The sequence below is a fragment of the Pseudosulfitobacter sp. DSM 107133 genome, from assembly GCF_022788695.1.
In the GTDB taxonomy this organism is placed as follows: Bacteria; Pseudomonadota; Alphaproteobacteria; order Rhodobacterales; family Rhodobacteraceae; genus Pseudosulfitobacter.
This window is the reverse complement of record NZ_CP085154.1, coordinates 2267712-2383054: the sequence shown is the minus strand read 5'-3', so window position 1 is coordinate 2383054 and position 115343 is coordinate 2267712. Positions and strand designations below refer to the sequence as shown.

Here is a 115343-nt window from a genome sequence, read left to right as displayed (position 1 = left end):
GCCAGCACCTCGAATTGCAACTGCCCGACCACACCCACGACAAAGCCCGATCCGATGGCCGGTTTGAACACTTTGGCGGCCCCTTCTTCGGCGAATTGCATCAGCGCCTTTTCCAGATGTTTCGCCTTCATCGGGTCGCCCGCGCGCACGCCTTGCAGCAGTTCGGGGGCAAAGGACGGAATGCCGGTCACGCGGATCGCCTCGCCTTCGGTCAGCGTGTCGCCGATGCGCAGCTGGCCGTGGTTGGGGATGCCGATGATGTCGCCGGCCCATGCCTCTTCGGCCAGCTCGCGGTCGGACGCCAGGAACAGCACGGGGTTGGAAATCGCCATCGGTTTTTTCGTGCGCACATGGGTCAGCTTCATGCCGCGGTGAAAGTGCCCCGAGGCGAGGCGGACAAAAGCCACGCGGTCGCGGTGTTTGGGGTCCATATTGGCCTGAACCTTGAAAACAAAGCCGGACACGGTTTTCTCTTCGGGCAGGATCTGGCGCGGTTCGGCCGACTGGATCTGCGGCTCGGGGCCATAGGTGGCGATGCCGTCCATCAGTTCCTTGACCCCGAACGAGTTGATCGCAGAGCCGAACCAGATCGGGGTCAGCGACCCTTCCAGCATGGCGGCGTGGTCCATGGGGGGCAGCAGTTCGCGGGCCATCTCGACCTCTTCGCGCAGCTTTTCCAGCAGGTGCGCGGGCACATGTTCGGCCAGCTTGGGATCGTCCAGCCCGTCGATCTGGATGCTTTCGGCGACGCGGTTCCGGTCGGCGCGGTCCATCAGCTCAAGCCGGTCGCGCAGCATGTCATAGCAGCCGACAAAATCGCGGCCCACACCGATGGGCCAGCTGGCAGGTGTCACGTCAATGGCCAGGTTTTCCTGAATTTCGTCAATAATATCAAATGTATCGCGGCTTTCCCGGTCCATCTTGTTACAGAAGGTCAGGATCGGCAGGTCGCGCATCCGGCAAACCTCAAACAGTTTCTGCGTCTGGCTTTCCACACCTTTGGCACCATCAATCACCATCACGGCGGCATCCACCGCCGTCAGCGTGCGATAGGTGTCCTCGGAGAAGTCCGAGTGGCCGGGCGTGTCCACCAGATTGAACCGGAAGTTCTTGAAATCGAACGACATGGCCGAGGCGGACACGGAAATCCCGCGGTCCTTTTCCATCGCCATAAAGTCCGAGCGCGTGCGCCGCGCCTCGCCCTTGGCGCGGACCTGTCCGGCCATCTGGATCGCCCCGCCAAACAGCAGGAATTTTTCCGTCAATGTCGTTTTACCGGCATCCGGGTGCGAGATGATCGCAAAGGTGCGACGACGCGCAATCTCGGGCGGCAGATCGGGGCGGTTGGGGGCAATATCCAGCATGTTGCGGCGTATATTCTGCGGGTGCGTGCTGCGCAAGGATGCTTAGGGTCCTGACCCTAACGTGTGCTGGCCTTGCGCAGCAGTTCGGCGGCATCGGGACGGTTCAGCAGGTTTTCCTGAACATCCAGCCCCGACAGGCCGGTGCCGGCGTGATCGCCCACACCGTTGGCCAGCAATTGCGCGGTGACCTCATCAGGCACAGTGGCGCGGGTGCGGGTGTCGACCAGCGTCGATTCTGCGGCAATCCCTTCGGCATAGATAATCTGGTGGGCGTCGAACAGCAGCTGGAAATAGTCGACAAAGCCGCCGTCCTGGCGGATCACCGTGTCGCCGTTCACCAGATGGCGCGCCTTGACCAGCAGCTCGGAGCGGCCCGCGCCCAACTGGTCCGAGCGTTGATAGATGAACAGGCGGTGGTCGGGGCTGACCACCAGATCGTGAAAGTTGTTCAGCGCACCGGCACGGATGCAGATGGGGGCAAAATCCCCCACGGCGCGCACGGTCGACTGGCCGATCCAGCGCACCTGTTGCGGGCCGTCATCACGGGTCAGCACGCGGTCCCCTACGGCCAGGTCCTCAATCGGCACCTGCGCGCCCGACGCCAGCGTGATGTGGGTGCCACGGGTAAAGCGGGCACAGGCGACCTCGCCAAATTTCTCGACGGCATTGGTGGTGTCGATGCCCACCAGCGCATAATCGGTGCGTGGCGCAAGGCTGGCCAGCGGCAGCAGGTAGATTTGCGCAACATTGCCCTTGGTGTCGGTCTCGACCACCACGATGGCGTCCGTGGTTTGCCCGTCCGGCGACATCAGCGTCAGGGCGCAATCCAGATGCAGCGCGGCCCCTGTCGTGCCTGTGGGGCTTTCGGCGGCAATCTCGAACCCCTCGTCCAGCACCTGAATGGCCAGCTGTATCGGTTGCGCACCGGGGGTGAGCGAATAGGTGTCGTCCAGCTCAAGCTCGTCTGCGAAAGACAGCGCGTCGCCCAAATTTGCACCATCCGTTGCCGTGAAATTCCGGGCAACAAAAACGGGCACAAAATGTGCAGGGGTCAGCGGAAGGGTGGTTTTGCGCATGTGGTGTGGTCGCATTCAAATCTGGAATTTTGCGGGGTGATCAAGGCGCTACCGTAGAATTAAGGCAACAGCGGGTCAACGGGCCGGTGTTTTTCTGGCATCCCCTCTGTGCGGGGTGTTAGGCATGGCGAAACCGATGACAGGAGGATCGCATGGATTTGGGAATTTCTGGTAAACGCGCGCTGGTCTGCGCGTCGTCCAAGGGCTTGGGACGCGGCTGTGCCGAGGCGCTGGCCGAAGCGGGCGTGAACCTTGTGTTGAACGCACGCGGGGCCGCGGCGCTGGAGGAAACAGCGACGGCCATCCGTGACGCTTATGGCGTGGATGTGGTCACCGTGGCAGCCGACATCAGCACCGCCGAAGGGCAGGCAAGGGTGCTGGAGGCCGCAGGGCAGATTGACATTCTGGTCAACAACGCGGGCGGGCCGCCTCCGGGTCTGTGGTCTGATTGGGACCGCGCGGATTTCATCAAGGCGCTGGATGCCAACATGCTGGCCCCGATTGCCATGATGAAGGCGCTGATGCCGGGGATGATGGAGCGCGGCTGGGGCCGGGTGGTCAACATCACCTCGCAGTCGGTCAAGGCGCCGATTGCGCAACTGGGGCTGTCGAACTCGGCGCGCACCGGCCTGACCGGATATGTGGCAGGCACCGCGCGACAGGTGGCGTCCAGTGGTGTGACGATCAACAACCTGTTGCCGGGCATTCATGACACCGACCGCGCAGTGGCGCTGGATGGCGGTGTGGTCAAGGCCAGGGGCATTTCGATGGAGGAAGCGCGCGCCGCACGGGCGGCGACGATTCCGGCGGGGCGCTATGGCACGCGGCAGGAATTCGGCCAGGCCTGCGCGTTTTTGTGCTCGGTCCATGCGGGCTTTATCGTCGGGCAGAACCTGCTGCTGGATGGTGGTGCCACCAACGCGACGCTGTAAGGGCATGGCGCAGGGATATTCGCTGAAAGATCAGCTGTTTAATGCAGAGTCACTGGGGCAGCTGGGGGCGGAATATGCCGCCGGTCTGCCAGGGTTCGACGGGGCCGGTTTCGCGCACGAAGCGCTGTCAGGCGTGCCTGAGCGCACATTGATGGCGTGCCTCGACTGGTTTGCGGATTGTCTTGAGCCGCATCTGTCAGCGGATTTTCCGGCGATGGCGGAGCAGTTGAAGGCGATGATGCCACCGCCGTTGGATCCGTCGCGGCGCGATGACGACTTTGGCCGGTTCATCCACGCGGTGCCGGGCATTCTGGCGGTGCGTCACGGGTTGGAACAACACCGCGAACGTGCGCTGGACCTGATCCACGCGGCGACACAACGGTTTTCGATGGAGTTCTCCATTCGCCCCTTTCTGAACCGCTGGCCCGAGGAGACTTTGGCACGCATGGCGGTCTGGGCGGAGGATGACAATTACCATGTGCGCCGGCTGGTCAGCGAGGGCACGCGGCCCAAGCTGCCGTGGGGGCGGGCGATTGCGCTGACCCCTGCGCAAACACTGCCGCTGTTGGACCGGTTGCACGCTGATCCAACGCGGTTCGTGACGCGGTCGGTGGCCAACCATCTGAACGATATATCTAAAACCGACACGGATGCGGTTCTGGACCGGCTGCGGGGCTGGCAAGAGGCGGGCGTACAAGACCCGCAGGAACTGGCGTGGATGGCGCGCCATGCCCTGCGCACACGGATCAAGGCAGGCCATGCGGGGGCGATGGCCTATCTGGGCTACGCGGCCGGGGCCGAGGTGGACGTGCAGGTGCGGCTGGAGGCCGACGCGGTGGCAATCGGCGATTGGTTGCGCTTTGACGTGATGTTGCAGGCGGATACCAGGCTGCCGGTGCTGGTCGATTACCGCATCTGTTTTGCCGGACCGGGGCGGGGCCGCGAAAAGGTGTTCAAGCTGAAGGCGGGCAAGCTGGAGGCAGGGCGGGCGCTGGTGATGTCAAAGGCACATTTGATGAAAGGCGGGGCCAGCACCTTTACCCTGTATCCCGGCGCACATGAGATGGTGGTGCAGGTGAACGGCGTGGATCGCGCGCGGGTAGGGTTCACGCTGGTCTGATGGCCGCTGGCGCGAAGGTTATGTTTTGGGGGGCGCTGCCCCCGGCGCTGTGCGCCTCCCCCGGAGTTTCTCTGGCAAGATGAAGCTTGGGGCGGTACGTTGTGCTGCTTGCGGGCGCGCGCGGGGCCTGATAGCCCAAGTCCGACCGATTTTATCAGACTTGGAGAGAGCCTTTGACCGAGGTGCCCAGACTGGAGATCCGCGACCTGCGGCGCAGCTTTGACGGGCGGACCGTTGTTGACGGCGTGTCGCTGAGCATCATGCCGGGGCAGGTGACCTGCCTGCTGGGGCCGTCGGGCTGCGGCAAATCCACGACCTTGCGGATGATCGCGGGTGTCGAGATGCAGGACAGCGGCGAAATTTATGCCGATGGCAAGCTGATCTGTGACACGGTCACGCGCGTGCCGCCCGAGCGGCGCGAGATCGGGTTGATGTTTCAGGACTTTGCCCTGTTTCCGCATCTGAGCGTCGAGGGCAATGTGGCCTATGGCCTGCGTGGCAGCCGCGCCGAAAAGCGCGCGCGGGTCGAGGAAATGCTGGGCCGCGTGCATATGCAGCGGTTTATCGACATGTATCCGCACCAGCTGTCGGGCGGCGAGCAGCAGCGCGTAGCGCTGGCGCGCGCATTGGCGCCGCAGCCGCGGATCATGTTGATGGACGAACCGTTTTCGGGGCTGGACAACCGGCTGCGCGACGGCATTCGTGACGAGACGCTGAGCATCCTCAAGGAAGAGGATACGGCTGTGCTGCTGGTCACCCACGAGCCGGACGAGGCGATGCGCATGGCCGACGAAATCGCGCTGATGCGCGACGGGCGGATCGTTCAGCAGGGCGCGCCCTATAACGTCTATACGCGCCCGCTGGACCGCGCCTCGGTGGCGTTCTTTTCGGATGCGAATGTGCGCCGTTCTAAAGTGCAGGGCGCGTTGGCGATGACACCGTTCGGGCGGTTTCTGGCGCCGGGCATTGCCGATGGCACCGAGGTGGACATCGTGTTTCGCCCGCAGCATGTGCGGATCGACTTTGACCGTGCGGGCGTGGGACCTGTGCCCACCGCCGTCGAGGGCACGGCGGCGCGGGCTGTGGTCGAGCGCGCGCGATTCATGGGCAACGAAAGCCTTGTGGAATTCCGGCTGGATCATGACGGGACGGTGATGAAATCCACGGTGCCGGGGGTGTTCCTGCCGCAACCGGGCACGGTGATGTGGCTGCGCGTGCGGCGCGACAAATGCTTTGTCTTTCCGGCGGGGATGATCGGATGAGTGGGCCGTTGATCATCGAATTCGGTCTGGGCACCTCGCTGCGCCGTGCCGATTATACCGATGCGGCGGCCAAGGCGGTGCGCCATGCGCTGTGGCGCAATTCGATCAACCTGGCCGAACTGTTCGGCTTTCCCAAAGAGGCGATGCAGATCGCCGTGCGGGTGGCGGTGCAGCAGCCGGATCAGGTGGATGTCGAGGTGCTGCGGGCGATCTTCCCCTATGGCCGAGCGCAGATCGAGGTGGTGCAGGGCGGCTTGGACGTGCCACGCCCCGAAGGTGTGGGCAATCCGACGGTGATGGCGCAGGCGGCGCTGACCGTATCCTTTGACATGGAGCGGGCGGATGGCTGAACAGCGGGTGATCATCGAAATGGGGCAGGGCAACGACCTGCACGGACGCGACTATACCAAAGCGGCGCGGCGTGCCATCGAGGACGCGTTTCGCGGATCGTCGCTGCCGTTGTTCGGCACGCTGGGGCTGGATGCGTCGGATATGCGCGTGCAGGTGACCGTGGCGGTGCAACAGCCCGAGGCGGTGGATGTCGCGGCGCTGGTGGCGGTGCTGCCACGCGGGCGGGCCGAGGTGCGGGCCGTGTTCGGCGGCATGGACGTGCCGTCGGGGGACGAGGTGATCGTGGTGGCCACGGCGGCGGTCGAGGCGTTTTTACCGGCACAGACCGGGTGGCGGTTGAAGGGTTGAATTTGGGGCTTTGCCCCCGACGCTGCGCGTCTCCCCCAGGATATTTTTAGCCAAAAGAACGGGTTAGGCGCTGTCTTCTTAAGCGTCCCGCCTTTAACCTGAGACAGATCACATAGCCAATGGCCCCGAGAGCGCGTACCGCAGCAGGATGAATGGGTCCTGACCCTAAGGCGGGGCGCTATAGGAACAGCTCGGGCAGGGCTTCGGTTGTCTCGATCAGGTCGAGGCGGAAGTCGCGCATGGCGGTGCGCAGTTCACACCATGCGGTCAGGGTCCAGACGGGGCCCAAGCTGGTGAGGCTGAGCGGGCGGATGGTGCGCGTGGTGATACGGTCGCCGCGCGAATGGTAGGTGATGCGCAGTTTCTGGCGGGCGCGGATCGCGGCGCGGATGCGCGGGATATGCGAGGCACCGCGCGCGGCGTCGGCAAAGGGTTGCTTTTCCAGTTTCCAGGCCTCTGCCGGGGCGATAGTGGCCTCGGGCAACAGGGCGTCGATGCGGTCCGCCAGCGTGGTGGCGGCACGCGACAGGTCGGGATCGGCGGATTGCGTCAGGATGGCAAGGCCAAGGCTGAGCGCCTCAAGCTCGGCAGGGGCCAGATCAAGCGGCGGCAGGCGGATCTGGTCGGTCAGCCGGTAACCGGTGCCGCGCGTGCCCTGAACCGGAACGCCGGCCGCCTGCAAGCTTTGGATGTCACGATATAGCGTGCGTTGCGAGACGGACAGCCGCTGTGCCAGATCGGCAGCGCGCAGGGTGGCGCCGCCGCGCAGGGCCTCAAGAAGGGCGTGAAGACGTGATTGACGGGCCATTACTGACAAATAAGTGTCAGTTGTGAAAATGGCCAGTTTTTTCTGGCAGGTTTTGGCGGTGCAGACAGGGAGCACCGGGGCTTTGCGGCTTTTCGCGCGGGGTTCGGTTGCATAGACAAGGATCGACACAGAAACGTGCCGCGGGGCGCGTATTGCGGGAGAATTGAGATGTTGAACAATATTGGCCCGATGGGTCTGCTTTTGATTGCTGTTGTGGTGCTGGTCCTGTTCGGGCGCGGAAAGATTTCCAGCCTGATGGGCGAAGTCGGCAAGGGTATCACCAGCTTCAAGAAAGGCGTCAGCGAAGGCCAGAACGCGCTGGACGATGACGAGATCAAAGAAGCCAAGGACGTCACGCCCGAGACCGAAAAAGACAAGGTCTGATCCATGTTCGATATGGGCTGGACCGAGCTTTTGGTCATTGGCATCGTGGCGTTGATCGTCGTGGGCCCCAAGGATCTGCCGGTGCTGTTCCGTCAGGTGGGGCGGTTCGTCGGCAAGGCCAAGGGCATGGCGCGTGAATTCACCAGCGCCATGAACGATGCGGCTGACGAAAGCGGCGTGCGCGACATTTCCAAGACCTTGAAGACGGCCACCAACCCGTTGGGCAGCGCGATGGACGGCGTCAAGGATGCGGCGCGCGATGTTTCGTCGTCGTTGCGCAACATTGACGGTGACAGCGAGACCGGCAAGCTGGCCGCAGAGCGTGCGGCCAAGGCCAAGAAGATACAGGCCTCGACCGCCCGCGCCGCCGCAGACCGAAAAATGCGCGAGGCCGAAGAGGCCCGAAAGGCGGCCGATGCCGCCGAGGCGGCCCTCGCGGCAGATGACACATCCGACACACCCAAAGGCACCACATGAGCCACGCAGACGAAATCGAAGACAGCAGCGCCCCGCTGATCGAGCATCTGGCCGAGCTGCGCACGCGGCTGATCCGGTCGGTGCTGGCCTTTGTGGTGGCGATGATCTTCTGCTTTTCCTTCGGCAGTGCGATCCTGGATTTCCTGTTGATCCCGATCGAACAGACCATGCGCGATCTGGGCAACCCAAATCCGGTGATGCAGTACACTGCACCGCAGGAGTATTTCTTTACCCTTGTGCGGATTTCGATGGTGGGGGGGCTGGCGCTGTCGTTCCCGATCATCGCCTACCAGTTGTGGCGGTTTGTGGCACCGGGGCTGTACAAGAATGAAAAGTCGGCTTTTCTGCCCTTCCTGATAGCCTCGCCCGCGCTGTTCCTGATGGGGGCGGCCTTTGCGCAATATGTGGTTGTGCCGATGGCGATGAAGTTCTTTCTGGGCTTTGCCGATGCGGCGTCGATCCTGTCGACGATCATGCAAGACGGGTCGATCAAGGAGGCGCACAAGGGCATCGACATCGTGTTTCAGGGCAAGGTGAACGAAAGCCTTGATATCACGCTGAAAATGATCGTGGCCTTTGGCCTGTGTTTCCAGTTGCCTGTGCTGCTGACGCTGATGGGCAAGGCCGGTCTGGTCAGCTCGGAAGGTCTGGCGAATGTGCGCAAATACGCGATTGTCGGCATTCTGGTGGTGGCCGCGCTGGTCACGCCGCCGGATGTTGTGACGCAGTTGATCCTGTTCGTGGTGGTCTTTGGTCTCTATGAAATCTCGATCTGGCTGGTGCGCGGAGTGGAGCGCCGCCGCGACAAGCGTCTGCGCGAAGAAGGCTATTTCGACGACGAAGAAGACGAAGAAGGTCTGGACGACATTCTGACCGGCGACGACGAGGACCTGAAATAGTGATCGACGACCCGATGGACCGCATCGCAGCGGCGCTGGAGCGTATGGCGCCCGCGCCGCTGCAAGCCCCCGATTTCGACGCCGCCAGTGCTTTTGTGTGGCACACTGGCCCGGACCGGCTGGAGCCGGTGCACCAGATCAGCCGCGTGCCGCTGAAGCTGCTGGTGGGCAACGACCGCTCGCGTGATACGCTGCTGGCAAACACCACGCAGTTTGCGCGCGGACTGCCTGCCAACAACGCGCTGCTCTGGGGCGCGCGGGGCATGGGGAAATCCAGCCTTGTCAAGGCGGTACACGGCGCTGTTCAGGCAGAGTATCCGCAGCTCAAGATCGTGGAGTTGCAACGCGAGGACCTGCCCAGCGTGGGCCGTCTGCTGAACCTGCTGCGCGCGGCATCGGGGCGGTTTCTGCTCTATTGCGACGACCTCAGCTTTGGCCACGATGACAGCCACTACAAATCGCTCAAGGCGGTTCTGGATGGCGGGATCGAGGGGCGGCCCGAGAATGTGGTGCTGTACGCCACGTCGAACCGCCGCCATTTGATGCCGCGCGACATGATCGAAAACGAACGGCAAAGCGGCATCAACCCCGCCGAGGCGGTCGAGGAAAAGGTGTCTCTGTCCGACCGGTTCGGGTTGTGGCTGGGGTTCCATCCCTGCGATCAGGACCAGTATCTGGCGATGATCCGCGGCTATTGCGATGCTTACGATGTGGAGATCGACGACGCGACCCTGCGCACGCAGGCCATCGAATGGCAGGCCACGCGCGGTGCGCGGTCTGGCCGGGTGGCGTGGCAGTATTTCGTCGACCTTGCAGGCCGCTCGGGCGTCACGCTTTAGGCCGCGGGGTGTTGACCGTCGGATGACTTTGGCCCTTGCGGCAACATCTGAGCCCGAGTGGAAAACCGGACGTTCGTGCGGGGCGCGGAGAATGGCAGTAACGAGCCCTTATTGACCGATGCTGCAACTTGCACAAATGGCGGCTTTCCATAAGAATGGAAAAGAAACTAATGTGATAGCCCGCCTATCGTAGACCTTGCTTCAGAGGATCGACAGCTTGGATTTCCTAATAAATACAGCAGCACTCTTGGTTATTCCTGCGGTGATGTTTTCCTTTTGGCGCTGCACTGAACGCGACGAATACGCGGACTTGCGAGCCAGTGGGCAAAAACTCAACATGAATATGCACAACCTCCGCTCCGCTTACCGACGCACACCCGAAGATCCCTTAAGCGGCCCACACAAAAAACTGGCAAGGATAGGCTTTTATCACTGGATCGCCATTCCTGTGGGATTCTCCACGGTCTTGGCCATTGCAGTGGTCTTGGAATTGTTCAAAAGAAGCCTGTCCTAATCGGACCAGCACACCTTTGATACCGTAGAAGCAGACGTTCAAAGACCACAATCTAAAGACAGCTTCGTCCGCTCACCGGACTTCGATGCACTATGCGACGAATGTCGGCTTGGAGTCCAAAGTGACTTACCCACACAGGGCAGTGCCTGACCGCGGGTGGGCATCGGAATGCCAGTGGCCGCCACTTTATTTCTCGTCTTTGGCGTGCGGGAGAAGAGGTGAAACACGGTGAAGAAGCGCCCGCCCATGGGGCGGTCGGGCGCTGCCCGGCGGCTCTTCGAGCCTTGATTCCGGGCTTAGGTGGATGGGGTTGGCGTTTGAGCGCGTTGCGACGGGTGGCTCATCGAGCCTTGACTTCAGGCTTTGGTGAATGGCCACAAAGTACCGCACTCCAGACTTTGGCCCATACTGCGCCCAAGGTCCGGTCGGGTCTTGACGCTAAACCGCCGCCAGCAGTTTTGCCTCATAGGCGCGCAAACAGGGTGCGGCCTTGAGGCCATAGGTGACAAGGTTGGGAAACAGGGTTTCGATTTCGGCCCGCGCGACCGGGTTCACCGCCTGCTTGGTCATGTCGCCGGGGTACAAGGTTTCTGACCAGATCCCGTGTGCCTGTACGACGTGGTGTGCATCCAGCAGGATGTGGTGATAGGTCACAAGCCCGCCGGTGCGGCGATAGACTCCGTCCATGTTCAGCAGATCAACCGCGCGCACCAGAACTTCGGACTGGCCATACAGAAGCTCGGCGCGCCAGTCGGTCAGCAGGATTGCATGTTGCGGCGAGATCACCAGATCGGCGTCGTTGCCAAGGGTGCCTGCGGTGATGACAACAGGGGCCAGATCATTTCTGGACAGAACTGTGGTGGCCCCGATCCAGCGGATCGGCTGCGCGCCGTCACTGCCGGTAATGACATGATCGCCCACGCTCAGCGCTTCGACCGCGCGCGGGCCGTCGGGGGTTTCGATCATCGTGCCCGAGGCAAAGCAGACCACGGACCCGCCAAGCCCCAAATGGGGCGTGCTGTCGTCGTTTTCCGTGATGCCGCCGGTGGTCAGGTTGGTGTCGGCGGGGGGCATGCCATCGGGGAACACCAGAAAATATCCGTTTTCGCCCGCGTCCTGCACATCGTTGTCGTTGTTCAGGTCCACATCAATAACGCCCACGCGCCATGTGTTCGTGCCATCGGTGACGGTAAAGGTGTAATCCCAGATCACCTGCCGGTCGATCCCGCCCACCTTGACAGTCTGTTCCCATGCGCCTCCAAAGCGTTCGGCGCTGTCGACATATTCGTTCACATCCCCGTCGCCGTTGAACACCGTCGCGCCGTCGTTTTCCTCGACCACGAAATAGGTGTCTTCGCCCGTGTAGCGCCAGGTGCCGTTTGGCGCATAGGCATAGTCGACAGGGTTGCCGTTGACGGTACTTTGCGTGCCGCGAATGACGTTTGTGTATCCGTAGTAGACAGCCATCGTTCCGCTCAATCCGAAGTGTGTTCGAATTGTTTCTGGATGGGCAACGCGGCACCGCTAGGGCGGTATCATGGCTTTTACGTCACATTGTCGGAATCTGGCGCACAATTGAAGACCCGGCAGCCCTGGGTCCAGATGCGAAAACATCTCCGGCCCGTCGTGCGTGGTTTTGAATGTCAGATGGCCTGGGCCTTTGCGCCATGAACTGACCCAAAGCGGAAGCCGGACCAGCGCGCAGATCGCAGCGCAGGGCAGGAGCGCGCTGTCACCGCATGCTCCTTGCGCGGAGTCATGGCCGCTGGCCGCCGCACCACGGCCCGTCGATGCAAGACTTCGCGTTCCATTTCAAACAACAGCTTCGTCCGCACAGCGGACATCAGGGCAGGTAGGGGGCCGGGTCCACGCTGTCAAAACCCTTGCGGACCTCGAAGTGAAGATAGGCATTGTCACCGCTGCGCAGCTTGGCAATGCCTTGTCCCCGGCTGACATTATCGCCTTTCTTGACGCTGACGTCAGCGACATTGGCATAGACGGTCAGCAGGTTGTCGGGGTGACGCACAACGATGATCGGCACGCCTTCGGCGCTTTGGGTGATCGCGGCGACACTGCCCGATGCAGCGGCTTTCACTGGGGTGCCTGCCCCTGCCTTGATGTCGATGCCTTCGTTGCGCCCCTTGGAATAGGCGCGAATGATCGACCCCGAGACAGGATAGGCCAGCGCGGTGTTGCTGTCGGGTTTGACGGTTTGCTTGCCGATGTCGGCCACAGGGGCGGCCGGTTTTGCCGTCGTGGGCGCAGGTTTGGCGGTGTCATCCTTGGGCAGGGGCGTGGCGGCACTGGGCGGAACCGGTGTGGGCGACCCGACGCCGGGAGCGCTGGTGGTCGCCGTGCGTTTGGGCGGGGCCTGCTGCGCCACGGGGATCAGCAGGAACTGGCCTTCGCGGATCGCGAAATCGCTGCCCAGACCGTTCCACTCGGCCAGCGAACGCACCGGCACCTGATACAGCCGCGCGATGGTATAGGCGGTTTCGCCGCGCTCGACCCTGTGACGGATCGGTTCCTGCCCGGTCTGGGCCGGTGCCGCAGGTGCTGCCGGTGCAGGCGCCGCCGTGGGGGTTGACGGTGTGGTCGCGGGGGCGCTGTCGATGGCGTTGCTTGCCAATGTGGTCACATCGACCGCAGCGGGCTGGATCGGTCCGGTGCCGATGGCACCCGTGGCGGGCGAGGGTTCGGCCACACGACGCGGCAGGGCAATAATCTCGCCGGTGCGCAGGGGCACATCCGTTGCAATCCCGTTATAGCGGCTCAGCTCGCCCGCATTGACACCGACCCGGCCGGCCACGTCGTTCAGGGTGTCGCCGCGGCGGGCCACGACAACCTGATAGTTGGGATAGGAAATAACGCCGCGGTTGTCCGGCCTGGGCCGCTGGGTTGTGGCATTCAGGGCTGCATCAGCGGTCGAGAAGGCTCCGGCACCGCCGCGCAGGTCGAAATCAAGCGGTTGATCGCAACCCGCCAGAACAAGCGCGCCACAAGTGGCCAGCAGCAAGGGCGCGCGGTGGCGCGGAATGTATCGGATCATCTGGCTCGTCCTCTTCACACGCCCCGTTATTCGGGTTCGGGGCCTTGTTATGGGTCTTGTCATCGGTTTTGTCGGTCCATGCAACACAGCGTCAAGCACAGGCTGCCCGGACGGGATTATCGGCATGTTTCCGCCGTATTATGTATCTTTTCCCAGCCCTTCGAGCAAGGGGACGAAGCGCACGGGGCGCAATTCGTCATATTCCAGTCCGGTTTCGGTCTTGCGCACGCGGATCAGGCTTTGCACCGCATCTGACTGGCCCACGGGCACCACCATGATGCCCCCAACCTTGAGTTGTGCCAGCAAGGGGCCGGGAGGGTCTTCGGCGGCGGCGGTGACCAGAATGCGGTCAAACGGTGCCTGATCGGGCAGGCCAAAGCTGCCGTCGCCAGTGATGGCGGTGATATTGGTCAGTTGCATCGTCTCGAAAATGGCCCGCGCTTCGCGCACCAGACGGCGGTGCCGGTCCACCGTATAGACCCGGCGCGCCAGCTTGCTGAGGATCGCCGCCTGATAGCCCGAACCGGTGCCCACTTCGAGCACCTTGTCACGCGGGCTGAGGTGCAGCGCCTGCGTCATCAGCCCCACCACCGAAGGCTGGCTGATAGTTTGCCCGCAGGCGATGGGCAGGGGCATGTCTTCGTAGGCGCGCGCGGCGAACAGGCCCCGTATGAACGGACCCCGGTCGATGGCCTCCATCGCTTCCAGGACAGCTTTTTCGGTGACGCCCTTGGACCGCAGCGCGTACAGGAACTGCATCTTGCGTTGGGCGATCTCGTCTTCGGTCATACGTTCAGCGCCCCGAGACGGTCCATCACGTCATGGGCCGTCAGATCGGCGCGCATCGGCGTGACCGAGATATAGCCGTCCAGATTGTCAGCAGCATCGGTGCCCGCAGCCGTGTGCACCTGCTGGTTGCCGCCCTTGATCCATACGAACTTGCGCCCCGAGGGGGCTTCGTGCGGTTCGGTGGAAAAGCGCACGCCGGGGCGGCGGCCCTGGCGGCTCAGGCGGGTGCCTTTGACCTCTGCCGCCGCGACGGGCGGAAAGTTGACGTTGTAGAACAGGTGGTAATCGCCGGTGTCTGCCGGCGTGGCGTCAAGAATGCGGCGCACCGTGTCGGCACCGTGGACAAGGGCGGCCTCGAACGGGTCTTCCAGCGTGGCATTGGCGGGGCCGAAATATTGCGACAGGGCGATGGCGGGAATACCCTGCAAGGCACCCTCCATCGCGCCGCCCAAGGTGCCGGAATACAACGCATTTTCCGCCGAATTGTTGCCCCTGTTGACCCCCGACAGGATCAGGTCGGGAGGCGCGTCGGCCATCACGTCGTGAATGCCCGCCAGCACGCAATCGGCAGGGCTGCCTTCGGCGGCATAGCGGCGGGTGCCCAGTTTCGAGATCATCATCGGATGGGTGTAGCTGATGCAATGGCCGACGCCCGATTGCTCAAAGGCAGGGGCCACGGTCCAGACCTCGCCGGTGTGGCCAGCCACCTGTTTGGCAATGGCGTGCAGGGTTTTCAGCCCCGGTGCGGCAATGCCGTCGTCGTTGGTGATGAGAATACGCATATGTCGCCCCTTTTGTCCTTAGTATTCAGGCGGCAGCATTGCGGCAAGGGCAGGCGGGGTCTGCAAGGCGGATTTGTAGCAGAAGGCGTTCTGGCGTTGCGCGAAGGACTCATTGACCGGCGCGCGCTGTGGCAAGCCGGCCCTTCGGGGAGGATTTCTTGAACCAGAGAAGAGGAGGGTCCAGACCCTTCTGTATCTCCGATCTGTTATTGTTCCCCCGTCAGCGACCTTGGCCGAGGTCACTGACGGGACGGTGTATGGCGTCAGAGCCTTGTGGCCCAAGTTGAATTGGGACCACGTTTGCTAGCGAGCCAGCACTGTCTCTCTTCATCCATCTCGAACAGTTGCTTGTGGCCAGCTTGGACCACGGATCAGAAGGAAGAGAACATGAACAGGATAACACGAGACGCAATCCTTGGCATAGATGTCAGCCGCGATTGGCTGGACATTCATTGCCTGCCAAGCAATCAGAGACTTCGATTGCCCAATTCCGAGGACGGGCATGCGCGCGTGGGCGCCCTGGCAAAGTCAGCCTGTGCGCTGGTTTGTTTTGAGGCCACAGGGGGGCAGGAATGGCGTCTGTGGTCGGCCCTCGACGTTGCAGGGGTCGCGACCAGGCAACTGCCGCCCGCGCAAATCAAAGCCTTTGCCGCCAGCCGGGGCACGCGGGCGAAAACGGATAGGATCGACGCGGAGCTTATCGCGCGGTTCATGGCCTTTCGGCCTGATGCAGGGCGGACCTTGCCGCATGAAAAGATACGTCTTCTCAGGGCTTTGGTGTCCAAGCGTGGTCAGCTCGTCGAAACACGCAAACGGCTTTTGGCGCAAATCAAGGCGCATGCGAAACTGGGTTCGGATGATCTGTTCGACGTCATGGATGGTGACCTGAAAGACCTACTGGATCGCCAGATTGCAGGACTTGAGGTCCGGATCGAACAGATCATCGCCTCAGAGGAAGGCCTTGCCACGACTGCTGCCATCTTGCGTTCAGTTCCCGGCATTGGCCCGGTCGCCAGCACGATGTTGATCGCTGAAATGCCGGAACTCGGCCAGATCACGGGCGAACAAGCCGCCGCGCTGACAGGCCTTGCGCCCATTGCCCATGACAGCGGCGCGATGCGGGGCAAGCGCGCTATCGGAGGCGGCCGGCGCCCGCTGCGACACGTTATGTTCCAGGCGGCGCTCGTCGCCAGTCACCACAATCCCGTCCTGAAGCCGTTCGCAGACCGCCTTCGCGAAGCCGGAAAACCACACAAAGTGATAATCACCGCCGTCGCAAGAAAGCTTGTGACAATCGTGAACGCCCTTTGCAAAAGTCGGCAGAAATGGACTACTCAACTCGCTTGAGAAATACAGTTGCTAGAGCGCCGCGAGAATACGCGCGGCTTCGGCGTGCGGGTCTGCCAGCGGCGCGCGGTCTTCGCCGGGGAAGAAACGGGCGCGGGTGGCTGTGGGCATCGGTTCGGGCCGGGCGATAACCACGCGGGGACCGGTTTTGACGGTCTCGGTCTGCCAGCTGCGCGCCAGTGCGATCTGGGCGGCCTTGGTCGCGCCGTAGCTGCCGAAAAACTTGGTGCCTGCGCGCGGATCGTCAAAGAAAAGCGCGGTGCCGTCGGTGCCCAGCAGCGGGGCCACATAGGAGATCAGCGTTGCGGTGGCGGTGACATTGGCGGCAACCGATTTGGCCATGTCGCGGCTGTCGATGTGGCTGGTCGGGGTCAGGGGCGCAGCATGGATCGCCGTATGCGCCCAGATGTCCAGATTGCCCCAGCGGTCGTGAATGCCCCGGCACAGGGTGGCCATCGCCTCGGGCACGGTGATGTCCATCGGGGCCAGCGTGGCACTGCCGCCAAGCGCCTTGATCCGGTCGTCAAGCTCTTCCAGCGCGCCGGTGGTCTTGGCCACGGCAACGATGTGATGGGTCGGGGCCAAGGCTTCGGCCAAAGCGGCACCAAGACCGCGCGACGCGCCTGTGATCAGGGCAAGTTTGGGGGCATTTGTCATGGGCTGCGTGATGGTCTGAATGCGCGCCAAGGTCAAGAGGCGCGCGTGCGGCGTTCAGGCGGCGTTGGTCTCGGCACTGGGGCGCGCGTGGGGGCGCAGGGCGCTGACGATTTCGCCCGGTTGCGGCAGACGCAACACCTTGGCGCGGCCATTATGGGCGATGTGCACCGCGTCTTCGTCGATGGCGACAACCTGACCCAGACGGGTCTTGTCGCCGGTCTTGACCGTGTCGATCCGCCCGTTGGGATAGCGGATCATCGCGCGCGGGGCGCTGGTCGCGCCGAAAATGCCAAGCAGCACAGGCTTGCTCAGTTGCACCGCGTTTTTTTGCGTCGCCAGTTGGTTGGTCTGGGGGGAAGCTTGTTCCATGAAAAGGGGGTCCTTGGGGCCAGTCGAAGACGGCGACGTACCACGGCCACAGCCAGCCGCAAGAGCGGCAAAACGGCCATCGGCCATTTGACGCCCGCCGATACGCCAAGCTTTGCCGAGCCCTGCGACATTCTGTGGCGGGGGGCTTGCGCGCAGGCGGGAATCGCCCGCGCCTCAGGGTCTGGGCCCTAGGATTTGCGGTGATATGTGAACGTCATCGCCGCCAGATGGGACAGGGGCTGCTCGGCAAGCGTGCCGTCCAGGGCCAGCGACAGCGCGCGGCGACCGTCATTTGGCAGGTCGGGGTACAGGCTGGCCATGCGCTGTGCCAGATCGGTTTTGCAATCGACATAGGCGGTCAGCGCGTGGGGGGCCGTGGGCGACCAGTTCAGCCGCAGTGTCGATCCGGTGCGCGGCGCAACAGGACGCCAGGCCGGCTGGCCCCATTTCAGGGTTTCCGTGAGTGGGCCGACATTTGCATCCTCTGCCGCTGACAGAATGATGGCGCGCAGGGCATCGAAACGGGCGCGGGCGGGTGCGGGCCATTGGGCGGTGATCTGGGTGAACGGGTCCATGAGAGGCAGGTTAGCACGGTTTGCTGACAGATGCTGGCAGCAGCGGGACGAGGTGCATTTTGGTTGGGGGCGGGCCTTGGGTGTGATGAAGGTCGAGGAATGCCAGGCGGGACTTTGCTGTCGTTCAGATTAACCACCTCGCAAGGTCATATGTTAACGTCTGGCAACCGTGCAATTATTATGTCTGGCGTTTCTCCGCCAGCAAAGTGTACGTGGTCGTAGTCATCTCCCAAAGCTGCCATCTCGTCTGCGCACGCCTTGGCAAAATCTGCAAATTTACGTGCCGCTTCTGCGTCTTCAAGACAAATCGACACTTCATCAAACTCCAACAGTGTCTCGCTACTATCGCCTTTGGCGTATCCATATATTTTCACCCAGTCGCTCCAAGAAACGGTTGTTATTTTTGGACCAGAGAATGAAATATTATGCACGACACAACAAGTCGTCTCCAATCAGCTAAGTCGTATATTTGGGCTCAAACCCGCCATTCGCCGCCACCTGAGCGAACGTCCGGTTTTCCATTCCAAATCGGTCCATGACGTGAAGATCAAGGTTATCTGACGTTCAACGTTCGACAATATCACGGCAGGAGCACCGCCCCCGCACCCTTATCTGGCAAGATGAAGCAGCGGGGGTTATTCCGCTGCTTTCATCTCAAAGCCTTTTTCCAGCATGTCCGACGGTTTCACCGGATATTCGCCAGAGAAACAGGCATCGCAATATTGCGGGCAGCTTTTGTTGCGGCCTTCGGCTTCGCCCACGGCGCGGTAGAGGCCGTCGAGCGAGATGAATTTGAGGGAATCAACCCCCAGATGGGCGCGCATTTCGTCTTCGGACATGGTCGCGGCCAGCAGCTTTTCGCGCTGCGGGGTGTCGACGCCATAGAAACAGGGCCAGGCCGTGGGGGGCGAGGCGATGCGGAAGTGTACCTCGGCGGCACCGGCATCAAGGATCATTTCCTTGATCTTGCGCGAGGTGGTGCCGCGCACCACGGAATCATCCACCAGAATGACCCGTTTGCCTTTGATCAGCGCGCGGTTCACGTTCAGCTTGAGGCGCACACCCATGTTGCGGATCTGCTCGGTCGGTTCGATGAAGGTGCGGCCCATATACTGGTTGCGGATGATGCCCATCGCATAGGGAATGCCCGATTGCAGGCTGAAACCGATGGCTGCCGGGGTGCCGCTGTCGGGCACGGGGCAGACCAGATCGGCATCGACCGGCGATTCCTTGGCCAGTTCGCGGCCGATGTTTTCGCGGGTCTCGTATACGCTGCGCCCGCCCAGGATGCTGTCGGGGCGCGAGAAATAGACGTGTTCAAAGATACAGAAACGCGGTGCGACACGGCGGAAGGGGAAATGGCTTTCGACGCCCTTGTCGGTGATCACCACCATTTCGCCCGGTTCGATCTCGCGGACGAATTCGGCGCCGATGATGTCCAGCGCGCAGGTTTCCGAGCTGAGCGCCCAGCCGTCGCCGACACGGCCCAGCACCAGCGGGCGCACGCCCAAGGGGTCGCGCACACCGATCAGTTTGGTGCGGGTCATCGCGACGATCGAAAACGCGCCTTCGACGCGGCGCAGGGCGTCTTCCATCCGTTCGGGGATGTTGCGCTGCAGCGATCGGGCCATCAGGTGGATGATGCATTCGCTGTCAGAGGAGGACTGGAAGATCGAGCCGCGCTCGATCAGTTCGCGGCGCAGGGCGTTGGCGTTGGTGATGTTGCCGTTGTGGGCAATCGCGGCCCCGCCCATGGCAAATTCGCCAAAGAAGGGCTGCACGTCGCGGATCGCGGTCTGGCCCTTGTTGCCCGAAGTCGAGTAGCGCACATGCCCGATGGCAAGCGGGCCGGGCAGGGTCTCCATGACTTTCTGGCTGGTGAAATTGTCACGCACATAGCCAAAGCGGCGGGCGGATTGAAAACCCTGTTCGGCATCATGGCTGACGATGCCTCCGGCCTCCTGTCCCCGGTGCTGCAAGGCATGCAGGCCGAGAGCGACGAAATTCGCGGCATCCTGGGTGCCGATCACACCAAAAATACCGCATTCTTCTTTCAGTTTGTCGTCGTCGAAAGGATGTGCGGGCGGCATCATGCGTTCAGTCACGGGCGGATGGCTCCGAATCTGGGGTTGGTCGTGGGTGTGATACTGGGACCATGGCGTGGTGTCACGCCTTGAGGCCGAAATAGTTAAGGGATCTTGGTCGTGAGTGTGAATTGTGTCGATACAGTTTGTTTTCGAGGACACAATCCGGTGCAGCTGTAACAAGAATAGGGATGCGAGGGGCCTGGTACAACCCTTGGCGCGCCGCAGTGCAGCGCAAAGGCGACATTATTGTTCGCAGGTGCCCACCAGACCTTCGTATTGCTGGGTGATCCAGCCAAGCGCCTGCTCGGGCTTGCGGTCCTGAATGTCGGTGGTGAACCGGCCGAACACGGCAGCCGAGCGGCTTTCGTCGACGACGGTGAATTCCTGACCGGTGATGACGGTGTCATAGACAAAGAACGCAACAATCACCAACAGGATGCCGCGGGCCACCCCAAAGAGGAAGCCCAGCCCCTGGTCAATGCCGCCCAAAGCCGAGCGTTGCACCAGAGAGGCAAACAATGGCGTGAACAGCGACACAACAATCAGGGCCACGGCAAAGACCAGTGCAAAGGCACCGATCACGCTGAGTTCGCAGCTGTCCGCCAGAAATTCGCCGACAACGGGGATTTCGCGCACCAGCGGTTCGACCTGCGGGGCGAAAAGGAATGCGAGGATGGCGGCGGCAATCCAGCCTGCAATCGCCATGATTTCGCGCACGATGCCGCGCCCGTAAGCCAGCAGGGCCGACAGGATGATGACAACGGCGACCACGCCGTCAATGATTGTAAAACCGTCCATCATCCGTTCCTTGTCTGTGCGGCATTAACCTGCGCCAAATACTTCACCCACGAAACTGGTCAGGTCGTGCATCTGTTGCACTTTGATTCCCGATGTTTCGATGGCTTTGCCACCAGAAGGGGCAAGTGCGGTCGTAAAACCAAGTTTTTGCGCCTCTTTCAACCTGTTTTCGGTCTGGGGTGCGGGACGCAGGGCACCTGACAGGCTGATTTCGCCAAAAACGACGGCGCCTTCGGGCAGGGCGGCGTCTTCCCGCGCACTTAATAACGCAGCCGCCACGGCCAGATCGGCGGCGGGTTCCGAGATTTTCATGCCGCCCGCGACGTTCAGATAGACATCCAGCCCCGCAAAGGGGATGCCGCAGCGTGCCTCGAGCACCGCAAGGATCATCGCGAGCCGTCCGCCGTCCCAGCCGACAACCGTGCGGCGCGGCTGGCTGTGCGGCGAGGGCGCAACGAGGGCCTGCAATTCAACCAGCACGGGGCGGGTGCCTTCGATTCCTGCGAACACCACCGATCCGGCGCTGGGTCTGCCACGCTCGGACAGAAACAGCGCCGAAGGGTTGGTGACCTGTTCCAGCCCGCGCCCGGTCATTTCAAACACGCCGATTTCATCGGCAGGGCCAAAACGGTTCTTGACCGCGCGCAGGATGCGGAACTGGTGGCCGCGTTCGCCTTCGAAATACAGCACCGTGTCGACCATATGTTCGACCACGCGGGGGCCTGCAATCTGGCCGTCCTTGGTGACGTGACCGACAAGGATGACCGAGACGCATTTGCGCTTGGCAAAGGTTGTCAGCTCGTGCGCGGCGGACCGCACCTGACTGACCGAGCCGGGCGCGCTGTCGACCGTGTCGGACCACATGGTCTGGATCGAATCGATGATCGCAAGGCCGGGGCGTTCGGCCTCGAGCGTGGTCAGGATGTTGCGCAGGTTGGTTTCCGATGCCAGTTGCACGGGCGCATCCGACAGGCCCAGACGCTTGGCACGCATCCGCACCTGTGCCGTGGCTTCTTCGCCGCTGACATAGATCGTCTTGACGCCCGCGCGGGCGAATTCGGCTGCCGCTTGCAGCAACAGGGTCGATTTGCCGATGCCCGGATCGCCCCCGACCAGCAGCGCCGAGGCAGGCACAAGCCCGCCGCCCAGCACGCGGTCAAGCTCGTCGATGCCCGAATGGGTGCGAGGGGGCGGTGATTCTTCGGTTTGCAGGTCTGTGAGCGTGATGGCCGCGCCGCGATTTGCGCCAAGGGATTTCTTGCCGCCCGCGGACAGCCCCGCGTCCTCGACAATGGTGTTCCAGTCGCCACAGCCGTCGCAGCGCCCCGACCATTTGCTATGTGTCGCGCCGCAGGCGGTGCAGGTGAAGGAGGGTGATTTGGCCATGGCACTGATGTGCCTGACGCGGGCGGGGGCGTCAAAAGGTAAATGCGGGGTGGGGGTGTTTGGGAGCGGTTAAAGGGGGCGCTGCCCCCCGCGTCTGCGACGCGTCCCCCGGAGTTTATCCGGCAAGATGAAGGAGCGGGCGGATTATTCTGCGGCTTTGGGCACCATTTTGGTGACGGTGTTGTCGGTGGCGATAATGGTTTCAAGGCCCAGCTCGGGCAGCACCTCGCGCATTTCGCCGCGCAGGCGGTCCAGTTGGGCGGCTGCAACCGCCTCTTCGAGTTCGATGTTGGTCAGCCAGTGCTTGAATTCGGAGCTGATGGATTTGGCGTGTTCCAGGCGGGTGTTGAACTGGTCCACCTCGTATTGGCGTTGTTCCAGGAATCCGCGGGCGCGGGCGACATGGGTGTCCGAATAGACCTCGGCCAACTCTTTGGAAATATGCGACATTTGGGCCGCGACGTCGAGCAGTGCAGGCTCTAACGAGCTCAGGTCGGGATGGTCGCGCAGGTATTCCAGACGTTCGCGCATCGAATCGAATTCGGTCGAAAAGCGGAAAACATCGCCGCGATCTGCCGCGTGAACGGCGGCATAGGCGCGACTGATGTCGGTCATGTTGACCGAGAAATCGCGGTGGGCGTTTTCAAGTTGCATGGTGCGCAGCGCACTGGGCAGGAAAAAGCACAGGCAGGTGGCAAAGATGGTCAGGCCAATCTGGGCGTACATGCCAGCCAGCGGCACCGGCGCGCCGTTCCAGTCAACCTGAAGGTCGACCCAGGGCAATTTGCCAGACAATGACATGGCTGTTGCCCCCAGCAGGGCCAGCGCTGTCAGGATGAACAATGCCAGCGCCGCGCGCTGCATCAGGAATCGGATCAAAAATGCGAACGAGCGAATAAAATTTGTCAAATGTCTTTCCCCCAGAAAAACCTCTTATCGGCAAGTATACGCCGATAAGAAGGCAACTCATAAGGAGATTTTTTGTTCCCGATGTCCGCTATCTGATTTCCGGGTTGTTGTGTTGCGGCATCTTCGCGGCAGGTGTTTCCATTTCTGACACAATTTCAGCCGGTTGCCGCCTTTGTTCTGTGCGCCAGCCGATCCAGAGCGAGGCAAGAATACACGCGGTGAAAAGATAAAGCCCCCAGGCCACTTCAATGCGTCCAACGCCGATTCCCTTGGTCAGGGTGATATACAGTGCGATCAGGAAAATGTCGGCCATCGCAAATTTGCCAAGAAGATGCAGCGCAGGCAGGCAGCGCGCGCTGAGCAGGTTCCAGTGCAGCAGGGCCAGGCCGATGGTCTTGAGGTAAGGGGCAAACAGCGCAAAAACCGTGACCATCAGCGCCAGGAAAACGTCCGAGGCCCATAGCGATTGCAGGCCGGTCATCACGCTGATTTCCGACAGGCCGAACAGGGGCAACAGCCCCGCACGCATCAGCGGTGCGAACCACGCAACGGGATAGGCGACCAGCAGGGCAAGGTTGAGATAGCGCAGCATGGGCGCACTTGGGGGCAGGGTGCGGTTCAAGTCAAGCCGGTGCGCGATCAGCGGACCGCAGCGATGGGCCCCGTGGCGCGACCGTGGATGAACTGGTCGACGTAAGGATCTTGGGCCGCGTCCATATCGGCCACCGGCCCCGTCCATTTGATCACACCCTCGTGCAGCATCGCCACGTTGTCCGCAATGGCGCGCACCGAGGACATGTCGTGGGTGATGGTCACCGCAGTCGCGCCCATTTCGGTGACAATTTCGCGGATCAGGTCGTTGATGACGCCCGCCATGATCGGATCAAGGCCGGTGGTCGGTTCGTCGAAGAAGATGATCTCGGGGTCGGCGGCGATGGCGCGGGCCAGCCCCACGCGCTTTTGCATACCGCCCGACAGTTCCGCGGGCAGGCGGTCGGCCACGTCCTCGGTCAGGCCCACACGGCGCAGCTTTTCGATGGCGATGGCGCGGGCCTGATCACGGGGGCGTTTCAGCGATCCGCGCAACAGGCGGAAAGCGACGTTTTGCCAGACCGGCAGGCTGTCGAACAGGGCCGCGCCTTGAAACAACATGCCAAAGCGCGCCAGAAACGCGTCGCGGTCGGTGCGGGTGATGTCGATTCCGTCCACGGTTATGCTGCCCTGTTCGGGCGTGACAAGGCCCAGCACCGCCTTGATCGTAATGGATTTTCCGGTGCCCGAGCCGCCGATGATCACCATCGACGTGCCCTTGGGCACATGCAGGTTCACACCACGCAGAACGTGGTTGCTGCCAAAGGATTTGTGGACGTTTTCAAGTGTAATCATAGCGAGAAGAACAGCCCCGTCAGCACGAAGTTGGCGGCCAGGATCAGGATCGCGGCAGCCTCGACGCTGCCTTTGGTGGCGCGGCCGACACCTTGGGCGCCACGGCCCGAATTCATGCCGAAATAGCAGCCCATGAGCGCGGCGATAAAGCCGAAGACGCCGCCTTTGGCCAGTGACGAAACCACGTCGCGCAGTTCAAGGAAGTTCACCGTGTTTTTCAGATAGGCCGCCGGGTTGAACCCCAGGGTTCCCGTGGACACGGCCCAGCCGCCGGCAATGCCGATCACATCGCCCACCGCCACCAGCAAGGGCACCACAAGGGTTGCGGCCAGCACGCGGGGCACGGTCAGGTATTTCATCGGATGGGTCGAGAGTGTGACCAATGCGTCGATCTGTTCGGTCACCTTCATCGTCGCAATCTCGGCGGCAATCGACGAGGTCACGCGCGCGGCGATCATCAGGCCCACCAGTACGGGGCCAAGTTCGCGCACCATGCCGATGGCGACGATCTGCGGCACAACGGCTTCGGCGTTGAACCGTGCGCCGCCCGCGTAAATCTGCAAGGCCAGCGCGCCGCCGGTGAAAATCGCCGTCAACCCGACCACAGGCAGCGACAGCCAGCCGATGTTCAGCAGCGCGATGGCCAGTTCACGAAAATAGAAGGGGGGGCGCAGCAGGTGGCTGAGGGTTTGCGCCGCATAAAGCGAGACCCGGCCCACCGCCGCCAGCAGCCCAAGCGTTGCGGCACCAATGGCGGCGACAAATCTCATTCGGTGTACCGGCGGGCATAGCGGTGGCCCAGCGAGGTGAGCACCTCATAGCCGATGGTGCCTGCGGCGGTGGCCAGATCGTCAACGCTCTGGTGTGGCCCAAGCAGTTGCAGGCGCGCCGGATCGTGGCCCAGATCGGTGACATCCACGGTGATCAGATCCATCGACACGCGGCCCACGATGGGCAGGGCGGTGTCACCTGCCCAGACCTGCGCCTTGCCTGCGTTGCCCATGGCGCGGATCAGCCCGTCGGCATAGCCTGCGGAAATGGTGGCGATGCGCGAGGGGCGTTGTGCAACCCACATATTGCCGTATCCAACCGACTCGCCCGCAGCCACATCGCGCACCTGAATGACCGGCGCGTCCAATGTCACGACGGCCTCGGATTCGGCATAGGGCAGGCCGCCGTACAGGCCCACACCGGGACGGCACAGGTCAAAGTGGAATTCTTCACCCAACAGCGTGCCACCTGTGGCCGACAGCGAACGCGGGGCGTCGATGCCGTCTGTCATCTCGCGGAATGTGCGCAGTTGCTGGGCGTTCATGGGGTGGTCGGGTTCGTCCGAACAGGCCAGATGCGACATGATCAGCGCGGGGCGTTGGGCTATGGCGATGTCACGCAGGGCGGACCATTCCGACGCTTGCATCCCCAGACGGTTCATCCCGCTGTTCATTTGCAGGCCAAAGGGCGATCCGGGCAGCGCCTCGACATGGCGCAGCATCTGATCCACCGAGTTCAGCAGCGGCGTCAGGCGCCCCTCGCGGATGGCACCGGTGTCGCCGTCCATATGGCCGGAAAACACATAGATGACAGGCCCCTGGCCCAAAGCGGCGCGCAGGGTGGCGCCCTCTTCGGCGGTGGCCACGAAAAAGCTGCGGCAGCCCGCGCGGGCCAGCACCCGTGCCACGACGGGCGCGCCCAGCCCGTAAGCATTGGCTTTGACCACCGCGCCGGTTTCCACCTCGGTGCGCGCGTCAAGTGATTGCCAGTTTCGCGCGATGGCGCCGGTGTCGATTGTCAAAGTCGCTGATGTCATGCGCGGCGTTGTGCCATGTTTGGGTCCGAGGTCAAGGTGTAACGTCCGCTCAAGGTGTCGGAGAAGGCGGAATAGGCGGTGAATGTCTGGTTTGAGGTTGCTGAATGGACCTTGGTGCAGATCGCAAAGAATGTCAGGTTTTAGCCCTGTCAGTTCTTCCCTTTGCGCGGAGTCAAGGCCGAAGGCCGCCGCGCATCGCCGGGCCGTCCGCCGGCACGGCGATTTGGCTGCTGTAGTGTGTAACAGTTAGTTCGGATGTATTTGGCTGCCATAAAGTGCCATGCACGACGGTCGGATCGCCGCACCACGGCCCGTCAATGCGCGGCTTCGCGGTCGTTTGTGAACGGCGGCTTTGCCCCCCATCACCTCCCTAAAACTCCTGCTCGCCTGCGCTCTGCTGCCATGGCTGTACAAGGTTGCCAAAGCGGGTGAACCGTCCCTCAAAGCTCAGCTCGACCGTGCCAATGGGGCCGTGACGCTGCTTGCCGATCACCACCTCGGCGCGGCCGTGCAGGCGTTCCATTTCTTCCTGCCACTTGGCCATCGCTTCCAGATCGTGATCGCCGGGCTTTTCGCGTTCCTTGTAGTATTCCTCGCGGAACACGAACATCACCACGTCGGCGTCCTGTTCGATCGACCCCGATTCCCGCAGGTCCGACAGCTGGGGCCGTTTGTCTTCGCGGCTTTCCACCTGACGCGACAGCTGCGACAGGGCAATGACCGGAATGTCCAGTTCCTTGGCGATGGCTTTCAGGCCCATGGTGATCTCGGAAATCTCGTTCACCCGGTTTTCGGATTTGCCGGTGCCGCGCACCAGTTGCAAATAGTCGACCATCAGCACGTCCAGCCCGTGCGTCCGTTTCAGCCGCCGCGCGCGCGCCGCAAGCTGGCTGATCGGCAGGGCAGGCGTGTCGTCGATATACAGCGGGCAGGCTTCCAGCGACTTGGCTGCATCCACGAAACGGCGGAATTCGGCCTCGGTCATGTCGCCGCGGCGGATCTGTTCGCTGGGCACTTCCGAGGCTTCCGACAGGATACGCGCGGCCAGCTGTTCGGCGCTCATCTCCAGCGAATAGAAGCCCACCACGCCGCCATCAATCGCGCCCTCTGACCCGTCGGGCAGGATGCCGCGTTTGTACGCCTTGGCCACGTTGAACGCGATGTTGGTCGCCAGCGAGGTTTTCCCCATCGACGGACGCCCCGCAAGGATCAACAGATCGGACCGGTGCAACCCGCCCAGCTTCTTGTCCATGTCGATCAGCCCGGTCGAAACGCCAGACAGACCGCCCTCGCGCTGATAGGCAGCGTTGGCGACGTTGACCGCATCGGTCACCGCCTTCAGGAACGACTGGAAACCGCTTTCGGTCTGGCCCTGTTCGGCCAGCTTGTACAGCTGCTGTTCCGCCTCGACGATCTGCTCGCGCGGTTCGGAGGCCACATCGACCTTGGCCGCCTTGGCGCTGATGTCGCGGCCAAGCTGGATCAGATCACGCCGCACCGCCAGATCATAAATCATCTGGGCATAGTCACGCACCGCAAAGGCGCTGATCGCAGCACCGGCAAGACGGGCCAGATAGGCAGGGCCGCCCAGCTCTTTCAGGCCTTCGTCGTCTTCCATGAACGCCTTGAGCGTCACCGGCGAGGCCAGGTTGTTCTTGGCAATACGGGCCGAGGCGATGTCGTAGATGCGCGCGTGCACAGGGTCGTAAAAATGGTGCGGCCCGATGATCGAGGCGACACGGTCGTAAATATCGTTGTTGGTCAGAATCGCACCCAGAAGCTGTTGTTCAGCCTCGATGGAATGCGGCATGGTTTCGGCGGCCTGAACCTCAGGCGCGGCGTTCTGGATACTGCTGATCTCGTTCATTGCTCACCCCGTTTATTGACCCGTCACCCGCGGGTGTCCTGTCTTAGACGGCACCGTGCAGCACAGGCAATCTGGAAATCCTGTGGATAACCTTGATCTGGGGGTGAGTATACATCATCTGGTGTAGATGCGCAGCGCACTAAACCAGATGATGTGGCGGATTTACGCCTTTTTATGCGCTTCCTGCCAGCCGCGCGGGTCGTTCAGGAAGGCTTCGACGCCCTCCAGCGTGGCATCATCAAAAGTGCCCTGTGCCTTGGCTTCGGCCAGCACATCCCACCATGTGCACAGGTGGTGCAGCGCAACCCCATGATCGCCCAAGGTCTTTTCGGTTTCGGGGAAGATGCCATAGTAGAAGATCACCGCCGTGTGCCCGCAGGTGGCGCCGGTTTCGCGAATCGCATCGACGAAAGACAGCTTCGATCCGCCGTCAGTGGTCAGATCCTCGACCAGCAAAACACGCTGGCCTTCGGTCATCACACCTTCGATGCGGGCGTTGCGCCCGTAGCCTTTGGGCTTCTTGCGCACATAGGTCATGGGCAGCGCCATCCGCTCGGCCACCAGTGCGCCAAAGGGGATGCCGGCGGTTTCGCCGCCTGCGACGTTGTCGAAGGCCTCGAAGCCCGCGTTGCGCATGACGGTGACGGTCAGGAAATCCATCAGGGTCGATCGGATGCGCGGATAGGAGATCAGCTTGCGACAGTCGATATAGGTCGGGCTGGGCAGCCCCGAGGCCAGCGTGAACGGGTCTTTGGCATTCAGGTGCACGGCTTCGATTTCAAGCAACATGCGGGCGGTCAGGCGGGCCATTTCGGCGGCGTCGGGATAGCTGGTGGGGATCATGGCGTGCATCCTTGGGCGTTTGGGCGTGTGGAAGCTGTGGGAGCCTCCGGCGGGAGTTTATCGGGCAAGATGAAGGTCAGGTCACGGACCAGTCCAGCGGCATCGCGGGGTCGAACACGGTGACGGGGCCGTCGTCGGTGTCGATGTGTGTGGGGTAGGTCGGTGCGGTTTTGGTCAGGGTCATCATCGTGTCGTTTGCGGGCAGGCCGTAGAAGGCGGGGCCGTTGAGCGAGGTGAAGGCTTCGAGCTTGTCCAGCGCGCTGTCTTGTTCAAAGACCTGCGCCAGGATCGACATGGTGTTGGGCGCGGTAAAGCAGCCGGCACAGCCGCAGGGCAGCAGTTTATTGGCGTCGGTGTGCGGCGCGCTGTCGGTGCCAAGGAAAAAGCGCGCGTTGCCCGAAGTGGCCGCACGGCGCAGGGCCAGACGGTGCGTTTCGCGTTTGGCGACGGGCAGGCAGTAATAATGCGGTTTGATGCCACCGGCCAGGATGTGGTTGCGGTTGATCACCAGGTGGTGCGTGGTGATCGTGGCGCCCAAGGTGTCGTCCTGTGCGCTGGCATAATCGACTGCGTCGGACGTGGTGATATGTTCCATCACCACCCGCAGGCCGGGCGTCGCGCGCCGGATCGGGTCGAGGACGCGGTCGATGAACACCGCCTCGCGGTCGAAAATGTCGATGTCCGCATCGGTGACCTCGCCGTGTACGCACAGCGGCAGGCCGATCTCGGCCATTTTCTCCAGCACCGGGCGCACATTGTCGAAGTTGGCCACGCCCGAGGCGGAATTGGTCGTGGCACCTGCGGGGTACAGCTTGACCGCCTTGACCAGACCCGAGGCATGGGCGGCAGCCACGTCGGCGGCATCCGTGTCCTCGGTCAGGTACAGGGTCATCAGCGGGGTGAAATCCATGCCCGCGGGCAGGGCGGCCATGATCCGGTCGCGATAGGCCTGCGCCTGTGCGCCGGTGACCACGGGCGGCACCAGATTGGGCATGATGATCGCACGGGCGAAATGGGCGGCGGTTTGGGGCAGGACGGCCCGCATCATGGCGCCATCGCGCAGGTGCAGGTGCCAGTCATCGGGGCGGCGGATCGCAAGGGTATCTGTCATGCGCTGCCGTTAGCACGCGGCGCGACAACGCGCCAGCGTCAGTTGCCCAGTTCTTTCAGCTTGCGGGCAAAGCGTGGCGCGTTCATGCGCGCTGTCACGTTCTTGCACAGCGCCTTGACCAGCAGCATGCGCTTGTCGGCTTCCAGCGCGCTGAGCAGGTTGCGCAGATAGGGCGGATGGGCGCGGCGCGCCCGCCACAGGGTGAAAAAGCTGGCATCATCAAGGGTTGCCATCGCCGCCTGTTCCAGCAGCGGTTTCAGCATGTCCATTTCGATCAGGTTGGTCTGGATCGCATCGCCCAGATGGCGGGTGCGCAATTTGTGGACATTGGCACGGGTGAACAGGGCCGCGTGCATGGCGTCCAGGGTTTCACGCGGGTCATAGATGACAAAGGCGCGTTTGGCCGCGTCCAGCATGTCGGGCGCATAGCCGTAGCGTTGGGTGAAATCCGTGCGGCGCATGTCGACAAAGCGGTCGTCCCATTCGGTAACCCGTGCATCCAGCGTGGCCTGTGGCTGGATCGCCAGCACCGTGGCACCGGGCGAAGCGACCGAATAGGCCGCCGCCGCATAGCCGCAAGGGCCGGCACCGTAAAACAGGACTGTTTCGAATTCGTCAAAAAAGCCGTCATCAATCAGTCGGTCGAAATAGGCATAAAGCGCATCGGCGCGAAACCATGTGTCGCCGTCTGATCCGATGCACAGATGCGACCAGCCGTGATCGCGCACCATCTCCCAGCCCAGCGGCACCGCAGATTCAGACAGGGCGCGCATGCCCTGTATGGTTTCGAATGTGACCAGCAGGGTGGTGCCCTGTTCCACAAAGGCGGTGAAATGACGTTTTCCCAAGGGTTCGAAATAGCCGTGTTCTTCGGCAATATCGGCCAGTTTGGTCAGCCATTCGGCTTTGGCGAGGCCCGCAAGCTCGGCGTTGAATGTGGTGGCTGCATCCTGCATCGGGCGTCCTCAATACCAGTACCGTGCGGGCGGACCACACATCTTTGAGTTGAGGATTTACGCGTGAATTAAGGCAAAATTGCGGAAAATTGTTGCGGTTAAGGTGCCTTTGTTGCGGATTTCGAGCTGCTGCGCGCGCGGTTGGCGTATTGTACCATGAACCGTGCGGCCCTTGGCGACACGGGCCGCGTGGGGCCCGCCATCAACAGGCGGCCGAACAGGGCGCGAAACGGTTCTTGTTGCATCAGCGCGTCAAACCGGGCGTGGCGCCAGGCGACGGCCTGTTGGTGCAGCGGGGCAAGGGTTGAATCGGCTTTCAGGGCGGCCAGAACGGGGGCACTGGTGACGGCCATGCGCGCTATGCTGGTGTCGGTATCCGAGCAGAAATTCCGCTCGACCCAGTAATCCAGCCCCAGGGCGTGGTCGGAATGCACTGCGCGGCCCCGATCTGCCTTGAGCACATAGCTTTCCATTGCGCCCAGCGGATAGTGGTTCAGTTGCACCAGCGCAGTGTTCGACCGCCCGAAATTGCTGAACAACCGCTTGGTTTTGAACTGCGCGTCCAGTTCACGCGCTTCACCGTCGAACCAGCGGGACCGGTCCAGCCGCGCGGGATCGGGGTTGCGCGGGCGATGGACCCCCAGTTTGCGATAGGTGCCGTCGTTTTTATACAGGGTTTTGAACATCGACGCCCGCCACGGCCAGTGCAGCACGGCAGGCGCGCATTTGGTAAAGGTGCCGGTGACGGGCGTGTCTGTATAGCGGATCTGGTCGCCATTGCCGAACAGCCGCCATGTCAGCGTGATCGCGGTGGCCTCGGGCAGGGCATCCAGCAGGGCGGGCACGGTGCCGTCGCCCACATGGATGTTGACGAACTCATCCACGTCCAGCGGCAGAATCCAGTCGGCCTGTTGCACGATGTCCAGCTTTTGCGCGTGTTTCAGCGCGGTGAACTGGATGCCACCCTTGTCATAGGGGCCATCGTTGCGGATGTGGGTCAGCCAGCCCTGATCGGCCAGCGCATCCAGCATCACATCGGTGCCGTCTTCGCAATCGTTCGAGAACACCAGGAAATCGGTGAACCCACAGGCGCGGTGATGCGCCAGCCACTCCAGCAGGAACGCCGCCTCGTTGCGGACACACAGGACGGCCAGAACCTTCACGCGGTGGGCCACGCCCTGCGGAACGACACCACCTTGCCCGACGAGCCGCGCGCGTTGTAGTTCAGCCCCGCCTGCATCATCGCGGCAAACACCGCATTCACCCCTTCGGGGCCGATCCATTTGGGGTGCAGTTTTACCACGGCGGCACGCAGGCCTGACAGGTCCAGCTGGGGGACCAGATCCGCTTCCGAGCCTTGAATGTCGACAATGACAACGGTGGGCGACAGCTCCTTGATCAGAGCCTTGGCGTTCAAGACGTCGATCTTTTCGACTTTCGAGGCGGTCGTTTCTTCGCGCTCGACCAGCGATGACATCGACGGGTTCTTGCGCACATAGAAATCAGCGGTGGATTTGCGCGCACCCAGCGTGCCCGCAATGACGCCGGCATTTTCGATGCCGTTCATGGCGAACATCTTGGTCAGATAGGCGGCCAGTTCGGGGTTTGCCTCGACCGCATGAACCATCTTGACGTTTTGCTGTTTGGCCAGCGTGGCCGACACTGCGCCGATACCCGCGCCGATGTCCAGCACCGTGTCTTCGGGCAGGGCAGTGCGGCTGCACGCAGTCACCATGGTGTTTTCGTAGGTGTCCTTGCGCAAGGCCGTGCGGATAGCGGGCGTCATGAACGCCGCCTTGGGATAGCGCAGCCCGCGCGATCTGATGCTGGGCTGCGCATTTACGTCGGTTGTTCCGTCCATCAGTCAGCTCTCCATATCCAGTGCGAGGGCATAGGCCACACGCTCGACTTCTGTCAGCTTCACTTCGAGCGCCTGTTTGTACAGGTCCTCGAATTCGGGCATGGCGTGCAGCTCTTCGGCTTTGGCTTTGTGCCAGTCCAGACCCTTTTGGTGCCAGCCGCGCAGGGTGTCGTCCTGCATCAACCGGTCGTATTCCGCGCGCAGGCGCGGCAGGTTGCGTTTGATGGTGACATCCCGGAAATCAGACCAGTCCATGCGGATCCAATAGTTGATCCCGATAGAGCGATCCACATGCAGCGCGCGCCCGCGCTGGCGTTTTATCAGAAAGCTTTCGGCCGAGCGCAGCGCATAATGATTAAGCTGCAACAGGTCGTAACCAATGGATTTTTTCGACGACCGCCAACCGTTTTCGGCGGCTTCCTTGGTCATGTCCTTGCCCGAACCATTGACCCATTTCACCGATGTCTTGAACGCCGGAGCCAGCTTGTTGGGGCGGTGACAGCTGATTTTCTCATAGGCACCGATGTTCTTGAACATGGTTTTGAAGCCCCAGACCGTGTGCGGCTTGGGGCAGAATTTCGGGGCGCAATGGTCGAACTGGTCAATCACGAATTCATCGGCCAGATCGGTCACCCCGTTGTGCCCGAACAGCCGCCATGTCATCGCCACATTGGTGGCATCGGGCACCGCGTCAAAGAAATCCTGAAGCGTGCCGTTGCCGGTGCGCACGTTCATGAATTCGTCCACGTCGATGTGAATGATCCAGTCGGCGTTTTTGATAACGGGTTCTTTCAACGACTGGTTCAGCGCGTATTGCTGGGGCGAATTGCCCTTCCAGTTGTCATTGTTGCGGTGTTGCAGCACGCCCATTTCTTGCAAATGGTCCAGGATTTCGCTGGTCCCGTCCTCGCAACCGTTTGTATAGATCAGGAAATTATCCACACCCATGGCGCGGTGATAGGCGACCCATTCCACGATATAGGGCGCCTCGTTCTTCATGCAGCCGACGATCACATTGCCGCTGCTGCCCGCAGGCAGATCGCGCGGCGGGATCGGGACAAAGCTGGCGGCAAGCTGTTCTTCGTCCACCGCCCCCAGCTTGTTGTGGGGTGCAAAGGAGGAGTTTTTCAGCTTGTCAAAGTTCTGGATCGCCAGCGGCGGCATCAGCTTGCGCGCAACCTCGCTCAGCCCGTCCGACCGGGGTTCGGCTTTGGCAGGGGCCGCGCCATTCGGCGCCTTGCCGGCCTTGGCCGCATCCAGATCAGCGCCCTTGGTCTTGCGCTCTTCGCGGGTCGCCTTGTCGATGCGCCACATAAAGCCCAACAGGTATTGCGTGGCGCGAAAGCCGAATTTTGGGTCGGCCTCTTCCCACGTGCCCTTGGCGCGCGGTTTCTTGAAGGTGTCCTTGCTCAGTGCCGGTTGCGTTTTCAGTAGGGCGGCATTGTCGGCAGCAAAGGTTTTTGAAATGGCCGAGAGCGAAGCCACATCAACAGGGTCGCCATCGACGTTGATTTCATTGATAAAAGACCGCCACAACTGGCGCGGCAAAATGCGTTTGCGATCCGCCAGAACCTGCAACAACAGCGCATTCATCTGCCGCCCGCGCGTCAGCGCCGCCGCCGATGTGGGCGCAGGAACCTCGACAGGCGTTGCCTTGCCCAGCACCGCGTCAATCCCGAACATGGCGCGGATTTCCTCCGTAACCGTGTCGGCGGCAAACCCTTCGGCATCATAGGGCCGCAAGCTCACACTGCCCGCGCCAAAGCTCTCCTCCCAATGGGTCACCAAACGCTTGTAATCCAGCCAGAACGGGGCCGCCTGATTTTCCATGAACACGCCCGCCTGCGGGTCGATCACGGGCGCGGTGGCCAGACAATCGTCCCACCACGTTTTGCTGCCCGCCAAACCCAACTCTTGCGTCAGCGACACACCGCGCCCCTCAAGGATTTGCTCGGCGTACCAGCGGGTCAGCAGGCTGGCCTGTTCGTCCACATGGGCGATGATGCGAATGTCATCCGACAGCGGCGTGAGCAGCGTGTGCAGCCGCGCAATCTCGGAGGGGCGGGCCAGACTGGCCCCCAGTTGCGAGGCCGACAGGATCAGATCACTGGGGCTGTGCTGGGCCACATCCCGCGCCAGATCGCTGGCCACGGTGTCATAGAGAACCTGTTGTTTATCTTGCGGAATATAGCCACGGTTATAGCGCAGCGGGTCCACATGGGCGGGGTCAGTCACCGCCATATACAGGCGCGTGTGGTTCTTCGGCCCCAAACTGCGCGGAAACAGATAGCCCTTGGCCAGCAACTGTTCGCGTTTGTCGGCCATGACCGATTGCAGACGGTCGGCGCCGACCTGTTCCAGGCCAATATGCAGATGTATGCGCATCACGACGCCTTTTTGTTCGAATTGCGGTTCGCGCGGCCCCACCACGGCAGCGGCACGCCCAGAAAGGCGGCGATGCGGTCGCGGGCATCCGCGTCGGCCACGTCATACTCCAGAAAATCGTCACGGCCCGCGAACAGCGCACGCAAATGCGCGTAATGGGCGCTGATCCATTGTTCACGCTGTTTGGTCGTCTCGCCATAGCCTTCGGGCAGGCCGGGAATACCCGCCTGCGGCAATCGCGCCACGCCCAGATCGGACCACGCCAGCATCGACTGGCTCAGCTGGAACGGATCGCGGTTCGATGCCAGGAATTTCACCCCCGTATGATGGGCGCGGATCGCCTCGATCAGGCCGAAATCCATCTGCGGCCACAGCGACTTGCCCTCGCGCAACAGGCTGATCTCCGATACACATTCAAACGGGTCCAGATGCACGCCGGGGTCGCCGGTTTCAAAATATCCGCGATAAAGAAGCTCGGCAACATATTGGTTGTGCAGGGATTTCACATCTGTCTGCTTGGGGCGCACGCGGTGGTCGGCCACCTTGAAACCGGCCATCTTCAGCGCCCGCGCCAATGTCGTCGTGCCGGTCTTGGGCAGGCCCAGATTGACGACGCGCAGGCTCATGTCACAGGCTCCAGTCCCAGTGCCTCGATCAACGCCTGTTCCTGAGGTGGCAGCTTTGACGCCACGCGCAACTGCGCCTGCATCTGTTGATATTCGGGCTGCGCCAGCAGTGCGTCCCGCTTGGCAATATGGGCCGCGACCGCTTCGGCGTGCAGGGTGGCAATCTCAGCGTCCGCCATCAGCGCGGCCATTTCTTTGCGCAGGGGGGTCAGGTATTTCTGGATCGACGTATCCTCCCACGCCGCGTCATTGCGCTCGCGCCAATAGGTGTCGTCGAACGCGCGGTTCTCGCGGTTCACATCGCCCCGGTCGTTCTTGACCAGATAGCTGTCCAGCGAGCGCAGCGCATAATGGTTCAGCGTCGCAAACTTGCGCGACCCATGCGCCGGAAACCTGCGAATGCGGCGCGGGTTGGCGGCAACCAGAAACCGGTGCTGCACAGGTCGCCCCGACGCATCGGTCCAGACGGGGCGTTTTTTCTTGGGCAGTTTCTCGCGAAAGAACGGACGGTGCGCGCCGTAATATTGCAGGGGGAAATCGGCGCGCACCAGCGTTTTGACCTCTACGGCCGTTTCACCACACCACAGATCGGGATTGTGGCTGCGCGTGAACTGTTCGATCACCGGACGGTCCTCATAGGCGTCCACGTCGTCATTGGCAAAGAACTGGAAATTCACACTGATCGCCTGCGGATTGCCGCAGGCATCAATCAGGGCAGGGATGGTGCCATCGCCCACATGGATGTTCAGAAACTCGTCCACATCCGCGACCCAGACCCAGTCCGCGCCCGCAATGATGTCCTGACCCTTGGCGTCTTTCAACGCCTCCATCTGGTAATTGCGCCCCTCGGCGGGGTTGGGCAGGTGCCGCACGATGCCGCGCGTTTGCAGCGCATCCAGCAGACGGTCGGTTCCGTCAGTACAATCGTTTGAATAGAAAAGAAAATCCGTCACGCCCAGCAGGCGGTTAAAGGCGATCCATTCCAACAGGAAGGGGCCTTCGTTCTTGACACATGTCACCGCTGTTATGCGCATATGCGCGCCCCTGCTGTGTCCCGGCTTCGGTCACGCTTCATCTGCCTAATCCGCCTCTGATCGGGTTCCGTCAGGCACATGTGCCCGCAAAACCTCTGTTATTCCGTAAATATAATGCCATCCGCGTCTTCCTGCGTCAACGATGGCACACCCGTGCCCCTTGACCTGACCGGTCAGCGGTGCACGTTTGTCGCAACAGGCGCAAGGGAGACCACAATGACCAAACCGACCTCGATCGACGCGGTACAGCAGATGTTGGGGGCCGAGGGCTATGTCTGCGACCGCGCGCTGGGCACCGTGGTGTTCCTCGCACTGTCGCTGGGCCGCCCACTGTTTCTGGAAGGCGAGGCCGGCGTGGGCAAGACCGAGATCGCCAAGGCGCTGGCCTCAGCCTTGGGCCGCCGCCTGATCCGCCTGCAATGCTACGAAGGGCTGGACGCCTCGAGCGCTGTCTACGAATGGAACTTTCCCGCCCAGATGATCGCCATCCGCACCGCCGAGGCCGCAGGCACCGCCGACCGCGCCGCCCTGCAAGCCGAGCTGTTCAGCAAGGAGTTCCTGATCGAACGCCCGCTGCTGGACGCCATGCGCCCCGACGAAAACGGCGCGCCGGTGCTGTTGATCGACGAGCTGGACCGCACCGACGAGCCGTTCGAGGCCTACCTGCTCGAGGCGCTCAGCGACTTTCAGGTCACGATCCCCGAACTGGGCACCATCAAGGCCCCCGAGCCGCCCATCGTCATCCTGACCTCGAACCGCACCCGCGAGGTGCACGACGCACTCAAACGCCGCTGTCTCTATCACTGGGTCGACTACCCCGATTTCGACCGCGAAATGGACATCCTGACCGCCCGCGCACCGGAAGCCGCGGAAAACCTCAGCCGCGAGGTCGTGGCCTTTGTCCAGCAATTGCGCACCGAGGATCTGTTCAAGAAACCGGGCGTGGCCGAAACCATCGACTGGGCGAAATGCCTGCTGGCGCTGGACGTGCTGACCCTGTCGCCCGAGGTCATCGCCGACACGCTGGGGGCCGTTCTGAAATACCAGGACGACATCGCCAAACTGCAAGGCTCCGAAGCCAAACGCCTGCTGGATCAGGCCCGCGCCAGCCTGGAGCCGACCTGATGCTTCTTTTGGCCCCAAATATCCCGGGGGTCCGGGGGCTGGCCCCCGGGGTCTGACGCATGGTCGAACACCTCCCCCTGGAATTGCCCGAAAACCCGCGCCTTGCGGGCAACATCACCCATTTCGCCCGCGCCCTGCGTCGCGCGGGCCTGCCCATCGGTCCGGGTCGCGTCATCGACGCCATCCGCGCGGTCGAGGTGGCAGGCTTTACCGAGCGGCGCGATTTCTACTGGACCCTGCACGCCTGTTTCGTGAACCGCCCCGAACACCGCGTGATCTTTCGCCAGATCTTCCGGCTGTACTGGCGCGATCCGCGTTATCTGGAACATATGATGGCCGCGATGCTGCCCGCCATTCGCGGGGTGCAGGAAGAGCGCGCAGGCCAGGCAGGCGAGAAACGCGCCGCCGAGGCGCTGCTGGACGGGGCCGAAGCACCCGACTTTGACCCCGAACAGGACGAGGACGACGGCGAAACCCAGATAGAGGTCGATGCCAGTTTCACCACCTCGGCGCAGGAAAAGCTGAAAACGCTGGACTTTGAGCAGATGAGCACCGCCGAGATGGCCGCCGCCAAGCGGATGCTGGCGCGGATGCGCCTGCCGGTCGAACCGATGCCCACCCGCCGGATGCAGGCGGCGCTGCGGGGCCGCGTCGACCCCGCGAAAACCCTGCGCGCCGCCATGCGCACGGGCGGCGAGGTCCGCACCATCGCCCGCCGCGCGCCGCGCAAACGCTGGCCGAACCTGGTGGTGCTGTGCGACATCTCCGGCTCGATGAGCCAGTATTCGCGGGTGGTTCTGCATTTCCTGCACGCGGTCAGCAACGCCAAAGGGGCAGGCTGGGCAAAGGTCCACGCCTTTACCTTTGGGACGCGGCTGACCAACATCACCCGCCATCTGGACCACCGCGACGTCGACGCAGCCCTTGCCGCCGCCGGCGCCGAAGCGCAGGACTGGGAAGGCGGCACGCGCATCGGGGAGTGTATCGAGGCGTTCAACCGCGACTGGTCACGGCGCGTGCTGGGGCAGGGTGCCGTGGTGCTGCTGATCACCGACGGCCTGGACCGCGGCGCGCCCGAGGTGCTGGCCAAGCAGATGCAGCGGCTGCACCTGTCGGCCAAACGGCTGATCTGGCTGAACCCCTTGCTGCGCTGGGACGAATTCGCCCCAAAGGCGCGCGGCATCGCCGCCATGCTGCCCCACGTGGACAGCTTTCGCGCCGGCCATTCGATCGCCTCGCTTGAAGAACTGGCCGAAGTGATCTCGCGCAAGGACGACGTAGGCGAAAAGGCGCGGCTGATGGGGCTGATCGGGAAGTGAGCGCCACATAGGGCAGCGCCTGACCGCGGGTGGGCGCCGATACCTTGGTTCAAACCACTTAATTTCAATGCCTTGGCGTGGGGCTGCTGAATCGCAAGACGGTGAAGAAGCGCCCGCCCATGGGGCGGTCGGGCGCTGCCTCTCACACATTGCAAAGCAATGTGTTGCCGGCAGGTGTTCGCTTTGCGAACACCGAGAGGCCGGCGGTGCTACGCACCTTGATTCCGGGCTTGGTGGGTGGGGCTGGCGTTTGTTGTCGCGGCGAATGTCTGGATTGAGCCCAACTTCCCTAAGTTCTGCAACGCGGCTAATGTCAGCTTTACACAGGCAAAGAACAGGAATGGGCGGTGCAGGAGCAATCACTTCACAATGAATTTGAAGAATGCGGTCGCATCTGGTTCAGAAACGCCATCTCGGAAGAGGACCTGGCGTGTTTCGACCGCGCTGCTGCTGTCTCCTCGAAAGCTGGACAAAGACTCGATGCGACGGTTTCATTGAATGCGGCCTTGTCTGAGGAAAGCTCGCTAATTCGTGTTATCCGGCGTCTTGCGCCCGAGGCTATGCCCGTCCGTATCGTCGCGTTCAACAAATCGGAAAACGCAAACTGGGGTGTTCCTTGGCATCAAGACCGGGTCATCGCGGTTGCGGAAAAGGTGGATGTCGCCGGATACATGAATTGGACCAATAAATCCGGTACTTGGCATTGCGAACCGCCACAAGCCGTCTTGGAAGACATGCTTTTTGTTCGCGTTCACTTGGATGATACTGATCGGTCCAACGGTGCGATGGAAATCGCTGTAGGTAGCCATGCGGATGGGGTTGTCCACTCTACAAATGCCGAGAAAATGGCAAACACCTATCCGATTGAGACTTGCGCGGCCAAGCGCGGAGACGTGTTGATACTAAAAATGCTGACTTTGCATTCCTCGAAGCCAGCAAAGGTTCAATCTGAACGCAGGGTTTTGCGCTTAGATTTCGCGTCATCTCAACTGTCGCCGCCATTATCGTGGAGTACGCATCCTTCCGAAGCTTGACCTTCGTTGCCTCAAGACGAACGGCAACAAAGTCCCGCTCACCCCCCACACACACAATCCAAGTAGACCTGCGCACCGTCCCCGCCTAAGCTTCGACCACACCGTGGGAGACCATCATGCATCTTCACGAATTCGCCATGGGCCTCGGGATCGCCCTGATCAATATCATCGCGGTCTATGTTATCTACGGCACCACCCGCGCCATCTGGGGCGGGCGACAGACAGCCGAGACCAAGGATCTGGCGGGGTCGATCACCTTTCGCGTGGCCTCGCTTCAGGGCTGGCTATTGCCCACGGCCTTTACCCAATTGCTACTGGGGGAAATAGGACAGTATTAGCAGACGGGGCCGCAGCCCCGCCCGACTTCATGCAACCGCTGCGGCAAAGCTTGTGCGGAACACCTGTGCCAGATCGGCCAGCGGGGCCGACACCGACCCGAACTTGACCTGATCGCCGCCGAATTTGCCCACCGTGGTCAACGGCACGCCAGCCCGACCTGCGGCGGTCATCAGCGCCTCGGCCTTGTCAAAGTTGCAGGCGACCAGATAGCGCGCCTGATCCTCGCCGAACAGCGTCGGCGTGTCGGATGCGTCCAGGGTCACGCCAACGCCGGTCTTCTCGGCCAGCTCGAACGCCGCCAGCGCCAGGCCGCCATCGGAAAGGTCCGTGCAGGCGGTGATCAGATCGCGGTTGTCGCGGATGAACTGGCCGTGCTTGGCCTCGGCCTCCAGATCCACATGCGGCGCGTCGCCCTCGGTGCGGCCAAAGACTTCGGCCAGCAGGGCAGACTGGCCCAGATGGCCCGTGGTGTCCCCGATCAACAGGGCGACATGGCCCTCGCGCACATCACAGCCGATGATCTCGTCGCTGTGGGCGATAATGCCCACTGCGCCGATGGTCGGTGTGGGCAGGATGCCGGTGCCGTCGGTTTCGTTGTAGAGCGACACGTTGCCCGACACGATGGGCATGTCCAGCGCCGCAACCGCTTCACCGATGCCTTTGATCGCGCCCACGAACTGGCCCATGATCTCGGGCTTTTCGGGGTTGCCAAAGTTCAGGTTGTCGGTCGTGGCCAAGGGCTTGGCCCCCACGGCGCAGAGGTTGCGATAGGCTTCGGCCACCGCCTGTTTGCCGCCCTCGATGGGGTTCGCCTTGACATAGCGCGGGGTCACGTCGGAGGTGAAGGCCAGCGATTTGTCGGTGCCGTGGATGCGCACGATGCCCGCCCCCAGACCCGGCGTGCGGGCGCTGTCGGCCATGACCATGGTGTCGTATTGCTCGTAGACCCATTGCTTGCCCGCATAGTTGGGCGAGGCCAGCAACGCGCGCAGCCCGTCGATCGGGTCGATCCCCGGCACATCGGCCAGCGGTGCGGCAGCTGGGGTCTCTACCCACGGACGGTCGTATTCGGGGGCGGAGCTGGCCAGTTTCGACAGCGGCAGGTCGGCCATCGTCTCGCCATTGTAGACGATATGGAAACGGTCCTCGGGGATTGTTTCACCGACGATGGCAAAATCCAGGTCCCATTTGTCGAACACCGCCTTGGCCTCGGCCTCAAGCTCGGGGCGCAGCACCATCAACATGCGTTCCTGCGATTCCGACAGCATCATCTCGTAGGCCGTCATATGCTCTTCGCGGACCGGCACGTTTTCCAGATGCAGGCGAATGCCCAGCTTGCCCTTGTCGCCCATTTCCACGGCCGAACAGGTCAGACCGGCGGCCCCCATGTCCTGAATCGAAATCACCGCACCGGTCGCCATCAGCTCCAGCGTCGCCTCCATCAGGCGCTTTTCGGTGAACGGGTCACCCACCTGCACCGTGGGGCGCTTGTCTTCGATGGTGTCGTCAAACTCGGCCGAGGCCATGGTGGCCCCGCCGACGCCGTCGCGCCCGGTCTTGGCGCCAAGGTACACCACAGGCATGCCGACGCCCGAAGCCGCCGAATAGAAAATCTTGTCCGCATCCGCCAGACCGGCGGCAAAGGCGTTCACAAGGCAGTTACCGTTATAGGCCGGGTCAAAGCGCACTTCGCCGCCCACGCAGGGCACGCCGAAACAGTTGCCATATCCGCCCACACCCGCAACCACGCCGTTGACCAGCTGGCGCGTCTTGTGGTGCGACGGCTCGCCAAAGCTCAGCGAGTTCATCGAGGCAATCGGTCGCGCGCCCATGGTGAACACGTCACGCAGAATGCCGCCCACACCTGTGGCAGCCCCCTGATAGGGTTCGATATACGAGGGGTGGTTGTGGCTTTCCATCTTGAACACCACGGCCTGGCCGTCACCGATGTCGACAACGCCCGCATTCTCACCCGGGCCACAGATCACCTGCGGGCCGTCGGTGGGCAGCGTGCGCAGCCATTTCTTGGATGACTTGTAGGAACAGTGTTCGTTCCACATGGCCGAGAAAATGCCAAGCTCGGTAAATGTCGGTTCCCGCCCGATGATTTCCAGCAAACGCTGGTATTCGTCCGTGCTCAGCCCGTGGCTGGCGATCAGGTCAGGTGTAATTGCTGGTTCGGTCATGCGCCCATGTCCCCCGTGACAGATGGTGGCCTGTCTTTATGGCAGCTTGGCGCGCGGGGAAAGGGGGGAAGGCCCGGATTTCTATGCGGCAAAAAGAAAGGCCGTGCCTGGAGGTAGGCTCTGGACCCATTAATTCTATATACTCAGTTTGACAGATTTTTTCGCAGACAAGAAGCATTTGCGCAAGAATAGTGGTTCTATTTTAAGCAGATGCGCCGCAGGCTGCGGGAAAATCCGTCAAACCCGAAGGGCGGCGATTTCGCTTCATTTCAACGTCTTGGGTCGCTTGCAAATAGAACCACTATTGGCTGCACGCCCCAAACCTTTGAAATTTCGCGAAATCGCCGCTGAGTATATAGAATTAATGGGTCCAGAGCCTAGGGAAAGCACGGCCTTTCGATATCATTCCGCCCCCGCAAGGGGGGCGGCGTGATTATCAGGTATCAGGGCAAGGTCACCGACTTGCGGTCGGCATACGAGCCTTTGTCACCTTGCTCGGCGGCCAACACCAGATCGTCAAGTGTGGTGGCCAGCGCCAGCTTGTCGCCTTGCATGGTAACATTGCCGGGCGTGACGGTAACCACCAGCACGTCGGTGTCGAATTTCTCTGCCTGATCGTCGGTCAGTTCGACCACCAGTTCAGGGTTGCCCTGACCGGACACATTCACATTTTCGATCATCCCGATCACTGTGCCGTCGGTTGTTTCCATGTTCTCGCCGCGTGCATTGCTCAGCGCGCGGAATGCCGACTGGGACATCGCGATCTGGTTGGTGTCATATTCGGCGTAACCATTCGAAATGCGCGGCGACTCAGTGTCGTATTTGAACTGGTTCGACGCGGCTTCGTTCATGTTGCCGCCTTCAGTCACGGCAGGCGAGTTGCCTTGCAGGTCCGAAGCCGGGTCGTTGGTCTGTGCCAGCGCCGGAACGGCAATCAAAGCGGCGATCGTCGAGGCGGTTGTCAAAAACTTGCGTGTCATTTGTATTTCCTTTCGTTTTGCGTTGCTGGTGGGACAACGGGACCAACGGCCCATCGGTTCCTATTGTTTTTTCAGAAAAATTTTTCGTGAAAGGCGGAACAAAACATCTCTGAACGCATTGCGCGCGTTCGGTGCTACTCGGGAAAACATGCAAGGGAGGGCGCGAACCGTTGGAGGGGCAGGCCCGGTTACAAGCGCGGCATGAACCGGTATTGCGCCCGGATCCGGGCCAAAAAAAAGGCCGAGCATAAAGCTCGGCCAAGTCCAACAGGGAGGTATGAAGATGATGCGCCAGAAGCGATCATCGCCTTCGAGACCGATTTAGGTGCAGCGTTGCTGCCAAACAAGGCAGAATGTGAACGCCCGCAGGAATGGCCGCTATGCAATTCATGCATGGCTAAGGTTTTTGTTTGCTTTTCAGCTGTTTGCGGTACAGCAGGATCTCTTCCTGAACAAAATCACGAAACGCTGAAATACGCTTGGAATGCCGCAATTCCTCGGGATAGGCGAGGAAGACGGGAATATCGGTCGACTCAACCTCAGGCAGCACGCGCATGAGATCGGGAAAATCGTTGGCCAGATAATCGGGCAGCACGCCGATTCCCAGATTGTGCAGCACCCCCTGAAGCACGCCGAAATAGTTGTTGACGGTCAACATCGAGCTGACCTCATGGGTCAACAGTTCCTGAACAAGGCTCACGCTGGCGCCCACCTGCGCAGAATCGATATTCTGGCAGATCAGGCGATGATCCTTGAGATCATCCAGTGATGACGGGGTGCCCTCTGAATTGAGATAGGTGGAAGAGGCAAACAGGCACATCTTGACCGTCATCAGTTTCTTGCGAATCAAATCGGCCTGACTGGGTTCTTTCATGCGGATCGCCACGTCGGCCTCGCGCATGGGCAGGTCCAGCACCCGTTCCTCCAGCATCAGGTCAACACGCAGGTCGGGGTGTTTGGCGTAAAGCTTGGGCAGGCGCGGGGCCAGCCACAGGGTGCCAAAGCCGGTTGTCGTCGTGACGCGCAGGTCGCCAAAGACTTCTTCCTCGCTGTCGCGGATGCGCGCGGCGGCTGCGTCCAGACGTTTTGTCATGGCGCTGGTGGCGTCGAACAGCAGTTCGCCCTGTTCCGTCAGAATCAACCCGCGGGCATGGCGGTGGAACAAGGTGGCCGCAAGCGACTCCTCAAGCCCGCGAATCTGGCGGCTGACTGCGGATTGGCTGAGGTTCAGCCGGTCACCCGCATGGGTCAGACTGCCGGCATCTGCCACGGCATGAAATATTCTTAGCTTGTCCCAGTCCATCACACTGCTTTCTGATCGTTGAGATCACCCTATAGTAAAAGACATGGAAACCTACCACTCGTCAAAAGGCGCGTGGCGGAAAGTCGCATTAATGTCTATACAGGTCATAGCTTATGACCTATTGTGAGCTGAAATTCGATAGAATGATCCAAACTGGGGAGGTGCGGATATGAGCACGCAGAAGATTTCGCTGAATGACCGCTATGACCTTGACCGCGACACGGTGCTGCTGAACGGCACGCAGGCGCTGGTGCGGCTGATGATGATGCAAAAGGTCCGCGACCGTGCCGCCGGGTTGAACACTGCGGGTCTGGTCACCGGCTACCGCGGATCGCCGCTGGGTGCCGTTGATTTGCAGATGATGCGCGCCGCCAAACCGCTGGCCGAACATGATGTGACCTTTCAGCCCGGACTGAACGAAGATCTCGCCGCCACCGCCCTGTGGGGCAGCCAACAGGCCGAACTGCGCGGCGAGGGGAAATTCGATGGCGTCTTTGGTCTGTGGTACGGCAAGGGGCCGGGCGTGGACCGCTCGGGCGACGTGTTCAAACACGCCAACATGGCGGGTAGCTCGAAGCACGGCGGCGTGCTGGTGGCCATGGGCGACGATCACACCGGTGAATCCTCGACCGTGCTGCACCAGTCCGAATTTGCGCTGCTGGACGCCTATATGCCCGTGGTCTCGCCTGCCGGTGTGCAGGAGATCATGGACTATGGCCTCTATGGCTGGGCGCTCAGCCGTTTTTCCGGCCTTTGGGTCGGCCTGAAAACCATGAAAGACACCATCGAGGCCACAAGTGTCGTCAACGGCAATCCCAACCGTCTGAATTTCGTGGTGCCCGAATTCAACATGCCCAAGGGCGGGCTGAACATCCGTCTGGTCGACACACCCGTCGATCAGGAAACCCGCGTCATCGACCACAAACGCTTTGCCGCCGAGGCGTTCAGCCGCGCCAACGGCATGGACAAGCGTGTCTGGGGCAAGCCGGGGGCCAAGATCGGCTTTGTCGCCGCAGGCAAGAACTGGCTGGACCTGATGCATGCGCTGGACCTGCTGCACATTGATGCCAACGAGGCCGAGCGTCTGGGCATCACCACCTACAAGGTCGGCCAGACATGGCCGCTGGACATGGACACCTTCCACGAATGGGCCGCCGGGCTGGACCTGATCGTCGTCGTTGAAGAAAAACGCAAACTGATCGAGGTGCAGATCAAGGAAGCCATCTTTGATGACCGCGACGGCCGCCGCGTCTATGGCTGGCACAAGGGCGACACATGGGAACATGGCCGCCGTCTGGAACTGTTCCCGACACGCGGCGCGCTGGACCCGATCCTGATCGCCGAAAAACTGGGCGAGATCCTGATCGAAGAGGGCCGCAACACCGACGGCATCCAGGCGGGGCTGGCCTCGCTGTCCGAGGCACGGCGCAACGACAACGCACAGGACCTCGCGGCGCGGTTGCCCTATTTCTGCTCGGGCTGTCCGCACAACTCCTCCACCAAACTGCCCGACGGCAGCCGCGCCTATGCGGGCATCGGCTGTCACTACATGGCACAGTGGATGGACCGCGACACCGTGGGCTACACCCACATGGGCGGCGAAGGGGCGAACTGGATCGGCGAAGCGCCGTTTTCCACCACGAACCATGTGTTCCAGAACCTTGGCGACGGCACCTACAACCACTCGGGCATTCAGGCCATCCGCGCCGCCTTGGCGTCCAAGGCGAACATCACCTACAAGATCCTCTACAACGACGCCGTCGCCATGACCGGCGGCCAGACCAACGAAGGCGGCCTGAGCGCCTACAAGATCGTGGACGAGCTGCGCGCCATCGGCGTGCCGACCATCGAAGTGGTCTATGACGAGAAAGAAGACGTCGACCTTGCCCGCTTCGGCAAGGGCATCCCCACCCATGAACGCGCCGAACTGGACGCGGTGCAGAAACGCCTGCGCGAGGTCGAGGGCGTCAGCGCCATCGTCTACATCCAGACCTGCGCCGCCGAGAAACGCCGCCGCCGCAAACGCGGCAGCTTCCCCGACCCGGACAAGCGCGTGTTCATCAATACCGATGTCTGCGAAGGCTGTGGCGATTGCGGGGTACAGTCGAACTGTGTGTCGATCGTGCCCAAGGAAACCGAACTGGGCCGCAAACGTGCCATCGACCAGTCGTCCTGCAACAAGGATTTCTCCTGCCTCAAAGGGTTCTGCCCGTCCTTCGTGACCCTCGAAGGCGCGCAGGTCCGCAAGGATCCCACCACCAAGCTGGACCTGCCCGCGATGCCGGACCCCACGCTGCCCGCCATTGACGGCACGTTCAACGTGGTCATCACCGGCGTCGGCGGCACCGGCGTCGTTACCGTGGGTGCGGTGATGGCACAGGCCGCGCATATCGACGGTAAGGGAGCGGGCATGATGGAAATGGCCGGTCTCGCGCAAAAGGGCGGGGCGGTACACATCCATTGCCGTCTGGCGAACAACCCTGCCGACATCAGCGCCATCCGCGTCGCCACAGGCGAGGCCGACGCGCTGATCGGCGGCGATCTGGTGGTCAGTGCGGGGGCCAAGACGCTGGGCCTGACCAGCACCGGCCGCACCGGTGCCGTGGTCAACAGCCACGAAATCATCACCGGCGATTTCACCCGCGACACCGAATTCACCCTGCCGGCCGACCGGCTCAAGCTGGCGCTTGAGGCACGGTTGCAGGACCGGGTGGCGATGTTCGATGCCTCGGACCTGGCCAAGGCGGTGCTGGGCGATTCCATCTATTCCAACATGATGCTGATGGGCGCCGCATGGCAGCGCGGCCTGCTGCCGCTGACCCATGATGCCATCGTCGAGGCGGTCACGCTCAATGGTGCTGCTGTGGAACGCAACCTGCGTGCCTTTGAAATCGGGCGCTGGGCGGTGCTGTACCCCGAACAGGCGCAGAACATCCTGACGCCCAAGGTCGTGGCCCTGCCAAAGACACTGGACGAAAAGATCGCCTACCGCGCCGATCATCTGGTGAAATACCAAAGCAAACGGCTGGCCAAACGCTATCGCAAGTTGGTTGAAGCCATCGAAGACAAGGCCGTGCGCACCGCAGTGACCGAAGGCTATCACAAGGTGCTGGCCTATAAGGACGAATACGAGGTCGCGCGCCTGCTGCAATCCACCCGTGCCAAGGCCGAGGCGGAATTCGACGGCGATTTCACGATGAAATACCACATGGCCCCGCCGGTCCTGACCAAAATGGGCAGCGATGGCCGCCCTGTCAAACGCACCTTTGGCCCGTGGCTGGAAAAACCGCTGGCGCTGATGGCACGCTTCAAGGGCCTGCGAGGCACGCCGCTGGATGTGTTCGGCTATACCACCGAACGCAAGATGGAACGCGCGCTGATCACCCAGTACGAGGCCGACATGAAGCAGGTGCTGCCGCTGCTGACCGACAACACCCGCGACGCCATCGTCGCACTGGCGGAACTGCCCAAGTCGATCCGTGGCTTTGGTCCCGTGAAACAGGCCAACGAAGCCAAGGCCGCCAAACGGCGCGAGGAACTGCTTGCGGTGATCCGCGCAGGCGGCAAGGATATGGCGAAAGCAGCCGAGTAGGGCGCAATCGTCACATTCCTGTAACGGGGGGCGTGTGATACTGGGCTTTGCAGTAATGACACGCCTCTGGTCACGGAGATGACAATGGCCCCGTCCAAGCGCGCAATCGCGCGTGACATCACCTATTCCCATTCGGCCACTTCGCGCAGTGGCCGTGCGATGATCCGCCTGATTGAGAATTCGACAGGCCGGCTGAACCTGATCCGCCGCGCCGACGGCTATCAGGACGAGGTCGCGGCAGGACGTGATTTCTGGTCGGTGATGGTGGAACGCTACGGGCTGTCGCTGGACGTGGTCGGCGGCGCGCTGGACAACATTCCGCGCACCGGCCCGCTGATCCTGATCGCCAACCACCCCTACGGCATTCTCGACGGCATGATGATGGGGCATATCCTGTCGGTCATGCGCGGCGATTTCCGCATTCTGGCAAACGCGGTCTTTAACCGCGCCGAAGAGTTGAACCGCGTGCTGCTGCCCATCAGTTTTGACCAGACCCGCGAGGCGCTGGCGCAAAACATCGAAACACGGCGCACCGCGCTGGGCTATCTGGCGCAAGGGGGGGCCATCGGCATTTTCCCCGGCGGCACCGTCAGCACGGCAGCCCGACCGTTCTCGCGCCCCATGGACCCGCGCTGGCGCAGCTTTACCGCGCGGATGGTGGCCAAATCGGGCGCAACGGTGGTGCCGGTCTACTTTGACGGCCACACCAGCCGCCTGTTCCAACTGGCCAGCCACATGCACAACACCCTGCGGCTGGGCCTGCTGATCAAGGAGTTCCGCAAACGCGTCGACACCCCCGTGCGCGTGGTCGTGGGCGACCCCTTGGGGCGCGATGTGCTGGACCCGCTGGCAGGGGACAGCAAACAGATGATGGATTTCCTGCGCAAAGCGACGTATGACCTCAATCCAGGTCCGGTCAAACATTTTGATCTGGGCTATGAATTCGAGGAACGGCACCGCTGAGCAGATCACCGGTGCCTTGGGAGCACGGGCTAACGCGTTATGGCAATTGGTGTTTTTGACAGTGGTTTGGGCGGCCTGACCGTTCTGGAAGCAGCGCAAAAGCGTCTGCCGGATGTCGAGTTTGTCTATTTCGCAGACTCGGCCCATGCGCCTTATGGCGTGCGCACCGCCGATGATATCTACAACCTGACCACCGCCGCCGTGCAGCGGCTGTTCGATGCCGGTTGCGATCTGGTGATTCTGGCCTGCAACACCGCCTCGGCCGCCGCCCTGCGCCGCATGCAGGAAAGCTGGGTGCCCGAGGGCAAGCGGGTACTCGGCGTCTTCGTGCCACTGATCGAAGCCATGACCGAACGGCAATGGGGCGACAATTCCCCCCCGCGCGAAGTGGCCGTGAAACATGTGGCGCTGTTTGCCACCCCCGCCACCGTCAGCAGCCGCGCCTTCCAGCGCGAACTGGCCTTTCGCGCCATCGGCGTTGATGTCGAGGCACAGGCCTGCGGCGGCGTCGTCGATGCCATCGAAGACGGCGACATGATCCTGGCCGAGGCACTGGTGCGCAGCCATGTGGACGCGCTGAAACGCAAGATGCCGGAACCACAGGCGGCGATTCTGGGCTGCACCCACTATCCGCTGCTGCAAGAGACCTTCCAGCAGGCGCTGGGCGCAGATGTGCAGGTCTATTCGCAGGCCGCGCTGGTTGGCGAAAGCCTTGCGGACTATCTGGACCGCCACCCCGACAAGATGGGCAGCGGTTCGGCGGCCTATCTGACCACGGGCGACCCCAAACGGGTCAGCGACCGCGCGACACAGTTCATGCGACGACAAATCAGCTTTGTCTCTGCCTGAACATCTTTGAAATTCCTAATATACGAGGTCTGACATGACCCATTCTGTCGCAATCCTGGGGGCCAGCGGTTACACTGGCGCCGAACTGATCCGGCTGATCGCCGAACATCCATCCATTGAAATCAAGGCCTTGGGCGCGTTTTCCAAGGCCGGTCAAAAGCTGGCCGAGGTGTTCCCGCACCTGCGCCATCTGGACCTGCCGGATATGGTCGCCTTTGACACGATCGACTGGTCGGGCATCGACCTGTGCTTTTGCGCGCTGCCCCACAAGACCAGCCAGGAGGTCATCCGCGACCTGCCCAAGACGCTGAAAATCGTCGACCTCAGCGCCGATTTCCGGCTGCGCGATCCGGCGGACTATAAAAAATGGTACGGCAACGACCACGCCGCCATCGAAATGCAGTCCGAAGCGGTTTACGGCCTGACCGAATTCTACCGCGACGACATCGCCGCCGCGCGGCTGGTGGCGGGCACGGGCTGCAACGCGGCGACGGGCCAGTTCGCCCTGCGCCCGCTGATTGCCGCCGGTGTGATCGGGCTGGACGACATCATCATGGACCTGAAATGCGCGGTCTCCGGCGCGGGCCGGTCGCTCAAGGAAAACCTGCTGCACGCCGAGCTGAGCGAGGGCTATCACGCCTATGCCGTCGGCGGCACGCACCGGCACTTGGGCGAGTTCGACCAGGAGTTTTCCAAGGTCGCAGGCCGCCCGGTGCAGGTGCAGTTCACCCCGCACCTGATCCCCGCCAACCGGGGTATTCTGGCCACCTGCTACGTCTCGGGCAACGCGGATGCCGTGCACGCCACGCTGGCCGCGGCCTATGAGAACGAACCGTTCATTCAGGTCCTGCCACAAGGCGAGGCGCCCAGCACGCGCCACATCCGCGGCAGCAACTTTTGCCACATCGGCGTGGTGGGCGACCGGATCGACGGACGCTGCATCGTGGTCGCAGCCCTCGACAACCTGACCAAGGGCTCCAGCGGACAGGCGCTGCAAAACGCCAACCTGATGCTGGGCCTGCCGGAAACCGCCGGCCTGATGATGGCACCGCTGTTCCCCTAAGCGCGGAACGTCGCGCATTTCTGACCCGAACCGGCCCTTCCGCGCAGTTCGGGTCAAAGGCGGGTGCGCGGACTTTTCTGCCTTTTGCAAAAAGCATGAAGCCGCGCATCGACGGGCCGAGGTGCGGCGATCCTACAGCTGTGTCTGCCACTTAATGGCAGCCAAACACCTACGACCTATCTGTTCCACACAACAGCAGCCAAATCGCCGTGCCGTGGGGCGGCCCGTCGATGTGCGGCGGCCTTCGGCCTTGTCTCAGACTTTCCGTGGCTCTTCTGCGAAGGTGGAGCCGGTGCCAGCCACCTTTTGGATCGCAGGCACCGGCGACGGGTGGATCGTCTGCGGCCAGGTCTTCGAGGACCGTAATCAAGTGAGATCGCCCGTCGTCTTCGCATGAGGCCTGAACGGATACGCAGCAGCTCACAGGCTCTGCACGACAAGCAAAGGACATGACGAAGATGATCAACGATACCATCGGCATCGACATCTCGAAAGCGCATCTTGACGCGCACCGGCTCAGCACCGCAACCCACGCCCGGTTCGACAATACCGCGACAGGCCTGCGCGCCTTCGAGCGCTGGTTGGGGCAGACAACGCCGGAGCGCGTGGTCTTCGAGCCCACCGGCCCCTACCACCGACGCCTCGAGAGCCATTTCTCAGGCCGCCTGCCGCTCGTCAAGGTGAACCCGCTGCAGGCCCGCCGCTTCGCGCAGGCCCACGGCACACGCGCTAAGACCGACGCGGTCGATGCCCGCATGCTCGCGCTCATGGGGCGCGCGCTGGAGCTGGTTCCGGACCAGCCAACCGACCCCAAACAGCGTGAAATCAAGGAGTTGCATGTCGCCCGCACCGGGCTGGTGCGGGATCGTACCGCGCTGATGAACCGCCTTGGCACGCAACAGCTCGACGTGACCCGCCGCCTGACCCGGGCACGCCTGCGTCAGGTCAACCACCAGATCGACAGGCTTAACGCCGAAATCGAACGGCGAAACCGCGATTGCCCGGAACGCGCCAGGGCAACCGGCATTCTCACCTCGATCCCCGGGATCGGTGCCATCACCGCACGGGCGCTGCTCAGCGAATGCCCCGAGATCGGCACTCTGGGGTCAAAGCAGATCGCGGCGCTCGCAGGTCTCGCGCCGATCACGTGTCAGTCCGGTCAGTGGAGCGGAAAGGCCCACATCCAGGGCGGGCGCAGGCTCCTGCGCGAGAGCCTGTTCATGCCCGCCCTCGTCGCCATGAAGCGAAACCCCGATCTGAGCCAGAAATACGATGCCCTCAGAGCCGCCGGAAAACCCCACAAGGTCGCGCTCGCCGTCCTCATGCGAAAACTCCTGATCCTCGCAAACACTCTCATAAGCGAAAACAGAGAATGGACACCAAAACACCCTTGACCAAGACGGATACTTGATTCCGCACGAGGGGAAAGTTGAACGGGGCTCGAACCGGCCCTTCGCTGCGATCTGCGGATAGGTCCGGTTTTCTAAGGGGCGCTCTAAGGTGCGACACTACGGCCGAACGGCGCGCGTTGATTGGCGCGCGGTTTGTGTCTAGATATCTCTGAACCTTTTCCATGCGGAAAAGCAGACGGAGCCGCGATGAAAAGCCTCAAGAAACAACGGCGCATCCAGATCATTCTGGTCACAGCCGTGGCGCTGGCCCTCAGCACCGCGCTGATCGGCTTTGCCATGCGCGACGGCATCAATTTCTTCCGCGCGCCCAGCCAGGTTGTGGCCGACCCGCCGCGCCCGGGCGAAGTGTTCCGCATCGGCGGGCTGGTGGCCACAGGCACCTTGCAACGCGGGCAGGGCGAGGTGATCCGCTTTGAAGTGACCGACGGCGGCGCATCCGTGCCCGTGGTGTTCAGCGGCGTGCTGCCCGACCTCTTTGCCGAGGATCAGGGCATGGTCGGCACCGGCCGTTACGTCAACGGTGTGTTTGAAGCCTCTGAAATCCTTGCCAAACACGATGAAACCTACATGCCCAAAGAGGTCGTGGACGCGCTGAAGGAACAAGGCGTCTACAAGGATCCCGAGGGCTGAGCGCACGCACAGATCAACCTCTGTTAACCATTTTCAACCCACTCTTTGCACCAGTTGCAGCAGGGACAGGGGTTGGACATGCAAACCGTCAGAGACATCGCAAATGAAATCGTCGCCCGCGAGGGCGGCTATGTGAACGACCCCGACGATCCGGGCGGGGCGACCAAATTCGGCGTCACCATTCACACCATGCGGCGGCTGGGGCTGGATCTGGACGCAGACGGCGATGTGGACGCGACCGACGTGCAGCATCTGACACGGGCGCAGGCGGTGGACATCTTCATCCGCCACTATTTCGACCGCCCCCTGATTGCGGAACTGCCCAGCGGTCTGCAAGCAACGGTTTTCGACATGTATGTGAACGCCGGGGCCAATGCCGTGCGCATCCTGCAACGGCTGCTGTGCGAGATGGGACACACCGTGGCCGTGGACGGTGCCTTGGGGCCGCAGTCGATCAAGGCGACCCATGCGGCCTATGGCACGGCCCCGCAGGCCATGGTCGACGCTTACGGCATCGCGCGGCGCAACTATTACTTTCGCATCGCCGACCGCCGCCCCGCCAGCCGCAAATACGCGCGCACGCGGGCAGGCGGCAAAGGCGGCTGGATCAGGCGGGCCGAGGAATTCATCAGCGCGTCCTTTCACATGACAACAGCAGAATTTAACGCACGGGTGGCGGTATGGGGATGATTGAACGGATGTTTGGCCTGTTGTTCGGCAACGGGGGCAATGTGGTGCGCGACACGGTCGAAGTGTTCCGCGAAAACGCCGAGGTCGGCAGCGCCCGCGCCCATGACGTGCAGGTACAGGCCATGCGCCAGTTCGGCGCGGAATATGCCGTGGCGCGGCAGGGGTGGTTCGACCGCTTTGTCGACGGACTGAACCGCCTGCCGCGCCCGATGCTGGCCTTTGGCACGTTGGGCCTGTTCATCTCGGCCATGGTAGAACCGCTTTGGTTTGCCGAACGGATGCAGGGCATCGCACTGGTGCCCGAACCGCTGTGGTGGCTGCTGGGGGTGATCGTGTCCTTCTATTTCGGCGCGCGCCATCAGGTCAAAGCGCAGGAATTCCAGCGCCAGATCGTCGGCACCATGGCCCATGTGCCGCAGGTCATGGACAACATCCGCGCCCTGCGTGAATTGCGCGCCGACAGCGTCGGCGTCGCCGACACCGGCAACGACGCGCGCCTGACCACGGCGGCGATTCTGCCGGACCGGAATGCGGCGCTGGAGGTCTGGAAACGGGCGGGTTAGGGGGACGACAAACTGCCGCTCATGGCGGTATCCTCCAACGCGGACCCCAACCCCCAAGCCCGGAATCAAGTATCCGTCTTGGTCAAGGGTGTTTTGGTGTCCATTCTCTGTTTTCGCTTATGAGAGTGTTTGCGAGGATCAGGAGTTTTCGCATGAGGACGGCGAGCGCGACCTTGTGGGGTTTTCCGGCGGCTCTGAGGGCATCGTATTTCTGGCTCAGATCGGGGTTTCGCTTCATGGCGACGAGGGCGGGCATGAACAGGCTCTCGCGCAGGAGCCTGCGCCCGCCCTGGATGTGGGCCTTTCCGCTCCACTGACCGGACTGACACGTGATCGGCGCGAGACCTGCGAGCGCCGCGATCTGCTTTGACCCCAGAGTGCCGATCTCGGGGCATTCGCTGAGCAGCGCCCGTGCGGTGATGGCACCGATCCCGGGGATCGAGGTGAGAATGCCGGTTGCCCTGGCGCGTTCCGGGCAATCGCGGTTTCGCCGTTCGATTTCGGCGTTAAGCCTGTCGATCTGGTGGTTGACCTGACGCAGGCGTGCCCGGGTCAGGCGGCGGGTCACGTCGAGCTGTTGCGTGCCAAGGCGGTTCATCAGCGCGGTACGATCCCGCACCAGCCCGGTGCGGGCGACATGCAACTCCTTGATTTCACGCTGTTTGGGGTCGGTTGGCTGGTCCGGAACCAGCTCCAGCGCGCGCCCCATGAGCGCGAGCATGCGGGCATCGACCGCGTCGGTCTTAGCGCGTGTGCCGTGGGCCTGCGCGAAGCGGCGGGCCTGCAGCGGGTTCACCTTGACGAGCGGCAGGCGGCCTGAGAAATGGCTCTCGAGGCGTCGGTGGTAGGGGCCGGTGGGCTCGAAGACCACGCGCTCCGGCGTTGTCTGCCCCAACCAGCGCTCGAAGGCGCGCAGGCCTGTCGCGGTATTGTCGAACCGGGCGTGGGTTGCGGTGCTGAGCCGGTGCGCGTCAAGATGCGCTTTCGAGATGTCGATGCCGATGGTATCGTTGATCATCTTCGTCATGTCCTTTGCTTGTCGTGCAGAGCCTGTGAGCTGCTGCGTATCCGTTCAGGCCTCATGCGAAGACGACGGGCGATCTCACTTGATTACGGTCCTCGAAGACCTGGCCGCAGACGATCCACCCGTCGCCGGTGCCTGCGATCCAAAAGGTGGCTGGCACCGGCTCCACCTTCGCAGAAGAGCCACGGAAAGTCTGAGACAAGGCACGCAGTGCCGCCGGGCAGCGCCCGACCGCCCCATGGGCGGGCGCTTTCTCACCGGCTAGCACCTCTTCACCCACACCCCAAAGATTAGAAATAAAGTGGCATCCACTGACGTTTCGATGCCCACCCGCGGTCAGGCGCTGCCCTCTGTGGGAATGTCACGCCCCCCCACACAAATCTGATGCGACACAATGACGACGCCACCCACTGCGGATTGTGAGGCGACGCCTGCGGGCCTATAAGGTCCGCATGATTACAGAACTTGGTCACTTTTCCCTGATCCTCGCCTTTCTGGTGGCGATCGTACAGGCCGTGGTGCCGATGATCGGCGCGCAGCGGCGCAATGCGGCGTGGATGGCGGTGGCAGAACCCGCCGCCGCGGCGCAATTCTTCCTGACGCTGGCGGCCTTTGGTGCGCTGATGTGGGCCTTTGTCACCTCGGATTTCTCGGTGCGGCTGGTGGTGCTGAACAGCCATTCCGCGAAACCGATGCTGTATAAAATCAGCGGCACTTGGGGCAACCACGAGGGGTCGATGCTGCTCTGGGTGCTGATCGTCTCGCTGTTCGGCGCGATGGCCGCGTGGTTCGGGGGCAACCTGCCACCTTCCTTGCGCGCGCGCGTATTGGCGGTGCAGGCAGCTATCGCGGTGGCGTTCTTCGCCTTTATCCTCTTCACCTCGAACCCGTTCCTGCGCATGGCGGTGCCCCCCTTCGACGGGCAGGACCTGAACCCGCTGTTGCAGGACCCCGGGCTGGCCTTCCATCCGCCGTTTCTCTACCTGGGCTATGTCGGCCTCAGCATGACCTTCAGCTTTGCCATGGCCGCCCTGATCGAGGGGCGGGTCGACGCCGCATGGGGCCGTTGGGTGCGCCCGTGGACGCTGGCCGCGTGGATCTTCCTGACCATCGGCATCGCGCTGGGATCGTGGTGGGCCTACTACGAACTGGGCTGGGGCGGCTTCTGGTTCTGGGATCCGGTCGAGAATGCCTCGTTCATGCCATGGCTGCTGGCCGCCGCCCTGTTCCATTCCGCCATCGTGGTGGAAAAACGCGAAAGCCTGAAGTCCTGGACGATCCTGCTGGCGATCCTGGCCTTTGGCTTTTCGCTGATCGGCACTTTCATCGTACGCTCGGGCCTGCTGACCTCGGTCCATGCCTTTGCCAACGACCCCGAACGCGGCGTGTTCATCCTTGCCATCCTCGCGGTCTTCGTCGGCGGTGCGCTCACGCTTTATGCCCTGCGTGCAGGGGCAATGGAGGCGCGGGGCGTATTCGGCATGGTCAGCCGCGAAAGCGCGCTGCTGGTGAACAACATCCTGCTGGCGGTGGCCTGTTTCGTGGTCTTTGTCGGCACCATGTGGCCGCTGGTGGCCGAGATGTTCCTCGACCGCAAGCTCAGCGTCGGCCCGCCGTTCTTCAACATGGCCTTCACCCCCTTCATGGTACTGCTGGGGCTGGTGCTGCCCGTGGGCGCGGTGATGCCGTGGAAACGCGCCAGACTGGGGCGCGCCGTGCGGCTGATGGCACCGGTGTTCGTGCTGGCGCTGGCGCTGGCCGGACTGGTCTGGATGATGCAGACGGGGCGCAGCATGCTGGGGCCGGTGGGCCTGTTCCTGGGGGCGTGGCTGGTCATGGGGGCGGCGGTCGACCTGTGGACACGCACCGGACGCAGCGGCATGGCCCGCCTGTTCCGCCTGCCACGCGCCGACTGGGGCCGCGCCGTGGCCCACGCAGGCTTTGGCGTGACCGTCTTCGGCATCGCAGGGCTGACCGCATGGCAATCCGAGGACATTCGCGTCGCCCAGCTGGGGCAGCCCTTCGACGTCGGGGCCTATACATTGACGCTGGACGCGGTGCGCGACAGCGAGGGGCCGAACTATTTCGCCACCACCGGCTTTGTCACGCTGGCCCGCGACGGCCGCGAGATTGCCCGGATGCGCCCCGAAAAACGGGTCTATCCCGTGGCGCAAATGCCCACGACCGAGGCCGCGATCGACCAGTCGCTCGCCCGAGACGTCTATGTGGTGATCGGCGACGAACAGGACGCGGGCGGCTGGGCCGTGCGCACCTATATCAAACCGCTGGTCAACTGGATCTGGATCGGTTGTGCGCTGATGGCCCTTGGCGGCGGTCTCAGCCTCAGCGACCGGCGCTTCCGTGTGGCGGCAGGCGCGCGCAAACCGCAAGCGGTGCCTGCGGAATGAAACGGCTGCTGATGATCCTGCTGTTGCTGGCCACCCCCCTCCGGGCGGTCGAACCGGGCGAGGTGCTGGACAACCCCGCGCTCGAAACCCGCGCCCGCGAGATCAGCCAGGGCCTGCGCTGCCTGGTCTGCCGCAACGAAAGCATCGACGAAAGCCACGCGCCGCTGGCCCGCGACCTGCGCCTGCTGGTGCGCGACCGTCTGCTGGCCGGTGACAGCGACGCCGAAGTGGTGGATTTCATCGTGGCGCGCTACGGCGAATATGTGCTGCTGCGCCCGCAAGCCACGGGGGCCAACTGGCTGCTGTGGGCGGCGGGGCCGGTGATGCTGCTGCTGGCGCTGCTGGCCGCTGTGCTTTACCTGCGTGCCAGATCGCGCGCGCCGCGACGGCAGGAACAGGCGCTGAGCGAAGCGGAAACCAGGCGGCTGGCCGAAATTCTGAAAGATTGACGCGCGGTTTCGCTGGGCGTCGCGCGCGGGTTTGCTAAGCTGCGCGCGACACTGATTGCCCCTGATACATGGGAAGGGACCCCGGATGCATTACGAAACGCTGACTTACGATCTGACCGACGGCATTGCCACCGTGACGCTGAACCGTCCCGAAAAGATGAATGCGCTGAACAGCCAGATGCGCGCCGAGATCGAACAGGCCGTGACCCGTGGCGGCAAGGAAGCGCGCGTTGTGGTGCTGACCGGCTCGGGCGACCGGGCGTTCTGCTCGGGTCAGGATCTGGGCGACGGCACCGGCGGTCTGGGGGCTGAAAACACCGAACGTACCCTGCGCGACGAATACGCGCCGATGCTGCGCGCCATTGTGAATTGCCCGGTGCCGACCATCTGCGCCGTGAACGGGGCCGCTGCGGGGGCAGGGGCCAACCTTGCGCTGGCCGCCGACGTGGTGATCGCCGCCGAGCGCGCCTATTTCATGCAGGCCTTTGCCCGCATCGCCCTGATCCCCGACGCCGGTGGCACCTATACGCTGCCGCGCACCATGGGCATGTCCAAGGCGATGGGCGCGGCCCTGTTCGCTGACCGTATCAGCGCCAGACAGGCCGACGACTGGGGCATGATCTGGGAAGCGGTGCCGGACGCCGATTTTGACAGCCACTGGAAGGCGCGCGCCGCCCATCTGGCCAACGGCCCCACCAAAACCTATGGCGCGATCAAACGGGTGCTGCGGTCAAGCTGGGCCAATGATCTGGAAGAACAGCTTGAGCTGGAAGCATCCGAACAAGGCCAATGCGCCGAGAGCCGCGATTTTGTCGAAGGCGTCGTGGCCTTTACCGAAAAGCGCCAGGCGAAATTCGAGGGACGGTAACGGGCTGCTGCGAAATACCAAAGCCCGGAATCAAGTATCCGTCTTGGTCAAGGGTGTTTTGGTGTCCATTCTCTGTTTTCGCTTATGAGAGTGTTTGCGAGGATCAGGAGTTTTCGCATGAGGACGGCGAGCGCGACCTTGTGGGGTTTTCCGGCGGCTCTGAGGGCATCGTATTTCTGGCTCAGATCGGGGTTTCGCTTCATGGCGACGAGGGCGGGCATGAACAGGCTCTCGCGCAGGAGCCTGCGCCCGCCCTGGATGTGGGCCTTTCCGCTCCACTGACCGGACTGACACGTGATCGGCGCGAGACCTGCGAGCGCCGCGATCTGCTTTGACCCCAGAGTGCCGATCTCGGGGCATTCGCTGAGCAGCGCCCGTGCGGTGATGGCACCGATCCCGGGGATCGAGGTGAGAATGCCGATTGCCCTGGCGCGTTCCGGGCAATCGCGGTTTCGCCGTTCGATTTCGGCGTTAAGCCTGTCGATCTGGTGGTTGACCTGACGCAGGCGTGCCCGGGTCAGGCGGCGGGTCACGTCGAGCTGTTGCGTGCCAAGGCGGTTCATCAGCGCGGTACGATCCCGCACCAGCCCGGTGCGGGCGACATGCAACTCCTTGATTTCACGCTGTTTGGGGTCGGTTGGCTGGTCCGGAACCAGCTCCAGCGCGCGCCCCATGAGCGCGAGCATGCGGGCATCGACCGCGTCGGTCTTAGCGCGTGTGCCGTGGGCCTGCGCGAAGCGGCGGGCCTGCAGCGGGTTCACCTTGACGAGCGGCAGGCGGCCTGAGAAATGGCTCTCGAGGCGTCGGTGGTAGGGGCCGGTGGGCTCGAAGACCACGCGCTCCGGCGTTGTCTGCCCCAACCAGCGCTCGAAGGCGCGCAGGCCTGTCGCGGTATTGTCGAACCGGGCGTGGGTTGCGGTGCTGAGCCGGTGCGCGTCAAGATGCGCTTTCGAGATGTCGATGCCGATGGTATCGTTGATCATCTTCGTCATGTCCTTTGCTTGTCGTGCAGAGCCTGTGAGCTGCTGCGTATCCGTTCAGGCCTCATGCGAAGACGACGGGCGATCTCACTTGATTACGGTCCTCGAAGACCTGGCCGCAGACGATCCACCCGTCGCCGGTGCCTGCGATCCAAAAGGTGGCTGGCACCGGCTCCACCTTCGCAGAAGAGCCACGGAAAGTCTGAGACAAGGCACGCAGTGCCGCCGGGCAGCGCCCGACCGCCCCATGGGCGGGCGCTTCTTCGCTGTATTGCGTTTCTTCATCCCCACGCCAAAGCATAGAAATTAAGGGGCATCCACCCATGTGGTGATGCCCACCCGCGGTCGGGCGTTGCCCTGTGTTGTGAGGTAACTCTGGGCTCCAAACCGACCTTGGCCGCACTGCGCACCAAGGTCGGTTTGGGTGATCCGGCTCAGCCCAGCGTATAGATTGCCGAGGTGTTGTAGACAAAGATGTCAGAGGCATCGATGCGGCCTGCCGCGCCAAGCACCCGTGCCACGATCACATCATCCGCCAGCACCAGCGCGTCGTCGCCATCGGTGTCGACCGTGATGTCCGGGTCAATGGCACTGTTGGACAAAACCCCGATGGCCTCGTCGTCTTCAAAGGTTTGTACAATCGCAGGGCCGGCGTCGCCAATCTGGTTCTGCAAAATCATATAGTCGTCAATGCCCGCGCCGCCGTCGCCAATGTCACCGGCACCCAGAAACAGGGCGTCAGCACCGTCACCACCGTTCAGCACATCAACATCGCCATCATCGCGCAACTGGAAGGTGCTGGGGGGTATCTCGTCCTCGAAATCCTCGACCGTGGCACCTTCGCGCAGCATCTTCATCTGCTCGAACGACAGCGGCAGGCCGCTGACCCTGCCACCAACCAACAGATCGTCACCTGTGCCACCCGACAGGGTGTCGGCCCCGTTGCCGCCCAGCAGCAGATCGTGGGCCGCGTCACCGTCCAGCGTGTCGTCGCCCTGATCGCCCTCGACCCAGTCGTCGCCTGCGCCGCCATGCGCGGTGTCAGCGCCCCGTCCGGCCACAATGGCGTCATCGCCCGCGCCGCCGTCGATGTCATCATCGCCCTGCTGGCCAAAGATCACATCATCGCCGTCATCACCGCGCAGACTGTCTGCACCACTGCCGCCTTCGATGTTGTCATTGCCGGCGCCGCCATTGATCAGGTCATTGCCGTTCTTGCCGTCCAGATCATCGGCTTGTTCGGTGCCGTTGATCTCCTGGTTGTCATCGTCATCATTATTGTTGTCGATCAATTCAAAAATGCCCCAGCTCAGCAGCAGGCCGGGCAGGATAAATACCAAAGCACCCATAATCGTTTCCCCAGAAAAAATGGTTACGGATCAGACGCTAGGTCTGGGTAGATATCCGGTCAATTGGTCTTTGAGGCGCGCGGGGGCTTACTGTCTTCACATGTGCAACAGTCGCCGCAATTTCGGCCATTTGGTGCCGAAATACGAAAAAAGCCACCCCGAAGGGTGGCTTTTCAGCTGGTCTGTGACCCGGCTTAGCGGTTTTCGATGTCCACATAGTCGCGGGCGGTTTCGCCCAGGTACAACTGGCGCGGACGGCCGATCTTGTTCTGCGGATCGCCGATCATTTCCTTCCACTGCGACACCCAGCCGACGGTGCGCGACAGCGCAAAGATCGGGGTGAACATCGACGTGGGGAAGCCCATCGCTTCCAGAATGATGCCGGAATAGAAATCGACGTTGGGGAACAGTTTCTTTTCCGTGAAATACGGATCCTGCAACGCCTGTTTCTCCAGTTCCTTGGCCACTTGCAGGGTCGGGTTGTTCTCGACGCCCAGCAGTTCCAGAACCTCGTCGGCGCTTTCCTTCATCACGGTCGCGCGCGGGTCAAAGTTCTTGTAAACGCGGTGGCCAAAGCCCATCAGACGGAACGGATCGTTCTTGTCCTTGGCGCGGGCGATGAATTCGGGAATGCGGTCGGGCGTGCCGATCTCTTTCAGCATTTCCAGGCAGGCCTGGTTGGCACCACCGTGGGCAGGCCCCCACAGACAGGCGATACCGGCCGCGATACAGGCGAACGGGTTCGCCCCCGAGGACGACGCCAGACGCACGGTCGAGGTCGACGCGTTCTGTTCGTGGTCCGCGTGCAGGGTAAAGATCCGGTCCATCGCGCGCGACAGAATCGGGTTCACCACATAGTCCTCCGCAGGCACGGCAAAGCACATGCGCAGGAAGTTCGACGCATAGTCCAGATCGTTGCGCGGATATTCGAACGGCTGGCCGATGGTGTACTTGTACGCCATCGCGGCAATTGTCGGCATCTTGGCGATCAGACGGATCGACGCCACTTCGCGCTGCCATTCATCGGTGATGTCGGTGCTGTCGTGATAGAACGCAGACATCGCGCCCACCACGCCGACCATGACGGCCATCGGGTGCGCATCGCGACGGAAGCCACGGAAGAAATTCATCATCTGCTCGTGCAGCATCGTGTGATTGGTCACGCGATTTTCGAAATCTTCCAGCTCTGCGGGGGTCGGCAGTTCGCCGTACATCAGCAAATAGCACACTTCCAGGTAATGCGATTTGCCGGCCAGTTGGTCGATGGGATAGCCACGGTGCAGCAGAACGCCCTCGTCACCGTCGATAAAGGTGATGGTGCTGTCGCAGCTTGCGGTCGAGGTATAGCCCGGATCGTAGGTGAAAACGCCTGCTTGTGCATAAAGCTTGCGGATATCGAGAACGTCAGGTCCTGCGGTCGGCGAATAGATCGGCAGTTCAAAATCCTTGCCATCAATCGTGAGTTTTGCAGTTTTCGTAGAGTCGGCCATGCGGTCCCTTCCTGAGTTTCGCCCGGGCGATCAAAGCCACCGGCGGCGCCCGAACCAAGATCCGGGCCAATTGCTACGTCGCGTATCCTTTAGAACGGGTTAACCAAACTCAGATAGCGACATCGGTGATACGGGCAAGGGTTTCTTCACGCCCCAGCACCAGCATCATGTCAAACACAGAAGGGGTCACCGCACGACCAGCAAGTGCCGCCCTGAGGGGGCCTGCAAGTTTGCCGAACTTTGTGTCGTTCTGTTCGGCAAAGCCGTTTAGTTTCGCCTCCAGGCTGTCACGGTCCCAGCTATCAGTTTGCAGATGCGGCGTCAATTGCGCGAGCAAGGCGCGGGTGTCCGCATCCAGTGACTTGGCCGCCTTCTCCTCGATCTCGATCGGGCGCGCACAAAGCGCAAACTGAGCCTTTTCAAGTAGTTCCGGGAATGTCTTGGCGCGTTCTTTCAAAAATGGCATGGCTCTGGATAATGCATTATTTTGTACCTCATCCAGCGCAGGGCGGCCCGCAGCCGCCAGAAATGCCGTCAATTCGTGCTGCAATGCAGCGTCATCCGCCACCGCAATATGCTGCCCGCTCAGATTCTCCAGCTTCTTGGTGTCGAACCGTGCGGGGCTTTTGCCGATGCCCGACAGGTCGAACCACTCCAGCGCCTGCGCGTCGCTGAAAAACTCGTCGTCGCCGTGGCTCCAGCCCAGCCGCGACAGATAGTTGCGCATACCCGCCGCCGAATAGCCCATCAGCTGATATTCCTGCGCGCCCAAAGCCCCGTGACGTTTCGACAGTTTCTTGCCGTCGGGGCCGTGGATCAGCGGGATATGCGCCCAGACCGGCACATCCCAGCCCATCGCGTTGTAAATCATCATCTGCCGCGCGGCGTTGTTCAAATGGTCGTCACCCCGGATCACATGTGTGACACCCATGTCGTGATCGTCCACCACCACGGCCAGCATATAGACCGGCGTGCCGTCCGAGCGCAGCAGCACCATATCGTCCAGCTGTTCATTGCCGATGGTCACATCGCCCTGCACCTCGTCCCGGATCACGGTTTTGCCCTCCAGCGGGGCCTTGATCCGAATGACATAGGGGGCGTCGGGGTGGCTTGCCGCATCCGCATCCCGCCAGGGCGACCGGAACAGGGTCGATTTGCCCTCGGCCTTGGCCGCCTCGCGGAAGGCGGCGATTTCGTCCTGGGTCGAAAAACACTTGTACGCCTTGCCCTGCGCCAGCAGCTCCAGCGCCACTTCGGCATGACGGGGCGCGCGTTCGAACTGGCTGATGACTTCGCCGTCGTGATCCAGACCCAGCCACGCCATCCCTTGCAGAATCGCCGCCGTTGCCTCGGGGGTCGAGCGCGCGCGGTCCGTGTCCTCGATGCGCAGCAGGAACTTGCCGCCACGGCCACGGGCATACAGCCAGTTGAACAGCGCCGTGCGTGCGCCACCAATGTGCAGATACCCCGTAGGAGAGGGCGCGAAACGGGTGACGACTTGGTCGGACATGGGGCGTTTACCTTTCAGTAACCAGAAGATGGCTAGAGTTTGCGTCTGTCTATCCAGTGGACCCACAAGGGGCAAGCATGCGCATGGTACGGGCATTCAAGCAGGCAATGCTGGTGCAGCGCGGGCATCTGTTTCACTGGGTGCCTGTCTGTCTGGCCATCGGGGTCGGCGGTTTCTTTACCCTGCGGTTTGAACCAAACGGGATGATGCTGGCGGGGGCTGTGGTGGTCGCCCTTGGTCTTGCCCTGCTGGCACGGCACATGGGAGAGGCGTTGCGCCCGATTCCCTTTGCACTGGTGCTGGTGCTGGCGGGGGCGCTGCTGGCCGCAGGGCGCGCGCATTATGTGGCGGGGCCGGTGCTGGGCTGGCGGTATTACGGTGCGGTCGAGGGGCGGGTGGTCGCGCTGGACCGCAGCGGCTCGGACGCGGTGCGCGTCACGCTGGACCATGTTGTGCTGGAACGGGTGTCGCCCGCCCGCACGCCCCTGCGGGTGCGCGTGTCTTTGCACGGGGATGCCGTGGGCATTGACCCGCAACCGGGGATGCGGGTGATGACCACGGCGCACCTGTCACCGCCGGGCGGGCCGGTGGAACCGGGCGGTTTTGATTTCCAGCGCCACGCATGGTTCGCGCGGCTTGGGGCGGTCGGCTATACCCGCGTGCCGCTCGTCGGGCTTGTGGCCGCACAGGACGGCTGGTCGCTGGCCACCTTCCGTCTGCGCATGGCGATGTCGTCCCATATCCGCGCGGCCTTGCCCGGCGATGTGGGCGGTTTCGCCGCCGCCGTCACCACAGGGGATCGCAGCGGCATCAGCCTGCGCACGCTGGACACCCTGCGGGCCAGCAATACCGCGCATTTGCTGGCTATATCCGGCCTGCACATGGGCCTGCTCAGCGGCTTTGTGCTGGGGCTGTTGCGGCTGGTGCTGGCGGCCATTCCGGGGGCGGCGCTGCACTGGCCGGTGCGCAAGATCGCCGCCGCCGGCGCGCTGGTCGCGGCCTCGGGCTATCTGGCGCTGTCGGGGGGCAACGTGGCGACCGAACGCGCCTATGTCATGGCCGCCGTCGCCCTTTGCGCGGTGATGCTGAGCCGTCGTGCCATCAGCCTGCGGGCGGTGGCAATGGCGGCCATCATCGTACTGGTCCTGCGCCCCGAGGCTTTGCTGGGCCCCGGTTTCCAGATGTCCTTTGCCGCGACGGTGGCGTTGGTGGCGGTCTTTGGCTGGCTGCGTGACAGCGCGCTGACCCGTGGCCCGCGTTGGCTGAAACCCTTTGTTGCGGTCCTGATTTCCTCGGCGGTGGCGGGGTTGGCCACTGCGCCCATCGGGGCGGCCCATTTCAACACGGTGTCGCATTTCGGGCTGCTGGCCAATCTGGCTTCGGTGCCGCTGATGGGCCTGTTGGTGGTGCCGGCGGCGGTGCTGGCGGGGTTGCTGGCACCGCTCGGGCTCGACTGGATCGGGCTGTGGCTGATGGGGCTGGGCCTGCGCTGGATTCTGGCCGTGGCCGACTGGGTCGCGGGGCTGGACGGCGCGCGCGGCTATGTGGCCGGGCCGGAGCCTTGGGTGCTGCCGATGATTGCCCTGGGCGGGCTGGTGGTGATCCTGTGGCAGGGGCGCGGACGGTTTGCCGGTCTGGCGGCGATGGCGCTGGGATTTGCGGTGTGGGCCGGCGCCGACCGCCCTGCGGCGCTGATTGCCGAGGATGGCGGCATTGTCGGCGTGATGACCGCACAGGGGCGTGCACTCAGCAAGGACAAGGGCGCGGGGTTCGTCGCGCAAAACTGGCTGGAAAACGATGGCGACGGCGCAGGCCAGCAACGCGCGGCAGCGCGCTGGCAAGGAGCGCCACAAGCGCCGCGCACCAAGCTGGCGACAGTGGGGCCTGTCGAACTGGTGCACCTGATCGGCAAGCGGGCGCTGGCGGGGTTCGGCCCGTGTATGCCGGGGCAGCTGGTGGTGCTCAGCGTCACCCCAGAAGCGCCGCTGGGCGACTGCGATGTCTACGACCCCGAACGTCTGCGCACCACGGGCGCGATTGCGCTGGTTCAGGGCAGGAACGGCATCCGCCTGCGCACCGCGCGACAGGTGGCGGGCGACCGGATGTGGTCAGGCTGGGCGCGGTGATGGAGCGTGTCAGAGGGAGCTGCCGTTCGCAATCGACCGCAAAGCCGCGCATCGACAGGCCGTGGTGCGACCCGTCATGTCGAAGACTGTCAGACGTCAGACGGAATTGGCCTTTACGTCATCCACTGACCCAAAATGGAAAACCGGACCTGCGCGCAGGGTGTCGCGAATGCCGGCAGTGAGCCCAGAATTACCTTTGAAGAAAACGGATGATCTCGGCGTTTACACTGTCAGGGGCATCCTCGTGAACGATATGCGAAGCGTTTGGTATTATGCGGTGTGTCGCATCAGGCAGTATCTCAGCCAAGGCGTTATTCAGCCGTCGAAAGACGATAGGACTTGAACCTCCGCTCAGCAACAGGACGGGCATTGTAATACGCGAAAGCGGCGCGTCACGTAAATCCGGAAACCCGTGGTAAAGAGCCTGTGCTCTGTCCGCTCCCCGGTTATCCCAAACCTGCTGGTACCGTTCTTTGGAGAGAGCTTTGAAAGTGTGATCCCCCAACACGCCACGTCCAAAGTACGCGATGGCGGCCTCGTCATCTCCTTTTCGAAACGCCTTTTCAGCTGGTGCAAACGTGCCTGCTCCCAGTTTCGCTATCGAAAATGCAAGTTTCGGCTTCGACAAAAAGAGCTTCAAAAGTTGCAGAGGTTTGGGAGGAATTTGGATGTGAACAGATACGCTTGGTGGTTCGATCAAAACCAGCTTTTTACACCAGTCAGGTTGTTGTGAAGCGAGGGCGAGTGCGATCAAGCCGCCCCATGAATGGCCAACGAGATAGGTGGGTGCAACGCCAAGCCGATTTATCAGCGCTGCCAAATCGTCCACGTGCGTTTGGAAGCTGTCTGGTTGTTCAGGCGGAATGGCTGCGTTCGGGGAGTGATAGCGTCGGCTGTAGCAAACAACGCGTAAACAGTTCGATAAAACTGGCACCTGACGGGCCCAGCTGCGCAAATCTGAGACACCGCCGTGCACAAGTACGACCGGATCGCCGCTGCCTCGCTCTACAACGGCAATATTGGTCCCGTTTACCTCAATTGAGGTGGTGTCATGAAGTTCAAGCATAGCTACCTATAACACATCTGCCTGCGATTTTCGAACGGCGGCTTCGTCCGCAAAGCCGACCTTGCCCCACGGCGCACCGAAGGTCTGGTCTGGGTCAGAAATGCTTGACGTTTCGGGCCAATATTCCCCACGCAAAAGGCGGCCCCACAGAGCCGCCCGAAAAGATGTACCAGACACCGCAAAATATGTACGAAACCGCCTTTTTGCGGGCCAAAACCCGCCAGAACAGCGGTCCCGAATATGTACCAGACAGGGCCGAATATGTACCAATCCGCCTAATATGTGCGGATCAGCCCGACCAGCTTGCCCTGCACCTTCACCCGGTCATCGCTGAATTCACGGGTTTCATAGGCCGGGTTTGCCGCCTCAAGCAAGATGGTATTGCCCCGTTTCATATAGCGTTTCAGCGTCGCCTCCTGATCCTCGATCAGGGCCACGACAATATCGCCGTTTTCCGCCACCGAGGTTTCGCGGATCACCACGACATCACCGTCGTTGATCCCCGCCTCGATCATGGAATCTCCTTTGACTTCAAGGGCATAGTGTTCACCCTTGCCGCTCAGCATCTGCCCCGGAACCGCCACGGAATGCGACGCTTGCTGGATCGCCTCGATCGGCACACCTGCCGCGATACGGCCCATCACGGGCAGTTCGGTGGCATACATCGCCGCGACCGGCAGGGCCGTGGCAGGGCTGTCGGGCCGGTCGCCATCAATCACCCGCGGCGCAAAGCCGGACGTCGGCGCACCCCCCATGGACTCAGGCAGCTTAACAATTTCAATAGCCCGCGCACGGTGTGCCAACCGACGGATAAAACCGCGTTCTTCCAAGGCTGTAATCAATCTGTGGATGCCGGATTTGGACCGCAGGTCCAGCGCCTCTTTCATCTCGTCAAAGCTGGGCGGAACGCCGTCGCGCTGAACCCGTTTTTGAATGAACTCCAATAGATCCAGTTGCTTTTTGGTCAGCATTTACAGGTCCCTCGCCACCGTTGGTTTGGGTTTGTTCTATGCATGTTCCCGTTTTGTGTCAACCGTTGCTAGATGTCGATCACATCCACGAGGTCGCCGGTTGCACGCGCCGGATCATGGGGCGGGCGCACGATCAGCGCGTTGGCCGTGGCCAGCACGCTCAGCAAGGAACTGTCCTGCCGTCCGGCATCGGCAACGCCCAGTGCATCAGCCACGGCGCGCATGTAATGCTCGCGCGGCCCGTTGGCCTCAAGCGGCGCGGTCAGAAGCATCTGGCGACGTGGCGCGGGGGCTTCGCCCAGCCCCTGCATCGCACGGATGACGGGGGTCAGAAAGACGGTGCCGCAGACCATGGCCGAAACCGGATTGCCGGGCAGGCCGATCATCGGAACGCCCCCTAACACACCGGCCATCAACGGTTTTCCCGGACGCATCGCCACTTTGTAGAACGATTGCTGCATGCCCATTTCAGCGGCCACATCGGCCACAAGATCGTGATCGCCCACCGAGGCTCCGCCAATGGTGACAATCAGATCGACCCCGGCGGCCAGTTCCAGAACCTGCCGCAGCGCGGCTCTGGTGTCGCGGGCAATCGGCAGGATGCGCGGCATGGCGCCAAGGTCTTCGAGCAGGGCAGCAAGGCCAAAGGTGTTCGACACGATGATCTGGTCATCCCCCGGTGTCTCTCCGGGCATCACCAGTTCGTCACCGGTCGAGATCAGGGCAACCACGGGCGCGCGGGTGACGGGCACCCGGGCGACATTCATCGCCGCCAGCAGCGCCACGTCGCCAGCCGACAGACGACGCGGGGCGGGCATCGGGGTGCCTGCGGTAAAATCGGTGCCTGCGGGGCGGATGTTGTTGCCGCTGCTCAGATTGTGATTCAAGGTGATCAGATCGCCGCGACGGGTCACATCCTCTTGAATTACAACGAAATCCGCACCTGTCGGCACGGGCGCGCCGGTAAAGATTCGCACCGCTTGCCCCGCACCCACGGTGCCTGCAAACCCGTGACCGGCAGCCGATTCCCCGATGACCTTGAACAGCGCGTCGGTTTCGACCTCGGCAGATTTCACCGCATAGCCATCCATGGCAGAGGCGGAAAAAGGCGGCTGGGTGCGTTGCGCCAGAACCGTTTCGGCCAGCACCCGACCATGCGCCCGGCGCAGCGGGACGGTTTCAACCGGCAGGGGCTGCACAAGGGCAAACAGATGGTCAAGCGCCTGTGAAACGGGGATCATGACGCCTCGTACCGCCCTGATTTTCCACCATCTTTCAGAACCACATGCAGCCCGCCGATCTCCATCGCCTTGTCCACGGCCTTGGCCATGTCATAGACCGTCAGCGCGGCGGTCGAGGCGGCCGTCAGCGCCTCCATTTCCACCCCCGTCTGGCCGGTGGTCTTGACGGTCGCGGTGATACGGATGCCGGGCAGGGTGGCGTCGGGGGTCAGCTCCAGCGCGACCTTGGTGATCGGCAGCGGATGACACAGCGGGATCAGATCCGATGTGCGCTTGGCCCCCATGATGCCGGCCAGCCGCGCAACACCCAGAACATCGCCCTTTTTCGCACGGCCTTCTCTAATGATATCAAAGGTTTCTTGCGCCATCTTGATGTGACAGGCGGCCACGGCCACACGGTCGGTCACGGCCTTGTCGGTAACATCGACCATATGCGCCTGACCTTCGGCGTCGAAATGCGACAGCTTGCCTGCGGGGTGATCGGCCACGTTACATGCCCCCGCCAGGTTGCAGCGGGTTGGCCAGCAAGGCACGGGTTGCGGCGGTAACATCGTCATGGCGCATCAGGCTTTCGCCGATCAGGAAACTGCGCACGCCGTACATCGCCATCTCGGCCAGTTCCTTGGGCGTGTTCAGCCCGCTTTCGCAGACAATCGTGCGATCCTCGGGCACCAGTTTCGACAGGGTGCGGGTGGTGTCCAGCGAGGTTTCAAAGGTTTTCAGGTTGCGGTTGTTGATGCCGATCAGCGGGCTTTTCAGGCTGCTGGCACGGTGCAGTTCGGACTCGTCATGGACTTCGATCAGCACGTCCATGCCCCAGTCCATTGCCGTGGTTTCCAGTTCAATCGCCTGTTGATCCCCGACCGAGGCCATGATGATCAGGATACAATCGGCCCCCAGCGCGCGGGCTTCGACCACCTGATAGGGGTCGTACATGAAATCCTTGCGCAGAACCGGCAGCGCACAGGCGGCGCGGGCTTCTACCAGAAATTCCTTGGTGCCCTGAAAGCTGGGGGTGTCGGTCAACACCGACAGACAGGCAGCGCCGCCGTCTTCATAGCTTTTGGCATGGGCGGCAGGATTGAAATCAGGGCGGATCAAGCCCTTGGACGGGCTGGCCTTTTTGATTTCGGCAATCAGCCCGTAGCCTTCGCGCGATGCCATTTGCAAGGACCGCGCAAAATGACGCACGGGGCTGGCGCTGCGGGCCTCGGCTTCGACGTCGCTCAGGCTTTTGACCTGTTTGTCGGCGGCGACTTCTTCCAGCTTGTAGGCTTTGATGCGGTCAAGAATTGTATCGGTCATCGGTTGGTGTCCTCTTGAGGGGCGGCAGGGGCGCTCAGCCCTCGTGGGTGATTTTGGCGACGGCGGCGATTTTTGCCCGTGCGGCGCCACTGTCGATCGCGGCGCGGGCCATCTCGACGCCGGTTTTCAGGTCGGGCGCGGCATCGGCCACCACCAGCGCGGCGGCAGAATTCAGCAATACCGCGTCGCGGTAAGCCGAGGGCGCACCGTCCAGCAGCGCGTGGAACGCCACGGCGTTTTCCTCGGGGGTGCCGCCGACGATATCCGCGAACGGATGCACGGGCAGGCCGGCGTCCTCGGGGTGTACTTCGAAATCGGTCACGGCCCCGTCTGCCAGCCCTGACACCCAGGACACGCCGGTGATCGTCAACTCGTCGGTGCCGTCTGATCCGTGGACCAGCCATGCCTTGTCGCTGCCAAGCTGTTGCAGCGTTTCGGTCATTGGACGGATCAGGTCACGCCGGTACGCCCCTGTCAGCTGGCGTTTGACGCCTGCGGGGTTGGTCAGAGGGCCAAGGATGTTGAAGATCGTGCGCGTGCCCAGTTCGGTGCGCGCGGGCATGACATGCGCAATCGCAGGGTGGTGCATCGGCGCCATCATAAAGCCGATGCCCGCCTCGCGCAGGGCGCGCTCCACCACGGGCGCGCCGACCATCACCTTCAGGCCCATCTGGGTCAGCGCATCGGCTGCGCCGGATTTCGAGCTGAGGTTGCGATTGCCATGTTTGGCCACAACCACGCCCGCGCCGGCCACCACAAAGGCCGTCGCGGTCGAGATGTTCAGCGTGCCCTTGCCGTCCCCCCCGGTGCCGACGATGTCCATCGCCCCGTCCGGGGCCTGCACCGGATTGCATTTGGCGCGCATCACGGCGGCAGCGGCGGCGTATTCGTCCACCGTTTCGCCGCGCGTGCGCAGGGCCATCAGCAGCCCGCCGATCTGGGCCGGTGTCGCCTCTCCGTCGAACAGGATGGCAAAGGCCGCTTCAGCCTGCGCGCGGGTCAGCGGGCCATTGGCGGCGGCGTCGATCAGGGGTTTGAGGGCGTCACTCATGCAGGCACCTTTAGCAGATCCAGAAAATTCTTGAGCAAGGCGTGGCCATGTTCCGAGCGGATGCTTTCGGGGTGGAATTGCACACCGTGAATCGGCAGTTCGCGGTGTTGCAGGCCCATGATGATGCCGTCGTCCAGTTCGGCCGTGACCTCAAGACAGTCGGGCAGGGTGGCGCGGTCCACGATCAGCGAATGATAGCGCGTGGCCTCGAACGGTGTGGGCAGGCCGGCAAACAGGCCGGTGCCGGTGTGCTGCATCGTGCCCATCTTGCCATGAACGATGTCGGGCGCGCGCACCACCTTGCCGCCAAAGGCCTGACCGATGGTCTGATGGCCCAGACAGACGCCCATCAGCGGCGTGCGGGTTTCGGCGGCGGCCTCGGTCAGTGCCAGACAGATGCCCGCCTGATCGGGATCACAGGGGCCGGGCGACAGCAGGATCCCCGCAGGGTTCATCGCCATCGCCTCCTGCACATTCAGCGCATCATTGCGGTGGACTGCCACTTGGGCTCCCAGTTCGCCCAGATAATGCACGAGGTTGTAGGTAAAACTGTCATAGTTGTCGATCAGCAGCAGCATGGGTCAAACTTTGTCTTTAGGGGGCTGGAGGCCAGGGCCACCTGCACTGTATAAGCGAGGCATACTTGTTCAGGCTTGCCCGCCAGCGTCAAGGGGGGCGGGGCCGAAGACAGGGTAGAGTGAGCAATGACAAGAGCACAAAAAACCCGTTAGGGTAGGCACGCAACAGGCAGGGACGAACAGACATGGCGCGAGGGTTTTTGAGCGGAGCGGTTGTTGGGGCTGTGGTCAGCGTCGGGGCTGTGGGGCTGGCATCGATTCTGGCTGATGCACCACCAGCGCCTGAAATGGCTGTGTCGGCACCGGTGTCCGAGCCTGCGCCGGATGCATCCCAGACCGACACCCCGCAAGTGGCGGGCGATGCGGATCTGGCCACCGAGGCCGGCGCCCCCAAGGTGCCGGAACCTGCCGCAGACGATGTGGCAGCGCTGAGCGATGCAGGCACCGATACGCCCGTGCGCCCAGAAACCGGCGGCACCAGCGGCATTGATGCGCCTGAAACACCCACGGCTGAGGGCAGCGTCGAGGTGCAGACCGACGCGCCCGTCTTGCCAAGCCCACAAGCGGCTTTGCCCAGTCAGCCAGATACGGACGAGCTGAGCATTTCCACGGAACCGGCGCAGCCGCCAGCGCCCGAAGTGGCCGCGGACAGCGGATTTGAAAGCGTGTCCCCCGAAGCGCAGGCCGAAGCTCCGGCAGCCACAGCGCAGGTCGAGCCACCTGTCTCGGACGCTCCGGCAACGGCCCCTGCAGGTGTCCAAGAGCCAGCTTCTGACGACTCACCCGTCGCCCAGGAAGACACAGCGCCAACGCCGCTGTTGGAGCAGCGCGTCGGTTCGTTGGTTGATCGTGACGAACCGCCTGCGAGCGACCCCGCTCCAGCCGCAGCGGCACCAGAGCTTAAACCCATCGACGCCTATGCCTATGTCCCCGATATCGAGGTCGTGGACCCTGACAAGCCGATGATGTCCATCGTACTGATCGACAACGGTGCCGATCTGAGCGGCGGCACTGTCGGTCTGGCCGCCCTGCGCAGCTTTCCCTATCCGCTGAGCTTTGCCATCGACGCCAACCTGCCCGACGCGGCCGAACGCTCGGCGGCCTATCGCGCCGAAGGGCTGGAAGTGCTGGCGATGATCGACCTGCCCGCAGGGGCCACGCCCGCAGATGCCGAAGTCAGCATTGCCGCCGCGCTGAACGCGGTGCCGCAGGCCATCGGTGTGCTGGAAGGCACCGGCACCGGATTTCAGGCCGACCGTGCGCTGTCCGATCAGGTGGTCAGCATTCTGGGCAGCGACGGCTATGGCATCGTGATGCAGTCCAAGGGGCTGAACACCGCGCAAAAACTGGCGGTGCGCGATGGCGTGCCCGCCGCAACCGTGTTCCGCGATTTCGACAGTGCCGACCAGACGCCCACCGTGATCCGCCGCTTTCTGGATCAGGCCGCGTTTCGCGCGGGGCAAGAGGGTGGCGTCATCATGCTGGGCCGCGTGCGCCCCGACACGATCTCGGCGCTGTTGCTGTGGGGCTTGCAAGACCGCGCCGAACGGGTGGCACTGACACCGGTGTCGGCACTGCTGAAGGCGCAGGTGGGCGAGTAGTCCTCAGATAATTTCATCTTCGTCAAAGATCGGATCGCTTTCAAGCTGGGCGGTCATGTCTTCGACGGTGTCCTCATCCGCGCGCGGCCCCAGTTCGGCCAGATGAAAGATCGCATCGCCTTCGTTTACCACCGGCAGGATGGCACGGCCAATCAGGATGCCGGGAGCGGGGGCTTTCAGTTCTACCTCGACATGGCCGAACGGGTCCGAGATGGCGGCCAGCACGTCGCCTTTTTCCACCACCTCGCCGGTGTCGCGAAAGGTGCGCAGCAACCCGCCCGCAGGGGCACGCAGCCAGTGCGAGCCTTTGCAGAGCAACGAGGCAGACTTGCCCTTGGCGATGCCCTTGGCGGGCAGCATGTCCTGCGCGCGCATCACCCGCAGGATACCGGCCACACCGGCACGCACGGCAAATTCGTCAAACCGCAGACCTTCGCCCGCCTCGTACAGCAGCACCGGCGTACCCTGCGCGGCGGCTTCGCTGCGCAGCGATCCGTCGCGCAGGGTCGAGTTCAGAATCACCGGCGCGCCGAAATCCCGCGCCATGCGCGCGGTTGTCTTGTCACCGGGGGTGACGCGGCATTGGGGCAGGTTGGTGCGGTGGATCGCCGCCGAATGCAGGTCGATGCCGAAATCGCAGCGCAACACCACCTCGTGCAGGAAAATATGCGCCAGCCGCGACCCCAGCGACCCCGACGGCGTGCCGGGGAAACAGCGGTTCAGGTCGCGCCGGTCGGGCAAATAGCGCGAGCGGTTGAGAAAGCCGAAAGAGTTGACCACCGGCACCACCAGCAATGTGCCGCGCAGGCTGGACAGTTGCGGCGCGCGCAGCAGACGGCGCACGATTTCAACCCCGATCACCTCGTCGCCATGCACCGCAGCCGAGACGAACATCGTGGGGCCGGGGCGTTTGCCGTGATGTACCTTGACCGACATATGCACCGGTGTGTGGTCCGGCAGGATCGACACCGGCAGATCCACCACATCGCTGGTGCCCGCAGCGATGGCTTGACCGGCAATCTCGAAAGGGGGGCGGCTCATGGCGCGGGTGCCTTTTCTCTGGTTCAAAAATATCCCGGGGAGCGCGAGGGGCTGGCCCCTCGCTCTATCGGGTTTGCACCGTCACCCGTTGCCGCCGCCAAAGCGTGCTGCATCTTCTGCCGCACGGCGGATCGCGCCGGATTTGTGCATGGTTTCCATATATTCCGATTGCGGGTCACTGTCATAGACAACGCCGCCGCCGGCCTGAATGTACAGGGTTTCATCCTTGACCACGGCGGTGCGCAGGGCAATGCACATGTCCATATCGCCGCCCGCGCTGAAATAGCCGACACCGCCGCCATAGACGCCGCGTTTTTCCGGCTCCAGCTCGTCGATGATCTGCATCGCGCGCACTTTGGGCGCACCGGATACCGTGCCTGCGGGCATCCCGGCAAAGAAAGCGTCCAGCGCGTCCTTGCCCGGGGCCAGTTCGCCCACCACGTTCGACACGATGTGCATCACGTGGCTGTAGCGTTCGACGATGAATTCCTCGGTCGGGCGCACGGTGCCGATCCTGGCCACGCGGCCCACGTCGTTGCGGCCCAGATCCAGCAGCATCAGATGCTCGGCCAGTTCCTTTTTGTCCGCCAGCAGGTCGGCTTCCAGCGCGCGGTCTTCCTCGGGGGTGGCACCACGGGGCCGCGTGCCCGCGATGGGGCGGATGGTGACCTCGTTGCCAAAGACCCGCACCAGAATTTCAGGGCTGGCACCGATCACCTGAAAGCCGCCAAAGTTGAAATAGAACATGAACGGCGACGGGTTGGTGCGCCGCAGCGAGCGGTAGAGCGAGAAGGGCGGCTGCGGAAAGGCCTGTGCCCAACGTTGGCTGGGCACCACCTGAAAGATGTCGCCCGCGCGGATGTAATCGCGGGCCTTCTCGACCGCTTCAAGATAGCCCTGATGGGTAAAATTGCTGACCGGTTCGTCGCTGACCGATGCCTCACCCAGATCGCGGGTTTCACGCGGCATGGCGCGTTCCAGATCGCGCACCGCATCCATCACCCGTTCGGCAGCCTGGGCATAGGCAGCGCGCGCGCTTTGGCCGTCGTTGACCCATGCGGGCGACACGACCGTCACCTCGCCCTTGACCCCGTCCAGCACCGCCACGACCGAAGGGCGCAGCATGACCGCGTCGGGCAGGCCCAGCGGGTCGGGGTTCACGTCGGGCAGGTGTTCGACCAGCCGCACGGTGTCATAGCCCAGATAGCCGAAAAGCCCCGCCGCCGCCTGCGGCAGATCATCGGGCAGGTCGATCTTCGATTCCGCAATCAGTGCCCGCAGCGCGTCCAGCGGATTGCCGTCCATCGGCTGGAAGGCATCGGCATCGTAACGCGAGGTGCGGTTCACGGCAGAGGTTTCGCCCTGGCATCTCCAGATCAGGTCGGGCTTCATCCCGATGATGGAATAGCGCCCCCGCACTTCACCGCCGGTGACCGATTCCAGCACAAAGGCATTTTCGGCTGCTCCCGTCAGCTTGAGCATCAGGGAAACCGGCGTATCAAGGTCGGCGGCAAGGCGGGTATAGACGATCTGGTTGCGACCGGCGTCAAAACCGGCGGCAAAGGCGTCATATGAAGGTGTCAAAGCCATGGGTCAGGGAAAGTTCACATGAACCGCCTGCACCGCGCGCTGGTCGATCTGGGGACGGGCGCGCAGGGTGGTGTCGGCGGTGTAGATGTCCAGAATGTCCTGCGACAGCGACTGGTTCAGCTGTTCGACCAGCTGTGCTTGCAGGGCGGTGGCCTCGGCGTTGTCGGCGGCGGGCAGGATCTTGTCCAGACGCACGATCACGACCATGCCCTGACCAGTGATCAGGTTCACATCGCCCGCGTTCATTTCAAACACCTGCGCCATCATGCTGCGCGGGGTGTCCTGAATGAAAGCATTTCGGTTCTGGTCGGTCTCTTCGATTGAATCCAGTCCCAGATCGGCAAAACCGGTGCCATCCTTCAGCTGCGGCAGCACGGCCTCGGCCTTGGCGGTCAGGGCAGCTTCGGTGCGGGCGGCAATCATGTCTGCGGCCAGATCATCGCGCGCTTCGTCAAAGGTGGCATCGCGGGCGGGGGTGACCTTGTCCAGACGCATGGCAAAGATGCCACCGTCGCTGAGCTGTTCGATTTCGGGGTAATCGTCCTGTGTCAGCGCCTTGGCCGCATCGCGGAACTCGGTATAGCCGGCGATCTGTTCCTGGGACCCCTCGAACCAGTCGATGGTGCCAAGGGTCATGTCGCTTTCCTTGGTCAGCTCTTCCAGCGTTGCACCTCCGGCCAGCAGGTCGTCATAGTCGCGCGATTGCGCATCGACCTGACGTCGGGCGCGGTCGGCGGCCAGCGTGGCGCGCAGTTCGGGTTCGGCCTGCTCGAATGTGGTGATATGTTCGGGCAGAATGCCGTTGATGCGAAACAGGGCCGGTCCCAGCGATGTGGGCAGCGGGCCGACCACATCGCCCACGGCACCGGCAAAGATAGGGTCGCCCGCGGCACCCAGATCGGCAAGGCCAACGTCACCCATGTCGACATCGGCCAGTTCCAGCCCGCGGTCCTGCACCAACTGTTCAAAGGTCGTGCCCTGCATTTCCAGCGCGGCGGCGGCACGGTCGGCGGCCTCTTGATCCAGGAAGGGCAGGCGTTCGACCAGACGCCGTTCCGGCTGCTGGTATTCATCGGCGCGCGCGTCATAGGCCGCTTTCAGGTCGGCCTCATCGACGTCGACGCTGTCAATCAACATGTCGGGGGTCAGCAGCGCATAGGTGATGGTCTTGGTTTCCGGGCGCTGGTAATCGGCCTGATGTTCGGTGAGATAGGCGCGCATTTCGTCTTCGGTGGGCTCTGCCACCGGCGTGTCCAGATCATCGGCGCCGAGGCGCGCGTAGGTGAAATTGCGTGCTTCGCCGATATAATCGACCAGCGTCTTGGCATAGGTGTCAGGCATGACAACGCCCGAGGCGATGGCCCCTTGCAACAGGGTGCGCGACGCCTCTTCGCGCAGGCGGGTTTCAAACTCGGATTCTGTCAGACCCGAGCTTTCCAGCGCCATCCGGTAGCCTTCGCGGTTGAACTTGCCGTCAACGCCGCGAAAGGCGCGGATTTCAAGGATCTGATCGCGCAAAGCCGCATCACCGATGGACAGGCCCAGTTTGTCGGTTTCGCTGTCCAGCGCGCGCTGGCTGACCAGACGCTGCAACACGGCCTTGTCCAGACCCATGGCCTGCGCCTGTGCAAAGGGCAGCTGCTGGCCCGTCTGGGCCTCGATTGCGCGGATTTCCTGGCTGAGCTGGTTGGCGTATTGGTCGATGTCGATATGTTTGTCACCGACCGTGCCCAGCGTGCGCAAGGTGCCCGACAGGTTGGTCGCGCCAAAGCCGCCCAGACCCAGTATCAGCATGGCCATCAGGACCCAAACTGCGGTTTTCGACAGGTTCTTTGTGCGTACGGCCATTGTATGGGTCCTCGGGTAACGGTTTGCTTTGTCTAGCGAGCGTGCAGAGCAGGGGCAAGGCCCGACAACGCTGCCTGTCAGCGCGCCAGCTCCAGCGCGGCAAGACGGCGATAGAATTCAGCGATTCCCGTGACATCGAGATTGGCAAATGCGATGCGCAGCTGGCGCGGCCCTGCGGGATCCTCGGCGGGGCAGAACATGGTGCCGGGCAGGCACAGGATGCCGGCCTCGCGCACCAGTTGCGGCGCCAGATCCGCCGAAGAGGCCGCAAAAGGATGCTCCATATAGGCGAAATAGGCCCCCAGCCCCAGCAAACGCCAGCCTTGGGCCGCCAGCACATCGAAACCGCTGGCGATGGCCGCGCGGCGGGCCAGAATCTCGTCGCGTTCGCCCGCGACCCATTGCGACAGGTTTTCCAACCCCCAAAGCGCGGCATACTGGCCGATCTGGCCGGGGCAGATGGCGACGGTATCAAGGAACTTTTCCACCTCGGCCAGCCGTGCAGGGGAGGCCGCCAGCGCGCCGACGCGGTGACCGGTCAGGCGGTAAGCCTTTGAAAAAGAATACAGATGGATGAACGTGTCCTGCCAGCCGTCCTGTTGGAACAGCGCGTGCGGCGCGCCGGTGCGGCTGTCGAAATCGCGGTAGGTCTCGTCAACCATCAGCGTGATGCCCGTATCCCGCGCAAGATCGTAAAATGCGCGGACCAGTTCGGCGGGGTATTCCACGCCGCCGGGGTTGTTGGGGGTGACCAGCGCAATCGCACGGGTGCGTGGCGTGATCAGGGCACGGGCCGCGTCCACGTCGGGCAACAGATCGTCGCCGGTGCGCAGGGCCACGGATGTGACGCCGGACATGTCCAGCCACATCTTGTGATTGAAGTACCAGGGCGTCGGCAGGATCACCTCGTCACCCTCGGCACAGAGCGTGGCGATGGCGGCGGCGAATGCCTGATTGCAGCCCGAGGTAATCGCAACGTGATCGCCCGTGACCGACGCTTCGTAATGCGTGCTGATCTGGGCGGCCAATGCATCGCGCAGGGCGGGCATGCCCAGCACGGGGCCATAAAGGTGCGCATCGTCTTTGGTCAGCGCCGCATCCGCCATCGCCTGACGCAAAGCGGGGGGCGGCGGGTCAACCGGCGCGGCCTGGCTCACGTTGATCAGCGGGCGGTCGGCGGGATGGGTGACCCCGTCCAGCCAGCGACGCGCTTCCATGACGGGCGGGGCGAATGTGGTGGCGGTGCGTGGCAAATTCATCGGTTGGCTCCGGTTGAGGGGGCAGATGCCTCCGGCGGGGATTTTTTGAACCAGAGAAGCGGGTGCGTTAGTCCTTGCCGCGATAGGGCTCGACGTATTGCAGCGCCATGTCCCATGGGAAGAAGATCCACGTGTCCTGAGAGACTTCGGTGATAAAGGTATCGACCTGCGGGCGGCCCTTTGGTTTGGCATAGACGGTGGCGAAATGCGCCTTGGGGTACATGGCGCGGACAACTTCAAGGGTTTTTCCGCTGTCCACCAGATCGTCGATGATCAGAATGCCGGTGCCGTCGCCCATCATCCTGGCGTCGGGGTATTTCAGCACCCGCGCTTCGGACTGGTCCTGATGGTCGTAGGATTTGATGCTGATCGTATCAACAGTGCGGATGTCCAGTTCGCGCGCGACGATCATCGCGGGGGCCATGCCACCACGGGTGATCGCCACCACGGCGCGCCAGCCTCCTTCGTCGGGGCCGTGCCCGTCCAGACGCCAGGCCAGCGCGCGGCTGTCGCGGTGGATCTGGTCCCAGCTGATGTGAAAACCTTTTTCGTGGGGCAGGCGGTCGGTCATCGGATTACTTTCCTGTAAGCAGTTTCAGGCCAAAGCCACCCAAGGCCACCGCAGCGATACGGTCCAGTACGGGTTTGGCTGCGATATAGCGCGCACGGGCAGGGCCGGTAGACAAGAGCACGGCACAGGCGGTGTAAAACACGAGCTCAAGCACGAAGTGATTGGCAACGATCAGCGCAATATGCACCGGATCAAGCCCCTGCGGGAAGATCACCACAATGATCGCACCGGCAAAGAGCATGGATTTGGGATTGCCAAGGTTGACCAGAAAACCCGTCAGAAACGCGCGCCCGCGCGGCACGGACACATCGCCTAGCGGCGTGCGCGCATGGCGCCACGTCTGCACGGCAATCCAGATCAGATAGAACGCACCAGCGATTTTCAGCGTGGTATAAGCCCAGGGGAACAGGGCAAACAGCCCCTCAAGCCCCATCAGCGCCGCCGTGGTCCAAAGCGCGGCCATTGTCGCCAGCCCAAGACCTGTGGCCATGCCTGCCGCACGTCCTGCGCTGACCGATATGCGCACCGATGTCAGGAATGCGGCGCCGGGGCTCAGCAGGGCGGCGATGAGAACCGCGTTAAAGGCAATCAGGCTTTCGAGCGACATATGCGGATCACTTGGTAATGTCGGGGGCGTCGACCGCCTTCATGCCGACCACATGATAGCCTGCATCGACGTGCAGGTTTTCACCCGTTGTGCCGCTGCCCAGATCGGACAGCAGATAAAGCGCGGCCTTGCCCACGTCCTCGATGGTCACGTTGCGGCGCAGGGGAGAGTTGTACTCATTCCACTTCATGATGTACCGGAAATCGCCGATGCCCGACGCGGCCAGCGTTTTGATCGGGCCGGCCGAGATCGCGTTGACGCGGATGCCGTCCTTGCCCAGATCTTCGGCCAGATATTGCACCGACGCCTCAAGGGCGGCTTTGGCCACGCCCATCACGTTATAATGCGGCATCACCTTTTCGGCGCCGTAATAGGTGAGCGTCACGGCGCTGCTGCCGGGGTTCATCATCTTCTCGGCGCGCTGCATCACGGCAGTGAAGGAATAGACCGAAATGTCCATGGACATGGCGAAGTTGGCGCGGCTGGTGTCGACATAGCGCCCGCGAAGTTCGTTCTTGTCCGAAAAGCCGATGGCATGAACCACAAAATCCAGATTGCCCCATGTCTCTTTCAGGGAGGCAAACAGCGCATCAATCGATGCCTCGTCACCCACGTCGCAGGGCAGGACAATGTTGCTGCCCAAAGACGCGGCCAGCGGGTCAACACGTTTCTTCAGCGCATCGCCCTGATAGGAAAATGCCAGCTGTGCACCGGCATCCGCAAGTGTCTTGGCAATGCCCCACGCGATCGACTTGTCATTGGCAAGGCCCATGATCAAACCGCGTTTGCCCTTCATTAGCTCATGCGCCATCAAAAACCCCTTTGCCTTCAAGCCACTTCACCTACCTGACCTTTAGGCGATTGACCCGATGCCATCAAGAGAGATGGTATGCATCCGATGTGGTCTTTATGCGGTATAGTAGGCAGATACATGCCGCGGCACGACCGATGTTACGAAAATGATGGAGAAAAGAATGGCAGAACGCAGTGGTAAATTCGCAGGCGAAGACCCGTTTGCCCTGGCGCGCAGCTGGTTGGCCGAGGCGGAAGCGGTCGAGTTGAATGATCCCAATGCCATTGCCCTGGCCACGGTTGATGCACAGGGCATGCCGAATGCCCGCATGGTATTGTTAAAGGACATCACGGACGACGCATTCATCTTTTACACCAATTATGAAAGCGCCAAGGCGCAAGAGCTGGAACACGCCAAGACAGCCGCCTTTGTGATGCACTGGAAATCATTGCGCAGGCAGGTGCGGGTGCGCGGGACGGTCACACGCGAAGATGGTGAACGGGCTGACGCCTATTATGCGTCACGGTCGCTGAAAAGCCGTCTGGGCGCCTGGGCGTCGCGCCAGAGCCGCCCGTTGAAAAACCGCGCAACCCTGATGGCCGAGGTCGCAAAGGTCACCGCGCAGCATGGAACCAACCCCAAACGCCCGCCATTCTGGGGCGGCTACCGGATCACCCCGGTCGAGATAGAATTCTGGGCAGATGGCGATTTCAGACTACATGACAGGTACAAATGGTGGCGTGAAAACAAGGCTGATCCATGGCGGATTCAGCGCCTAAATCCCTGAATTTCACGAAGCGTGAAATGCAGAAACTTGAAATGTTTGAATTTTTCTCGCTTGAAAAGCGATGTGGAAATCGTGCAAGTCTTGCGCCACTTGTGAATGAAAATGTTCTGCATATGAAAGACCGCTCTGTGTCCGACGAAGAAATCAAACTTGTACCCTTGACCGGGCTGGTGAAATGGTTCGATCCGGTCAAAGGGTTTGGCTTTATCGTCGCTGATACGGGCGGTCCCGACATTCTGCTGCATGTGAATGTGTTGCGCAATTTTGGCCAAAGTTCGGTTTCGGATATGGCGCGGATCAGTGTGACGGTTCAACAGACGGAACGCGGAGTTCAGGCGGTCGAAGTGCTGTCGATCTCACCGCCCGAAGGTGTAGAACCAAGCCTGCCGATGAACGAACTGGCCGAAATCGGTGCTGCGGATCTGGACATGGTGCCGCTGGAACCGGCGCGGGTGAAGTGGTTCGACAAGGGCAAGGGGTTCGGCTTTGCCAATGTCTTTGGTCGCGCAGAAGATGTTTTTCTGCATGTCGAGGTGCTGCGCCGGTCGGGTCTGGCCGACCTGCAACCGGGCGAAGCCTTGGCAATTCGGGTGATTGATGGCAAACGTGGGCGCATGGCCGCCGAAGTTCACCCTTGGGAGGCGGCGCTGTCAAAGGACGACTGACAATGCGCGGCTTTCTGTTTACCGGTCTTTTTCTGATTTTTGGCGCCAACGCGCTGTGGGCGGCCTGTTCCCAAGGGGCGGTCGAGCTGCGCGGTGACTGGGGCCAGGCGCGGTTTAATGTCGAGATTGCCGACACGGATGCAGAACGCGCGAAAGGGCTGATGCACCGGACGAAGATGGCGCAATCGGCCGGGATGCTCTTTGTTTATGACAGACCGCGCAGCATGTCGTTCTGGATGCGCAATACGCTGATCCCGCTGGACATGCTGTTCATTGATGCGCAGGGCGTGGTGCAGAACATTCACCGCAACGCGATTCCCCTGGACGAAACCCCGATTTTCGGCGGCGAGAATATGCTGGCCGCATTGGAAATAAACGGCGGACTGGCCGCGCGACTGGGTATCACCACCGGCACTCAGGTGCGTCATCCGGCGTTTCGTGACGCCGATGCTGCATGGCCCTGCACAGAATAGCACCCGCAGGGCACTTTTGCTCTTTTCAATCGACGGGGTGGTCGTTATGCACCGCCCATGGTTCGGGGTGTGGCGCAGCCTGGTAGCGCACCTGTTTTGGGTACAGGGGGTCGGAGGTTCGAATCCTCTCGCCCCGACCATATATCTCTTACGATGTTTGATCTTTCACGGCACGCGCAACGCGCGCGCCGGATCAGGCGCGTCTAGTCAACCGTCTTGCCACCGGCGGCACGCATCATCTGGTCCAGCAAATGATCCAGCTGGCGGTCTTTATAATAGATGCGCCGCGGCGTGCCCGATTTCTGCGGCACCTCTGCGAAATAGCTGAATTCGACCAGTGTGGACTGTGGCCCCGCATCGGTGCGGCGCTGCTGTTTCTGCATGACCACGGTGGGGGTTTTCAGCGCACCGTCATATTCCAGCAACAAGAATGCGGCAAAATCGGGGGTGGGCAGGGTGCGACACTGAACGATTCCCCGTGCGGGAGTCGCCAGAATGTCGCCTGGTGAGTCGCAGGCCGCGCGAAAGGCTTCGTGTAGGCCGGTGGGGTCTTGGGCAAACAAAGCACGACGCACGGGCAAATCTTGTGGATTGCTGACCGTTGTTTCTACATATTGTGGGGAACAGGCTGCCAACAAGATGGGCAAGAGTGCCGAAATCAGTTTCATGAGCGTGCCCTTTTTGCCAGTTGCCTCCAAACGATCATACTTCCCATCCAAGGACAAACCGTTTCGCGCTGCGGCGCAGAACCGTGGATGAAGCTGGGTACAACTTCATGAACAACGTCACATGAGCGGGCTAAGCTTGCTTCAATGTTAGAAAAATTCATTCACAGCCTGTGGGTAACATTTTGGGGGTTATCCACCACCTTGCGACCCTGAATCAGCAGACTCCGTTGACGATACAATCTTGTTCGTCGGTCAAGGCTGTTGCGTAGAAAAAAACCTAAAAATTTTCGTTGACGCAAGCCCACCGGATACGTCAGGTTGTGCAGACAGCGTCAGGCAACACAACATTTAGTGGTCAACACTACCCCATCCCCGACGCCACTGGGACAGACAATTTTCGTCATATCAGGCGGAACCGCGGCCGGAACAACCGGCTTTCAGCGGACCAAGCGGTGTCGTTTGTTTTCAGTCGATAAGCCAAACGGACCGCTGCAACGTCAGCTGTCTAATCTGAAAATGCTGGATATGAGGCAGCGCGATGAAAATTGACCGAAAGTTTACCAAAGCCGGATCAGATGCCTATGCATCGCTGGATTTCATTACGACCGTGTCCGAAATCCGCAATCCCGATGGGACGATCGTCTTTCACCTCGACAATGTCGAAGTGCCCTCGTCGTGGAGCCAGGTGGCCAGCGATGTGATCGCGCAGAAATATTTCCGCAAGGTCGGCGTGCCCAGCAAGGTTGAAAAGATCAAGGAAAAGGGTGTTCCTGAATTCCTGTGGCGCTCTGTTCCTGCAAAGGGTGCCAAGATGGGCGGCGAAACCTCGTCCAAGCAGGTGTTTGACCGTCTGGCAGGGGCCTGGGCCTATTGGGGCTGGAAGGGTGGCTATTTCACCACCGAGGAAGACGCACGGACTTATTACGACGAAATGCGCCACATGTTGGCGACGCAGCGCGCTGCGCCCAACAGCCCGCAGTGGTTCAACACCGGCCTGCACTGGGCTTATGGGATCGACGGTCCGGCGCAGGGCCACTATTATGTGGACCACAAGACCGGCGAGCTGACCCGCTCGACCTCTTCTTACGAGCACCCGCAGCCCCACGCCTGCTTTATCCAGTCGGTTGCCGACGACCTGGTGGGCGATGGCGGCATCATGGACCTTTGGGTGCGTGAAGCACGGCTTTTCAAATACGGCTCGGGCACCGGCACCAACTTTTCAAGCTTGCGTGGCGAAGGTGAAAAACTGTCCGGCGGTGGCAAATCCAGCGGCCTGATGGGCTTCCTGAAAATCGGTGACCGTGCAGCGGGTGCGATCAAATCGGGTGGCACCACGCGCCGCGCGGCCAAGATGGTGATCGTCGATGCGGACCACCCTGACATTCAGGATTTCATCAACTGGAAGGTGATCGAAGAGCAGAAAGTGGCGAGCATCGTTGCCGGTTCGAAAATGCATGAACAGAAGCTGAATGCGCTTTTCGCCGCGATCAAGGCATGGGACGGCGCAGAGGCCGACGCCTATGACCCCAAGGTGAACGAAGGGCTGAAGGCAGCCATTCGTGACGCCAAAAAGGTCGCGATCCCCGAGACTTATATCAAACGCGTGCTGGATTATGCCAAACAGGGCCACACCAGCATCGAGTTCCCCACCTATGACACCGACTGGGATTCCGAAGCCTACAGCTCGGTTTCGGGGCAGAACTCGAACAACTCGATCCGCGTGACAAACGCCTTCCTGACGGCCGTTGAAAAAGACGCCGACTGGGAACTGATCAGCCGCACCGACAACCGCGTGACCAAGACGATCCGCGCCCGCGATCTGTGGGAGCAGGTGGGCCACGCCGCATGGGCCTGTGCTGATCCGGGCATCCAGTACCACGACACCGTGAACGAATGGCACACGTGCCCGGCGGACGGCCCGATCCGTGGCTCGAACCCGTGCTCGGAGTACATGTTCCTGGACGACACCGCCTGTAACCTGGCGTCGATGAACCTGCTGACCTTCCTGAAGGACGGTGAATTTCAGGTCGAGGATTACATGCACGCAGCACGTCTGTGGACCGTGACGCTGGAAATCAGCGTGATGATGGCGCAATTCCCGTCGAAAGAGATTGCACAGCGGTCCTATGACTTCCGCACGCTGGGTCTGGGCTATGCGAACATCGGCGGTTTGCTGATGAACATGGGCTATTCCTATGACAGCGACGAAGGCCGCGCGCTGTGCGGTGCGCTGACCGCGATCATGACCGGCGTGGCCTATGCCACATCCGCCGAGATGGCGGGCGAGCTGGGCGCGTTCCCGGGCTACAAGAAAAACGCCAAGGACATGCTGCGCGTCATCCGCAACCACCGCAATGCCGCCTATGGCAACGACGAAGGCTATGAAAAGCTGGCCGTAAAGCCGGTGCCGCTGGACATCGCCGGTTGCCCTGACATGCGTCTGGTCGAGATGGCCCAAAGCACTTGGGACGAGGCGCTGAGCCTTGGCGAAAAGCACGGTTATCGCAACGCGCAGACTTCGGTCATTGCCCCCACGGGCACCATCGGTCTGGTGATGGACTGTGACACCACGGGGATCGAGCCCGACTTTGCGCTGGTGAAGTTCAAGAAGCTGGCCGGTGGCGGGTACTTCAAGATCATTAACCGGTCGGTGCCTGCGGCGCTGGAAAAGCTGGGCTACGGCTCGGCCCAGATCGAGGAAATCGTCAGCTATGCGGTGGGCCACGGCACCATCGGCAATGCGCCCGGCATCAACCACACGTCGCTGACCGGCCACGGCTTTGGTCCCAACGAGCTGGCCAAGGTGGACGCCGCGCTGGAAAGCGCCTTTGACATCCGGTTCGTGTTCAACCAGTGGACGCTGGGCGAGGATTTCTGCACCAAGGTGCTGGGCATCCCCGCGGCCAAGCTGAACGACCCCACCTTCGACCTGCTGCGCCACCTTGGGTTCACCAAGCGTGACATCGAACTGGCCAACGACCACGTGTGCGGCACCATGACACTGGAAGGCGCGCCGTTCCTGAAGGAAGAGCATTACGCGATCTTTGATTGCGCCAATGCCTGCGGCAAGAAGGGCAAGCGTTACCTGAGCGTCGACAGCCACATCTATATGATGGCCGCCGCGCAATCGTTCATCTCGGGCGCGATCAGCAAGACGATCAACATGCCCAACGATGCCACCATCGAGGATTGCCAGAAGGCGTACGAGCTGTCGTGGTCGCTGGGTGTGAAGGCAAACGCACTGTACCGTGACGGCTCGAAACTGTCGCAGCCGCTGGCGTCCGCGCTGGTCGAGGATGACGAAGAGGCGGAAGAGATCCTTGCATCCGGTTCGATGCAGGAAAAAGCCACCGTTCTGGCCGAGAAGATCGTTGAAAAGATCATCGTCAAGGAAATCGTCAAATCGCACCGCGAGAAAATGCCCGAGCGTCGCAAGGGCTATACCCAGAAGGCCATCGTCGGCGGGCACAAGGTGTACCTGCGCACCGGCGAATATGCCGACGGCAACCTGGGCGAAATCTTTATCGACATGCACAAGGAAGGTGCCGGTTTCCGCGCCATGATGAACAACTTTGCTATCGCGGTGTCGGTTGGTCTGCAATACGGCGTGCCGCTGGAAGAGTTTGTTGATGCGTTCACGTTCACCAAGTTCGAACCGGCCGGCATGGTTCAGGGCAACGACAGCATCAAGAATGCAACGTCGATCCTGGATTATATCTTCCGCGAACTGGCGGTGTCCTATCTGGACCGTACCGATCTGGCCCATGTGCAGCCCGAAGGCGCGTCGTTCGACAGCATCGGTCGCGGGGTCGAAGAGGGCGTGAGCAACGTCAGCGAAATCAGCGAAAGTGCCGCCAGCAAGTCGTTGGAAGTGCTGAAACAGATTTCCTCGACCGGCTATCTGCGCAAGCGTTTGCCACAGGATCTGACCCTGTTGCAGGGCGGCATGGCCGATCCGGTTGTGTCCTTGCAAACACTTGTTCCCGAAGTGGCCACAGGCACAGGCGGGGCGGCCAGCATGTCGACCACGTCGGTGGCTTCGGGCGCGGTCAGTCTGGATGCGCGGACCAAGGCCAAGATGCAGGGCTATGAGGGCGAGGCTTGCGGCGAATGCGGCAACTACACGCTGGTGCGCAACGGCACCTGCATGAAGTGCAACACCTGCGGCGGTACGTCCGGCTGTAGTTAAGCAAATCACGTTTCCCGATGCGGGAAAACGTGCAGGGGGTTCGGCCGCGCCAGTTCAGGCCGAACCTCCGCCGAAATAGGGTGGGGCGGAAGATTGTCCTTCCCACCTTGACACGGGGCGGGTGCGCTCGCCCCCTGACGACGCTCAGGCCGCAGGCAAAAAAATTTCCGAGCGGTTAACACATTGAGCCTGAGTGGCGAGACTTTACGGGAGAGCTTCGGCTCTCCCTTTTTTCTGCGCGGGTCAGAATTTTTCAGGGTGTCACGAAACGCATGAAAAACCGGGGTGCAGGAACAATCGGTCCTGACCCGCATGGATTTACCCAAAACCACCTCTGGTTGCCGCACCCAAATCCGATTAAGTCCTGTCCGGAACGCTGGGGGCCTGACAATTGAAAAAGATCACTTTGCCGGAACGGGCGCATTGGCGCGACCATGCCAAAGACGTCGGATTCACCTTTGCGGATATGCATGGCGAACCCTATTGGGATGAAACCTCGGCCTACGCCTTTACGCTTGAACAGATCGAGACCGATCTGGAAGACCCCTCAACCGCGCTGCATGACATGTGCCGCGAGGCCGTGGCCGAGATCATCGCCAGCGAAAGCCTGATGGATAAACTGGCAATCCCCGAAGCGCACCGCGATCTTGTTGCCGAAAGCTGGAAGCGGGGCGACCCGGAGATATACGGACGGTTCGATTTCGCCTACGACGGTCAGACGCCTGCCAAGTTGTTGGAATATAACGCCGATACGCCCACGTCTCTGTACGAAAGCGCGGCGTTTCAGTGGCAATGGTTAGAGGACCAGTTGGACGCCGGTGTGCTGCCTGAAGGAACCGACCAGTTCAACGGGATACACGAGGCGCTGGTCGCGCGGTTCGCCGAAGTGTTCGAAAAGAACAGCGATTTGCACTTTACCGCGGTCGCCGGAAACCCGGAGGATTACGGCACGGTCGAGGCCATGGGCTGGGCCGCGCGTGAGGCCGGTTTGGGTGCGCATTACTGTGATCTGGACAAAATCGCGCTTAGCGAGGACGGTCAATTCCTGGATGACGAAGACCGTCGCATCGCGGTTCTGTTCAAGCTGTATCCGTGGGAAGATTTGCTGCGCGATGACTATGCAAACCACATCGACGGATCCGGCTGTCTGTTTCTGGAACCTGCGTGGAAGGCATTGCTGTCCAACAAGGGGCTTTTGCCGGTGTTGTGGGAGATGTTCGAGGGGCATCCAAACCTGTTGCCCGCCTTTTTCGAGGCCGATCTGAACGACACCACGCCGGGCAGCGGCGCGAGTGCTGCCGCCTTTGCCCGCGCCGAAGCGCAACTGGACGCCGGTCATGTGCGCAAGCCGATCCTGTCGCGTGAAGGCGCGTCGGTTTCGATTTTCAAGGCCGGTCAGGTGGTCGAGGAATCGAAAAACACCGACTATTCAGGACATCCGCGCATCATTCAGGCCTATGCGCCATTGCCGCAGTTTGACGGGTTTCGTCCGGTGGTCGGTGCATGGATCATCGGGCAGGCTTGCGCCGGAATTGGTATGCGCGAGGACCGGTCCCGCATCACGCAGGATCTGTCCCGATTCAAACCCCATTTTATCGTTGCGTAACAGGCGCGGCCCCCTAGCAGAAAGACGACTGACATGACCAAACGCTCGAATCGCGTTGCTATTATGATCGTTGGCGCGACCGCCTTTGCGCTGGCGGGATGCCGCGAAGAACAGGTGGACGCCGCCGCATTTCCGGATCTGCAAAGCTGTGTGGACGAAGCGTCGCGCGGCGGGATGTTCAACGCGCAAGATTGCGAGACCTCGTTTGCGCAGGCCGAGGCGCTGCACGTCGAGGCCGCGCCACGCTATGACAGCATTGCCGTTTGCGAAGAGCAGCACGGCGAAGGTGCCTGCGGTTCGGAGGCAAGCGCAACACAAGGCGGGTCTGGCAGTATCTTTATGCCGTTGCTGGCAGGTTATCTGATTGGCAACATGCTGGGCGGACGCACAGGGATGTCTGCGGCCCAGCCGCTGTATAAGAATGCCGACGGGCGATACACCAACGCCGCGCGCACCAGCACCTTTTCCAGCAACCAGGGTGCTGCAAAGCTGAACACCTCGCAATTTGTCCGCCCGACCTCGACAATCGGGAAAACACCGATGACGCGCGCCACGGCTGCCACACGCGGCGGCTTTGGCAAGGCTGGTGGTTCAAGGAAGGGTTTTGGAGGGTAGAGATACCTGCAGACGCTCAAGGTCGAAAACGATATCGCATTCTTCCAGTGCGACATCGACTTTGGGCCGTTTCCACCGACGTCACGTGGCCGGGAGAGGGGCAGGTTGTAACCGCGTTTTGCGCTGTGTGTCCTGCATTCCGATGCCCATCCAACGGTGAGAGCGTGCCCGTGTCGCGGGCATTTTGCCATCGCTCTTGCCATAGCGGCTTCGCCGCCTTAGGTGGGCGGCTTGAGACACGGCACCAAGGGGAGCACGCCCATGCAAACGCCCTATTACCTGATCGACAAATCCAATCTGAAAAAGAACATGGAAAAAATCGCGTGGCTGCGCGAGGCTTCAGGGGCGAAATCGCTGCTGGCGCTGAAGTGTTTTGCCACGTGGTCGGTGTTCGACTTCATGTCGCAGTATATGGACGGATCGACGTCGTCGTCGCTGTACGAAGTACGGTTGGGCGCCGAGAAGTTCGGCGGCGAAACACACGCCTATTCCGTGGCTTATGCCGATCACGAGATCGACGAGGTGCTGGGCCACAGCGACAAGATCATCTTCAACTCCATCGGCCAGCTGACCCGTTTCGATGCCGCATCGCAGGGCCATGTGCGCGGGCTGCGGGTCAATCCGGGTGTGTCGACCTCTGGGTTCGATCTGGCCGATCCGGCGCGTCCGTTCAGCCGTCTGGGCGAACATGATCCCGACCAGATCGCCACGGTGGCGGACAAGATCAGCGGGCTGATGTTCCACAACAACTGTGAAAACGACGATTTCGACCGGTTCGACCAGATGCTGACCCTGATCGAGGACCGTTTTGGCGCGATCATTGCGCGGATGGACTGGATCAGCCTGGGCGGCGGCATCCATTTCACCGGCGAAGGCTATCCGCTGGAGCGTCTGGCCGCGCGGCTTAAGACTTTTGCGGAAACCAACGGCGTGCAGGTCTATCTGGAACCGGGCGAGGCCGCGATCACCGGGGCGGCGACGCTTGAGGTGACCGTGCTGGACACGCTGCACAACGGCAAGGACCTGGCGATTGTCGATGCGTCGATCGAAGCACACATGCTGGATTTGCTGATCTACCGCGAGCCTGCGAAAATCAGCCCCGACACCGGCGATCACCCGTGGATGATCTGCGGCAAGTCCTGCCTTGCGGGCGATATCTTTGGCGAGTTCCGGTTCGACAAACCGATCCAACCCGGTGACCGGATTTCGTTTCAGGACGCAGCCGGTTACACAATGGTTAAGAAAAACTGGTTCAACGGGGTGAAGATGCCCGGAATCGCCATTCGCGAGTTGGACGGAACCCTGCGCATGGTGCGCGAATTCGACTACGCCGATTTTTCGGCAGCCCTTTCCTGAACACCAGACATAAGAGGTCTCTTGGATACATGAAACGCAATGTTCTTATCATCGGCGCAGGTGGCGTCGCTCAGGTCGTGGCGCACAAATGCGCGCAAAACAACGATGTGCTGGGGGATTTGCATATCGCCAGCCGGACGGTTTCGAAATGCGAGGCCATCATCCAGAGCGTGCACGACAAGGGCGCGATGAAACAGGACGGCGTGTTCAAGGCCCATGCGCTGGATGCGATGGACACCAACGCCGTGGTCGACCTGTTGCAGGGGACGGGCGCACAGATCGTGATCAACGTGGGCTCGCCTTTCGTGAACATGACAGTGCTCGAGGCCTGCATTCAGGCCGGTGCCGCCTATATCGACACGGCGATCCACGAAGATCCCGCCAAGATCTGCGAAACGCCCCCCTGGTACGGCAACTATGAATGGAAACGCCGCGACGATTGCGCGGCGGCGGGTGTGACCGCAATTCTGGGTGCGGGGTTCGATCCCGGCATGGTCAACGCATTCGCCCGTTTCGCGGTAGATGAGTATATGGACGAGGTCACATCCATCGACATCGTCGACATCAACGCCGGCAACCACGGCAAATATTTCTCGACCAACTTCGACCCCGAAATCAACTTCCGCGAGTTCACCGGCACCGTGTATAGCTGGCAGCAGGGCGCGTGGCAGGAGAACAAGATGTTCGAAGTGGGCCGCGAATGGGATCTGCCCGTCGTCGGCAAGCAAAAGGCCTATATGTCGGGCCACGACGAGGTGCATTCGCTGGCCGCCAACTATCCGCAGGCCGATGTGCGCTTCTGGATGGGCTTTGGCGATCACTACATCAACGTCTTTACCGTGCTGCAAAACCTGGGCCTGCTGTCCGAGCAGCCGGTGGTGACGGCCGAAGGGCTGGAGGTCATTCCGCTGAAAGTGGTCAAGGCCGTGCTGCCCGATCCTTCCAGCCTTGCGCCGAACTACACGGGCAAGACCTGTATCGGTGATCTGGTCAAAGGCACCAAGGACGGCGCAGAGGCGGAAGTGTTCGTCTACAACGTGGCCGACCACAAGGAAGCCTATGAAGAGGTCGGCAGTCAGGGCATTTCCTACACCGCCGGCGTGCCGCCCGTGGCCTTTGCGATGCTGATTGCCGATGGCACCTATGACGCGGCCAAGATGGTCAACGTCGAGGAGCTGGACCCCAAGCCGCTGTTCACGCTTCTGGACGACATCGGCCTGCCGACGCGGGTGAAGGATGCCAAGGGCGACCGGGCCTGGAACGCATAAAGTAGAAAAGGGGGGCGCCGCGCCCCCCTTTTTGTTTTTAGTTCAACTCCCCCTCCAACTCCTGCCGCAGTCTTGCCCGCGCCCGTGCGAGGCGCGACATCACGGTGCCCTGCGGCAGGCCGGTCAGCTTGGCCAACTGCGCGGGGGAGCTTTCGCCGCCCGCCACCAGCCGCATCAGGTCTGCCTGATCGCGGGGCAATGTCTCGATCACGCGCAGGGCATCGGCGCAGTCCAGCCGCATCGGGGCTTCGGGTGCGACCGTGGCGTGATCTTCCTCCAGTTCTTCGGTCTCGGCAGCACGTCGCCATGACATGCGTGCCTGATTGGTCAGCGTGCGCATGGCATAGGCGGGCAGGTCGTCGATCTCGCCACCGCGCCGCGCACGCTGGATCAGGCGCAGCAGTGTTTCCTGCACCAGATCGTCTGCGGCACTGTGCGAACGGGTCAGGCGCCGCGCGCGGCGGGTCAGCATGGGGATGAGGCGGGTCAGGGGTGTTTGTGTTGTCATGGTGCGACCTAACCCTGCGACGCGGACCCTGAACAGACGGGGGGTTTTTGCCGATCTGGCCAGGCGGGGCTTTTTGCGCGTCGCTTCGCCGAGCGTCATGGCCCCCATCGGCGTGGTATCGCGCGTGAGTTGTGTCGGGCGGGCGGGCCGGGACGCAAAGCGGGGTTTTCGCATCAAACCCAATGAGCGCCCAACGAGGCCTCGTTAACCACGACCTAATAAGGAGACGATCACATGATGAAATTCACAACTCTCGCCGCCGCCGCAGCTGTTGCCGCAACCCCGTTCATGGCCAGCGCCACCACGACGTTGCAGATCGACACCAATCAGGACGGTGTTCTGACATTGGACGAAGTGCAGGCGGTCTATCCCGAGATGGGCGCGGATCAGTTTATTTCGATGGACCTGGATGCCAACGGTGCGCTGGATGAAAGCGAAGTCGCCGCCGCAACCGAGGCCGGTTTGCTGCCTGCGCCGTCGGAAGGCTAAGGCGCAGCACTCGGGCCACCTGATCCCGCGGCGACCCAGCGCAACAGGGGCCTGAAATGGCGGCAGGCGTCCGGCTCCCCTCAAGGCCGGACGCCATTTTTGTTTAGGGTCCAGACCCTAGGCGGGCAGATGAATGTTGAACTTTGCCCGTATCGCCGCATCCAGCGCCGGATCAAACCGCGCGCTGGATCGCGTTGCCAGTATTTCGTTCTTGCGCGCGGTGGCCCGTGCGATCAGGTCTGGTTTGCCCCGCTCGGCCCATTCCTTGGGCGAGGTGCGGTCGCCAAGCGCGGGATAGACGTTGTCCATTTCCATACGCCCCAGCGTCTCGGCGGTGCCCAGGTAATGCCCCGGACCGCCCATGCAGACGGCGGCCATCTGGTCCAGCGCCATGGTTTCGTCCGTCACCTCGATGCCGCGCACGCAGCGCAGGGCCTGACCGATCAGATCGTCGCCCATAATCAGGCTCTCGTGGCAGAACCCCAGCAGTGACGCATGCATGCCCGCAGCTTCATAGACCATGTTCAGCCCAGACAGGCCCGCCATCACATTGGAGCACATCTGTTCCCAACCGGCCTGCATGTCGGGCAGCTTGCTGTCTGCAATGCCAGCCGCAGCCCCGCCGGGCAGATTGTAGAACCGGTGCATCTGTGCGCAGCCCGCGGTCAGCAGCGCCTGTTCCCCCGATCCGCCCGTCATCGCGCCGGTGCGCAGGTCCAGATCAAACGGCCAGGTACCAAAGATCGCAGGCGCGCCGGGTTTGACGGCGTTGACATAGACGAGACCCGCCAGACATTCCGCGACCGCCTGCACAATCGCCCCTGCAATACTGCCCGGAGCCGTTGCCCCCGACATCCCCGCCGACAGCAGCAGCACCGGCATGCCGTGGGCGATGCAGGCCTCCATCACCAGACAGGATTCGGTGGCGAATTTCATCGGCGGTACGACAAAACAGTTCGAATTGCTGACAAAGGGACGCGCGCGCCATGCCTCTTCGCTCCCGGCGATCATGTGCAACATCTCGATGGCGGGTGCGACATAGGACGGATCGGTAAAAGAAAGACCGATGTGTTTGGTCGTACCCGCGGTGCAGGCATAGACCGAGTTCATGTCCATTTCAAAATTGTCGTAGATGTCGCGGCAGACCATGGGGCGCTGGACAAAGTGGATGTTGTCCAACCGGTCGCAGATGCGCGCGGCATCGTGCAGATCCTGCACCGTGCTTTCGCGGTATGTCCGTCCGTCGGGTTCCACCACATGCACCGCCGCGCCGGCCGTGCCGTAATGCACACGGCTGCCGGACAGGTCCAGATCGTGCAGCCCGTCGCGGCTGTGCAGGGTCAGGCTGCGGTTGGCCCGTGCAATCGTGTCCTCGACCAGCGCGCGCGGAAAGCGGATGCGCCCGTCGTCGCCCAGCACAGCCCCCGCAGCGGTCAGATAGGCCACGCCCGAAGGCGGCGCGTCGGCCAGCCCGATGCGTTCCAGCGCGTCAAGCGCGGCGGTGTGAAGGCGCAAGACATCTGCGTCGCTGAGCGGTTTGTACTGTCCGCCCGACATACCGGGGCGGATTGGGCGCAGGTGGTCGGCCAGAGGGGCCGCACGGGCAGCACGACGCGCGGCGCGGCCTCCGGTGCGCGAGGGGGTGTTGTCGTTCATGATTTTTTTTCCGTGTGCAAGGCAAAGGGCAGGGCAAATCGGGCGCGTGTCCTTCAGGGCCTGCCGCGCGCCGCGCGTCCGCGTTCGGCACCTATGGTGCGCACGACAAGGGCGATTTTACACAGATCGGCCTGCATCCCTGGCTCCTTGGAAAATCGCGCAAAACGGCGATCCTGTACGGGGTGCGTTGATCCTGCGCGCAGTAGGGCAGGGGTGTCCAGTCTGTTCGCGACAAAGCGTCGCATTTGGCCCACGGCCATTCGCCGCCGACTTTTGCGCAGTGCTGCGCTGGTTCCCGCTTTTGTGGCGGTGAACACGAAAACGTGGGTGGAACCTTACCCGTCGTGTGGGGTTTTGCTCACAGTCCGTGGGGACACTCGAACGCGTGTACAAACCTGTCACGCGATCCCTGCGGCCATGAATGCCTAAGAAAAGAAAATCAGGAGCAACACTATGAAACGTATCGTTTACGCAGGCGCATTGACGCTGGCCGCCGCCGCACCTTTGTATGCCGGAGCCCCCGCCGAGCCGGTGGTCGAGGCCCCCGTTTACACCCCAGCACCCGCACCGGCAGCCTATGCCGGTGGTGACTGGACCGGTTTCTATGCTGGTGGCCAGCTGGGCTATGCAGACATTGACGGCACAGGTGCTGCAGATGGCAACGGCGGCACATATGGTGTGCACGGCGGGTATAACTACGACTTTGGCCGCTATGTGCTGGGTGGCGAAGTTGACTATGACAAGCTGGACATTGATCTGGGGGGCGCCGCCACCGCAGACAGCGTGGCGCGTCTGAAACTGAAGGCAGGCTATGACCTTGGCAACACGCTGGTCTATGCGACAGCCGGTGGCGCACGCGCCGACACATCGCTGGGCAGCGACAACGGCGGCTTTTATGGTTTGGGCGTCGCATACAAAGTCAGCGACAAGTTCACCATGGGCGGTGAAGTGCTGAAGCACAACTTTGACGACATCAACGGTTCGGGTGTGGATGCAGATGCGACCACATTCACCCTGCGCGGTTCGTATAACTTCTAAACGCGCGGCACGGTTGGGGCGCCTTTGGGGCGACCTGACGGTATGAACACGACCGGCGGCGGCATGTGCGATGGGTGGTTTACCACTTGCCGGACGCGCCGCCGCCTCCGCTTGAGCCTCCGCCAAAAGAACTGCTGGAGGATGAAGACGATGAACGGGTGGCCGACAGCATCGGCAGCACAACAATTGATTTTTCTCTGAAATCGCAGTTTGTACAGCGGGTTACACGCTCTTTCTTGCCCTTCGATGACCGCGTGGCTGCGTCAATGGTCCGGTCCTCGATCTGCAATGTTCCACGCGCCGCGCAGGATGGGCATTTGCGCAGCTTGCGCCGGATGGTGCCCTGAAGGAACAGCGCAGCCAGACCCAAGGGGAAAATCGAAAGCCACCACAGGCCGCCACCACCCTTGGCCGGTTTCGCAGGCTCGGGGGGCGGTGCATTGGCCGCAAAAGGGCGGGCGATAACGTCGATGGTGGCGCTGACACCCTGGGTGATACCGGCAACATAGTCGCCTTCCCTGAATTTCGGCAGAAACGCATCCTGCACCACGGCCTCGGCCACGTCGTCCCAGCCTTTGCCGAAGCCCGCGCCCAGTTCCAGCCGCATCACGCGGTCACCGGGCAGCACCAGTACCATAATGCCATCATTGCGCTCGGCATTGCCGATGCCCCAGTGGTTGAACAGACCGGTGGCAAACTCCTCTAGCGAGGCATCGGGATCATAGGTGGCCTGTCGCGTCAGGGTGACAACGGTCATTTCAATGCCGGTGTCGGCGCGCAGGGCGTCAAGCTGTGCGGAAATCGCCGCCTCGCTGTCAGCAGGCAGGATATCGGCAAAGTCGTTGACCGTGATCGAGTTGTAGTCGGGATAGAACTGTGCCGCGACCAGCGCAGGCCACAGCATCAGTGCAAGGGTTGCAACAATCCGCTTCATGGCAAAAACCTTTTCTGCAAATAGGGGCAGGTTAATGCAGATTGCGCGTTTTGTGTGGTGAAAGTCGCGGGGGTTTTCCCCTCTGTGCAGGTGTTTGGGGTCGGTAGATAGATACTATTGACATTTAAGATGTCATAATGACATGTATGGTGTCATTATGAATGCGCAGAAACTGTATGAACTCGTTTGGATGTCGCGCCCGCTGATGCAGGCGGTAGAGGCATGTGTTGAACAAGGGCTGGTCGAAACCGACCTGACCGTCAGGATGCGCGCGGTTCTGGAAATGCTGCTTGCGCATGGGGATCTGTCTGTTCCCGATATTGCGGCAAAGCTGGAAATTAAACGCCAATACGTCCAGCTGATGGTGAACGAAACGCTGGCCTCGGGGTTCACGCAGCAACGCCCGAATCCGCGACACAAACGATCCTCATTGCTGACATTGACAGACCGGGGGCGGGCGATGATCGAAGACATCACAGCCAAGGAAATGGATGTGATGAAGCAGATCGGGGCCGGGTTGGACGACGCGGATGTTTTAACTGCGCTTAGGGTCGTCCAGACGGTGACTGCCAAGCTGAAAGCGCTGACAGGGGAGCCGCTTTGATGATCGGCTATGTGCTTGGTGCGGTGGCGCTGGTGACAATCCTTTGGCTTGCTGGCGGGATCATGCGCATCGGTGCGATCAGTCGCGGAACGCCGATTGGCGCGCGGCAGGGAACAGCCTTGTTGTTGATCGACCTGCAATCCGTCTTTTGGGATCATGGCCCCTACGCCGAACCCGCAAAGGCGGCCGTTGGGGCCGCTATTCTTGATGAAATCCGGGCGGCAAAATCGAATGGCTTTCCTGTCATTGCCCTCCGTCAGGAATGGTCGATCCCATCGACTGTGGCCGTTGCCAGATTGCTGATGAAAGGGCAGGCGGTGAAGGGAAGTGATGGCACCGAAATAGCCGCGCCCTTTGCTGAAATTGCTGACTACAGTCTTGTTAAGCGCGTGCAGGACGCCTTTGAAACTGGGGAGCTTGATGTGCTTTTGGAAAGGCTGGGGGTAGAAAGGCTGCGCATCGTCGGGCTTGATTTCAACTATTGCGTACTGAAAACGGCCCTTGCGGCGCGCCATCGCGGGTTTGCCGTGACGGTTGTCAAAGACGGCACGCTGGCTGCGAAACCGACCGAGGATGCCGAAAAACGTATGCTTTCAGGCGGGGTGCTGCTGCACTAACCCCGCCCGTCGGCAACTGTCATAAATGGAACGTGCATCAGACCAGCAAGAGCTGATCGCCAAGCCCCGCCAGATCAAAGCTGTCGATCCGAATTTGCGTGTCCTGTGCGGCAAATACCAGATCGTCGCCGTCCTGAACAAAGGCCGCCCGGGCGCTGTCGCGGTCTGCAAAATCGAAAGCACGCAGATCAAGCGTATCCCATGCTTCGAGATCGAGAATCCGCGCGGTTGCCATACCATCCGGTGCAAAGACGAAACGATCCGAAAGCGCGCCGCCAATCATCGTATCTGCGCCGCCACCGCTGACCAATATGTCGTCCGTGCCTTGCGCACGCATCCAATCGGCCAGACCCGCACCATCCTCCAGCGTGATCGCCGCCGCGACGAACGCCGCGCGGCTCAGCGCGCCGCTTTCCAACAGGGAAACCACAGTGTCCGTATCAAAGGCCGTCCCGCCTTCCAGACGTGCAGAAACAGCGGCGACAAAGGCTGCGTCACTGCCTGCTGCCTTGGCCGCGAATTCAGCCGAACCCAGCATCCCCTGCGCCAGCCCGGCGGCGTCAAGGCCACTGTTCATCCGGGCCATCCAGCCCAGGAAACCACCAAGATCGGGGGCGCGGTCCAACACGGCGGCATAGGCGTCAAAGATGGTTTGGCTGCTGGCCGTGTTCGAGTAATCCTGAAGTGCGAAATCAAGATCCCGCCCTGCGACCCTATTGCCGAATTCACCGCTATTGAAGAAAACCGGAGCTATCCACTCGGGATAGGAATAACTATCGAGCTGCGCAATCAGATCCTGGCGAAACACATCGTCCGCTGCCGGAGCGCTGCCACGGAGCTGGGTATATAGCAGATCGACAAAGGCAGAATTGTCGAGCGTGCCGTGCAGGTTTGCGAACTCTTTGCTGTAAACAAGGATCCGCGCGATGTCGTAGGTTGACACATATGTGTCAAGCATATCCGCGAGACCGGAAGCATCGGGGGCACGCCCCAGAAGCAGCTCGTAGGCGCGGAATATCTCGGCGCTTCGGTATGGATTTGCCGAGGGGGACTCAGAATCATCGCCGATCAGGATCTCGTCGCCCGTTCCGCCAATCAGCACGTCGTTGCCCCCCACGCCCCGGACCCAACCCGGCTGATAATCGCTGCCCAAATAGAAGATTTCGTCCTGATGGCTGCCAACTTTTTCCCATGACGCGCGGACCTGCTTGGATCCGATGCTCTCGCCCTCTAGCGCTTCAAGCACCAGATTGGCCGAAACCTGATAGCTTCCCTCGGTGGCGTAATCGTTCAGGTTGTTGACCTGAAGGAAATAGTCCCCTGTTTCTTCCGCAAGAAAACCGAAGGAGCTGCCGCCATAATAGCCGTACGGATCGCGATAATAGTCGCTCAGGCGGTTGCCGTCTTCATCCACCAAGGCAATCTGGGGGACCGAAACGTAATACGGATTGCTGGGATCCTCCCGCTCGTCGATGCGGAAGGAATAAAGGTTCCCTGCCTCAAGCGAGACCCGAAACCAGTCACTGTCAATACTTTTACCGTGGTCGTTTGAATAATAAGTATAATCAATACGCCCGTCTGCCGTACCGCCAATCGCAAGCGTTCCCGTCGTGCTGGCATCGTCCGAAAAGTCGTCTTCGATCGTAGACAACCGCAATGTATAGGTGCCGACCCCGCCGGGGATAAAACTCCGAACATCCATGAAATAGGTGCCTGTGCTGGTGGGCATCAAAATCGCGCGCGCATTACTGCCGCTTCCGCTGTCGTCGTCACCCCCGCCGATGAGTGTGAAGGACTCGTCAAAGAAATGCGCAATCAGCGGGTCTGAAAGGGTGCCGTCTCCGGTCGAAGTGCCCAGCATCTCTACGGAATAAATAGTGCCGGCGACGACATCTATTCCGATCCTGTCGACATCGCCGGTCGGGTTGATCTCACCCGTCAGGTCTGTGCCAACCACAAGCCGCCCGGTCGTTTCAAAGGTTTCTGGGAAGTCATCGACAATCGGCGGCTCCTCGGAAACACTCAACGTGTAGGTGCCTCCAGGCCCTGTTGCCCCGAAAGCCGCGATAAAATAATCGCCATCTGCATTCGGGGTGAAGGTCGTCGACGCAAGCGAATCCGGGTCTGCTGCAAACGGCGAGGTAAATCCCTGCAACTGGTCCGACGCGGCGTTGAAAACCCCTCCGATGAACCCGTGCGGCAAGGTGTTGATCGCTGTTGCGCCCGCCTCCAGATCAATCCGGTAGATTGTCCCTGCCTCAAGCGTTACCCGGTACCAGTCGATATCTTGCACATCGGAAATTACCCCTTGTGTACTGCCGCCCACTTCAACGCGGCCTTCGGTGCTGGGATCGCTGGCGAGCTGCTCGATTGGCTCAATTGCCTCGGCCGACACCTGATAGGTTCTGCTCACCAATTGTTCCCAGGATAGGGTGGTCACCGATACAAAATATCGACCATCTTCGGGGGCGACAAATGTTCGTGTTCCGCGCGCGCTTGTATTGGTGGTATCAAGCATCTGACCGGCACTGTCCAAAATGAAACCAACAAAGAAAATGTCGTCAGTCTGGGTGCTGCTTGCGGCAAAGCGGTAGGTCTGTCCGGCAACAAGATCAATGGCGAACCAGTCATAGTCTCGCGTGTCTCTGTCAACACCGTTGACGATCGTACCTGTCGCAGTGCCCCCCACTGACAGCCGGCCTTGGGTGTTTATGTCTGCTGAAAAATCATCTTCCACAATGCATACCCTATTTCTATTGAATCCGTAAAAATGAATCTAAATGACATTCCTGAAATGCCATGCAGTTGGGAATAACAATTGCCCAGGTCGCCACGCAGAGCAACCCATTGCAGTCAAAACCGGCCCCGTTATGTAGCCTGCGGGATTGCGTCTGTGCATCAGAGAACCATTATTTCGCTGCCCATTGCGCGAAGGTCCGGCGTTCCGTTTCGGGGCATATATGTGACGAGAAAGTAAAAGTTATCTGACGTTTCAAAAGGTCTTCTACAAGGCAATGCGAAGGCTGGACGCTATTGCATCAGGGGGGCGAAATAAGAATGTCAAATCTGAGGTCGTCATAAGTGAGTGCACCTCCACCCGTTACCGAAGCAATGACACAGACCCTAAGTAAATACGATGACGGTTAAAGACCGGATCAGTCTGAACAGCACCCATTCCAAGCGCTTTTGGCGAATCTCGACAAGGGCGCGGCTGTGTTGGATTTCTGGCGGGGTGACGGGCGGTATCGCCGACACAGCGTCCGCCACTCTAGGTCCCGGCCAAATCCGTTGCGAAATCGCACAGGGTTTTCAGCGCCGCGATAAACCGGTCGTCATCAATCGTCATGGCCACGCGGATATGGCCTGCGGCCGCCTGACCAAAGCTTTCGCCCGGCATCACCGCGATATGGTGGGCGTCCAGCAGGTCGTTGGCAAAGTCGTCGCCGCTGAGCCCTGTGGCGCGGATGTCCAGCATCAGGTACATCGCCCCTTGCGCAGGCACCAGGCTGACGGTGTTCTGGCCCGCCAGCACCTGCATCGCCTTTTCGCGGCGGCGGCGGAAGGGTTCGGCCACCTGGGCCTCGACCTCGGGGCCTTGGTTCAACGCGAAACTGGCAGCGTCCTGAATATAGCCCGGCACGCCGTAGGTGGTGTTCGTCGCCAGATTCACCAGATGCGCAATGACCTCCGCGGGGCCGACAATCCAGCCGCAGCGCGAGCCGGTCATGGCGTGGGATTTCGACATAGATCCCACCACCAGCGTGCGCGCGGCCATGTCGGGCAGGGCGCGCGGGCTCAGGTGGTCGCCGGTCCAGACTTGGGTGTCATACACTTCGTCCGAGATCAGCCACAGATCGTGCGCCTTGCAGACCTCTGCGATGCCTTCCAGCGTTTCGCGGCTGTAGACTACGCCGGTGGGGTTGTTGGGCGAGTTGACGAGCAGCGAAGCCGCCCCTTTGGCCGCTGCTGCCGCGATATCTGCCGCACGCGGTTGAAAGGCGTTGTCGGCCTGTGCAGCCACCGGCTGCGGCACCGCGCTGACCGCGCGGATGGTGCCGGGGTAGGTGGCGTAATAGGGATCAATATACAGCGCCGTGTCGCCCGGATCGCAGACAGCCGTGTGCGCGGCAAACAGCGCGGCCTGTCCGCCCGGCGTGATGATGACGTTGTCGCGTGTGGTCGCCACGCCGGTGCGCGCCTGCACCCGTGCGGCCACCGTGTCGCGCAGTGTGTTGATGCCGGGCACCATGGCATAGCCCGTGTGCCCGCCCATGGCGGCGCGATGCATTTCTTGCAGGATCGGGGCTGCGGTGCCGATGTCGTGCTCACCAATGGTCAGTTCGGTGACGGCCACCCCATCGGCAATCATGCCGCGTGCCTTCAGGAACACGTCCCAGCCGTCCGATCCGCCGCCGTTGATGTTTGCCAAGCGATGCGAGATTTTCATCTGCCGTTCCTTTCCTGTGCCGGTTTTGGCCAAGGGGTCAGAGGGGCTGCGGATTGTCAACACCGGCTGGGGCTTGACCCCGCGTACCGCTGCGGGTTAGCTGGCGCCATGACAAGAACCTGCATCATTATCACCTGCTGCATTATCTGCTGATCCACTCAGCGGGCCGGTTCTTTGTTTCCATGACACATCAGAATTGCTAGGCCCGCGCCAACACCTGCGCGAGGACGCCTGATGGACATCCAACTGTATAACACCGCCACCCGCCGCAAAGAGAGCTTTGTGCCGTTGGACCCTAAAAACGTGCGGATGTATGTCTGTGGGCCTACGGTCTATGACCGCGCCCATCTGGGCAATGCGCGGCCTGTGCTGGTGTTCGATATTCTCTACCGGCTGTTGAAAACGCAGTATCCGCGCGTGACCTATGTGCGCAATTTCACGGATGTGGATGACAAGATCAACGCACGCGCCGCCGAAAGCGGGCGCAGCATCGGCGAGATCACCGCCGAGACGTCGCAATGGTTTCTGGACGACATGGGTGCGATTGGTGCGCTTGAGCCGGATCACATGCCCCGTGCCACTGCCTATATTGGCGAGATGGTCGAGATGATCGCAGGGTTGATCGAGGGCGGCTTTGCCTATGCCAACGAAGGCCACGTCCTGTTCCGCGTGCGCGAATACGCCCGCTATGGCGCGCTGTCGGGCCGGTCGGTCGATGACATGATCGCGGGCGCGCGGGTCGAGGTTGCGCCCTATAAAGAAGACCCGATGGACTTCGTGTTGTGGAAGCCGTCGGACGCGCAGACACCGGGCTGGGACAGCCCGTGGGGACGCGGGCGACCCGGCTGGCATATCGAATGCTCGGCCATGGCCAAGGCGCTGCTCGGCGACCGCTTTGACATTCACGGCGGCGGTAACGACCTGATGTTTCCCCACCACGAGAACGAGATTGCGCAAAGCTGCTGCGCCAATGGCACCGAGCAGATGGCAAACGTTTGGATGCACAACGAGATGTTGCAGGTCGAGGGCAAGAAGATGTCCAAGTCCTTGGGCAACTTTTTCACGGTGCGCGACTTGCTGGAGCAGGGGGTGCCGGGGGAAGTGATCCGGTTTGTGATGCTGTCGACGCATTACCGCAAGCCGATGGATTGGACCGAAAAGAAGCGGGCCGAGGCGGAGGCGACGTTGCGCAAGTGGTATGGGCAGGTTGAGGGGACGTCCGAAGGGCCGGCGCCGGAGGCTGTGGTTCAGGCACTGGCCGACGATCTGAACACACCGCAAGCGATTGTCGAGATGCACCAGCTTGCGCAAAAAAGTGATGCAAGCGCGCTCTTGGCGAGCCTGCGTTTGCTTGGACTGGTTGCAGATGGCGTGCCCGCGTGGGCTGCGGCGTCTGATGCGGATTTGAGTGCCTATGAGGCGGCCTTTTCCACCGTCCGTGCTGAAGCCATGGCATCCAAGGACTTTTCCAAGCTTGATGCCCTGAAGCAGATGCTGGTGGCGGCTGGCGTCGAAGTGAAGATGCGCAAGGATGGCGTTGATTTGGTCGCGGGGCCTGCGTTTGATCCCGATAAGCTGGAGGATCTGTGATGGTGCGCTGTCTTCAGTCCTCCGTCCGGCGGCACGCCGGGCAGCCCCCGACCGCCCCCCCGGGCGGGGGCTTCTCCCCCACCCGCGGCCGGGGGCTGCCCTATGATCTGAAAAGCGAACATAAAGTTGCTGCTGGGGGCCGCGTAAACACCGCAGCCCAACTGGTCGGGAGGGTATCATGACCCGCGAACGCCTCTACCTCTTCGACACCACCCTGCGTGACGGGCAGCAGACGCAAGGCGTGCAATTCTCCACTGATGAGAAAATCACCATCGCCCGCGCCCTCGACAGCCTCGGCATCGACCATATCGAAGGTGGCTGGCCCGGGGCCAACCCCACCGACAGCGCCTTTTTCGATGCAGCACCCCAGACCCGCGCCACCATGACCGCATTCGGTATGACCAAACGCAACGGCATGTCCGCCGAGAACGACGATGTGCTGGCCGCCGTGCTGAATGCGAATACTCCTGCTGTCTGCCTTGTGGGCAAGACTCATGACTTTCACGTCGAGACCGCTCTTGGCATCACGCTGGACGAAAACACCGACAACATCGCCAAATCCGTCGCCCATCTGGTCGCCCAAGGCCGCGAGGCGATCTTTGATGCGGAACATTTCTTTGATGGCTACAAGGCCAACCCCGACTATGCGCTGACCGCGATCCGCGCTGCCTATGACGCAGGTGCGCGGTGGATTGCGCTGTGCGACACCAATGGCGGTACATTGCCTGCCGACGTGGGGCGGATCACGGCGCAGGTGATCGCGGCGGGCATTCCGGGCGACCACTTGGGCATTCACACCCACAACGACACCGAAAACGCCGTGGCCTGTGCGCTGGCGGCTGTCGATGCAGGCGCGCGCCAGATTCAGGGCACGCTGAACGGGCTTGGCGAACGCTGTGGCAATGCCAACCTGACCACGCTGATCCCGATCCTGCTTCTGAAAGAGCCCTACGCCAGCCGGTTCGAGACCGGCGTGCCGCCCGAGGCGCTGGAGAACCTGACCCGCATCAGCCGGATGCTGGATGAAATCCTGAACCGGGTGCCGCAGAAACAGGCGGCCTTTGTCGGTGCTTCCGCCTTTGCCCACAAGGCGGGGCTGCACGCCAGCGCCATCGCCAAAGACCCCACGACCTATGAACACATCGACCCCGCCCGCGTCGGCAACACGCGCATCATTCCGATGTCGAACCAGGCGGGGCAGTCGAACCTGCGCGAGCGGCTGACCGGCATGGGGCTGAGCGTGGACCGCGCCGACCCTGCGCTGGGGCGCATTCTGGACCGGATCAAGACGCGCGAGGCCGAAGGTTACAGCTATGACACGGCGCAGGCGTCTTTCGAACTGCTGGCCCGTGAAGAGTTGGGACAACTGCCCGATTTCTTCGAGGTCAAACGCTACCGCGTCACCGTCGAGCGGCGCAAAAACAAATACGACAAGATGATAAGCCTGTCCGAAGCGGTGGTCGTCGTGAAGGTTGACGGTGAAAAGCTGTTGTCGGTCAGCGAAAGCATGGACGACACCGGCGGCGATCGCGGCCCGGTGAACGCGCTGTCCAAAGCATTGTCCAAGGATCTGGGGCGCTACTCGGCGCATCTGGAAGACTTGCGGCTGGTGGATTTCAAGGTGCGCATCACACAAGGCGGGACCGAGGCCGTCACGCGCGTCATCATTGACAGCGAGGACGGGCAGGGGCGGCGCTGGTCGACCGTGGGGGTCAGCGCCAACATAGTCGATGCGTCCTTCGAGGCCTTGCTGGACGCCATCCGGTGGAAGCTGATCCGCGATGTTGCTTAGTGTCCTGAAATTCGCGGCGGTGTCGGCAGGATCAACCTTGCTGATCGCGCTGGGGCTGATTGTCACCCAACGCCCGCACCAGACGGCGGCAAACGGTGACAGCGGCCTTGATTTCAGCGAGACGCTCGCGCGGGACTATGGCGAAGTCGCACCAACGGTGCCGGTGCGTATGCGCGACGGTTACGCGCTGCAAATCCGGCGGTACGGGGCGTCGGGTCGTGAAGATGTGCCGCTGGTCGTGCTGGTGCACGGGTCGGGCTGGCACGGTTTGCAGTTTCACGCGCTGGCCACAGCGCTGGCATCTAACGCCGACGTGGTGGTGCCTGATCTACGCGGCCATGGGGCGGCGCCGGGTCGGCGTGGTGATGTGGATTACATCGGCCAGTTCGAGGATGACCTGGCCGACCTGATCACCGATCAGGCCCGAAAGGGGCAAAAGGTCGTGATGGTGGGCCATTCCTCGGGCGGGGGGCTGGTCGTGCGTATGGCTGGCGGCGCGCAGGGGGCGCTGATGGACCGTGCGGTTCTGCTGGCCCCGTTTCTGAAACACAACGCCGCCACCACACGGCGCAATTCAGGCGGCTGGGCGCGGGTGCTGGTGCGCCGCTTGATCGGTTTGAGTATGCTGAACGCCGTGGGCATCCGCGCGCTGAACCATCTGAAGATTATTCAGTTCAACATGCCCCCTGCGGTGCTTGACGGCCCGCTGGGAGACACGGCGACCACGGCCTATTCCTATCGTTTGAACAGCAGCTTTGCGCCGCGTTCCGATTTCCTGCGTGACGTCGCAGCCCTGCCGCCCTTCACCTTGGTGGTCGGTGCGCAAGACGAAGCCTTTGTTGCCGAGGCCTATGCGCCGCTGATGCGCAGCGTGACCGGGGCGGGGCAGTACCATGTTGTCCCGAACGTGGGGCACTTGGGCATTGTCGATGCGCCACAAACGCTGAATTTTATCCAAGAGGCGATAAATGCCGTTCGACAGTGACCTGACCGCCTGTGCATCCCTTGTCGAGCGTGCCGATCCCGAGCGGTTTCGCGCAGCGATGGCGGCACCTGTCGCTGCGCGTCCGGTGCTTTTCGCGCTGTATGCCTTCAACGTCGAGGTTGCCCGCGCCCCTTGGGTGACCCAGGAGGCGATGATTGCCGAGATGCGCCTGCAATGGTGGCGCGATGCGCTGGAAGAAATCGCGAAAGGCGGGATCGTGCGGCGGCACGAGGTGGTGACACCGCTGGCCCATGCGCTGGACACCGACGCAGCCAAGGCGCTGGACCGTCTGGTGGCCGCGCGGCGCTGGGACATCTACCGCGATCCTTTCGAGGATGCGGATCACTTTCACGCCTATCTGGCCGACACGTCGGGTGCACTGATGTGGGCGGCGGCGCAGGCGTTGGGGGCTGGGTCCGAGGCCGAAGCTCCGGTGCATGCCTTTGGCACCGCGACGGGACTGGCGCGGTTCTTGCAGGCAGTCCCTGAGCTTGAGGCGCAAAAGCGCGTGCCGCTGGTGGACGGGCGCGCCGAGGCGATTGCTGCCCTCTGCCGCGAGACGCTGAGCACCTTGCCGACCCGCGCTGCATTGCGCCGCGCCGCAGGGCCGGGCGCGCCTGCGTTGACCGAAGGGTTCCTGACGCAGGCCATCCTGAAGCAGGCCGCCCGCGAGCCGGGCCGCGTGGCGGCAGGGGCGTTGCAGATCAATCCGGCACGCCAGTCGTTGCTGCTGTGGCGCTGGTCCTGATGGCTTAGGCTGCGGCCTCTTTGGGGCGCAGCATCAGCCAGATCAGCGATCCGCCTGCCAGCACCAGAAACGGCACCATGGCGATGTTGACCGCGGCCCAGCCCTGGACAGGGCTGCCGCCGGAACAGTTCATCAACCCGCCCGAGGCCAGCGATGCCATCGTGACGCCGCCGAACACCAGCAAGTCGTTCAGGCCCTGCATCCGCCCGCGTTCATGCGGCAGGTGCGATCCCGAGAGCATCGTCGTGGCCCCGATAAAGCCAAAGTTCCAGCCCAGTCCCAGCAGGATCAGCGCCACGAAGAAATTGGGTAGGGTCACGCCGGACAGCGCCACGATGCCGGCCGCGCCCAGAATGGCGATACCCAGCCCCATGATCTTTTCCACGCCAAAGCGGTTGATCAGGTGGCCGGTAAAGAAGGACGGCGCGAACATGGCCAGCACGTGGCCTGTAACCACGTTGGACGCAAGATTGATGAAGGTCGAGCGTTGCTCGGCAGCACTCAGCCCGCTCAGGTCCGTGCCGGGCAGCAGATCGCCCGATAACCCACAGCCCACAACCGCCAGCGGTGTCGAGGTCATCACAAGGTTCATCAGCGCATAGGACACGGTGGCACAGATCACAGCCACGGCAATGCGCGGCGTTTTCAACAACTCAAGACGGCTGCGGCCTTTGGGCGCGTCCATTGCGGGCACGGGGGGCTTGGGGATGTCGATGAACAGGAACAACAGCGAGCCGACCACGTTGACGGTGATAACCGCGAGATATGTGCCGAGGAAGGGAATCACATAGGCATCCGCCGTCAGTTTGACCACCTGCGGGCCGATCACGGCAGACAGCAGCCCGCCGGCCATCACATAGGAAATCGCCTTGGGGCGGAATTCATCCGATGCGGTGTCGGCGGCAGCAAAACGGTAAAAGCCCTGGGCGGACATATAGATACCGGTCAGCAGGCTGCCCGCCAGAAAAATCGGAAACGAACCAAGGTAGAGTCCATATGCCCCCACGATGCCGCCCATGGCACCACCTGTGGCACCTACAAAAAAGCCCGCGCGGCGGCCATATTTTTGCATGATCGCCGACACCGGCGTTGCCGACAGCATGGACCCCAATACGATCAGCGAAATCGGCAGGGTGGCGAAACAGACGTTGGTGGCCAGCGATTGCCCCGCCAGCCCCGCCACCACGAAAATCATCGGCATCTGGCTGCCCAAAAGCGCTTGGGCGCAGACCAGAACGGCCACGTTACGCTTGGCCAGGCTGTCATTTGAATGTGTCATTTCGAAAGGCGTAAACCTGAAACCCAAGGGCGACAAGCACCCGACCGCAGATAATTCGCGTCGCGCGCGCTGGCACAGCTATGGCGTGAAAAGTCACGTTACGTCACAAGCCCGGCATTCAGCGGCTGCGCGCCGCTTTGGGCCATGTTATAGAGCGCGCACCGGAAAATGAACGCAACACTGACCAGCCGATCGAACAGGGCCCAAGTGCCGGATCGGAATGGGACACGGGACCTAGTACAATGACAGACAGCAAACGCATCGTTATTTCCAGCGATCACGCCGACATTGCAATGCGCCAGAACATCGCCGCGCATATTGCGAAGCAGGGTTGGGAGGTCGTGGACATCGGCCCGACCACATCCGAAAGCACCCATTATCCGTTGCATGGCAAGGCTGCGGCAGAACGAGTCGCATCGGGCGATTGCCAGCTTGGCATTCTTTTGTGTGGCACCGGGCAGGGGATCATGATGGCGGCGAACAAGGTGGCAGGCATCCGCTGCGGTGTGTGCTCCGACACGTTCTCGGCCCGCATGATCCGCCAGCACAACGACGCCAACATGATGTCGCTGGGCGCGCGCGTGCTGGGTGAGGGGCTGGCGCTGGACATCGTCGATGCCTTTCTGAACGCTACGTTTGAGGGTGGCCGCCACGCCACCCGTGTGGATATGATCGAAGCGTCTGAGGAACTGACCTCCTGAGACACCTGCATGGGGTGAGGCATGGAACCACAAGCGCCGCGTGCGCGCATATTGCTGCTGGGCGGAGCCGGTGAGACGGCTTCGGTTCAGGCGGCGTTGCGCGGGCGTGCGGGGCTGGTGGTCAGTCTGCTTTGGTGCGGTGCGCCGCAGGCGGCTATGCCGTCCGATCTGGAGGGTGTGACGCCAGACCGTGCGGGGCTGGCTGGTGCGTTGCGGGATGGGCGCTTTACCCATTTGCTGGACGTAACCCACGGCTTTGCCGGTCGGATCAGCCGTGATGCGGCGGCGGCTTGCGCGGATGCGGGGGCCAACTACGCCCTTCTGCGCCGCCCTGCGTGGGGGCCGCAGCCACTGGATCGCTGGCATGAGGTGGCCGATATGACGGCGGCGCGGGCAGCGATTGCGCCCTTTAGGCGCGTCTTTACCAATGTGGGGCGCGCGCTGTTGCCCGAGCTGGCAGGATATGACGGCCAGTTGTTCATTCGCCAGACGACGCAACACGCTGCCCCGCCGCCACAGGAGAACATGCACTACATCTTTGGCAGCCCGCCGTTTTCCCACGCCGCCGAAATGGCGCTATTTCGTGAACTGGCAGTTGATGCAGTCCTGTTCCGTAATACCGGCGGGGCGGCGTCGGATACCAAGGTGACGGCGGCCCGCGCCTTGGGGTTGCGAATGGTGATGCTGGCGCGGCCTGTCGCGCCGGCGGGCCTGCACCTGACAGATGCGCGTGCCGTCGCCCGCTGGGCCGACAGCCTGTGAGCGTTGGCCGCATCATCAATACCGACGCCGATGTCGCCGAGGGCGCCGCGTGGCTGGCCGCGCATGATCCGCGCATGGCCCATGCGCTGTCACAAACCGGCCCCTTGCCACTGCGCCGCCGCGCCGACGGGTTTGCGCAGCTGCTGTCTGCGATCATCAGCCAGCAGGTCAGCACCGCCTCGGCCGCTGCGATCTGGGCACGGATGGAGGCGGCGGGGTTGACCTGCGAAACCGCCGTTCTGGACGCTGGAGAAGCAGGGCTGCGCGCCGTCGGCCTGAGCCGTCAGAAAATCGCCTATGCGCAGGCGCTGGCGGGGGCCGACATCGACTATGCCGCCTTGCGCCACGCGCCTGATGCGCAGGTCATCGCCACATTGGTTGCCATCAAGGGCATCGGCGTGTGGACCGCCGAGATCTACGCCATGTTCAGTTTGGGCCGCGCCGACGTGTTCGCGCCGGGCGATCTGGCACTGCAAGAGGCGGCGCGGGTGCTCTATGATCTGCCCGAACGCCCCACGCCCAAACAGTTGCGGACCATGGCCGAAGACTGGACCCCGTGGCGGTCGGTTGCGGCGCGCTGTCTGTTTGCGTACTACCGAATAGCAAAAGGCAGGGAAGGGATCACATGACTCGCGTTTTACACTCGCAGCGCCGCGAACCGACATCAGGCGAGGTCCGCTCGGCCGTCGTCTTTCTGCACGGTTATGGTGCCAACGGTGCCGACCTTCTGGGGCTGGCCGATCCGCTGTCGGAACATCTGCCTGACACGCTGTTCGTGTCGCCCGACGCACCCGAGCGTATCGAAGGGATGCCGAACGCCTTTCAATGGTTCCCGATCCCGTGGATCGACGGATCAAGCGAGGAAGCGGCTGAACGCGGGATGCGCGCGGCGGTCGAGGATCTGAATGCGTTCCTTGATGCGTTGATGGTCGACGAAGACCTGATGCCCGAACAGGTTGCGCTGTTCGGCTTTAGCCAGGGCACAATGATGGCGCTGCACGTTGCGCCGCGCCGCGAAGACGCGCTGGCCGGTGTGGTGGCTTTTTCGGGCCGCTTGCTGAACCCCGAGGTGTTGGCCGACGAGGCTGTGTCGCGCCCTCCGATCCTGCTGGTACACGGCGATCAGGACGACGTGGTGCCGCCACAATCGCTGCCGCAGGCCGCCGAAGCCCTGCAGGAAGCCGGTTGGAAAGACGTGTTCGCCCATGTGATGAAGGGCACCGCCCACGGCATCGCACCCGACGGGCTGAGCATTTCACTGGCGTTTTTGCGTGACAAACTGGGATTCTGAGGCGCCTCGGCGCCGCAACCCTGTTTTTTGATAAGATTTTGTGCCTCACTTGCCATTGTATCGAAACAGCAATGGCAAGCAGGGACAGCACATGTTGAACAAACGCGTCAAGTCCGTCTTATCGCGGGCGGTTATGGGGTTTTCGGTTCTGCTGGGGGCGCAGCTCTATGCACCTTCAGCCTTGGCCAAACGCACCGGCGAAGATCTTGTTCCCCCGATCACCTTGGAAAAAGAGCTGGGGCGCAATTTTGTTTTGCGCATGGCCGGAATGCCCGAGGGTGTCGGTGCCGCGCTGCGCAAGGTGGACGCCCCCGAACGGGTTATCAACCGTCATCAGGAAGTCTCGCGTTTGTCGGGGGCCGATGTCTGGGTGGTGGGTCTGGCCGACTGGCATCAAACCGACTGGCTGCGCGACAGTCCGTGGCATAGGCTGTTTGCCGAACGTCTGCATGAAACACCCGACAGCACCGTTTACCGGTCGTTCCGCTGGCGCGTGCATCCGGGGCAGCACATTGACGTGCATTTCGTGAACCTGTCTCAGGCAAGTGACATGCCGCCGTTGTGTCTGGCGCTGGCGGTCTATGATCTTAGCCGCGAAGTGATGCCCGAATTGCGTCTGAATGGCCGGGCCATCCGTTCAGCCCGCGCCAGCAATTGCCTGCGCGAGGGCTGGCAAGACTTGCCATTTGCCAGCAACGGACAGTGATTCTGTCTGCCTTGGTTGTGCAGCTTATGTCTGACTGCGCTCAGATGCCTGATTTTGTAACGGGGATGTGAAATTTTCGCCCCAAGGGCGTTTGGAACATCTAGTGGTGAAAACCGGACTTGTCAGAAACTTGCCACGAGATATAGTCGAACCTATCAGGCGTGAGCAGATGCTCTGACCCGATGTCGCAGGGTCGGCGCGGGTGTCAAATCGGGCGAGGATGATTGCACGAAATGGACGGCGATTTCAGAACGGAATTCACACGCGCTCCGGGTGCGTTGAAACAGCATCCTGCACTGGTGCTGAATGCGGATTACCGGCCACTCAGTTACTATCCTTTGTCGCTGTGGCCCTGGCAGGAAGCGGTCAAGGCGGCGTGGCTGGATCGGGTGGACATCGTCGCCGAATATGACGAAGTGGTCCGAAGCCCCAGTACGGTGTTCAGGATACCGTCCGTTGTCGTCCTCAAAGATTATGTCAAACCTCAAAAGCGCGTGGCCTTCACGCGCTTTAATTTATTTTTGCGGGATGAATTCCGCTGCCAGTACTGCGGTGCGCGGGGCGATCTGACCTTTGACCATGTGGTGCCGCGTGCCAGTGGCGGCGTGACGAGCTGGCAGAACGTTGTGGCGGCGTGCAGCCCCTGTAACCTGAAAAAAGGGTCCAAGGCGCTGCACCGCACGGGTATGTCCTTGCGCAAACCGCCGCGCCAGCCCGCCGCAGAAGAGCTGCGCAACATGGGCCGCAAGTTCCCGCCCAACCATCTGCACGAGGCGTGGATGGACTTTTTGTACTGG

General features: G+C 62.0%; 107 protein-coding genes and 1 tRNA gene (2 of these 108 cut by a window edge). 51 read left to right on the top strand and 57 right to left on the bottom strand.

The window, feature by feature from the left end; genetic code table 11:
• A protein-coding gene (locus DSM107133_RS11655) for a peptide chain release factor 3 (protein ID WP_114294898.1) crosses the window boundary here: on the bottom strand, positions 1 to 1364 show its 5' portion. 244 nt of this gene lie to the left of the window's left edge; only the first 1364 of its 1608 coding nucleotides appear in the window; its start codon is at positions 1362 to 1364; the stop codon falls past the left edge of the window.
• Between the two features lie 56 nt (positions 1365 to 1420).
• Positions 1421 to 2440 carry a Hint domain-containing protein gene (locus DSM107133_RS11650; protein WP_114294873.1) on the bottom strand — a complete coding sequence of 340 codons (1020 nt, stop codon included), beginning with the start codon at positions 2438 to 2440 and terminating at the stop codon, positions 1421 to 1423.
• Positions 2441 to 2592: 152 nt separating this feature from the next.
• Between DSM107133_RS11650 and DSM107133_RS11645 the strand changes: the two genes are divergently transcribed.
• The 5 genes from DSM107133_RS11645 to DSM107133_RS11625 all read left to right on the top strand — a co-directional run bounded on the left by DSM107133_RS11645 (position 2593) and on the right by DSM107133_RS11625 (position 6453).
• Positions 2593 to 3372: an SDR family oxidoreductase gene (locus DSM107133_RS11645; protein ID WP_114294874.1), complete on the top strand. Its 780-nt coding sequence runs from the start codon at positions 2593 to 2595 to the stop codon at positions 3370 to 3372.
• 4 nt (positions 3373 to 3376) lie between these two features.
• Positions 3377 to 4492, top strand: coding sequence for a DNA alkylation repair protein (locus DSM107133_RS11640; protein ID WP_114294875.1), 1116 nt, complete (start codon positions 3377 to 3379; stop codon positions 4490 to 4492).
• Between the two features lie 173 nt (positions 4493 to 4665).
• On the top strand, positions 4666 to 5754 hold the full coding sequence (locus DSM107133_RS11635; protein WP_114294876.1) for an ABC transporter ATP-binding protein: 1089 nt from the start codon (positions 4666 to 4668) through the stop codon (positions 5752 to 5754).
• Entirely contained in the window at positions 5751 to 6104 is a 354-nt protein-coding gene (locus DSM107133_RS11630; protein WP_114294877.1) for a Lin0512 family protein, read from the top strand. Before DSM107133_RS11635 ends, DSM107133_RS11630 begins: the two co-directional genes overlap by 4 nt.
• Positions 6097 to 6453 carry a Lin0512 family protein gene (locus DSM107133_RS11625; protein ID WP_114294878.1) on the top strand — a complete coding sequence of 119 codons (357 nt, stop codon included), beginning with the start codon at positions 6097 to 6099 and terminating at the stop codon, positions 6451 to 6453. The genes DSM107133_RS11630 and DSM107133_RS11625 overlap by 8 nt, the downstream gene beginning before the upstream one ends.
• Before the next feature lie 178 nt (positions 6454 to 6631).
• Here the strand turns inward: DSM107133_RS11625 and DSM107133_RS11620 are convergent, their stop codons facing one another.
• Positions 6632 to 7261, bottom strand: a complete 630-nt coding sequence (locus tag DSM107133_RS11620) for a YafY family protein (protein WP_114294899.1) — start codon at positions 7259 to 7261, stop codon at positions 6632 to 6634.
• Between the two features lie 168 nt (positions 7262 to 7429).
• On the opposite strand from DSM107133_RS11620, the gene tatA reads away from it, so the two are divergent.
• The 5 genes from tatA to DSM107133_RS11595 all read left to right on the top strand — a co-directional run bounded on the left by tatA (position 7430) and on the right by DSM107133_RS11595 (position 10374).
• Positions 7430 to 7645 (top strand): twin-arginine translocase TatA/TatE family subunit, encoded by a 216-nt coding sequence (gene tatA, locus DSM107133_RS11615; protein ID WP_114294879.1) that lies wholly within the window; start codon positions 7430 to 7432, stop codon positions 7643 to 7645.
• Positions 7646 to 7648: 3 nt separating this feature from the next.
• On the top strand, positions 7649 to 8122 hold the full coding sequence (tatB, locus tag DSM107133_RS11610) for a Sec-independent protein translocase protein TatB (protein WP_114294880.1): 474 nt from the start codon (positions 7649 to 7651) through the stop codon (positions 8120 to 8122).
• Entirely contained in the window at positions 8119 to 9021 is a 903-nt protein-coding gene (gene tatC / locus DSM107133_RS11605; protein WP_114294881.1) for a twin-arginine translocase subunit TatC, read from the top strand. The genes tatB and tatC overlap by 4 nt, the downstream gene beginning before the upstream one ends.
• Complete coding sequence (locus DSM107133_RS11600; RefSeq protein WP_114294882.1) at positions 9021 to 9860, top strand: ATP-binding protein; 840 nt, start codon at positions 9021 to 9023, stop codon at positions 9858 to 9860. Before tatC ends, DSM107133_RS11600 begins: the two co-directional genes overlap by 1 nt.
• A gap of 217 nt (positions 9861 to 10077) precedes the next feature.
• The gene (locus DSM107133_RS11595; protein WP_162792131.1) at positions 10078 to 10374 is read left to right on the top strand and encodes a hypothetical protein; all 297 of its coding nucleotides are present in this window, start codon (positions 10078 to 10080) and stop codon (positions 10372 to 10374) included.
• A gap of 438 nt (positions 10375 to 10812) precedes the next feature.
• Here DSM107133_RS11595 and DSM107133_RS11590 read toward each other — a convergent pair whose 3' ends face one another.
• From DSM107133_RS11590 to surE, 4 genes are all read right to left on the bottom strand, one after another.
• Positions 10813 to 11853 carry a Hint domain-containing protein gene (locus tag DSM107133_RS11590; RefSeq protein ID WP_162792132.1) on the bottom strand — a complete coding sequence of 347 codons (1041 nt, stop codon included), beginning with the start codon at positions 11851 to 11853 and terminating at the stop codon, positions 10813 to 10815.
• Positions 11854 to 12217: 364 nt separating this feature from the next.
• Positions 12218 to 13423, bottom strand: coding sequence for a LysM peptidoglycan-binding domain-containing M23 family metallopeptidase (locus DSM107133_RS11585; protein ID WP_114294886.1), 1206 nt, complete (start codon positions 13421 to 13423; stop codon positions 12218 to 12220).
• Between the two features lie 138 nt (positions 13424 to 13561).
• Entirely contained in the window at positions 13562 to 14212 is a 651-nt protein-coding gene (locus DSM107133_RS11580) for a protein-L-isoaspartate(D-aspartate) O-methyltransferase (protein WP_114294887.1), read from the bottom strand.
• Positions 14209 to 14994 (bottom strand): 5'/3'-nucleotidase SurE, encoded by a 786-nt coding sequence (gene surE, locus DSM107133_RS11575; protein ID WP_114294888.1) that lies wholly within the window; start codon positions 14992 to 14994, stop codon positions 14209 to 14211. Before surE ends, DSM107133_RS11580 begins: the two co-directional genes overlap by 4 nt.
• A 387-nt stretch (positions 14995 to 15381) precedes the next feature.
• On the opposite strand from surE, the gene DSM107133_RS11570 reads away from it, so the two are divergent.
• Complete coding sequence (locus DSM107133_RS11570; protein WP_243253540.1) at positions 15382 to 16341, top strand: IS110 family transposase; 960 nt, start codon at positions 15382 to 15384, stop codon at positions 16339 to 16341.
• Between the two features lie 12 nt (positions 16342 to 16353).
• On the opposite strand, the gene DSM107133_RS11565 is transcribed toward DSM107133_RS11570, so the two are convergent.
• The 21 genes from DSM107133_RS11565 to DSM107133_RS11465 form a co-directional block, all read right to left on the bottom strand.
• A complete protein-coding gene (locus tag DSM107133_RS11565) occupies positions 16354 to 16998 on the bottom strand; it encodes an SDR family oxidoreductase (protein WP_114293390.1) in 645 nt (214 codons plus the stop codon).
• Positions 16999 to 17052: 54 nt separating this feature from the next.
• Positions 17053 to 17367 (bottom strand): hypothetical protein, encoded by a 315-nt coding sequence (locus tag DSM107133_RS11560; RefSeq protein WP_114293369.1) that lies wholly within the window; start codon positions 17365 to 17367, stop codon positions 17053 to 17055.
• Positions 17368 to 17555: 188 nt separating this feature from the next.
• Positions 17556 to 17942, bottom strand: coding sequence for a DUF1801 domain-containing protein (locus DSM107133_RS11555; RefSeq protein WP_114293370.1), 387 nt, complete (start codon positions 17940 to 17942; stop codon positions 17556 to 17558).
• 146 nt (positions 17943 to 18088) lie between these two features.
• On the bottom strand, positions 18089 to 18373 hold the full coding sequence (locus DSM107133_RS11550) for a hypothetical protein (RefSeq protein WP_162792016.1): 285 nt from the start codon (positions 18371 to 18373) through the stop codon (positions 18089 to 18091).
• A gap of 204 nt (positions 18374 to 18577) precedes the next feature.
• The gene (purF, locus tag DSM107133_RS11545; protein WP_114293371.1) at positions 18578 to 20032 is read right to left on the bottom strand and encodes an amidophosphoribosyltransferase; all 1455 of its coding nucleotides are present in this window, start codon (positions 20030 to 20032) and stop codon (positions 18578 to 18580) included.
• Positions 20033 to 20272: 240 nt separating this feature from the next.
• Positions 20273 to 20827, bottom strand: a complete 555-nt coding sequence (locus DSM107133_RS11540) for a CvpA family protein (RefSeq protein WP_114293372.1) — start codon at positions 20825 to 20827, stop codon at positions 20273 to 20275.
• A 24-nt stretch (positions 20828 to 20851) separates the two neighbouring features.
• A complete protein-coding gene (gene radA, locus DSM107133_RS11535; RefSeq protein ID WP_114293373.1) occupies positions 20852 to 22213 on the bottom strand; it encodes a DNA repair protein RadA in 1362 nt (453 codons plus the stop codon).
• 144 nt (positions 22214 to 22357) lie between these two features.
• Entirely contained in the window at positions 22358 to 23092 is a 735-nt protein-coding gene (locus tag DSM107133_RS11530; RefSeq protein ID WP_240310505.1) for a DNA repair protein, read from the bottom strand.
• Between the two features lie 118 nt (positions 23093 to 23210).
• A complete protein-coding gene (locus tag DSM107133_RS11525) occupies positions 23211 to 23714 on the bottom strand; it encodes a paraquat-inducible protein A (RefSeq protein WP_114293374.1) in 504 nt (167 codons plus the stop codon).
• A 47-nt stretch (positions 23715 to 23761) separates the two neighbouring features.
• Positions 23762 to 24508 (bottom strand): ATP-binding cassette domain-containing protein, encoded by a 747-nt coding sequence (locus DSM107133_RS11520; RefSeq protein ID WP_114293375.1) that lies wholly within the window; start codon positions 24506 to 24508, stop codon positions 23762 to 23764.
• Entirely contained in the window at positions 24505 to 25278 is a 774-nt protein-coding gene (locus tag DSM107133_RS11515) for an ABC transporter permease (RefSeq protein ID WP_114293376.1), read from the bottom strand. The genes DSM107133_RS11520 and DSM107133_RS11515 overlap by 4 nt, the downstream gene beginning before the upstream one ends.
• Positions 25275 to 26315 (bottom strand): alanine racemase, encoded by a 1041-nt coding sequence (alr, locus tag DSM107133_RS11510; protein ID WP_114293377.1) that lies wholly within the window; start codon positions 26313 to 26315, stop codon positions 25275 to 25277. Before alr ends, DSM107133_RS11515 begins: the two co-directional genes overlap by 4 nt.
• A 370-nt stretch (positions 26316 to 26685) precedes the next feature.
• Positions 26686 to 28182, bottom strand: coding sequence for a replicative DNA helicase (locus DSM107133_RS11505; RefSeq protein WP_114293378.1), 1497 nt, complete (start codon positions 28180 to 28182; stop codon positions 26686 to 26688).
• Positions 28183 to 28344: 162 nt separating this feature from the next.
• Complete coding sequence (locus DSM107133_RS11500; protein WP_114293379.1) at positions 28345 to 29025, bottom strand: orotate phosphoribosyltransferase; 681 nt, start codon at positions 29023 to 29025, stop codon at positions 28345 to 28347.
• 76 nt (positions 29026 to 29101) lie between these two features.
• Positions 29102 to 30136 carry a dihydroorotase gene (gene pyrC / locus DSM107133_RS11495; protein WP_114293380.1) on the bottom strand — a complete coding sequence of 345 codons (1035 nt, stop codon included), beginning with the start codon at positions 30134 to 30136 and terminating at the stop codon, positions 29102 to 29104.
• 38 nt (positions 30137 to 30174) lie between these two features.
• Entirely contained in the window at positions 30175 to 31092 is a 918-nt protein-coding gene (locus tag DSM107133_RS11490) for a phosphoadenosine phosphosulfate reductase (RefSeq protein WP_114293381.1), read from the bottom strand.
• A gap of 98 nt (positions 31093 to 31190) precedes the next feature.
• Entirely contained in the window at positions 31191 to 32255 is a 1065-nt protein-coding gene (locus tag DSM107133_RS11485; protein WP_114293392.1) for a glycosyltransferase family 2 protein, read from the bottom strand.
• Positions 32252 to 32953, bottom strand: coding sequence for an FkbM family methyltransferase (locus DSM107133_RS11480; protein ID WP_114293382.1), 702 nt, complete (start codon positions 32951 to 32953; stop codon positions 32252 to 32254). The genes DSM107133_RS11485 and DSM107133_RS11480 overlap by 4 nt, the downstream gene beginning before the upstream one ends.
• 3 nt (positions 32954 to 32956) lie before the next feature.
• A complete protein-coding gene (locus tag DSM107133_RS11475; protein ID WP_114293383.1) occupies positions 32957 to 35338 on the bottom strand; it encodes a glycosyltransferase family 2 protein in 2382 nt (793 codons plus the stop codon).
• Complete coding sequence (locus DSM107133_RS11470) at positions 35338 to 35964, bottom strand: sulfotransferase family protein (protein WP_114293384.1); 627 nt, start codon at positions 35962 to 35964, stop codon at positions 35338 to 35340. The genes DSM107133_RS11475 and DSM107133_RS11470 overlap by 1 nt, the downstream gene beginning before the upstream one ends.
• Positions 35961 to 36998, bottom strand: a complete 1038-nt coding sequence (locus tag DSM107133_RS11465) for a glycosyltransferase family 2 protein (RefSeq protein WP_114293385.1) — start codon at positions 36996 to 36998, stop codon at positions 35961 to 35963. The genes DSM107133_RS11470 and DSM107133_RS11465 overlap by 4 nt, the downstream gene beginning before the upstream one ends.
• 216 nt (positions 36999 to 37214) lie before the next feature.
• Here DSM107133_RS11465 and DSM107133_RS11460 point away from each other — a divergent pair, with 216 nt between their 5' ends.
• The 4 genes from DSM107133_RS11460 (at position 37215) to DSM107133_RS11445 (ending at position 40814) form a co-directional block, all read left to right on the top strand.
• Positions 37215 to 38123 (top strand): MoxR family ATPase, encoded by a 909-nt coding sequence (locus DSM107133_RS11460; RefSeq protein ID WP_114293386.1) that lies wholly within the window; start codon positions 37215 to 37217, stop codon positions 38121 to 38123.
• A 59-nt stretch (positions 38124 to 38182) separates the two neighbouring features.
• Positions 38183 to 39442, top strand: coding sequence for a VWA domain-containing protein (locus DSM107133_RS11455; RefSeq protein WP_114293387.1), 1260 nt, complete (start codon positions 38183 to 38185; stop codon positions 39440 to 39442).
• 347 nt (positions 39443 to 39789) lie between these two features.
• Positions 39790 to 40476, top strand: a complete 687-nt coding sequence (locus tag DSM107133_RS11450) for a phytanoyl-CoA dioxygenase family protein (RefSeq protein ID WP_114293388.1) — start codon at positions 39790 to 39792, stop codon at positions 40474 to 40476.
• 116 nt (positions 40477 to 40592) lie between these two features.
• Positions 40593 to 40814: a hypothetical protein gene (locus DSM107133_RS11445; protein WP_114293389.1), complete on the top strand. Its 222-nt coding sequence runs from the start codon at positions 40593 to 40595 to the stop codon at positions 40812 to 40814.
• A gap of 27 nt (positions 40815 to 40841) precedes the next feature.
• Here DSM107133_RS11445 and purL read toward each other — a convergent pair whose 3' ends face one another.
• The 3 genes from purL to DSM107133_RS11430 form a co-directional block, all read right to left on the bottom strand.
• The gene (purL, locus tag DSM107133_RS11440; RefSeq protein WP_243253551.1) at positions 40842 to 43001 is read right to left on the bottom strand and encodes a phosphoribosylformylglycinamidine synthase subunit PurL; all 2160 of its coding nucleotides are present in this window, start codon (positions 42999 to 43001) and stop codon (positions 40842 to 40844) included.
• 443 nt (positions 43002 to 43444) lie between these two features.
• A complete protein-coding gene (locus DSM107133_RS11435; RefSeq protein ID WP_114293987.1) occupies positions 43445 to 43981 on the bottom strand; it encodes a hypothetical protein in 537 nt (178 codons plus the stop codon).
• Between the two features lie 397 nt (positions 43982 to 44378).
• Entirely contained in the window at positions 44379 to 45284 is a 906-nt protein-coding gene (locus DSM107133_RS11430; RefSeq protein WP_114293988.1) for a LysR family transcriptional regulator, read from the bottom strand.
• Positions 45285 to 45453: 169 nt separating this feature from the next.
• Between DSM107133_RS11430 and DSM107133_RS11425 the strand changes: the two genes are divergently transcribed.
• From DSM107133_RS11425 to DSM107133_RS11390, 8 genes are all read left to right on the top strand, one after another.
• Positions 45454 to 48876, top strand: a complete 3423-nt coding sequence (locus tag DSM107133_RS11425) for an indolepyruvate ferredoxin oxidoreductase family protein (RefSeq protein WP_114293989.1) — start codon at positions 45454 to 45456, stop codon at positions 48874 to 48876.
• Positions 48877 to 48960: 84 nt separating this feature from the next.
• Complete coding sequence (locus tag DSM107133_RS11420) at positions 48961 to 49839, top strand: lysophospholipid acyltransferase family protein (RefSeq protein WP_114293990.1); 879 nt, start codon at positions 48961 to 48963, stop codon at positions 49837 to 49839.
• A gap of 39 nt (positions 49840 to 49878) precedes the next feature.
• A complete protein-coding gene (murI, locus tag DSM107133_RS11415; RefSeq protein ID WP_114293991.1) occupies positions 49879 to 50688 on the top strand; it encodes a glutamate racemase in 810 nt (269 codons plus the stop codon).
• A 34-nt stretch (positions 50689 to 50722) separates the two neighbouring features.
• Positions 50723 to 51751 (top strand): N-acetyl-gamma-glutamyl-phosphate reductase, encoded by a 1029-nt coding sequence (gene argC / locus DSM107133_RS11410; protein ID WP_114293992.1) that lies wholly within the window; start codon positions 50723 to 50725, stop codon positions 51749 to 51751.
• Positions 51752 to 52200: 449 nt separating this feature from the next.
• The gene (locus DSM107133_RS11405) at positions 52201 to 53145 is read left to right on the top strand and encodes an IS110 family transposase (protein ID WP_243253541.1); all 945 of its coding nucleotides are present in this window, start codon (positions 52201 to 52203) and stop codon (positions 53143 to 53145) included.
• A 204-nt stretch (positions 53146 to 53349) separates the two neighbouring features.
• Positions 53350 to 53793 (top strand): cytochrome c maturation protein CcmE, encoded by a 444-nt coding sequence (gene ccmE, locus DSM107133_RS11400; protein WP_114293593.1) that lies wholly within the window; start codon positions 53350 to 53352, stop codon positions 53791 to 53793.
• 78 nt (positions 53794 to 53871) lie between these two features.
• A complete protein-coding gene (locus tag DSM107133_RS11395; protein WP_114293592.1) occupies positions 53872 to 54483 on the top strand; it encodes a holin-associated N-acetylmuramidase in 612 nt (203 codons plus the stop codon).
• Positions 54474 to 55046: a holin family protein gene (locus tag DSM107133_RS11390; protein ID WP_114293591.1), complete on the top strand. Its 573-nt coding sequence runs from the start codon at positions 54474 to 54476 to the stop codon at positions 55044 to 55046. The genes DSM107133_RS11395 and DSM107133_RS11390 overlap by 10 nt, the downstream gene beginning before the upstream one ends.
• Positions 55047 to 55128: 82 nt before the next feature.
• Here DSM107133_RS11390 and DSM107133_RS11385 read toward each other — a convergent pair whose 3' ends face one another.
• Complete coding sequence (locus DSM107133_RS11385; RefSeq protein ID WP_243253541.1) at positions 55129 to 56073, bottom strand: IS110 family transposase; 945 nt, start codon at positions 56071 to 56073, stop codon at positions 55129 to 55131.
• A gap of 449 nt (positions 56074 to 56522) precedes the next feature.
• Here DSM107133_RS11385 and DSM107133_RS11380 point away from each other — a divergent pair, with 449 nt between their 5' ends.
• The 3 genes from DSM107133_RS11380 to DSM107133_RS11370 all read left to right on the top strand — a co-directional run bounded on the left by DSM107133_RS11380 (position 56523) and on the right by DSM107133_RS11370 (position 59795).
• Entirely contained in the window at positions 56523 to 58478 is a 1956-nt protein-coding gene (locus tag DSM107133_RS11380; protein WP_114293191.1) for a heme lyase CcmF/NrfE family subunit, read from the top strand.
• Entirely contained in the window at positions 58475 to 58927 is a 453-nt protein-coding gene (locus DSM107133_RS11375) for a cytochrome c-type biogenesis protein (protein WP_114293190.1), read from the top strand. Before DSM107133_RS11380 ends, DSM107133_RS11375 begins: the two co-directional genes overlap by 4 nt.
• 85 nt (positions 58928 to 59012) lie before the next feature.
• Complete coding sequence (locus DSM107133_RS11370; protein ID WP_114293189.1) at positions 59013 to 59795, top strand: enoyl-CoA hydratase-related protein; 783 nt, start codon at positions 59013 to 59015, stop codon at positions 59793 to 59795.
• Positions 59796 to 59842: 47 nt separating this feature from the next.
• Here the strand turns inward: DSM107133_RS11370 and DSM107133_RS11365 are convergent, their stop codons facing one another.
• The 4 genes from DSM107133_RS11365 to gltX form a co-directional block, all read right to left on the bottom strand.
• Positions 59843 to 60787, bottom strand: coding sequence for an IS110 family transposase (locus tag DSM107133_RS11365; protein ID WP_114291353.1), 945 nt, complete (start codon positions 60785 to 60787; stop codon positions 59843 to 59845).
• Positions 60788 to 61209: 422 nt separating this feature from the next.
• Complete coding sequence (locus DSM107133_RS11360; RefSeq protein ID WP_114295570.1) at positions 61210 to 62124, bottom strand: calcium-binding protein; 915 nt, start codon at positions 62122 to 62124, stop codon at positions 61210 to 61212.
• Positions 62125 to 62318: 194 nt separating this feature from the next.
• Positions 62319 to 63614 (bottom strand): citrate synthase, encoded by a 1296-nt coding sequence (gene gltA / locus DSM107133_RS11355; protein WP_114295569.1) that lies wholly within the window; start codon positions 63612 to 63614, stop codon positions 62319 to 62321.
• Between the two features lie 109 nt (positions 63615 to 63723).
• Positions 63724 to 65124, bottom strand: coding sequence for a glutamate--tRNA ligase (gene gltX, locus DSM107133_RS11350; protein WP_114295568.1), 1401 nt, complete (start codon positions 65122 to 65124; stop codon positions 63724 to 63726).
• Between the two features lie 77 nt (positions 65125 to 65201).
• Between gltX and DSM107133_RS11345 the strand changes: the two genes are divergently transcribed.
• Positions 65202 to 67250 carry a ComEC/Rec2 family competence protein gene (locus DSM107133_RS11345; RefSeq protein WP_114295567.1) on the top strand — a complete coding sequence of 683 codons (2049 nt, stop codon included), beginning with the start codon at positions 65202 to 65204 and terminating at the stop codon, positions 67248 to 67250.
• A gap of 190 nt (positions 67251 to 67440) precedes the next feature.
• Here DSM107133_RS11345 and DSM107133_RS11340 read toward each other — a convergent pair whose 3' ends face one another.
• From DSM107133_RS11340 to DSM107133_RS11310, 7 genes are all read right to left on the bottom strand, one after another.
• The gene (locus DSM107133_RS11340) at positions 67441 to 68316 is read right to left on the bottom strand and encodes an alpha/beta hydrolase (protein WP_114295566.1); all 876 of its coding nucleotides are present in this window, start codon (positions 68314 to 68316) and stop codon (positions 67441 to 67443) included.
• Between the two features lie 275 nt (positions 68317 to 68591).
• Positions 68592 to 69287, bottom strand: a complete 696-nt coding sequence (gene lexA / locus DSM107133_RS11335; protein ID WP_114295565.1) for a transcriptional repressor LexA — start codon at positions 69285 to 69287, stop codon at positions 68592 to 68594.
• 68 nt (positions 69288 to 69355) lie between these two features.
• Positions 69356 to 70528, bottom strand: a complete 1173-nt coding sequence (gene glp / locus DSM107133_RS11330; protein ID WP_114295564.1) for a gephyrin-like molybdotransferase Glp — start codon at positions 70526 to 70528, stop codon at positions 69356 to 69358.
• A complete protein-coding gene (moaC, locus tag DSM107133_RS11325; protein ID WP_240310701.1) occupies positions 70525 to 70959 on the bottom strand; it encodes a cyclic pyranopterin monophosphate synthase MoaC in 435 nt (144 codons plus the stop codon). Before moaC ends, glp begins: the two co-directional genes overlap by 4 nt.
• Before the next feature lie 58 nt (positions 70960 to 71017).
• The gene (gene trpC / locus DSM107133_RS11320; RefSeq protein ID WP_114295562.1) at positions 71018 to 71833 is read right to left on the bottom strand and encodes an indole-3-glycerol phosphate synthase TrpC; all 816 of its coding nucleotides are present in this window, start codon (positions 71831 to 71833) and stop codon (positions 71018 to 71020) included.
• Between the two features lie 34 nt (positions 71834 to 71867).
• On the bottom strand, positions 71868 to 72884 hold the full coding sequence (trpD, locus tag DSM107133_RS11315) for an anthranilate phosphoribosyltransferase (RefSeq protein ID WP_114295561.1): 1017 nt from the start codon (positions 72882 to 72884) through the stop codon (positions 71868 to 71870).
• Positions 72881 to 73462 carry an aminodeoxychorismate/anthranilate synthase component II gene (locus tag DSM107133_RS11310; RefSeq protein ID WP_114295560.1) on the bottom strand — a complete coding sequence of 194 codons (582 nt, stop codon included), beginning with the start codon at positions 73460 to 73462 and terminating at the stop codon, positions 72881 to 72883. Before DSM107133_RS11310 ends, trpD begins: the two co-directional genes overlap by 4 nt.
• A gap of 185 nt (positions 73463 to 73647) precedes the next feature.
• On the opposite strand from DSM107133_RS11310, the gene DSM107133_RS11305 reads away from it, so the two are divergent.
• The gene (locus tag DSM107133_RS11305; RefSeq protein WP_114295559.1) at positions 73648 to 75063 is read left to right on the top strand and encodes a divergent polysaccharide deacetylase family protein; all 1416 of its coding nucleotides are present in this window, start codon (positions 73648 to 73650) and stop codon (positions 75061 to 75063) included.
• Positions 75064 to 75066: 3 nt separating this feature from the next.
• Here the strand turns inward: DSM107133_RS11305 and DSM107133_RS11300 are convergent, their stop codons facing one another.
• The 7 genes from DSM107133_RS11300 to fabI form a co-directional block, all read right to left on the bottom strand.
• Positions 75067 to 76104: a succinylglutamate desuccinylase/aspartoacylase family protein gene (locus DSM107133_RS11300; protein ID WP_114295558.1), complete on the bottom strand. Its 1038-nt coding sequence runs from the start codon at positions 76102 to 76104 to the stop codon at positions 75067 to 75069.
• Between the two features lie 81 nt (positions 76105 to 76185).
• Entirely contained in the window at positions 76186 to 77694 is a 1509-nt protein-coding gene (trpE, locus tag DSM107133_RS11295) for an anthranilate synthase component I (protein WP_114295557.1), read from the bottom strand.
• Positions 77695 to 77697: 3 nt separating this feature from the next.
• On the bottom strand, positions 77698 to 79542 hold the full coding sequence (locus DSM107133_RS11290) for a peptidylprolyl isomerase (protein WP_114295556.1): 1845 nt from the start codon (positions 79540 to 79542) through the stop codon (positions 77698 to 77700).
• 77 nt (positions 79543 to 79619) lie between these two features.
• The gene (locus DSM107133_RS11285) at positions 79620 to 80801 is read right to left on the bottom strand and encodes an aminotransferase (RefSeq protein ID WP_114295555.1); all 1182 of its coding nucleotides are present in this window, start codon (positions 80799 to 80801) and stop codon (positions 79620 to 79622) included.
• A 67-nt stretch (positions 80802 to 80868) separates the two neighbouring features.
• The gene (gene gpt, locus DSM107133_RS11280) at positions 80869 to 81372 is read right to left on the bottom strand and encodes a xanthine phosphoribosyltransferase (protein ID WP_114295554.1); all 504 of its coding nucleotides are present in this window, start codon (positions 81370 to 81372) and stop codon (positions 80869 to 80871) included.
• Between the two features lie 4 nt (positions 81373 to 81376).
• Entirely contained in the window at positions 81377 to 81979 is a 603-nt protein-coding gene (locus DSM107133_RS11275; protein WP_114295553.1) for a LysE family transporter, read from the bottom strand.
• A gap of 7 nt (positions 81980 to 81986) precedes the next feature.
• Entirely contained in the window at positions 81987 to 82790 is an 804-nt protein-coding gene (fabI, locus tag DSM107133_RS11270) for an enoyl-ACP reductase FabI (protein WP_114295552.1), read from the bottom strand.
• Positions 82791 to 82953: 163 nt separating this feature from the next.
• Here fabI and pdxH point away from each other — a divergent pair, with 163 nt between their 5' ends.
• From pdxH to DSM107133_RS11250, 4 genes are all read left to right on the top strand, one after another.
• On the top strand, positions 82954 to 83559 hold the full coding sequence (gene pdxH, locus DSM107133_RS11265; RefSeq protein ID WP_114295551.1) for a pyridoxamine 5'-phosphate oxidase: 606 nt from the start codon (positions 82954 to 82956) through the stop codon (positions 83557 to 83559).
• 113 nt (positions 83560 to 83672) lie between these two features.
• Entirely contained in the window at positions 83673 to 84224 is a 552-nt protein-coding gene (locus tag DSM107133_RS11260) for a cold shock domain-containing protein (RefSeq protein ID WP_114295612.1), read from the top strand.
• Positions 84225 to 84226: 2 nt separating this feature from the next.
• Entirely contained in the window at positions 84227 to 84697 is a 471-nt protein-coding gene (locus DSM107133_RS11255) for a DUF192 domain-containing protein (protein ID WP_114295550.1), read from the top strand.
• A gap of 63 nt (positions 84698 to 84760) precedes the next feature.
• A tRNA-Pro gene (locus DSM107133_RS11250) sits at positions 84761 to 84837 on the top strand.
• A gap of 63 nt (positions 84838 to 84900) precedes the next feature.
• Here DSM107133_RS11250 and DSM107133_RS11245 read toward each other — a convergent pair.
• Entirely contained in the window at positions 84901 to 85260 is a 360-nt protein-coding gene (locus tag DSM107133_RS11245) for a hypothetical protein (RefSeq protein WP_243253550.1), read from the bottom strand.
• Positions 85261 to 85903: 643 nt separating this feature from the next.
• On the opposite strand from DSM107133_RS11245, the gene DSM107133_RS11240 reads away from it, so the two are divergent.
• The 5 genes from DSM107133_RS11240 (at position 85904) to DSM107133_RS11220 (ending at position 94399) form a co-directional block, all read left to right on the top strand.
• Positions 85904 to 89554 carry a vitamin B12-dependent ribonucleotide reductase gene (locus DSM107133_RS11240; RefSeq protein WP_114295548.1) on the top strand — a complete coding sequence of 1217 codons (3651 nt, stop codon included), beginning with the start codon at positions 85904 to 85906 and terminating at the stop codon, positions 89552 to 89554.
• A 391-nt stretch (positions 89555 to 89945) separates the two neighbouring features.
• On the top strand, positions 89946 to 91160 hold the full coding sequence (locus DSM107133_RS11235) for a glutathionylspermidine synthase family protein (protein ID WP_114295547.1): 1215 nt from the start codon (positions 89946 to 89948) through the stop codon (positions 91158 to 91160).
• Positions 91161 to 91193: 33 nt separating this feature from the next.
• A complete protein-coding gene (locus DSM107133_RS11230; RefSeq protein WP_114295546.1) occupies positions 91194 to 91775 on the top strand; it encodes a DUF1190 domain-containing protein in 582 nt (193 codons plus the stop codon).
• Positions 91776 to 92036: 261 nt separating this feature from the next.
• Positions 92037 to 93131: a carboxynorspermidine decarboxylase gene (locus DSM107133_RS11225; protein ID WP_114295545.1), complete on the top strand. Its 1095-nt coding sequence runs from the start codon at positions 92037 to 92039 to the stop codon at positions 93129 to 93131.
• Between the two features lie 29 nt (positions 93132 to 93160).
• Positions 93161 to 94399: a saccharopine dehydrogenase family protein gene (locus DSM107133_RS11220; RefSeq protein WP_114295544.1), complete on the top strand. Its 1239-nt coding sequence runs from the start codon at positions 93161 to 93163 to the stop codon at positions 94397 to 94399.
• Positions 94400 to 94436: 37 nt separating this feature from the next.
• Here the strand turns inward: DSM107133_RS11220 and DSM107133_RS11215 are convergent, their stop codons facing one another.
• Positions 94437 to 94907 (bottom strand): sigma-70 family RNA polymerase sigma factor, encoded by a 471-nt coding sequence (locus DSM107133_RS11215; RefSeq protein ID WP_162792169.1) that lies wholly within the window; start codon positions 94905 to 94907, stop codon positions 94437 to 94439.
• A gap of 234 nt (positions 94908 to 95141) precedes the next feature.
• Here DSM107133_RS11215 and DSM107133_RS11210 point away from each other — a divergent pair, with 234 nt between their 5' ends.
• Complete coding sequence (locus tag DSM107133_RS11210; protein WP_240310697.1) at positions 95142 to 95396, top strand: hypothetical protein; 255 nt, start codon at positions 95142 to 95144, stop codon at positions 95394 to 95396.
• Between the two features lie 117 nt (positions 95397 to 95513).
• Here DSM107133_RS11210 and DSM107133_RS11205 read toward each other — a convergent pair whose 3' ends face one another.
• Positions 95514 to 97052 carry a trimethylamine methyltransferase family protein gene (locus DSM107133_RS11205; protein WP_114295542.1) on the bottom strand — a complete coding sequence of 513 codons (1539 nt, stop codon included), beginning with the start codon at positions 97050 to 97052 and terminating at the stop codon, positions 95514 to 95516.
• 453 nt (positions 97053 to 97505) lie between these two features.
• Between DSM107133_RS11205 and DSM107133_RS11200 the strand changes: the two genes are divergently transcribed.
• Complete coding sequence (locus DSM107133_RS11200) at positions 97506 to 98090, top strand: outer membrane beta-barrel protein (protein ID WP_114295541.1); 585 nt, start codon at positions 97506 to 97508, stop codon at positions 98088 to 98090.
• Between the two features lie 79 nt (positions 98091 to 98169).
• On the opposite strand, the gene DSM107133_RS11195 is transcribed toward DSM107133_RS11200, so the two are convergent.
• Positions 98170 to 99024: a TPM domain-containing protein gene (locus DSM107133_RS11195; protein ID WP_114295540.1), complete on the bottom strand. Its 855-nt coding sequence runs from the start codon at positions 99022 to 99024 to the stop codon at positions 98170 to 98172.
• A 142-nt stretch (positions 99025 to 99166) separates the two neighbouring features.
• On the opposite strand from DSM107133_RS11195, the gene DSM107133_RS11190 reads away from it, so the two are divergent.
• Positions 99167 to 99628, top strand: coding sequence for a MarR family transcriptional regulator (locus tag DSM107133_RS11190; RefSeq protein ID WP_243253548.1), 462 nt, complete (start codon positions 99167 to 99169; stop codon positions 99626 to 99628).
• A gap of 62 nt (positions 99629 to 99690) precedes the next feature.
• Entirely contained in the window at positions 99691 to 100245 is a 555-nt protein-coding gene (locus DSM107133_RS11185; RefSeq protein ID WP_243253547.1) for an isochorismatase family cysteine hydrolase, read from the top strand.
• 37 nt (positions 100246 to 100282) lie between these two features.
• On the opposite strand, the gene DSM107133_RS11180 is transcribed toward DSM107133_RS11185, so the two are convergent.
• Complete coding sequence (locus tag DSM107133_RS11180; protein WP_162792168.1) at positions 100283 to 102658, bottom strand: DUF4214 domain-containing protein; 2376 nt, start codon at positions 102656 to 102658, stop codon at positions 100283 to 100285.
• Between the two features lie 855 nt (positions 102659 to 103513).
• Positions 103514 to 104692, bottom strand: coding sequence for a pyridoxal phosphate-dependent aminotransferase (locus DSM107133_RS11175; protein WP_114295537.1), 1179 nt, complete (start codon positions 104690 to 104692; stop codon positions 103514 to 103516).
• A 234-nt stretch (positions 104693 to 104926) separates the two neighbouring features.
• On the opposite strand from DSM107133_RS11175, the gene cysS reads away from it, so the two are divergent.
• From cysS to DSM107133_RS11155, 4 genes are all read left to right on the top strand, one after another.
• Positions 104927 to 106282: a cysteine--tRNA ligase gene (cysS, locus tag DSM107133_RS11170; RefSeq protein ID WP_114295536.1), complete on the top strand. Its 1356-nt coding sequence runs from the start codon at positions 104927 to 104929 to the stop codon at positions 106280 to 106282.
• Positions 106283 to 106460: 178 nt separating this feature from the next.
• Positions 106461 to 108074 carry a citramalate synthase gene (cimA, locus tag DSM107133_RS11165; protein WP_114295535.1) on the top strand — a complete coding sequence of 538 codons (1614 nt, stop codon included), beginning with the start codon at positions 106461 to 106463 and terminating at the stop codon, positions 108072 to 108074.
• On the top strand, positions 108064 to 109059 hold the full coding sequence (locus DSM107133_RS11160; RefSeq protein ID WP_114295534.1) for an alpha/beta fold hydrolase: 996 nt from the start codon (positions 108064 to 108066) through the stop codon (positions 109057 to 109059). Before cimA ends, DSM107133_RS11160 begins: the two co-directional genes overlap by 11 nt.
• Entirely contained in the window at positions 109043 to 109807 is a 765-nt protein-coding gene (locus DSM107133_RS11155) for a squalene/phytoene synthase family protein (RefSeq protein WP_114295533.1), read from the top strand. The genes DSM107133_RS11160 and DSM107133_RS11155 overlap by 17 nt, the downstream gene beginning before the upstream one ends.
• 4 nt (positions 109808 to 109811) lie before the next feature.
• Here the strand turns inward: DSM107133_RS11155 and DSM107133_RS11150 are convergent, their stop codons facing one another.
• Positions 109812 to 111086, bottom strand: a complete 1275-nt coding sequence (locus DSM107133_RS11150) for an MFS transporter (RefSeq protein ID WP_114295532.1) — start codon at positions 111084 to 111086, stop codon at positions 109812 to 109814.
• Between the two features lie 242 nt (positions 111087 to 111328).
• Between DSM107133_RS11150 and rpiB the strand changes: the two genes are divergently transcribed.
• The 6 genes from rpiB to DSM107133_RS11120 all read left to right on the top strand — a co-directional run.
• Positions 111329 to 111787, top strand: coding sequence for a ribose 5-phosphate isomerase B (rpiB, locus tag DSM107133_RS11145; protein WP_114295531.1), 459 nt, complete (start codon positions 111329 to 111331; stop codon positions 111785 to 111787).
• A gap of 21 nt (positions 111788 to 111808) precedes the next feature.
• A complete protein-coding gene (locus DSM107133_RS11140) occupies positions 111809 to 112549 on the top strand; it encodes a precorrin-6A/cobalt-precorrin-6A reductase (protein WP_114295530.1) in 741 nt (246 codons plus the stop codon).
• On the top strand, positions 112546 to 113178 hold the full coding sequence (locus DSM107133_RS11135; RefSeq protein WP_114295529.1) for a DNA-3-methyladenine glycosylase: 633 nt from the start codon (positions 112546 to 112548) through the stop codon (positions 113176 to 113178). Before DSM107133_RS11140 ends, DSM107133_RS11135 begins: the two co-directional genes overlap by 4 nt.
• Positions 113175 to 113840, top strand: a complete 666-nt coding sequence (locus tag DSM107133_RS11130) for an alpha/beta fold hydrolase (protein ID WP_114295528.1) — start codon at positions 113175 to 113177, stop codon at positions 113838 to 113840. The genes DSM107133_RS11135 and DSM107133_RS11130 overlap by 4 nt, the downstream gene beginning before the upstream one ends.
• Before the next feature lie 91 nt (positions 113841 to 113931).
• Positions 113932 to 114546 carry a hypothetical protein gene (locus tag DSM107133_RS11125; RefSeq protein ID WP_114295527.1) on the top strand — a complete coding sequence of 205 codons (615 nt, stop codon included), beginning with the start codon at positions 113932 to 113934 and terminating at the stop codon, positions 114544 to 114546.
• A 233-nt stretch (positions 114547 to 114779) separates the two neighbouring features.
• A protein-coding gene (locus tag DSM107133_RS11120) for an HNH endonuclease (protein WP_114295526.1) crosses the window boundary here: on the top strand, positions 114780 to 115343 show its 5' portion. Its footprint extends 21 nt past the window's final position; 564 of the gene's 585 nt are visible here — the first part of the coding sequence; the start codon lies at positions 114780 to 114782; its stop codon lies beyond the right edge, outside the window.

Coding starts and splice junctions, on each gene's coding strand:
- DSM107133_RS11650 (WP_114294873.1), bottom strand. CDS start 2,440: ATGCGCAAAACCACCCTTCCGCTGACCCCTGCACATTTTGTGCCCGTT.
- DSM107133_RS11645 (WP_114294874.1), top strand. CDS start 2,593: ATGGATTTGGGAATTTCTGGTAAACGCGCGCTGGTCTGCGCGTCGTCC.
- DSM107133_RS11640 (WP_114294875.1), top strand. CDS start 3,377: ATGGCGCAGGGATATTCGCTGAAAGATCAGCTGTTTAATGCAGAGTCA.
- DSM107133_RS11630 (WP_114294877.1), top strand. CDS start 5,751: ATGAGTGGGCCGTTGATCATCGAATTCGGTCTGGGCACCTCGCTGCGC.
- DSM107133_RS11625 (WP_114294878.1), top strand. CDS start 6,097: ATGGCTGAACAGCGGGTGATCATCGAAATGGGGCAGGGCAACGACCTG.
- DSM107133_RS11620 (WP_114294899.1), bottom strand. CDS start 7,261: ATGGCCCGTCAATCACGTCTTCACGCCCTTCTTGAGGCCCTGCGCGGC.
- tatA (WP_114294879.1), top strand. CDS start 7,430: ATGTTGAACAATATTGGCCCGATGGGTCTGCTTTTGATTGCTGTTGTG.
- tatB (WP_114294880.1), top strand. CDS start 7,649: ATGTTCGATATGGGCTGGACCGAGCTTTTGGTCATTGGCATCGTGGCG.
- tatC (WP_114294881.1), top strand. CDS start 8,119: ATGAGCCACGCAGACGAAATCGAAGACAGCAGCGCCCCGCTGATCGAG.
- DSM107133_RS11585 (WP_114294886.1), bottom strand. CDS start 13,423: ATGATCCGATACATTCCGCGCCACCGCGCGCCCTTGCTGCTGGCCACT.
- DSM107133_RS11580 (WP_114294887.1), bottom strand. CDS start 14,212: ATGACCGAAGACGAGATCGCCCAACGCAAGATGCAGTTCCTGTACGCG.
- surE (WP_114294888.1), bottom strand. CDS start 14,994: ATGCGTATTCTCATCACCAACGACGACGGCATTGCCGCACCGGGGCTG.
- DSM107133_RS11570 (WP_243253540.1), top strand. CDS start 15,382: ATGAACAGGATAACACGAGACGCAATCCTTGGCATAGATGTCAGCCGC.
- DSM107133_RS11565 (WP_114293390.1), bottom strand. CDS start 16,998: ATGACAAATGCCCCCAAACTTGCCCTGATCACAGGCGCGTCGCGCGGT.
- DSM107133_RS11560 (WP_114293369.1), bottom strand. CDS start 17,367: ATGGAACAAGCTTCCCCCCAGACCAACCAACTGGCGACGCAAAAAAAC.
- DSM107133_RS11555 (WP_114293370.1), bottom strand. CDS start 17,942: ATGGACCCGTTCACCCAGATCACCGCCCAATGGCCCGCACCCGCCCGC.
- purF (WP_114293371.1), bottom strand. CDS start 20,032: ATGCCGCCCGCACATCCTTTCGACGACGACAAACTGAAAGAAGAATGC.
- DSM107133_RS11540 (WP_114293372.1), bottom strand. CDS start 20,827: ATGGACGGTTTTACAATCATTGACGGCGTGGTCGCCGTTGTCATCATC.
- radA (WP_114293373.1), bottom strand. CDS start 22,213: ATGGCCAAATCACCCTCCTTCACCTGCACCGCCTGCGGCGCGACACAT.
- DSM107133_RS11525 (WP_114293374.1), bottom strand. CDS start 23,714: ATGCTGCGCTATCTCAACCTTGCCCTGCTGGTCGCCTATCCCGTTGCG.
- DSM107133_RS11520 (WP_114293375.1), bottom strand. CDS start 24,508: ATGATTACACTTGAAAACGTCCACAAATCCTTTGGCAGCAACCACGTT.
- DSM107133_RS11515 (WP_114293376.1), bottom strand. CDS start 25,278: ATGAGATTTGTCGCCGCCATTGGTGCCGCAACGCTTGGGCTGCTGGCG.
- alr (WP_114293377.1), bottom strand. CDS start 26,315: ATGACATCAGCGACTTTGACAATCGACACCGGCGCCATCGCGCGAAAC.
- DSM107133_RS11505 (WP_114293378.1), bottom strand. CDS start 28,182: ATGAACGAGATCAGCAGTATCCAGAACGCCGCGCCTGAGGTTCAGGCC.
- DSM107133_RS11500 (WP_114293379.1), bottom strand. CDS start 29,025: ATGATCCCCACCAGCTATCCCGACGCCGCCGAAATGGCCCGCCTGACC.
- pyrC (WP_114293380.1), bottom strand. CDS start 30,136: ATGACAGATACCCTTGCGATCCGCCGCCCCGATGACTGGCACCTGCAC.
- DSM107133_RS11490 (WP_114293381.1), bottom strand. CDS start 31,092: ATGCAGGATGCAGCCACCACATTCAACGCCGAGCTTGCGGGCCTCGCC.
- DSM107133_RS11480 (WP_114293382.1), bottom strand. CDS start 32,953: ATGGACGGAACAACCGACGTAAATGCGCAGCCCAGCATCAGATCGCGC.
- DSM107133_RS11475 (WP_114293383.1), bottom strand. CDS start 35,338: ATGCGCATACATCTGCATATTGGCCTGGAACAGGTCGGCGCCGACCGT.
- DSM107133_RS11470 (WP_114293384.1), bottom strand. CDS start 35,964: ATGAGCCTGCGCGTCGTCAATCTGGGCCTGCCCAAGACCGGCACGACG.
- DSM107133_RS11465 (WP_114293385.1), bottom strand. CDS start 36,998: ATGCGCATAACAGCGGTGACATGTGTCAAGAACGAAGGCCCCTTCCTG.
- DSM107133_RS11460 (WP_114293386.1), top strand. CDS start 37,215: ATGACCAAACCGACCTCGATCGACGCGGTACAGCAGATGTTGGGGGCC.
- DSM107133_RS11455 (WP_114293387.1), top strand. CDS start 38,183: ATGGTCGAACACCTCCCCCTGGAATTGCCCGAAAACCCGCGCCTTGCG.
- DSM107133_RS11445 (WP_114293389.1), top strand. CDS start 40,593: ATGCATCTTCACGAATTCGCCATGGGCCTCGGGATCGCCCTGATCAAT.
- purL (WP_243253551.1), bottom strand. CDS start 43,001: ATGACCGAACCAGCAATTACACCTGACCTGATCGCCAGCCACGGGCTG.
- DSM107133_RS11435 (WP_114293987.1), bottom strand. CDS start 43,981: ATGACACGCAAGTTTTTGACAACCGCCTCGACGATCGCCGCTTTGATT.
- DSM107133_RS11430 (WP_114293988.1), bottom strand. CDS start 45,284: ATGGACTGGGACAAGCTAAGAATATTTCATGCCGTGGCAGATGCCGGC.
- DSM107133_RS11425 (WP_114293989.1), top strand. CDS start 45,454: ATGAGCACGCAGAAGATTTCGCTGAATGACCGCTATGACCTTGACCGC.
- DSM107133_RS11420 (WP_114293990.1), top strand. CDS start 48,961: ATGGCCCCGTCCAAGCGCGCAATCGCGCGTGACATCACCTATTCCCAT.
- murI (WP_114293991.1), top strand. CDS start 49,879: ATGGCAATTGGTGTTTTTGACAGTGGTTTGGGCGGCCTGACCGTTCTG.
- argC (WP_114293992.1), top strand. CDS start 50,723: ATGACCCATTCTGTCGCAATCCTGGGGGCCAGCGGTTACACTGGCGCC.
- DSM107133_RS11405 (WP_243253541.1), top strand. CDS start 52,201: ATGACGAAGATGATCAACGATACCATCGGCATCGACATCTCGAAAGCG.
- ccmE (WP_114293593.1), top strand. CDS start 53,350: ATGAAAAGCCTCAAGAAACAACGGCGCATCCAGATCATTCTGGTCACA.
- DSM107133_RS11395 (WP_114293592.1), top strand. CDS start 53,872: ATGCAAACCGTCAGAGACATCGCAAATGAAATCGTCGCCCGCGAGGGC.
- DSM107133_RS11390 (WP_114293591.1), top strand. CDS start 54,474: ATGGGGATGATTGAACGGATGTTTGGCCTGTTGTTCGGCAACGGGGGC.
- DSM107133_RS11385 (WP_243253541.1), bottom strand. CDS start 56,073: ATGACGAAGATGATCAACGATACCATCGGCATCGACATCTCGAAAGCG.
- DSM107133_RS11380 (WP_114293191.1), top strand. CDS start 56,523: ATGATTACAGAACTTGGTCACTTTTCCCTGATCCTCGCCTTTCTGGTG.
- DSM107133_RS11375 (WP_114293190.1), top strand. CDS start 58,475: ATGAAACGGCTGCTGATGATCCTGCTGTTGCTGGCCACCCCCCTCCGG.
- DSM107133_RS11370 (WP_114293189.1), top strand. CDS start 59,013: ATGCATTACGAAACGCTGACTTACGATCTGACCGACGGCATTGCCACC.
- DSM107133_RS11365 (WP_114291353.1), bottom strand. CDS start 60,787: ATGACGAAGATGATCAACGATACCATCGGCATCGACATCTCGAAAGCG.
- DSM107133_RS11360 (WP_114295570.1), bottom strand. CDS start 62,124: ATGGGTGCTTTGGTATTTATCCTGCCCGGCCTGCTGCTGAGCTGGGGC.
- gltA (WP_114295569.1), bottom strand. CDS start 63,614: ATGGCCGACTCTACGAAAACTGCAAAACTCACGATTGATGGCAAGGAT.
- gltX (WP_114295568.1), bottom strand. CDS start 65,124: ATGTCCGACCAAGTCGTCACCCGTTTCGCGCCCTCTCCTACGGGGTAT.
- DSM107133_RS11345 (WP_114295567.1), top strand. CDS start 65,202: ATGCGCATGGTACGGGCATTCAAGCAGGCAATGCTGGTGCAGCGCGGG.
- DSM107133_RS11340 (WP_114295566.1), bottom strand. CDS start 68,316: ATGCTTGAACTTCATGACACCACCTCAATTGAGGTAAACGGGACCAAT.
- lexA (WP_114295565.1), bottom strand. CDS start 69,287: ATGCTGACCAAAAAGCAACTGGATCTATTGGAGTTCATTCAAAAACGG.
- glp (WP_114295564.1), bottom strand. CDS start 70,528: ATGATCCCCGTTTCACAGGCGCTTGACCATCTGTTTGCCCTTGTGCAG.
- moaC (WP_240310701.1), bottom strand. CDS start 70,959: ATGGTCGATGTTACCGACAAGGCCGTGACCGACCGTGTGGCCGTGGCC.
- trpC (WP_114295562.1), bottom strand. CDS start 71,833: ATGACCGATACAATTCTTGACCGCATCAAAGCCTACAAGCTGGAAGAA.
- trpD (WP_114295561.1), bottom strand. CDS start 72,884: ATGAGTGACGCCCTCAAACCCCTGATCGACGCCGCCGCCAATGGCCCG.
- DSM107133_RS11310 (WP_114295560.1), bottom strand. CDS start 73,462: ATGCTGCTGCTGATCGACAACTATGACAGTTTTACCTACAACCTCGTG.
- DSM107133_RS11305 (WP_114295559.1), top strand. CDS start 73,648: ATGGCGCGAGGGTTTTTGAGCGGAGCGGTTGTTGGGGCTGTGGTCAGC.
- DSM107133_RS11300 (WP_114295558.1), bottom strand. CDS start 76,104: ATGAGCCGCCCCCCTTTCGAGATTGCCGGTCAAGCCATCGCTGCGGGC.
- trpE (WP_114295557.1), bottom strand. CDS start 77,694: ATGGCTTTGACACCTTCATATGACGCCTTTGCCGCCGGTTTTGACGCC.
- DSM107133_RS11290 (WP_114295556.1), bottom strand. CDS start 79,542: ATGGCCGTACGCACAAAGAACCTGTCGAAAACCGCAGTTTGGGTCCTG.
- DSM107133_RS11285 (WP_114295555.1), bottom strand. CDS start 80,801: ATGAATTTGCCACGCACCGCCACCACATTCGCCCCGCCCGTCATGGAA.
- gpt (WP_114295554.1), bottom strand. CDS start 81,372: ATGACCGACCGCCTGCCCCACGAAAAAGGTTTTCACATCAGCTGGGAC.
- DSM107133_RS11275 (WP_114295553.1), bottom strand. CDS start 81,979: ATGTCGCTCGAAAGCCTGATTGCCTTTAACGCGGTTCTCATCGCCGCC.
- fabI (WP_114295552.1), bottom strand. CDS start 82,790: ATGGCGCATGAGCTAATGAAGGGCAAACGCGGTTTGATCATGGGCCTT.
- pdxH (WP_114295551.1), top strand. CDS start 82,954: ATGGCAGAACGCAGTGGTAAATTCGCAGGCGAAGACCCGTTTGCCCTG.
- DSM107133_RS11260 (WP_114295612.1), top strand. CDS start 83,673: ATGAAAGACCGCTCTGTGTCCGACGAAGAAATCAAACTTGTACCCTTG.
- DSM107133_RS11255 (WP_114295550.1), top strand. CDS start 84,227: ATGCGCGGCTTTCTGTTTACCGGTCTTTTTCTGATTTTTGGCGCCAAC.
- DSM107133_RS11240 (WP_114295548.1), top strand. CDS start 85,904: ATGAAAATTGACCGAAAGTTTACCAAAGCCGGATCAGATGCCTATGCA.
- DSM107133_RS11230 (WP_114295546.1), top strand. CDS start 91,194: ATGACCAAACGCTCGAATCGCGTTGCTATTATGATCGTTGGCGCGACC.
- DSM107133_RS11225 (WP_114295545.1), top strand. CDS start 92,037: ATGCAAACGCCCTATTACCTGATCGACAAATCCAATCTGAAAAAGAAC.
- DSM107133_RS11220 (WP_114295544.1), top strand. CDS start 93,161: ATGAAACGCAATGTTCTTATCATCGGCGCAGGTGGCGTCGCTCAGGTC.
- DSM107133_RS11215 (WP_162792169.1), bottom strand. CDS start 94,907: ATGACAACACAAACACCCCTGACCCGCCTCATCCCCATGCTGACCCGC.
- DSM107133_RS11210 (WP_240310697.1), top strand. CDS start 95,142: ATGATGAAATTCACAACTCTCGCCGCCGCCGCAGCTGTTGCCGCAACC.
- DSM107133_RS11205 (WP_114295542.1), bottom strand. CDS start 97,052: ATGAACGACAACACCCCCTCGCGCACCGGAGGCCGCGCCGCGCGTCGT.
- DSM107133_RS11200 (WP_114295541.1), top strand. CDS start 97,506: ATGAAACGTATCGTTTACGCAGGCGCATTGACGCTGGCCGCCGCCGCA.
- DSM107133_RS11195 (WP_114295540.1), bottom strand. CDS start 99,024: ATGAAGCGGATTGTTGCAACCCTTGCACTGATGCTGTGGCCTGCGCTG.
- DSM107133_RS11190 (WP_243253548.1), top strand. CDS start 99,167: ATGTATGGTGTCATTATGAATGCGCAGAAACTGTATGAACTCGTTTGG.
- DSM107133_RS11185 (WP_243253547.1), top strand. CDS start 99,691: ATGCGCATCGGTGCGATCAGTCGCGGAACGCCGATTGGCGCGCGGCAG.
- DSM107133_RS11175 (WP_114295537.1), bottom strand. CDS start 104,692: ATGAAAATCTCGCATCGCTTGGCAAACATCAACGGCGGCGGATCGGAC.
- cysS (WP_114295536.1), top strand. CDS start 104,927: ATGGACATCCAACTGTATAACACCGCCACCCGCCGCAAAGAGAGCTTT.
- cimA (WP_114295535.1), top strand. CDS start 106,461: ATGACCCGCGAACGCCTCTACCTCTTCGACACCACCCTGCGTGACGGG.
- DSM107133_RS11160 (WP_114295534.1), top strand. CDS start 108,064: ATGTTGCTTAGTGTCCTGAAATTCGCGGCGGTGTCGGCAGGATCAACC.
- DSM107133_RS11155 (WP_114295533.1), top strand. CDS start 109,043: ATGCCGTTCGACAGTGACCTGACCGCCTGTGCATCCCTTGTCGAGCGT.
- DSM107133_RS11150 (WP_114295532.1), bottom strand. CDS start 111,086: ATGACACATTCAAATGACAGCCTGGCCAAGCGTAACGTGGCCGTTCTG.
- rpiB (WP_114295531.1), top strand. CDS start 111,329: ATGACAGACAGCAAACGCATCGTTATTTCCAGCGATCACGCCGACATT.
- DSM107133_RS11140 (WP_114295530.1), top strand. CDS start 111,809: ATGGAACCACAAGCGCCGCGTGCGCGCATATTGCTGCTGGGCGGAGCC.
- DSM107133_RS11130 (WP_114295528.1), top strand. CDS start 113,175: ATGACTCGCGTTTTACACTCGCAGCGCCGCGAACCGACATCAGGCGAG.
- DSM107133_RS11125 (WP_114295527.1), top strand. CDS start 113,932: ATGTTGAACAAACGCGTCAAGTCCGTCTTATCGCGGGCGGTTATGGGG.